Origin of the sequence: Streptomyces sp. NPDC001231 (genome assembly GCF_042896885.1) — a bacterium.
Taxonomy (GTDB): Bacteria; Actinomycetota; Actinomycetes; order Streptomycetales; family Streptomycetaceae; genus Streptomyces.
Map to the genome: position 1 here is coordinate 22,799 of NZ_JBIAXS010000026.1, position 108,670 is coordinate 131,468.

The 108,670-nt window shown below is 71.5% G+C and carries 92 protein-coding genes and 9 pseudogenes; 51 read left to right on the plus strand and 50 right to left on the minus strand.

Going from position 1 to position 108,670, the window contains the following annotated elements:
- The first annotated feature begins 600 nt into the window (after positions 1-600).
- Positions 601-1,392 carry a VOC family protein gene (locus tag ACFY3J_RS28000; protein WP_384184530.1) on the plus strand — a complete coding sequence of 264 codons (792 nt, stop codon included), beginning with the start codon at positions 601-603 and terminating at the stop codon, positions 1,390-1,392.
- A gap of 24 nt (positions 1,393-1,416) precedes the next feature.
- Here ACFY3J_RS28000 and ACFY3J_RS28005 read toward each other — a convergent pair whose 3' ends face one another.
- The gene (locus ACFY3J_RS28005) at positions 1,417-2,493 is read right to left on the minus strand and encodes a LacI family DNA-binding transcriptional regulator (RefSeq protein ID WP_388481854.1); all 1,077 of its coding nucleotides are present in this window, start codon (positions 2,491-2,493) and stop codon (positions 1,417-1,419) included.
- A gap of 120 nt (positions 2,494-2,613) precedes the next feature.
- On the minus strand, positions 2,614-3,639 hold the full coding sequence (gene ligD / locus ACFY3J_RS28010; protein WP_384184536.1) for a non-homologous end-joining DNA ligase: 1,026 nt from the start codon (positions 3,637-3,639) through the stop codon (positions 2,614-2,616).
- Between the two features lie 86 nt (positions 3,640-3,725).
- On the opposite strand from ligD, the gene ACFY3J_RS28015 reads away from it, so the two are divergent.
- Positions 3,726-4,796, plus strand: a complete 1,071-nt coding sequence (locus ACFY3J_RS28015) for an ATP-dependent DNA ligase (RefSeq protein WP_390841986.1) — start codon at positions 3,726-3,728, stop codon at positions 4,794-4,796.
- Between the two features lie 237 nt (positions 4,797-5,033).
- Here the strand turns inward: ACFY3J_RS28015 and ACFY3J_RS28020 are convergent, their stop codons facing one another.
- Positions 5,034-6,224, minus strand: coding sequence for a zinc-dependent alcohol dehydrogenase (locus tag ACFY3J_RS28020; protein ID WP_384184542.1), 1,191 nt, complete (start codon positions 6,222-6,224; stop codon positions 5,034-5,036).
- Positions 6,225-6,428: 204 nt separating this feature from the next.
- Here ACFY3J_RS28020 and ACFY3J_RS28025 point away from each other — a divergent pair, with 204 nt between their 5' ends.
- Entirely contained in the window at positions 6,429-7,433 is a 1,005-nt protein-coding gene (locus ACFY3J_RS28025; RefSeq protein WP_390841987.1) for a DUF3048 domain-containing protein, read from the plus strand.
- A gap of 30 nt (positions 7,434-7,463) precedes the next feature.
- Here ACFY3J_RS28025 and ACFY3J_RS28030 read toward each other — a convergent pair whose 3' ends face one another.
- Complete coding sequence (locus tag ACFY3J_RS28030) at positions 7,464-7,928, minus strand: MarR family winged helix-turn-helix transcriptional regulator (RefSeq protein ID WP_384184548.1); 465 nt, start codon at positions 7,926-7,928, stop codon at positions 7,464-7,466.
- A gap of 241 nt (positions 7,929-8,169) precedes the next feature.
- On the opposite strand from ACFY3J_RS28030, the gene ACFY3J_RS28035 reads away from it, so the two are divergent.
- The 7 genes from ACFY3J_RS28035 to pcaD are packed head-to-tail and all read left to right on the plus strand — an operon-like array spanning position 8,170 to position 14,650.
- A complete protein-coding gene (locus tag ACFY3J_RS28035; RefSeq protein WP_384184764.1) occupies positions 8,170-8,952 on the plus strand; it encodes a CoA transferase subunit A in 783 nt (260 codons plus the stop codon).
- Positions 8,952-9,596, plus strand: coding sequence for a CoA transferase subunit B (locus ACFY3J_RS28040; RefSeq protein WP_390841988.1), 645 nt, complete (start codon positions 8,952-8,954; stop codon positions 9,594-9,596). Before ACFY3J_RS28035 ends, ACFY3J_RS28040 begins: the two co-directional genes overlap by 1 nt.
- Positions 9,593-10,795 carry a thiolase family protein gene (locus ACFY3J_RS28045; protein WP_390841989.1) on the plus strand — a complete coding sequence of 401 codons (1,203 nt, stop codon included), beginning with the start codon at positions 9,593-9,595 and terminating at the stop codon, positions 10,793-10,795. The genes ACFY3J_RS28040 and ACFY3J_RS28045 overlap by 4 nt, the downstream gene beginning before the upstream one ends.
- Positions 10,796-10,803: 8 nt before the next feature.
- Entirely contained in the window at positions 10,804-11,577 is a 774-nt protein-coding gene (pcaH, locus tag ACFY3J_RS28050) for a protocatechuate 3,4-dioxygenase subunit beta (RefSeq protein WP_384184556.1), read from the plus strand.
- Between the two features lie 6 nt (positions 11,578-11,583).
- A complete protein-coding gene (pcaG, locus tag ACFY3J_RS28055; protein WP_384184559.1) occupies positions 11,584-12,189 on the plus strand; it encodes a protocatechuate 3,4-dioxygenase subunit alpha in 606 nt (201 codons plus the stop codon).
- Positions 12,186-13,538 carry a 3-carboxy-cis,cis-muconate cycloisomerase gene (gene pcaB, locus ACFY3J_RS28060; RefSeq protein WP_390841990.1) on the plus strand — a complete coding sequence of 451 codons (1,353 nt, stop codon included), beginning with the start codon at positions 12,186-12,188 and terminating at the stop codon, positions 13,536-13,538. The genes pcaG and pcaB overlap by 4 nt, the downstream gene beginning before the upstream one ends.
- Positions 13,535-14,650 carry a 3-oxoadipate enol-lactonase gene (pcaD, locus tag ACFY3J_RS28065; protein ID WP_390841991.1) on the plus strand — a complete coding sequence of 372 codons (1,116 nt, stop codon included), beginning with the start codon at positions 13,535-13,537 and terminating at the stop codon, positions 14,648-14,650. Before pcaB ends, pcaD begins: the two co-directional genes overlap by 4 nt.
- A 493-nt stretch (positions 14,651-15,143) precedes the next feature.
- On the opposite strand, the gene ACFY3J_RS28070 is transcribed toward pcaD, so the two are convergent.
- The gene (locus ACFY3J_RS28070) at positions 15,144-17,834 is read right to left on the minus strand and encodes an ATP-binding protein (protein WP_384184568.1); all 2,691 of its coding nucleotides are present in this window, start codon (positions 17,832-17,834) and stop codon (positions 15,144-15,146) included.
- Between the two features lie 184 nt (positions 17,835-18,018).
- On the opposite strand from ACFY3J_RS28070, the gene ACFY3J_RS28075 reads away from it, so the two are divergent.
- Positions 18,019-19,041: a DUF2510 domain-containing protein gene (locus tag ACFY3J_RS28075; protein WP_384184570.1), complete on the plus strand. Its 1,023-nt coding sequence runs from the start codon at positions 18,019-18,021 to the stop codon at positions 19,039-19,041.
- Positions 19,042-19,210: 169 nt separating this feature from the next.
- Here the strand turns inward: ACFY3J_RS28075 and ACFY3J_RS28080 are convergent, their stop codons facing one another.
- Positions 19,211-19,828, minus strand: a complete 618-nt coding sequence (locus ACFY3J_RS28080; RefSeq protein ID WP_384184573.1) for a TetR/AcrR family transcriptional regulator — start codon at positions 19,826-19,828, stop codon at positions 19,211-19,213.
- A 319-nt stretch (positions 19,829-20,147) separates the two neighbouring features.
- Here ACFY3J_RS28080 and ACFY3J_RS28085 point away from each other — a divergent pair, with 319 nt between their 5' ends.
- A complete protein-coding gene (locus ACFY3J_RS28085) occupies positions 20,148-21,128 on the plus strand; it encodes a hypothetical protein (RefSeq protein ID WP_384184576.1) in 981 nt (326 codons plus the stop codon).
- A 7-nt stretch (positions 21,129-21,135) separates the two neighbouring features.
- Here the strand turns inward: ACFY3J_RS28085 and ACFY3J_RS28090 are convergent, their stop codons facing one another.
- Positions 21,136-21,957 carry a phospholipid scramblase-related protein gene (locus ACFY3J_RS28090; RefSeq protein ID WP_384184579.1) on the minus strand — a complete coding sequence of 274 codons (822 nt, stop codon included), beginning with the start codon at positions 21,955-21,957 and terminating at the stop codon, positions 21,136-21,138.
- Positions 21,958-22,102: 145 nt separating this feature from the next.
- On the opposite strand from ACFY3J_RS28090, the gene ACFY3J_RS28095 reads away from it, so the two are divergent.
- On the plus strand, positions 22,103-23,182 hold the full coding sequence (locus ACFY3J_RS28095; RefSeq protein WP_384184582.1) for an LAETG motif-containing sortase-dependent surface protein: 1,080 nt from the start codon (positions 22,103-22,105) through the stop codon (positions 23,180-23,182).
- A gap of 107 nt (positions 23,183-23,289) precedes the next feature.
- Here the strand turns inward: ACFY3J_RS28095 and ACFY3J_RS28100 are convergent, their stop codons facing one another.
- Together ACFY3J_RS28100 and ACFY3J_RS28105 are read right to left on the minus strand one after the other, a co-directional pair.
- Entirely contained in the window at positions 23,290-24,849 is a 1,560-nt protein-coding gene (locus ACFY3J_RS28100) for an LCP family protein (RefSeq protein WP_390841992.1), read from the minus strand.
- A gap of 146 nt (positions 24,850-24,995) precedes the next feature.
- Positions 24,996-25,229, minus strand: a complete 234-nt coding sequence (locus ACFY3J_RS28105) for a hypothetical protein (RefSeq protein WP_384184587.1) — start codon at positions 25,227-25,229, stop codon at positions 24,996-24,998.
- Positions 25,230-25,377: 148 nt separating this feature from the next.
- On the opposite strand from ACFY3J_RS28105, the gene ACFY3J_RS28110 reads away from it, so the two are divergent.
- Positions 25,378-25,596, plus strand: coding sequence for a hypothetical protein (locus ACFY3J_RS28110; RefSeq protein ID WP_384184590.1), 219 nt, complete (start codon positions 25,378-25,380; stop codon positions 25,594-25,596).
- A 276-nt stretch (positions 25,597-25,872) separates the two neighbouring features.
- Positions 25,873-27,105, plus strand: a complete 1,233-nt coding sequence (ftsW, locus tag ACFY3J_RS28115) for a putative lipid II flippase FtsW (protein WP_384184593.1) — start codon at positions 25,873-25,875, stop codon at positions 27,103-27,105.
- 10 nt (positions 27,106-27,115) lie between these two features.
- Here the strand turns inward: ftsW and ACFY3J_RS28120 are convergent.
- Positions 27,116-27,349: pseudogene (locus tag ACFY3J_RS28120) on the minus strand (FtsW/RodA/SpoVE family cell cycle protein); the annotation flags it as partial.
- 236 nt (positions 27,350-27,585) lie between these two features.
- Here ACFY3J_RS28120 and ACFY3J_RS28125 point away from each other — a divergent pair.
- On the plus strand, positions 27,586-29,424 hold the full coding sequence (locus ACFY3J_RS28125; protein ID WP_390842012.1) for a phosphatidylglycerol lysyltransferase domain-containing protein: 1,839 nt from the start codon (positions 27,586-27,588) through the stop codon (positions 29,422-29,424).
- A gap of 4 nt (positions 29,425-29,428) precedes the next feature.
- Positions 29,429-29,809: an ArsR/SmtB family transcription factor gene (locus ACFY3J_RS28130; RefSeq protein WP_384184595.1), complete on the plus strand. Its 381-nt coding sequence runs from the start codon at positions 29,429-29,431 to the stop codon at positions 29,807-29,809.
- Positions 29,810-29,858: 49 nt separating this feature from the next.
- Here ACFY3J_RS28130 and ACFY3J_RS28135 read toward each other — a convergent pair whose 3' ends face one another.
- The 3 genes from ACFY3J_RS28135 to ACFY3J_RS28145 all read right to left on the minus strand — a co-directional run bounded on the left by ACFY3J_RS28135 (position 29,859) and on the right by ACFY3J_RS28145 (position 31,254).
- A complete protein-coding gene (locus ACFY3J_RS28135; protein WP_384184598.1) occupies positions 29,859-29,984 on the minus strand; it encodes a hypothetical protein in 126 nt (41 codons plus the stop codon).
- Positions 29,985-30,127: 143 nt separating this feature from the next.
- Positions 30,128-30,829 (minus strand): hypothetical protein, encoded by a 702-nt coding sequence (locus ACFY3J_RS28140; protein ID WP_384184600.1) that lies wholly within the window; start codon positions 30,827-30,829, stop codon positions 30,128-30,130.
- On the minus strand, positions 30,826-31,254 hold the full coding sequence (locus ACFY3J_RS28145; protein WP_384184603.1) for an ATP-binding protein: 429 nt from the start codon (positions 31,252-31,254) through the stop codon (positions 30,826-30,828). The genes ACFY3J_RS28140 and ACFY3J_RS28145 overlap by 4 nt, the downstream gene beginning before the upstream one ends.
- Positions 31,255-32,402: 1,148 nt before the next feature.
- Between ACFY3J_RS28145 and ACFY3J_RS28150 the strand changes: the two genes are divergently transcribed.
- From ACFY3J_RS28150 to ACFY3J_RS28165, 4 genes are all read left to right on the plus strand, one after another.
- Complete coding sequence (locus tag ACFY3J_RS28150; RefSeq protein ID WP_384184605.1) at positions 32,403-32,699, plus strand: plastocyanin/azurin family copper-binding protein; 297 nt, start codon at positions 32,403-32,405, stop codon at positions 32,697-32,699.
- Positions 32,696-33,709: a metallophosphoesterase family protein gene (locus tag ACFY3J_RS28155; RefSeq protein WP_390841993.1), complete on the plus strand. Its 1,014-nt coding sequence runs from the start codon at positions 32,696-32,698 to the stop codon at positions 33,707-33,709. Before ACFY3J_RS28150 ends, ACFY3J_RS28155 begins: the two co-directional genes overlap by 4 nt.
- Positions 33,706-34,158, plus strand: coding sequence for a hypothetical protein (locus ACFY3J_RS28160; protein ID WP_384184610.1), 453 nt, complete (start codon positions 33,706-33,708; stop codon positions 34,156-34,158). The genes ACFY3J_RS28155 and ACFY3J_RS28160 overlap by 4 nt, the downstream gene beginning before the upstream one ends.
- Positions 34,159-34,250: 92 nt before the next feature.
- On the plus strand, positions 34,251-34,553 hold the full coding sequence (locus tag ACFY3J_RS28165; protein WP_390841994.1) for a hypothetical protein: 303 nt from the start codon (positions 34,251-34,253) through the stop codon (positions 34,551-34,553).
- A 246-nt stretch (positions 34,554-34,799) separates the two neighbouring features.
- Here ACFY3J_RS28165 and ACFY3J_RS28170 read toward each other — a convergent pair whose 3' ends face one another.
- Together ACFY3J_RS28170 and ACFY3J_RS28175 are read right to left on the minus strand one after the other, a co-directional pair.
- The gene (locus ACFY3J_RS28170; RefSeq protein ID WP_390841995.1) at positions 34,800-35,534 is read right to left on the minus strand and encodes an ABC transporter permease; all 735 of its coding nucleotides are present in this window, start codon (positions 35,532-35,534) and stop codon (positions 34,800-34,802) included.
- Positions 35,535-35,536: 2 nt separating this feature from the next.
- A complete protein-coding gene (locus ACFY3J_RS28175; protein WP_384184618.1) occupies positions 35,537-36,478 on the minus strand; it encodes an ABC transporter ATP-binding protein in 942 nt (313 codons plus the stop codon).
- Between the two features lie 108 nt (positions 36,479-36,586).
- On the opposite strand from ACFY3J_RS28175, the gene ACFY3J_RS28180 reads away from it, so the two are divergent.
- Positions 36,587-37,801 carry a sensor histidine kinase gene (locus ACFY3J_RS28180; protein ID WP_390841996.1) on the plus strand — a complete coding sequence of 405 codons (1,215 nt, stop codon included), beginning with the start codon at positions 36,587-36,589 and terminating at the stop codon, positions 37,799-37,801.
- Between the two features lie 14 nt (positions 37,802-37,815).
- A complete protein-coding gene (locus ACFY3J_RS28185; RefSeq protein WP_384184624.1) occupies positions 37,816-38,478 on the plus strand; it encodes a response regulator in 663 nt (220 codons plus the stop codon).
- A gap of 85 nt (positions 38,479-38,563) precedes the next feature.
- On the opposite strand, the gene ACFY3J_RS28190 is transcribed toward ACFY3J_RS28185, so the two are convergent.
- From ACFY3J_RS28190 to ACFY3J_RS28235, 10 genes are all read right to left on the minus strand, one after another.
- Complete coding sequence (locus ACFY3J_RS28190) at positions 38,564-40,747, minus strand: discoidin domain-containing protein (RefSeq protein ID WP_384184627.1); 2,184 nt, start codon at positions 40,745-40,747, stop codon at positions 38,564-38,566.
- 69 nt (positions 40,748-40,816) lie between these two features.
- Positions 40,817-42,424: a glycoside hydrolase family 13 protein gene (locus ACFY3J_RS28195; RefSeq protein WP_390841997.1), complete on the minus strand. Its 1,608-nt coding sequence runs from the start codon at positions 42,422-42,424 to the stop codon at positions 40,817-40,819.
- Between the two features lie 30 nt (positions 42,425-42,454).
- Positions 42,455-43,330, minus strand: coding sequence for a carbohydrate ABC transporter permease (locus ACFY3J_RS28200; RefSeq protein WP_390841998.1), 876 nt, complete (start codon positions 43,328-43,330; stop codon positions 42,455-42,457).
- On the minus strand, positions 43,327-44,280 hold the full coding sequence (locus ACFY3J_RS28205; protein ID WP_390841999.1) for a carbohydrate ABC transporter permease: 954 nt from the start codon (positions 44,278-44,280) through the stop codon (positions 43,327-43,329). Before ACFY3J_RS28205 ends, ACFY3J_RS28200 begins: the two co-directional genes overlap by 4 nt.
- Before the next feature lie 5 nt (positions 44,281-44,285).
- Positions 44,286-45,638 (minus strand): ABC transporter substrate-binding protein, encoded by a 1,353-nt coding sequence (locus tag ACFY3J_RS28210; RefSeq protein WP_390842000.1) that lies wholly within the window; start codon positions 45,636-45,638, stop codon positions 44,286-44,288.
- Positions 45,639-45,757: 119 nt separating this feature from the next.
- A complete protein-coding gene (locus ACFY3J_RS28215) occupies positions 45,758-46,756 on the minus strand; it encodes a LacI family DNA-binding transcriptional regulator (RefSeq protein WP_384184641.1) in 999 nt (332 codons plus the stop codon).
- A 62-nt stretch (positions 46,757-46,818) separates the two neighbouring features.
- Positions 46,819-47,634 carry an ABC transporter permease gene (locus tag ACFY3J_RS28220; RefSeq protein ID WP_384184643.1) on the minus strand — a complete coding sequence of 272 codons (816 nt, stop codon included), beginning with the start codon at positions 47,632-47,634 and terminating at the stop codon, positions 46,819-46,821.
- A gap of 38 nt (positions 47,635-47,672) precedes the next feature.
- Positions 47,673-48,575, minus strand: coding sequence for an ABC transporter permease (locus ACFY3J_RS28225; protein ID WP_390842001.1), 903 nt, complete (start codon positions 48,573-48,575; stop codon positions 47,673-47,675).
- A gap of 3 nt (positions 48,576-48,578) precedes the next feature.
- Entirely contained in the window at positions 48,579-49,778 is a 1,200-nt protein-coding gene (locus tag ACFY3J_RS28230; RefSeq protein WP_390842002.1) for an ABC transporter substrate-binding protein, read from the minus strand.
- Positions 49,779-49,810: 32 nt separating this feature from the next.
- Complete coding sequence (locus tag ACFY3J_RS28235) at positions 49,811-50,848, minus strand: ABC transporter ATP-binding protein (protein WP_384184649.1); 1,038 nt, start codon at positions 50,846-50,848, stop codon at positions 49,811-49,813.
- A gap of 158 nt (positions 50,849-51,006) precedes the next feature.
- Between ACFY3J_RS28235 and ACFY3J_RS28240 the strand changes: the two genes are divergently transcribed.
- A complete protein-coding gene (locus ACFY3J_RS28240; protein ID WP_384184772.1) occupies positions 51,007-51,741 on the plus strand; it encodes a FadR/GntR family transcriptional regulator in 735 nt (244 codons plus the stop codon).
- A 36-nt stretch (positions 51,742-51,777) separates the two neighbouring features.
- Positions 51,778-52,560: a cache domain-containing protein gene (locus ACFY3J_RS28245; RefSeq protein ID WP_384184652.1), complete on the plus strand. Its 783-nt coding sequence runs from the start codon at positions 51,778-51,780 to the stop codon at positions 52,558-52,560.
- 1,090 nt (positions 52,561-53,650) lie between these two features.
- Here the strand turns inward: ACFY3J_RS28245 and ACFY3J_RS28250 are convergent.
- On the minus strand, positions 53,651-54,322 hold the full coding sequence (locus ACFY3J_RS28250) for a hypothetical protein (protein WP_384184654.1): 672 nt from the start codon (positions 54,320-54,322) through the stop codon (positions 53,651-53,653).
- Positions 54,323-54,548: 226 nt separating this feature from the next.
- On the opposite strand from ACFY3J_RS28250, the gene ACFY3J_RS28255 reads away from it, so the two are divergent.
- From ACFY3J_RS28255 to ACFY3J_RS28265, 3 genes and pseudogenes are all read left to right on the plus strand, one after another.
- On the plus strand, positions 54,549-55,205 hold the full coding sequence (locus ACFY3J_RS28255; RefSeq protein WP_384184657.1) for a helix-turn-helix domain-containing protein: 657 nt from the start codon (positions 54,549-54,551) through the stop codon (positions 55,203-55,205).
- Positions 55,205-55,800, plus strand: a pseudogene (locus ACFY3J_RS28260) (toxin-antitoxin system, toxin component). The gene ACFY3J_RS28255 and the pseudogene ACFY3J_RS28260 overlap by 1 nt, the downstream one beginning before the upstream one ends.
- A 191-nt stretch (positions 55,801-55,991) precedes the next feature.
- Positions 55,992-56,219 carry a hypothetical protein gene (locus ACFY3J_RS28265; protein ID WP_384184660.1) on the plus strand — a complete coding sequence of 76 codons (228 nt, stop codon included), beginning with the start codon at positions 55,992-55,994 and terminating at the stop codon, positions 56,217-56,219.
- A 4-nt stretch (positions 56,220-56,223) separates the two neighbouring features.
- Here ACFY3J_RS28265 and ACFY3J_RS28270 read toward each other — a convergent pair whose 3' ends face one another.
- Complete coding sequence (locus tag ACFY3J_RS28270; protein ID WP_384184663.1) at positions 56,224-56,904, minus strand: 4'-phosphopantetheinyl transferase; 681 nt, start codon at positions 56,902-56,904, stop codon at positions 56,224-56,226.
- Positions 56,901-57,761: a metallophosphoesterase family protein gene (locus ACFY3J_RS28275; RefSeq protein WP_384184666.1), complete on the minus strand. Its 861-nt coding sequence runs from the start codon at positions 57,759-57,761 to the stop codon at positions 56,901-56,903. Before ACFY3J_RS28275 ends, ACFY3J_RS28270 begins: the two co-directional genes overlap by 4 nt.
- Before the next feature lie 271 nt (positions 57,762-58,032).
- Between ACFY3J_RS28275 and ACFY3J_RS28280 the strand changes: the two genes are divergently transcribed.
- Together ACFY3J_RS28280 and ACFY3J_RS28285 are read left to right on the plus strand one after the other, a co-directional pair.
- On the plus strand, positions 58,033-59,124 hold the full coding sequence (locus ACFY3J_RS28280; protein ID WP_384184775.1) for an ATP-grasp domain-containing protein: 1,092 nt from the start codon (positions 58,033-58,035) through the stop codon (positions 59,122-59,124).
- A gap of 166 nt (positions 59,125-59,290) precedes the next feature.
- A pseudogene (locus tag ACFY3J_RS28285) lies at positions 59,291-60,975 on the plus strand (carbohydrate binding domain-containing protein).
- A 244-nt stretch (positions 60,976-61,219) separates the two neighbouring features.
- Here the strand turns inward: ACFY3J_RS28285 and ACFY3J_RS28290 are convergent.
- Complete coding sequence (locus ACFY3J_RS28290; RefSeq protein ID WP_384184671.1) at positions 61,220-62,557, minus strand: 6-phospho-beta-glucosidase; 1,338 nt, start codon at positions 62,555-62,557, stop codon at positions 61,220-61,222.
- A gap of 262 nt (positions 62,558-62,819) precedes the next feature.
- Here ACFY3J_RS28290 and ACFY3J_RS28295 point away from each other — a divergent pair, with 262 nt between their 5' ends.
- The 5 genes from ACFY3J_RS28295 to gnd all read left to right on the plus strand — a co-directional run bounded on the left by ACFY3J_RS28295 (position 62,820) and on the right by gnd (position 68,359).
- Positions 62,820-64,232, plus strand: a complete 1,413-nt coding sequence (locus tag ACFY3J_RS28295) for a glycoside hydrolase family 16 protein (RefSeq protein WP_384184674.1) — start codon at positions 62,820-62,822, stop codon at positions 64,230-64,232.
- 169 nt (positions 64,233-64,401) lie between these two features.
- Positions 64,402-64,566 carry a hypothetical protein gene (locus ACFY3J_RS28300; protein WP_390842003.1) on the plus strand — a complete coding sequence of 55 codons (165 nt, stop codon included), beginning with the start codon at positions 64,402-64,404 and terminating at the stop codon, positions 64,564-64,566.
- 397 nt (positions 64,567-64,963) lie between these two features.
- Positions 64,964-66,499: a glucose-6-phosphate dehydrogenase gene (gene zwf, locus ACFY3J_RS28305; protein ID WP_390842013.1), complete on the plus strand. Its 1,536-nt coding sequence runs from the start codon at positions 64,964-64,966 to the stop codon at positions 66,497-66,499.
- Positions 66,496-67,422 carry a glucose-6-phosphate dehydrogenase assembly protein OpcA gene (opcA, locus tag ACFY3J_RS28310; RefSeq protein WP_384184680.1) on the plus strand — a complete coding sequence of 309 codons (927 nt, stop codon included), beginning with the start codon at positions 66,496-66,498 and terminating at the stop codon, positions 67,420-67,422. The genes zwf and opcA overlap by 4 nt, the downstream gene beginning before the upstream one ends.
- Before the next feature lie 37 nt (positions 67,423-67,459).
- On the plus strand, positions 67,460-68,359 hold the full coding sequence (gene gnd, locus ACFY3J_RS28315; protein ID WP_390842014.1) for a phosphogluconate dehydrogenase (NAD(+)-dependent, decarboxylating): 900 nt from the start codon (positions 67,460-67,462) through the stop codon (positions 68,357-68,359).
- Between the two features lie 466 nt (positions 68,360-68,825).
- Here the strand turns inward: gnd and ACFY3J_RS28320 are convergent, their stop codons facing one another.
- Positions 68,826-69,416 (minus strand): TetR/AcrR family transcriptional regulator, encoded by a 591-nt coding sequence (locus ACFY3J_RS28320; RefSeq protein WP_384184682.1) that lies wholly within the window; start codon positions 69,414-69,416, stop codon positions 68,826-68,828.
- 111 nt (positions 69,417-69,527) lie between these two features.
- Here ACFY3J_RS28320 and ACFY3J_RS28325 point away from each other — a divergent pair, with 111 nt between their 5' ends.
- The gene (locus ACFY3J_RS28325) at positions 69,528-70,457 is read left to right on the plus strand and encodes an NAD(P)-dependent oxidoreductase (RefSeq protein WP_384184684.1); all 930 of its coding nucleotides are present in this window, start codon (positions 69,528-69,530) and stop codon (positions 70,455-70,457) included.
- Here ACFY3J_RS28325 and ACFY3J_RS28330 read toward each other — a convergent pair.
- Both ACFY3J_RS28330 and ribA read right to left on the minus strand, forming a co-directional pair.
- A complete protein-coding gene (locus tag ACFY3J_RS28330) occupies positions 70,424-70,885 on the minus strand; it encodes a PPOX class F420-dependent oxidoreductase (protein ID WP_384184687.1) in 462 nt (153 codons plus the stop codon). The two genes, ACFY3J_RS28325 and ACFY3J_RS28330, sit on opposite strands and share 34 nt — an antisense overlap.
- 191 nt (positions 70,886-71,076) lie before the next feature.
- The gene (gene ribA / locus ACFY3J_RS28335; protein WP_384184690.1) at positions 71,077-71,736 is read right to left on the minus strand and encodes a GTP cyclohydrolase II; all 660 of its coding nucleotides are present in this window, start codon (positions 71,734-71,736) and stop codon (positions 71,077-71,079) included.
- A gap of 38 nt (positions 71,737-71,774) precedes the next feature.
- Here ribA and ACFY3J_RS28340 point away from each other — a divergent pair.
- Positions 71,775-72,524: pseudogene (locus ACFY3J_RS28340) on the plus strand (creatininase family protein); the annotation flags it as partial.
- Here ACFY3J_RS28340 and ACFY3J_RS28345 read toward each other — a convergent pair.
- The 5 genes from ACFY3J_RS28345 to ACFY3J_RS28365 form a co-directional block, all read right to left on the minus strand.
- The gene (locus ACFY3J_RS28345) at positions 72,407-73,822 is read right to left on the minus strand and encodes a lysylphosphatidylglycerol synthase transmembrane domain-containing protein (RefSeq protein ID WP_384184693.1); all 1,416 of its coding nucleotides are present in this window, start codon (positions 73,820-73,822) and stop codon (positions 72,407-72,409) included. The pseudogene ACFY3J_RS28340 and the gene ACFY3J_RS28345 sit on opposite strands and share 118 nt — an antisense overlap.
- The gene (locus ACFY3J_RS28350; protein WP_384184782.1) at positions 73,819-74,787 is read right to left on the minus strand and encodes a methyltransferase domain-containing protein; all 969 of its coding nucleotides are present in this window, start codon (positions 74,785-74,787) and stop codon (positions 73,819-73,821) included. Before ACFY3J_RS28350 ends, ACFY3J_RS28345 begins: the two co-directional genes overlap by 4 nt.
- A 143-nt stretch (positions 74,788-74,930) precedes the next feature.
- A complete protein-coding gene (locus ACFY3J_RS28355; protein WP_384184696.1) occupies positions 74,931-76,115 on the minus strand; it encodes a glycosyltransferase family 4 protein in 1,185 nt (394 codons plus the stop codon).
- Complete coding sequence (locus tag ACFY3J_RS28360) at positions 76,112-76,510, minus strand: 6-pyruvoyl tetrahydropterin synthase family protein (protein WP_384184699.1); 399 nt, start codon at positions 76,508-76,510, stop codon at positions 76,112-76,114. Before ACFY3J_RS28360 ends, ACFY3J_RS28355 begins: the two co-directional genes overlap by 4 nt.
- A 152-nt stretch (positions 76,511-76,662) precedes the next feature.
- Positions 76,663-77,646, minus strand: coding sequence for a zinc-binding alcohol dehydrogenase (locus ACFY3J_RS28365; RefSeq protein ID WP_384184702.1), 984 nt, complete (start codon positions 77,644-77,646; stop codon positions 76,663-76,665).
- Positions 77,647-77,756: 110 nt separating this feature from the next.
- Between ACFY3J_RS28365 and ACFY3J_RS28370 the strand changes: the two genes are divergently transcribed.
- The 3 genes and pseudogenes from ACFY3J_RS28370 to ACFY3J_RS28380 form a co-directional block, all read left to right on the plus strand.
- The gene (locus ACFY3J_RS28370; RefSeq protein WP_390842004.1) at positions 77,757-78,584 is read left to right on the plus strand and encodes a CDP-alcohol phosphatidyltransferase family protein; all 828 of its coding nucleotides are present in this window, start codon (positions 77,757-77,759) and stop codon (positions 78,582-78,584) included.
- Between the two features lie 238 nt (positions 78,585-78,822).
- Positions 78,823-79,653, plus strand: a pseudogene (locus ACFY3J_RS28375) (serine/threonine-protein kinase); the annotation flags it as partial.
- A gap of 178 nt (positions 79,654-79,831) precedes the next feature.
- Positions 79,832-80,607 (plus strand): annotated as a pseudogene (locus ACFY3J_RS28380) (IS3 family transposase); the annotation flags it as partial.
- Positions 80,608-80,618: 11 nt separating this feature from the next.
- Here ACFY3J_RS28380 and ACFY3J_RS28385 read toward each other — a convergent pair.
- Together ACFY3J_RS28385 and ACFY3J_RS28390 are read right to left on the minus strand one after the other, a co-directional pair.
- Entirely contained in the window at positions 80,619-80,852 is a 234-nt protein-coding gene (locus ACFY3J_RS28385; protein WP_384184707.1) for a multiprotein-bridging factor 1 family protein, read from the minus strand.
- Positions 80,853-81,196: 344 nt separating this feature from the next.
- Positions 81,197-81,580 (minus strand): transposase family protein, encoded by a 384-nt coding sequence (locus tag ACFY3J_RS28390; RefSeq protein WP_384184709.1) that lies wholly within the window; start codon positions 81,578-81,580, stop codon positions 81,197-81,199.
- Positions 81,581-81,746: 166 nt separating this feature from the next.
- Between ACFY3J_RS28390 and ACFY3J_RS28395 the strand changes: the two genes are divergently transcribed.
- Positions 81,747-83,561 (plus strand): hypothetical protein, encoded by a 1,815-nt coding sequence (locus tag ACFY3J_RS28395; protein ID WP_390842005.1) that lies wholly within the window; start codon positions 81,747-81,749, stop codon positions 83,559-83,561.
- A 337-nt stretch (positions 83,562-83,898) separates the two neighbouring features.
- Here the strand turns inward: ACFY3J_RS28395 and ACFY3J_RS28400 are convergent, their stop codons facing one another.
- Complete coding sequence (locus ACFY3J_RS28400) at positions 83,899-85,131, minus strand: helix-turn-helix domain-containing protein (protein ID WP_390842006.1); 1,233 nt, start codon at positions 85,129-85,131, stop codon at positions 83,899-83,901.
- Positions 85,124-85,342, minus strand: a complete 219-nt coding sequence (locus tag ACFY3J_RS28405) for a hypothetical protein (RefSeq protein WP_384184717.1) — start codon at positions 85,340-85,342, stop codon at positions 85,124-85,126. The genes ACFY3J_RS28400 and ACFY3J_RS28405 overlap by 8 nt, the downstream gene beginning before the upstream one ends.
- Before the next feature lie 795 nt (positions 85,343-86,137).
- Between ACFY3J_RS28405 and ACFY3J_RS28410 the strand changes: the two are divergent.
- Positions 86,138-86,485, plus strand: a pseudogene (locus tag ACFY3J_RS28410) (IS110 family transposase); the annotation flags it as partial.
- Here ACFY3J_RS28410 and ACFY3J_RS28415 read toward each other — a convergent pair.
- From ACFY3J_RS28415 to ACFY3J_RS28430, 4 genes are all read right to left on the minus strand, one after another.
- On the minus strand, positions 86,428-86,655 hold the full coding sequence (locus ACFY3J_RS28415; protein ID WP_384184785.1) for a DUF397 domain-containing protein: 228 nt from the start codon (positions 86,653-86,655) through the stop codon (positions 86,428-86,430). The pseudogene ACFY3J_RS28410 and the gene ACFY3J_RS28415 sit on opposite strands and share 58 nt — an antisense overlap.
- 14 nt (positions 86,656-86,669) lie before the next feature.
- On the minus strand, positions 86,670-87,488 hold the full coding sequence (locus ACFY3J_RS28420) for a Scr1 family TA system antitoxin-like transcriptional regulator (RefSeq protein ID WP_384184719.1): 819 nt from the start codon (positions 87,486-87,488) through the stop codon (positions 86,670-86,672).
- A gap of 254 nt (positions 87,489-87,742) precedes the next feature.
- Positions 87,743-88,963, minus strand: coding sequence for a hypothetical protein (locus tag ACFY3J_RS28425; protein ID WP_390842007.1), 1,221 nt, complete (start codon positions 88,961-88,963; stop codon positions 87,743-87,745).
- Entirely contained in the window at positions 88,945-90,054 is a 1,110-nt protein-coding gene (locus ACFY3J_RS28430) for a hypothetical protein (protein ID WP_384184725.1), read from the minus strand. Before ACFY3J_RS28430 ends, ACFY3J_RS28425 begins: the two co-directional genes overlap by 19 nt.
- 253 nt (positions 90,055-90,307) lie before the next feature.
- Here ACFY3J_RS28430 and ACFY3J_RS28435 point away from each other — a divergent pair, with 253 nt between their 5' ends.
- Positions 90,308-90,925: an ATP-binding protein gene (locus ACFY3J_RS28435; RefSeq protein WP_390842008.1), complete on the plus strand. Its 618-nt coding sequence runs from the start codon at positions 90,308-90,310 to the stop codon at positions 90,923-90,925.
- 34 nt (positions 90,926-90,959) lie between these two features.
- Positions 90,960-91,497: pseudogene (locus ACFY3J_RS28440) on the plus strand (IS6 family transposase); the annotation flags it as partial.
- A gap of 91 nt (positions 91,498-91,588) precedes the next feature.
- Here ACFY3J_RS28440 and ACFY3J_RS28445 read toward each other — a convergent pair.
- Positions 91,589-91,918 carry a hypothetical protein gene (locus ACFY3J_RS28445; protein ID WP_384184731.1) on the minus strand — a complete coding sequence of 110 codons (330 nt, stop codon included), beginning with the start codon at positions 91,916-91,918 and terminating at the stop codon, positions 91,589-91,591.
- Positions 91,919-92,064: 146 nt separating this feature from the next.
- On the opposite strand from ACFY3J_RS28445, the gene ACFY3J_RS28450 reads away from it, so the two are divergent.
- The 4 genes from ACFY3J_RS28450 (at position 92,065) to ACFY3J_RS28465 (ending at position 98,254) form a co-directional block, all read left to right on the plus strand.
- Complete coding sequence (locus tag ACFY3J_RS28450) at positions 92,065-92,505, plus strand: hypothetical protein (RefSeq protein ID WP_390842009.1); 441 nt, start codon at positions 92,065-92,067, stop codon at positions 92,503-92,505.
- A 408-nt stretch (positions 92,506-92,913) separates the two neighbouring features.
- On the plus strand, positions 92,914-94,149 hold the full coding sequence (locus ACFY3J_RS28455) for an AAA family ATPase (RefSeq protein ID WP_390842010.1): 1,236 nt from the start codon (positions 92,914-92,916) through the stop codon (positions 94,147-94,149).
- Positions 94,146-94,817 carry a hypothetical protein gene (locus tag ACFY3J_RS28460; protein WP_384184740.1) on the plus strand — a complete coding sequence of 224 codons (672 nt, stop codon included), beginning with the start codon at positions 94,146-94,148 and terminating at the stop codon, positions 94,815-94,817. The genes ACFY3J_RS28455 and ACFY3J_RS28460 overlap by 4 nt, the downstream gene beginning before the upstream one ends.
- Positions 94,818-95,314: 497 nt before the next feature.
- A complete protein-coding gene (locus ACFY3J_RS28465) occupies positions 95,315-98,254 on the plus strand; it encodes a DEAD/DEAH box helicase (RefSeq protein WP_390842015.1) in 2,940 nt (979 codons plus the stop codon).
- Between the two features lie 229 nt (positions 98,255-98,483).
- Here ACFY3J_RS28465 and ACFY3J_RS28470 read toward each other — a convergent pair whose 3' ends face one another.
- Genes ACFY3J_RS28470 through ACFY3J_RS28485 form a run of 4 tightly spaced genes read right to left on the minus strand, consistent with a single transcriptional unit; the run spans position 98,484 to position 103,090 of the window.
- Positions 98,484-99,848 carry a GH1 family beta-glucosidase gene (locus ACFY3J_RS28470; protein ID WP_384184749.1) on the minus strand — a complete coding sequence of 455 codons (1,365 nt, stop codon included), beginning with the start codon at positions 99,846-99,848 and terminating at the stop codon, positions 98,484-98,486.
- A 32-nt stretch (positions 99,849-99,880) separates the two neighbouring features.
- A complete protein-coding gene (locus tag ACFY3J_RS28475) occupies positions 99,881-100,720 on the minus strand; it encodes a carbohydrate ABC transporter permease (protein WP_384184788.1) in 840 nt (279 codons plus the stop codon).
- 43 nt (positions 100,721-100,763) lie between these two features.
- Complete coding sequence (locus ACFY3J_RS28480) at positions 100,764-101,759, minus strand: carbohydrate ABC transporter permease (protein WP_384184752.1); 996 nt, start codon at positions 101,757-101,759, stop codon at positions 100,764-100,766.
- Positions 101,760-101,773: 14 nt separating this feature from the next.
- A complete protein-coding gene (locus ACFY3J_RS28485) occupies positions 101,774-103,090 on the minus strand; it encodes an ABC transporter substrate-binding protein (RefSeq protein WP_384184754.1) in 1,317 nt (438 codons plus the stop codon).
- A 994-nt stretch (positions 103,091-104,084) separates the two neighbouring features.
- On the opposite strand from ACFY3J_RS28485, the gene ctaD reads away from it, so the two are divergent.
- The 3 genes and pseudogenes from ctaD to ACFY3J_RS28500 all read left to right on the plus strand — a co-directional run.
- The gene (gene ctaD / locus ACFY3J_RS28490) at positions 104,085-105,749 is read left to right on the plus strand and encodes a cytochrome c oxidase subunit I (RefSeq protein ID WP_384184791.1); all 1,665 of its coding nucleotides are present in this window, start codon (positions 104,085-104,087) and stop codon (positions 105,747-105,749) included.
- Positions 105,750-105,752: 3 nt separating this feature from the next.
- Positions 105,753-106,313 carry a hypothetical protein gene (locus ACFY3J_RS28495; RefSeq protein ID WP_384184756.1) on the plus strand — a complete coding sequence of 187 codons (561 nt, stop codon included), beginning with the start codon at positions 105,753-105,755 and terminating at the stop codon, positions 106,311-106,313.
- 408 nt (positions 106,314-106,721) lie between these two features.
- Positions 106,722-107,921, plus strand: a pseudogene (locus ACFY3J_RS28500) (glycoside hydrolase family 10 protein); the annotation flags it as partial.
- Positions 107,922-108,670: the final 749 nt, after the last annotated feature.

Here is a 108,670-nt window from a genome sequence, read left to right on the forward strand (position 1 = left end):
GGGCCGACCACCGGGGCCAGGTGACCGCCTCGGCGGAGGGCGACCGCCGCTGCCGGGCGACCACCGCCGGCGGGTCCACCGCCGCGGCCGGGTGAACGCCACCAACGGGGCCGACCACCGCGACCAAGTGACCGCCGTCAGAGGGGCGGGCGGGTGAACGCCGCCAACGGGGCCGACCACCGGGGCCAGGTGACCGCCTCGGCGGAGGGCGACCGCCGCTGCCGGGCGACCACCGCCGGCGGGTCCACCGCCGCGGCCGGGTGAACACCGCCACCGGGCCGACCACCGCGACCAGATGACTGCCGTCAGCAGCGCGACCGCGGCAGGCGGTCGAGCATCTGGCCAGGGCGACGGCCACACGCCGGATGGACAGCCACGCCCCCCCGGGCGACCGCCGCGCTCGCGACCACCTCTGTCGACCGGGGCGAAAGCCCCGAGGGCGAGCAGCGGCCGCGCCCCAGTCCGGCCGTCGTCGCCACGCGGCCCCCGCGTCCCGGTGGTGATGGCGGCGCCGGGGGCGTCGTGTTGCGGCGGCGGTTGTCGGTGGGCGGTGACAGACTCGGCAGTGCAGACACCAGGCACCTTCGAAGGAGGGCATGGATGCTCACCACCCGTTTCGTCAACGGCGCTCCGAACTGGATCGACGTCGGCACCCCCGACATCGACGGCGCCGGCTCCTTCTACGGCGCTCTCTTCGGCTGGCGGTTCCAGTCGGCCGGGCCGCAGGCCGGTGGCTACGGCTTCTTCCAGCTCGGCGGCAGGACGGTGGCCGGCGGGATGCAGACCACGCCGGAGCAGGGGCCGCCCTCCTGGACCGTGTACTTCCAGAGCGCCGACGCGGCGGCGACCGCCAAGGCCGCCGAGGAGGCGCACGGCACCGTGCTGGTCCAGCCCATGGACGTGATGGGCGAGGGGCACATGGCGGTCCTCGCCGACAAGGCGGGCGTGCCGTTCGGCATCTGGCAGCCGGGGCAGATCAAGGGCGTGGACATGGCCGGCGAGGCGGGCTCGCTGTGCTGGGTCGAGCTGTACACGGCGGACATCGCCGCGGCGGCCGCGTTCTACAACAAGGTGCTGGGTCTGGAGACCTCCGCGGTGCCCTTCCCCGGCGGCACCTACACGTGTGTGAACCCCGCCGAGGGCGGCGAGGACGCCATGTTCGGCGGCATCGTGGCCCTCGCCGACGACCCGACCGAGGCGAAGACGGGCGCGTACTGGCTGCCGTACTTCGAGGTCCCGGACACGGACGCGACGGTGGCCAGGGCCGAGGAGCTGGGCGGCACGGTCCGGGTGCCCGCCACCGACGTGACGGGCGTCGGCCGTATCGCCCGGCTCGCCGACCCCTACGGCGCCCGCTTCGCGGTGATCAGGAGCACCCCGCCGCAGACGTGAGCCACCCCGGCGGCCCGACGGGGCTCACGCGGACGCGCGCCGTACGAGTGTCGTCGGCAGGATGACGCTGCGCGGCGCGCCGCCCACCCCGGCCTCGGCGCCCTGCCCGTCGAGGCCGCGCAGCAGCAGGCGGGCCATCAGCCGGCCCATCTCCTCGATGTCCTGACGCACGGTCGTCAGCGGCGGCTCGGTCTGCTCGGCCACGGGCAGCATGTCGTCGAAGCCGACCACGGCGACGTCGTCGGGGACCCGCAGCCCGCGCTCGCGCAGCACGCGCAGGGCACCGGAGGCGGTGAGGTCGTTCGCGGCGAACACCGCGTCCAGGTCGGGGCAGCGGTCGAGGAGTTCGCGCATGGCGCGCTCGCCGCCGGCCGGGGTGAAGTCGCTCTCCACGATCAGCCGGGGGTCGGCGTCGACCATCACGTCCCGGAATCCGTCGAGCCGGTCCACCGCCGAGGTCTGGTCGAGGGCGCCGGTGATGTGCCCGATCCTGGTCCGGCCGAGGCCGACCAGATACCGTACGGCCTCCCGCGCCCCGCCCCGGTTGTCGCTGTCGACGTAGACGACCGCGGGGTTCCCGGCCGTCCGCGCGGAGTCCGCTGCGCCGGGGCCGGTGTCGTCGCTCCAGCCCGGCCGCCCGCCGAACACGGTCGGCACCCCGGCGCGCCGGATCAGCCCCGGCAGCGGGTCGTCGAGGTGCAGCGAGAACACGAGCGCGCCGTCGACGTGACCGCCGGCGAGGTAGCGCCCGACCCTGGCGTGGTCGTCGCGCCCCTCCGTCAGCAGCAGTACGAGTTGCGAGTCGTGGGCCGTCAGCTCCTTGCTGATGCCCCGCAGTTGCAGCGCGAAGAAGGGGTCGGCGAAGACCCTGGTCTCCGGTTCGGCGACGACGACGGCGACGGCGTCGTGGCGCTTGGTCACCAGGCTGCGGGCGGCCTGGTTCGGCACGTACCCGAGTTCCTCCACGGCCCGCCGCACGCGCTCGGCCAGCGGCTCCCTCACCCCGTCGCCGCCGTTCACCACCCGGGACACGGTGGCCCGCGACACCCCCGCCCGCGCGGCCACGGCCTCCAACGTGGGACGCGACGCTGTCTCGGTCACTTCTGCGCTCCTCACCGGCGGTTTTGGATCAGGATAGCCGCGCCCCGGCCCCGCCGTGAGAGCGCTCTCGACCCGAAGCGCGCCTCCCACCAGTGGTGCTCGCGCACTCGGCCGGCGGAGTCAGCCGGCTTGCGGGCCCTCCTTCTTCGCCCGGCTCGGCTGGACGCGCTTCGGCTCGCCCGGCATCTTCGGGTACTCGGGCGGGTAGGGCAGGTCGCCGAGCCCGTGGTCGCGTTCGTCCTGGGCGGCCAGTTCCAGCAGCGCCTCCAGGGAGAAGACGTGGTCGTCCATGTCGGCGTGCACGTCGCCGACTTCGGCGAACCGGGACGGCATGGTGGCCACGTCGAAGTCCTGGGGCCGGGCGACGTCGACCTCCTCCCAGCGCAGGGGCGCCGAGACGGGCGCGTGGGGGCGGGGGCGCACGGAGTAGGCGGAGGCGATGGTGCGGTCGCGGGCCGTCTGGTTGTAGTCCAGGAAGATGCGGGCGCCGCGCTCCTCCTTCCACCACTTGATCGTCACGTGCTCGGGCATCCGGCGTTCCATCTCCCGGCCCACGGCGATCGCGGCACGCCGTACCTGGGTGAAGGTCCAGCGCGGCTGGATCGGCACGAACACGTGCAGCCCGCGGCCGCCGGAGGTCTTGGGCCAGCCGCGCAGGCCCCCGAACTCCTCCAGCACGGACCGCAGTTCGTGGGCGGCACGCACGGCGTCGGCGAAGTCGGTGCCGGGCTGCGGGTCGAGGTCGATGCGCAGTTCGTCGGGGTGGTCGACGTCGTCTCTGCGTACCGGCCAGGGGTGGAAGGTGAGCGTGCCGTACTGGGCGGCCCACACCACGGCCGCCTCCTCGGTCGGGCACATCTCGTCGGCGCTGCGACCGCTGGGGAAGGTGATGTGGGCGGTGGGAATCCACGCGGGCATGCCCTTGGGCGCCCGCTTCTGGAAGAACCACTCGCCGGTGATGCCGTCCGGGTAGCGCTCCAGGGTGGTGGGGCGGTCGCGCAGGGCGCGCAGGATGCCGGGGGCGACGGCCTGGTAGTACCGGGCGATGTCCAGCTTGGTGAACCCGCGCTCGGGAAAGAACACCTTGTCCGGGCTGGACAGCCGTACGGTCCGCCCGCCCACCTCCAGCTCCACCGCATCGCCCATGCGAGCCACGGTAGGGGCAGCGCGCTGACCTCGCACACCGGGCGAGCACGCGCGCGGGCGCGCGGAATCGAGCGCAGAATCTAGGCATGGACCTGCCGGTGATGCCCCCCGTGAAGCCGATGCTCGCCAAGTCGGTGGCGAGGATCCCGCCGGACATGCAGTACGAGGCGAAGTGGGACGGGTTCCGGGCGATCGTGTTCCGCGACGGCGCCGAGGTCGAGCTCGGCAGCCGCACGGGGAAGCCGCTGACCAGGTACTTTCCCGAGCTGGTGGAGGCGCTCAAGGAGCGGCTGCCCGCGCGGTGCGTGCTGGACGGGGAGATCGTGATCGCGCGGGGGGGCCGGCTGGACTTCGACGCGCTGACCGAGCGGATCCACCCGGCCGACTCCCGGGTGCGGATGCTGGCCGAGCGGACCCCGTCCTCCTTCGTGGCCTTCGACCTGCTCGCCCTGGACGGCGAGTCCCTGCTGGACGTGCCGCTGTCCGACCGGCGGGCGCTGCTGGTCCGGGCGCTGGCGGGGGTCACCGCTCCGGTGCACGTGGCACCCGCCACGACCGACATCGAGGTGGCCCGGCGCTGGTTCGAGCAGTACGAGGGGGCCGGCCTGGACGGTGTCGTCGCCAAGCCGCCGGGGCTGCGCTATCTCCAGGACGTGCGGGCCATGTTCAAGGTCAAGCACGAGCGCACGGCGGACGTGGTGGTCGCCGGGTACCGCCACCACAAGAGCGGCCCCGTCGTCGGCTCGCTGCTGCTCGGCCTGTACGACGACCGGGGCACCCTGCAACACGTCGGCGTGTCCGCCGCGTTCCCGATGAAGCGGCGCGCCGAGTTGATCGAGGAGCTGGAGCCGCAGCGGATGGACGACGTCGCCGGGCACCCGTGGGCGGCCTGGTCGGACGAGACGGCCCACGAGGCGGCCCGGCTGCCCGGCGCGCCCAGCCGCTGGTCGGGCAAGAAGGACCTGTCCTGGGTGCCGCTGCGGCCGGAGCGGGTGGCCGAGGTGGCCTACGACCACATGGAGAACGGGGCGCGGTTCCGGCACACGGCCCGCTTCCGCCGCTGGCGCCCGGACCGCGCGCCGGAGAGCTGCACCTACGCCCAGTTGGAGGAGCCGGTCCGCTACGACCTGGCGGAGGTCCTCGGCTCCCGCCCCTGAGCCCGCCGGCCCCGAGCCCGTGCGCGGCGCTTGCCCGTGCGCGGCGCTCCAGGCGCGGCGCTCCAGGCGCGGCGCTCCAGGCGCGGCGCTCCAGGCGCGGCGCTCCAGGCGCGGCGCTCCAGGCGCGGCGGTCCAGGCGCGGCGGTCCAGGCGCGGCGGTCCGGGCGCGGGCCGCCCGCGCTCTCGGCCGCACGACGGTCTTGACGGACTCACGGCCGCACGACGGCCTTCACGGACTCACGGCCGCATGACGACCTTGACGGCCCCTTCCTGCTTGCGCTGGAACATCTCGTACGCGTGTGGGGCGTCCGCCAGCGGCAGCCGGTGCGTGGCGAAGTCGTCGACGCCGAGCGGGTCCTCGTCCGTCAGGTAGGGCATGATCTCGTCGGTCCAGCGGCGGACGTTGGCCTGGCCCATGCGCATCTGGATCTGCTTGTCGAAGAGCGTGATCATCGGCATGGGGTCGGCCGTGCCGCCGTAGACGCCGCTCAGGGAGAGCGTGCCGCCGCGGCGCACCAGTTCGATGGCGGTGTGCAGGGCGGCGAGCCGGTCCACGCTGAAGCGTTCCGCGAGCGGCCCGCTCAGCGCGTGCGGCAGCACCGTCGCGGCCTGCTGGACGAGACGGGCGGCGGCGCTGCCGTGCGCCTCGGTGCCGACCGCGTCGATCACGGCGTCGGGCCCGCGCCCGTGTGTCTCGTCGCGGATCGCCGCGACCAGTTCCTTCTCGTGGTCGAAGCCGCGCAGGTCGTACGTCTCCACGCCCCTCCGGCGCGCCCGGACCAGCCGTTCCGGGACCAGGTCCACGCCGAACACCCGCTCGGCGCCGCGCGCCTTGGCGATCCGGCACGCCATGTCGCCGATGGGGCCGAGACCGAGCACGGCCACGCTCCCGCCGCGCGGCACGTCGGCGTAGGCGACCGCCTGCCAGGCGGTCGGCAGCACGTCCGAGAGGTAGAGGAACCGGTCGTCGGGCGGGCCCTCGGGGAGCTTGATCGGGCCGAACTGGGCCTGCGGGACGCGCAGGTACTCGGCCTGGGCGCCCGGCACGGCGCCGTACAGGCGGGTGTAGCCGAACAGGGCGGCGCCCATGCCCTCGCTGGTGACCTGGGTGGTCTCGCACTGGGTCGTCAGGCCCGCGGAGCACATGAAGCAGTGGCCGCAGGAGATCTGGAACGGTACGACCACCCGGTCGCCGGGCTTCAGGTTCGGCACCTCGGCACCGACCTCCTCCACGATGCCCATGGGCTCGTGGCCGAGAATGTCTCCCGGTGTCATGAACGGCGTGAGCACCTCGTAGAGGTGCAGATCGGAGCCGCACAGGCCGGTCGAGGTGATCCGGATGACGGCGTCCGTCGGCTCCTGGATCTTCGGGTCGGGGACCTCGTCCACCCGAACGTCGCGCTTGCCCTGCCACGTCACTGCCTTCATCGCGGCGCGCTCCCTCCGTCGTTCTGCCTCTCCTGTGCCGCGCCCGGGTACCCGGGGCCGGCCCTGCCGAACCGCCGGCCGGCTGATGGGGCCGATCGGCCCACCGGGCCCGCTCGATCAGAACCGAGCGGGTATGGCCACCGATGAGCGGATAAACACACAGTCAAAGGACAGAGACACGGAGACGGGGGCTGAACGGTGGACTTGAGACGAAGCGTGCGCGTGCGGTACGCCGCCTCGGCGGTGGCGCTGCTGGCCGCCATGGCGGCGGCCACCCCGGCGGCGGGCTGCACGGCGCGGCACGGCACCGTCGAGAACAGGCAGGACGGAAAGGGAAAGACCCCCACGCCGGTGCAGGAGCCGCCGCGGACCCCGGCACCGAGCCCGGAGCACGCGGGCCCCGTCCTCGCCGTCAAGATCGACAACGTGGGAGCGGCCCGCCCCCAGACCGGTCTGAACGCCGCCGACATCGTGTACGCGGAGCAGGTCGAGGGCGGGCTGAGCCGGCTGATGGCGGTCTACGCCACCCGGCTGCCCCCGGTCGTCGGGCCGGTGCGCAGCGCCCGCGAGTCCGACCTCGAACTGCTGCGCCAGTTCGACCGTCCCACGCTCGCCTTCTCCGGTGCCCAGAAGAAACTGCTGCCGCTGATCGACGCCGCCCCGCTGTCCGCCGGGACACTCGACAACAAGCCCGACGCGTACTTCCGGGGCACCGCCAAGCCGGCCCCGCACAACCTCTACCTGCGCCCCGACAAGCTCCTCGGCTCGGCCCCGGGAGCGGACGCGCTGACCACCGGCTTCCACTACGGCCCGGCACCGACGGGCGGCCGCGCCGAGACCTCGCGCACGGTGCGCTACCCGGCGGCCCGCTTCACCTTCACCTGGTCCGCGGGGCGGCACGGCTGGAAGGTGGCGATGGACGGCCGCCAGACCGTCACGACCGACGGGCGGCAGGTGGTGCCCACGACGGTCGTGGTGCAGCACGTGAAGGTGCGCAAGTCGGATCTGCACGACGTGCTCGGCAACTACACCCCGTACACCGAGACCGTCGGTTCGGGGAAGGCGGAGGTGTTGCGCGACGGGCGGGTGTACGACGCCACCTGGAAGCGCCCGAGCGCGGCCGGCGGCACGCGGTTCACGGCCGCCGACGGCACGGACGTGAACTTCGCCCGGGGCCAGGTCTGGGTGGTCTTCACCCCGGCCCGGTGACGTGCGTACGGTGACCGGCGGCGGACGTGATCAGGGCTGCGCGGCGAGGGTTTCCGCCGGATGGCGCAGTCCCTCGGCCGCGTCCGCGACCCGCCGGATGAGGTCGAAGAAGAGGGCCTGCTCGTCGGCGCTGAGCGGCCCCAGGAAGACCTGGTTCATCCGGGCCGTGCGCACGGTGAGCTTCCGGTGGGTGCGCTCCCCCTCCCCGGTCAGCCGCAGCAGGAAGCGGCGGCCGTCCTGCGGGTCACGCACCTTGTCGAGCAGCCCGCGACGACCGAGGCGGCTGATCACCTCGGCGATGGTGGACCGGTCGAGGCCCACCCGCTCCCCCACCGTGCGCTGGTCGAGCCCCGGCTCGGCGACGAGCACGTTCAGGACCGCGAACTGCGGCGAGGTGATCTCCTCGGAGACCATCGTGTTCCACAGCAGGTAGTGCGCCTGCTGCAACCGCCGGGCCAGATGCCCGGGGTGGGTCGAGAGGTCCACCGCGCCCATGTGCGCTCCTCGCATCGGTCCGTCGTGCCGTCCGTGGCATTTTGTAGGTGCACTGAACGATACCGCCGACGAGCCACCCGTCCACCACGGGTTCTCCGACGTCTCCACCGTCCTGCTCATCCTGGTCAGGACGGTATTGACTGTGCACGCCCCAAGTGGCAGCGTGAAGGGACCCACAAAATAGTCAGTGCCCTGACTATCTGCGGTTGCTGGATGCTCGGCAGAGATGAGGCTTGATTCGATGGACAAGGTGGTCGCCACAGCCGTGGAGGCGGTGGCCGACGTATCGGACGGCGCGTCGCTCGCGGTGGGCGGTTTCGGGCTGAGCGGTGTGCCGAACGTGCTCATCCAGGCGCTGTACGAGCGCGGGGTGGGCGGGCTGTCGGTGGTGTCGAACAACTGCGGTGCGATGGAGTCGGGCCTGGCGGTCCTGCTGGCGGCGGGACGGATCGCGCGGGTGACGGGCTCCTACATCGGTGCCAACAAGGAGTTCGCGCGGCAGTATCTGGCCGGTGAGCTGGAGGTGGAGATGATCCCGCAGGGCACGCTGGCCGAGCGGCTGCGGGCCGGCGGGGCCGGGATCCCCGCCTTCTACACCCCGGCCGGGGTCGGCACCCAGGTGGCGGAGGGGGGTCTGCCGTGGCGGTACGACGGCGAGGGCGGCGTGGCTCTGGCGTCGCCGCCGAAGGAGGTCCGCGAGTTCGACGGCACCCAGTACGTGCTGGAGCGGGGGATCCGTACCGACTTCGCGCTGGTGCGTGCGGCGAAGGGCGACCGGCACGGGAACCTGGTGTTCAACAAGTCCTCCCGGAACTTCAACCCGCTGGCCGCCATGGCGGGCAGGGTGACCGTCGCGGAGGTCGAGGAACTCGTCGAGCCGGGTGAGATCGAACCGGACGCGGTGCACCTGCCGGGCATCTTCGTCCAGCGCGTGGTGGCGCTGACCGAGGAGCAGGCGACGGACAAGAAGATCGAACAGCGCACGATTTCGGCGCCTTCGGCCCGAGGAACGGTGAGCAGCTGATGGCCTGGAGCCGTGAGGAGATGGCCGCCCGTGCCGCGCGGGAACTGCGGGACGGCCAGTACGTCAACCTGGGCATCGGTCTGCCCACGCTGATCCCGAACTACCTGCCCGACGGCGTGGAGGTGATCCTGGAGTCGGAGAACGGCATCCTGGGCACCGGCCCCTACCCCACCGAGGACCAGGTCGACCCCGACCTGATCAACGCGGGCAAGGAGACCGTCACGGTCCTGCCCGGCGCCTCCTTCTTCGACTCGGCGCTGTCGTTCTCGATGATCCGCGGCGGGCACATCGACGTCGCCGTGCTGGGCGCCATGCAGGTCTCCGCCGGCGGCGACCTGGCCAACTGGGCCATCCCGGGCAAGATGATCACCGGGATCGGCGGGGCGATGGACCTCGTCCACGGCGCCCGCACGGTCATCGTGGTGATGACCCACACCGCGAAGGACGGCTCCCCGAAGATCCTCGAACAGTGCGCGCTGCCCCTGACCGGCAAGGCGTGCGTCAACCGGATCATCACCGACCTCGCCGTCCTGGACGTCACCGACGACGGACTCCTCCTGGTCGAGACCGCCCCCGGCGTCGACGTCGACGAGGTCATCGCCCGGACCGACGCCAAGCTGACCGTCGCAAAGGACCTGCTGTGAAGACCGTCTACCTCGTCGACGCGGTACGCACCCCGATCGGCCGCTACAACGGCGCCCTGGCGAGCGTCCGCCCGGACGACCTCGCCGCCCACGCGATCCGTGAACTCATGGCTCGCACGCCCGACTTGGACCCGGTCCGGATCGACGACGTCTACTTCGGCAACGCCAACGGCGCAGGCGAGGAGAACCGCAACGTCGCCCGTATGGCCGGCCTGCTGGCCGGGCTGCCGACCTCCGTGCCCGGCGTGACCGTCAACCGGCTGTGCGCCTCCGGCCTGGAGGCGGTGATCCAGGCCGCCCGCGCCATCGCGCTGGACGACGCCTCCATCGCCGTGGCCGGCGGTGTGGAGTCCATGACCCGCGCCCCCTACGTACTGCCCAAGCCGGACCGGGCGTTCCCGGCCGGACACGCCGAGATGTACTCGACCACCCTGGGCTGGCGCATGGTCAACCCCAGGATGGAACCGCAGTGGACCGTCCCGCTCGGCGAGAGCGCGGAGCTGATCGCCGAGAAACACAAGATCAGCCGCGAGCAGCAGGACGAGTTCGCGCTCGCCTCCCACCAGAAGGCGGCCAGGGCACAGGCCGAGGGCCTGTTCGACACCGAACTGGCCCCCGTGCCGGTCCCCCGCCGCAAGGGCGACCCGGTCGTCCTCGCCGCCGACGAATCCGTACGCCCGGACACGTCCCTGGCGGCGATGGCCAAGCTCAAGCCGTCGTTCCGCACCGAGAACGGCACGGTGACCGCGGGCAACGCCTCCCCTCTGAACGACGGCGCCGCCGCCCTGCTGCTCACCGACGAAGAGGGTCTGAAGGCCACCGGCCGTGAACCCCTGGCCCGGATCTCCGCCAGCGGTGTGAGCGCCACCGACCCGCACTACTTCGGCCTAGCCCCCGTCGAGGCCGTCAACCGCGCGCTGGCCAAGGCCGGCCGGACCTTCGCCGACCTCGACACCCTCGAACTCAACGAGGCGTTCGCGGCCCAGGTCCTCGGATGCGTCGCGGAATGGCCCGAGTTCGACCCTGCCATCCTCAACCCGCAGGGCGGTGCCATCGCCCTCGGTCACCCGCTCGGCGCCTCCGGCGCCCGCCTCGCCGGCACCGTCGCCCACCAACTCGCCCGCAAGGGCGGTGGAGTCGGCGTCGCCACCCTCTGCATCGGCGTCGGCCAGGGCCTCGCCCTCGTCCTCGAACGCTAGGAAACCCCATGGCTCTCACTCAGCACGACATCGACCAGGAGATCGCGGCCGAGCACGCCGCGTACGAGAAGCGCGTCGCCGACGGCGCCCCGGTCGAGCACCATCCGCGCCGCGACTACGCGCCGTACCGCTCCTCGGTGCTGCGCCACCCCAAGCAGCCGCTGGTCGCCATCGACGCCGCCAAGGACCCGGAGCTGGTCGAGCTGTCCTCGCCCGCGTTCGGCGAACGGGACATCACCGGGATCGACAACGACCTCACCCGGCAGCACACGGGAGAGCCGATCGGCGAGCGGATCACCGTCTCCGGACGGCTGCTCGACCGCGACGGGAGGCCCGTGCGCGGCCAGCTCGTCGAGATCTGGCAGGCCAACTCCGCGGGCCGCTACGCCCACCAGCGCGAGCAGCACGACGCCCCACTGGACCCCAACTTCACCGGCGTCGGCCGCACGCTGACCGACACGGACGGCTTCTACCGGTTCACCACGATCCAGCCGGGCCCGTACCCGTGGCGCAACCACGTCAACGCCTGGCGTCCGGCGCACATCCACTTCTCGGTCTTCGGCACGGCGTTCACGCAGCGGCTCGTGACGCAGATGTACTTCCCGAACGACCCGCTGTTCCCGTACGACCCGATCCTCCAGTCCGTGACGGACGACGCGGCCCGGCAGCGGCTGGTCGCCACCTACGACCACAGCCTGTCGGTACCGGAGTTCTCGCTCGGCTACCACTGGGACATCGTGCTGGACGGCCCGCACGCCACCTGGATCGAAGAAGGACGCTGACCTGCCATGACGAAGATCGACACGAGCAGCCCCGAGAACGTGCTGCCCACTCCGTCGCACACGGTGGGCCCCTTCTACGGCTACGCGCTCCCCTTCCGCGGCGGCGAGGAGATCGCGCCCCTGGGGCACCCGGACACGGTCACCGTGCACGGATACGTGTACGACGGCGAGGGGCGGCCCCTGCCGGACGCCCTGGTGGAGGTGTGGGGGCCCGACCCGGACGGCAACCTGCCGGCCGTGGACGGCTCGATGCGGCGCGACCCGGCCTCCGGCGACCACCTCGGCCGCAACGGCGTGGAGTTCACCGGCTTCGGCCGCATCCAGACCGACGTCGACGGCCACTGGTACGCGCGGACACTGCGGCCCGGCGCGCGCGGACGGAACGCCCCCTACCTCAGCGTGTGCGTGTTCGCCCGCGGGCTGCTCGTGCACCTGTTCACCCGGATCTACCTGCCCGGTGACGAGGCCGCGCTGGCCGCCGACCCGCTGCTCGCCCAGTTGGACGAGGAGCGGCGCGGCACGCTGATCGCCACGCGGGAGGACAGTGGGGCGTACCGTTTCGACATCCGCCTTCAGGGCGAGGGCGAGACGGTCTTCCTGGAGTTCCGGTGACACCACCTGCCGCTGATCCCGCCGCCGTCGGTCCCGACGTCGGTCTGCTCGGTCCGGGCTGGGTCGGTTCCCCCGCCGCGTCCGCGACGAGCGACTCCGCCTATCTGCGGGCCCTGCTCGACGCGGAGGCGGCGCTCACCCGGGCCCAGGCCGCGCTCGGCCTCGTCCCGGGCCGGGCGGCCGAGGCGGTGACCCGGGCGGCCGATCCGGGCCGTTTCGACGTGCGCGCGCTCGCGGAGCGCGCCCGTGGCGGCGGAAACCCGGTCATCCCGCTGGTCGCCGACCTCACCGAGGCCGTGGGCGAGGAGTACGGCCCCTGCGTCCACCGGGGCGCGACCAGCCAGGACATCATGGACACGGCGACGATGCTGGTCGCCGTGCGGACCCTGGACCTGGTCCTCGCCGACCTGGCCCGCACCGAACAGGCGCTGGCCCGGACGGCCGCCGAGCACCGCGACACGGCGATGCCGGGCCGGACGCTGACCCAGCACGCCGTGCCGACCACGTTCGGCCTGAAGGCGGCCGGGTGGCGGTCGCTGGTGCTGGACGCCCGGGACCGCCTGACCCGGGTGCGGGACTCCCTGCCCGTCCAACTCGGGGGCGCGGCGGGGACCTTGGCGGCCTTCGCCGCGTACGGCGCCGAGGACCCGACCGCGCTCGTCGCCGCGTACGCCCGTGAACTGGGCCTGTGCGAGCCGTTGTTGCCCTGGCACACCCTGCGCACCCCCGTCGCCGACCTCGCGGGATGCCTCGCCTTCACCGCCGGGGCGCTGGGCAAGATCGCCGTGGACGTGCTGGGCCTGACCCGCACGGAGACCGCCGAACTCGCCGAGGGCAGCGGCGGCGGTTCCTCCGCCATGCCGCACAAGGCGAACCCCGTACGTTCCACGCTGATCGCGGCCGCCGCCCGGCGTGCGCCGCAACTCGCGGCCACCCTCTACGGGTCGATGGCGGCGCAGGACGAACGGCCGCCCGGCGCCTGGCACGCCGAGTGGGAGCCGCTGCGGGAGCTGCTGCGGCTCGTCGGCGGCGCGGCCCGCGACGCCGTGGAGCTGACCGAGGGGCTGCGGGTGGACGCGGACGCGATGCGCGCCCATCTCGGGCTGACCCACGGGCTGATCGTCTCCGAGCGGCTGTCGGCCGAGCTGGCCCCGCTGCTCGGCCGTGGCCGGGCGAAGGAGCTGCTCACCGAACTCGCCCCGCGCACCTACACCGAGAACCGCAGCCTCGGGCAACTCCTTTTGGAACAGCTCGAGTTGAAGGGCGTGGATCTGGGCGAGCTCACCGACCCGGCCCGTTACACCGGCTCCGCCGGAGCCCTCACCGACCGTGCCCTGGAGCGACGTTGACCCTGCACCACCTTCTCGAAGGCCCCGCCTCCGCTCCCCCGCTGCTGCTCGGGCCGTCCCTCGGCACGTCGTACGCGCTGTGGGACAAGGTCGCGCCCGAGCTGGCGATCTCCCACCGGGTGGTCCGCTGGGACCTGCCCGGGCACGGGGGTTCGCCGGCCGGGCTGATCGGGCCCGGCGCCACCGTCGGCGACCTCGCCGGCCTGGTGCTGGCGCTCGCCGACTCGCTCGGCATCGAACGGTTCGCGTACGCCGGGGTGTCGCTGGGCGGTGCGGTGGGTCTGCACCTCGCCGTCCACCACCCCGAACGTGTCGACTCGCTCGCCGTGCTCTGCTCGTCGGCCCACTTCAACGGCGCCAAGGCGTGGCAGGAGCGGGCCGAGCGGGTCCGGCGGGACGGGCTGGGCTGGCTGGCCGAGAGCGCCGACGCCCGGTGGTTCGCCGGTGACTTCACCGTGCCGGAACTGGTCCGGGACCACCGGGAGGCCGACCCGGAGGCGTACGCCGCCTGCTGCGACGCGCTGGCCGCCTTCGATCTGACCGACCTGCTGCCTCGGATCGGCGCGCGCACGCTGCTCGTCGCGGGCCGCGAGGACCCGGCCACCCCGCCCGCGCATCTGCGGCAGATCGCCGACGCGGTGCCCGGCTCGGCGCTGGTGGAGATCCCCGGCGCCTCGCACCTGGCGCCCGCGCAGTGCCCCGAGGCGGTCCTGGCGGCGCTGCGCACCCACCTCGACGGTGCTCCCCGACGGGGCATGGAGGTGCGCCGCGAGGTGCTCGGCGACGCGCACGTCGACCGTGCGCAGGCCCGGCAGACCCCGTTCACGGCCCGCTTCCAGGACTTCATCTCCCGCTACGCCTGGGGCGAGATCTGGACCGACCCGACGCTGAGCCGCCGCGAGCGCAGCCTGATCACCCTGACGGCGCTGATCGCACACGGCCACTACGACGAACTGGCCATGCACGTACGGGCGGCCCGCCGCAACGGGCTCACCCCCGAGGAGATCGGCGCGGCACTGCTCCAGAGCGCCGTGTACTGCGGGGTCCCGGCGGCGAACTCGGCGTTCGCGGTGGCCCAGCGGGTGCTGGCGGAGGAATCCGAAGAGGGGTGAAGAGGGGTGACGGGGAGTGACCCGGCGGGCCGCGGCACCGTCGGCGGCCCGCACCGCCGGCCGCCGACGCCAGGGCTGTGACCGGAAAGGCTCACCGGCTCGCGACGCCCGGCACGGCTCCCCCAAACTCTTCGAGCAGGGGGGACCCCCAGCCGCGTTGTCGCATCACCCGAGTACATCCAGTACGCGGGCAATGCACCGCCCTGCGACGCTCCCCCACTGCCTGAACGGCGTGGGAGGTGCCCTCAGCACCGGACGCCGCGAGCTTCCCGGCAAACCCTTCCGGTCGCAGCACCGGCGCGGACGCCGACGGCAGCGGGCGGGCTCCCGGGCGCCGGCTCCCCTGGGTGAGCCGGCGCCCGTCCGGCGGATCGAGTCGCGGGACGGCGACAGTCGCCGTCGGCCCAAGTGCGCGGGGTCCGGTGCGTGCGTCCGCAGGACGCGGACGGGCGTACCGGACCCCGCGCACGCCGCATGGTTCTCCGGACGGGCACTACAACGGGTCCTGGCCCGGTCCGTGTTCCGACTCCAGCAGTCGCGCCGCCTGTTCCGCCAGGCCGTCCGCGCCGCACGAGCGCGCCAGTGCCAGGCCCCGGCCCAGCTCGGCGGCCGAGCGCGAGACGATGCCGAACTCGACGCGGGCGACGGCGTGTTCGTACTGGCAGGGGGAGGCCTCCAGGCAGGTGACGGCCTGGGCGGCCAGCCGGACGGCGCGCTGGCCGGTCTCCAGGGCCGCGGCGCAGCGCAGAGCCTCTCCTATGGCGGTGTCGGTGCCGAACCGCTCGGCCTGGCGGCGGAGGTCGGCGACGAGCCGGCCGGCCCGCTCGGGGTCCTCGGCGGCGAGCGCTCGGGCCAGGTCGGCCGCCCAGGGCACCGTCACCGGGTTCTGGTGGCCGCGGGCGGCCGCCGCCTTCTCGGCCGCCTCCAGTTCGTTGACGGCGTCCTCGGTGCGGCCGAGGGCCAGCAGCAGCCGGCCGCGCACGCTGTGCGGATCGGGCAGCACGATGGTGGACGGGTAGGGCGGGGCGAAGGCGTGCTGCTCGGCGACCTCCCAGGCCCGCTCGACATGGCCGCGGGCGAGCAGGGTGTCGACGAGGTTGCAGGTCGCGGTCCAGTACAGGGGCAGTCCGCGGCCGATCCGCTCGGCCAGGCGCAGCGACGCTCGCAAAGCCTCCTCCGCCTCCCGCAGCCGGCCTCGCCTGCGGTGCCCGAGGCCGACGTAGGCGTGGGCGAGGGCGAGGTGGCCGCCGCTCCAGCCGGCGGTCTCGTAGGCACGCAGGGCCTCGGTGTAGAGGGTCTCGGCCCGGTCGAGGCGGTCGCAGTAGGCGTAGGCGCTGGCGAGCATCAGCAGCAGTTCGATGCCCCACTCGGTGTCGGTCCAGCCGAGTCCGGGGGCGAGGCGGCCGTCGACGAGGGCCCGGTCGCACATCTCGACGACCTCCTCGGCGCTCTCGCCGCGGGTCATGGCGTCGAAGCCGCGCAGGATCAGCAGGGCGCGCTCGGAGTTGTCGCGTCCGGTGCAGCCGGCGGCGAGTCCGGCGAGCCGCTCGGAGCGGTCCGGGGAGCTGGTACCGCCGGTGTACAGGCCCTCCCACATGTACTGGACGGCCTGCAACCGCATGCGGGTGGGTCCCGGTTCGTGGCGGGCGGCCTCCGCCTCGACCGTGCGGACGGCCTCTTCCAGCTGGTCGTTGTGGAGCAGGGCCTGGGACAGCCGCCACACGGCGTCCACGCGGGTGGCGCCGTCGAGGCCGGGCAGGGCGAGCGCCCGCTGGAGGTGCTCGATGGTGGTGGCGGGCGCGGTCAGCAGCGTGGCGCAGCCCAGCTCGTAGAGCACGCGCGCGTGCGTTCCGGGCGTCGGCGGCTCCAGCAGGGCCCGCTCCAGGCAGTGGCGGGCCGCGTCGGACGCGCCGACGGCGAGGTGTTCGCGGGCCGCCTCGCGGAGCTGCTCGACGAGTTCCTGGTCGTCGTCCGGGTGGACCTCGAGCAGGTGCCGGGAGGCCGCGGCGGCGCCGAACCCGGAGTCTGCGACCACCTGGGCGGCGATGCCGTGCATGGCGGTGCGCAGGGCGTCCGGGATGGAGTTGTAGACCGCGGTGGCGATCAGCGGGTGCACGAACTCCAGGTCCCCGCCGCCGCTCCGGGTGCTCGCCGGGTCGGGCTCGGTGAGGATGCGGGCCCGGCGCAGCAGTTCGGCGCAGCGCTCGGCGTCGTCGCGGTTCATGGTGGCCAGCCGGGCGACGAGCTCCACGGAGATGCCGGTGCCCAGGACGGCGGCGGCCCAGGCGAACCGGGTGGCGTCGATGCCGAGTTCCTCCAGGCGGGCGACGAGGCCGCCGCCGCGGGCCGAGCGGTTCAGGGGGCGCAGTTCGGCGGCCTGGGCCTCGACCGGTTCGAGTTCGCTGTCGCGCACCTTGGCGAGCAGTTCGACGGTCTCGTACGGGTTGCCGCCGGTGACGGCCCAGACCTCGCGGCAGAACGGGGCGTCGGCGTGCGGGCCGAGGGTGGTGCGGGTGAGTCCGGCGGTCGCCTCGGGGGTCAGGGCGCTCAGGGTGTGCACACCCGCGGCGGCGACGGCCGCGTCCAGGCACCGGGCGCCCTCGCCGCCGAACCCGCCGGGCCGGCGGGTCACCACGAGCAGTACGGGCAGGTCCTCCAGGCGCTCGGCGAACGCGGCGAGCCAGCGCAGCGTCTCCACGTCGGCCCAGTGGGCGTCATCGATCAGCAGCACCAGCGGCCACTCGCGTTCGGCCAGCCGGCGCACGGCGGCGACCAGTCCGTCGCACACACCCTGCGGGTCGGCCTGCCCGTCCCGGGGTTCCGCGATGCCGAGGGCGGGGCCGGCGATGTGGTACCAGTCGCCGAGGTATTCGCGGGTCTCCTCGGGCATCAGCGACAGGAGCGCGGGCTGGAGCAGCTGCCGCACCACGTTGAAGGGGACGGAGCGCAGGGTCTCCCCGCCGCGCGCCGACCACACCGCGCAGCCGCGTTCCCCGGCGATACGGCGGGTCTCGGTCAGCAGGGCGGTCTTGCCGAGACCGGCCTTCCCCTCCAGGACCAGCAGCCCTCCCGAGGACGCGCGGTCGGCGCACAGGACGTCGATCGCGCGTACGACGGCGGTGAGTTCCTCGTCACGCTCCCACAGCGAGCCCGAGGCGGCCGTGCCCGGCCGTACCTCCGTCATCCCGCTACCTCCCCAAGTCGCCCGACGGCATACGGACTTCGAGCGTAGCCCCCGAGCGGCCGATGCGGCGGCCCGTCCCGTCACCTGTTGCCCCGACGGGTGACCTGGGGTAATGAGGGCTGCGCCGGGAGCGGGACCGGGGTCCTCTCATCGGGCTTTCACCGACGCCTCATACGGTAGGCACATGACGCAGGTGACTCCTCCCGGGTGGTACCCCGACCCCGGGCAGACAAGTGACGGCCCCGCCACCGAGCGCTGGTGGGACGGCAGGGCATGGACGGACCGGACCCGTCCCGTCGGATCGGCCGCCGTATGGGGTCCCCCGGCGCAGCAGGCGGCCCCCGGGCCGTACCCGGCCCATCAGGGGTATCCGGGATACCCGGGCTATCCGGCGCACCCCGGATACCCGGGCCGGCCGCCCGCCCCCGCGCGCCGCGGCCTGCGTATCGGCATCGCCGTCGCGGTGGCGGCCGCGGTGCTGGCGAGCATCGGGGTCGGCGTGTACGCGCTGGCCAACGACGTCGGCGGCAAGGACGGCCGTGCCGGGTCCCGGCAGGGGCAGGACGACCGGGGCGGCACCGGCGAGGAACGCGGCCCCTTCGGCGGCCCGGGCGGGGGCTCGGGCGACTCCGGCGGGCCAGGCGGGTCCGACGGCGGGCCGTCCGAGGCTCCGAAGATCAGGAGCGGCTCGGTGACCGACGCGGTCAGCGGCATCAGCCTGCCCGTGCCCGACGGCTGGTACGGCCAAGAGTTGGGGGTGGGCGCCCAGGTCACGTCGAACGACTCCTACAAGTGCCCCGGCGACACCTCCAAGAACTGCACCAAGGGCGGCGCCTACTCGGCACCCGCGCTCGCGCTGGGCGTCCGCGGTAGCACGGCCGAGCAGGTCGCCAAGGCCGACATAGCGGCGAACGCCGAGGACTCCTACGGAGGCGAGGCCTACGGCGGCATCACCTCCCACCAGGTGCTGGCCTCCAAGGCGGTGACCGTGGCCGGGCAGAAGGGCTACCTGGTCCGCTGGAAGGCCGTCACCAGCAAGGGCGCCGACGGGTACGTGGAGTCGCTGGCCTTCCCCTCGCCCAACGACTCCCGGCAGCTCGTCGTCGTCCGCTTCGGTCTCGACGTCGGGGAGCCGCAGTCCGTGATCGACGACATCACCCGGGGCATCGAGGCCTCCTCGGGCGGCGGCAACGGCCAGAGCGTCTGAGCCGGCGCCTGGGCCGGCGTCCGAGTCGTACCCGGACCCGAAGCGGCCGGGCGGGGCACCTCTCCGCTCCAGAGGTACCCCGCCCGGCCGGGGGGTGCGCGCCGCCCCCGTCCCCACGGTGCGGCGCGGACAGGTCACCGCCCGGTCATCCCGGGGACGGTGGCCTGGGTCATGAACCGAGGCCCAGTGCCGGCAGCACCGCGGCCTCCAGGAACCGGACCACGTAGTCCGGGTCGGCGTACTCCCCCTCCAGCACGGGCCGGATGCGCAGGACGCCGAACAGCTGCGCGGGCACGAACTCCAGTGCCGGATTGTCCGCGCGGACCTCGCCGCGCTCCACCCCGCGCCGCAGGATCTCCCGCAGCGCGGCGATCTCCGGCTCGACCAGCGTCTCGCGCAGCGCCCGCTTCAGCTCGGGGTCCAGCGTGATCGCGTGCCCGAGCGCCTGGAGGAGGCGGGTGTCCCGGCCCGACCACTCGCCCGTGGCCAGCGCGACCCGCCGCAGGTCCTCGACGAGCGAGCCGGTGTCGATGCCGGCGAAGCGGCAGCGGCCGCTGGAGCGCAGGGCGGCGGCCACGAACTGCGGCTTGGTCCGCCACTGCCGGTAGAGCGTGGACTTGCTGCACCGGGTGCTGGCGGCGACTCCCTCCATGGTGACGGCGTCGTAGCCGTGCTCGCGGATCTGTTCGAGCACGGCGTCGAAGAACTCCTGCTCACGCTCCGGCGTGAGCTTGGAGCGGCGTGGGACGACGACCGTCTCCGGCTCGTCCGCGGCCTGCGATGTCATCGCTGCGCTCCTCACTCGTGTCCCGGGAGTTCGGGCCCGGACTCCGGCCCGCTCTCCAGTGTGGCGAAGGTCCATCGATACGACAGTGTACCGGTACGCATGCGTATCGGTACACTGTCGTATCGGTACGCCATCGTGTCGATGTGCCGTACATCGACACGGGTGCGGACAGCACCACCCCACGCACCACCATGACGAGAGGGCCTGGCATGACATCCCGAAGCGGGGCCGCCGAAACGGAGCCCGACGGACCGGCGCGGCGCCCGCTCACCCACGGGTCCCGGCCGGCCGAGGGGAACGCCCCGGCGGGGGCGGGCCGGTGAACGCCGCCCTGACGGCCGTCGTCCTGTCGCTGTTCTCGGCCGTCGCCTACGCGACCGCCGCGGTCGCCCAGGAACGGCTCGCCGCGCGCACCCGCGAAACGGGTGTGCGCGGACTGCTCCGCGCCGGCACCTGGTGGTGGGCCGTCGCGCTGAACGGATCGGCGGCCCTGCTGCACGTGGCGGCCCTGAAGTACGGTCCGCTCACCGTGGTCCAGCCGCTCGGCGCGCTCACCCTGGTGGCCGCCGTGCCGCTGGGCGCGCGGATGGCCGGGCGACGGGTCGCGGCGGCCGAGTGGCGGGGCACCGCGTGCACGCTGCTCGGACTGGCCGCCCTGCTCCTCGCGGCCTCCGGGCCGGCCCCGGTACGCGTACTGAGCCCCCTCGAGGCACTGTCGGTGGCGGGTGCCACGGCCGTTCTGATCGGCGCGCTGTCACGGCCCGGCGCGCGGCCGGGCCTGCGGCACGCGACCGCGTCGGGGGTCGCCTCGGGCGTGGCCTCGGCGCTCACCCAGACGGTGACGGTGGCCGCCACGGACCACTCCGGCCCCCTGCTCAGCGCCCACATCATCATGGTGGCGCTGCTCGTCGCGGCCTTCGCGACCGGTGGCCTGCTGCTGTCGCAGACCGCCTACCGGGACGGCCTCGGCGCCCCGCTCGCGGTGCTGACACTGACCAACCCGGCGGCGGCCGCGCTGATCGGGCTCACCCTGCTGGGCCAGGGGATGAGGGGCGGCGCGACGGGCGTGCTGCTGGCGTCGGCGGGCGCGGCCCTCGCCTCCTGGGGGGTCGTGGTGCTCTCTCGGGCGACCCCGCGACCCACGGACGCCATCCCCGCACCCGGCCCGGAGCACATCGCACCGGGCGGCGACCCGGACCATCCCGTGGCCGCCGTGCTCGCCCTGGGGACGGAACCGCCCGCCCAGGAACCGGCGCTGCCGTCCCGGTCGTTGGGACCGGGACACCTCACGCCGCTGTGACCGGCGGTCAGTTCCAGCCGCGCGAGTCCTGCTTGAGTGCCGTGTCGACGGTCAGCGCCGTGGCGACCACCAGACTCAGCAGCGGCTCGGGCAGCTGGTAGTGGATCTGCAGGACGTAGTTGTCGGCGGTCGTGAACATCGTCTTGGCCAGGCCCTCCCAGGTCTTGGTGATCCGGGCGACCTCGTTGTCGGCGTGGTCGACGATGGCGAAGTTCCAGGCGCGCCAGTTCTCCGCCTTGATCGCGCCGACCTGCTGCCCGTTCGCGTTCATCGCGAAGTTGATCTTGCCGAAGACGTTCTGCTGGACGATCTCGCCGATCTCCGAGCCGTCCGGACGGGACACCACCACCCGCGACTTGAAGACCTTCGCCGGCCGGGTGAGCACCAACTGGGGTGTGCCGTATGCGTCGCGGATCTCGAGCCTGTGCGTCATGAACTGGTCGAGGCTGGAGACGAACCGCATCGCCTTCTTCAGCGCGCTCTGCCCGACCTCGGTGACCGTGCCGATCCGGTTGCCGTGCTGGTCGAATACCTCGTACTCGTTGGTCAGCTCGATCAGTTTGGCCTTCTGGTTCACCACGAGCACCGGCTCGCTGAACAGCGAGCCGCCGCCCTGGGCGCCCGGAGCGACCCCGGCCTGGTGCTGGACCTGCCGCTGCACGCGGGGGTCGTGGGCGGCCGGCTGCGGCGGCACCTGCGACGCGATCTGGGCCTGCTGGTCGGCGTGCGTGTGCTCCGTCCACTGGGAACCGTCCCAGTAACGCAGCGTCTGGGCCGCTCCGTGCGGATCCGGGTACCAACCTGCCGGTGTGTTCGAATACGTACTCACCGGCGCACAGTACCGCCGGACAGGCGGAACCCATGCGCGCGGGTGACGCACGCCACACATTGACCTGCGGTTTTCTGGGCAACCCTTTGCGGCCCTCGGCGATCTCCTTTGCGAATACATTGGCCACTTGATTTTCGAGGATCGCATGAAGATTCGCCGCTCCCTGGCGCTCGCAGCAGCCACGGCAGCCATCACACCCGCTGTGCTTCTTGCGGCCCCCGCCGCCTTCGCCACGGACTCTCCGACCCCGACGGTCACCGAGACGACCGGTACCGAGGGCGACTCCACCGGCACCAGCGAGGAGCCCGGCGCCACCGACAGCCAGACCACCGGGACCGAGGGCCAGCCCGAGGGCACCGACGGCCAGGCCACTGACGACAACAAGAAGTCGGACGACACGGACGGGAAGTCCGTCACCACCGAGGGCAAGTCCGACTCGAAGGACGAGGGCACCACCCCCACCGACGACAAGGCGACCACCCCCAGCCCCAGCGCCTCGCCCTCCGAGAAGCCGGGCCCGCAGGTGTGCAACGAGACCGACGACCTGAAGCAGGACAAGAACCTGCGCACCAGCCTGACCGGCCTGCCCTCGAAGGTCGTCGCGGGCAGCGGGTTCCACAACTTCAAGCTGAACGTCACGAACTCCGGCAACAACTCGTACAAGCGCGTCGACATGGGTGTGTTCGCGGCCCTGGTCGACGGGAAGAAGTTCACCGACGAGACGCGCTACCTCACCCTGCAGTTCCAGGACCCGGTCACCGGCGCCTGGGAGACCATCTCCATGAACGAGAACGACGAGGCGGCCGGCTACGTCGGTTACACCGACGTCAAGGCCAAGGAGTCCTTCTCCATCGACCTGCGGCTGAGCGTGGACAAGAAGGCCCCGGCCGGCATGGGCGTCGCCATCTCCATCGGCATGTACGCCGACGACAAGGGCAACTGCGTCTTCGCCACCGACGACGACTTCTACCTGTTCGACGTCCTCGCGGCCGGCACCAACGCGGGCAAGCCGGGCGACGCCAAGCCGCAGGGCGGCCGGAAGCCGCTGCCGGCCAAGCCCGCCGGCGACAAGCAGATCGTCCCGCAGGGCCACCTCGCCGAGACCGGCTCCAACTCGGCGCTGCCGATGATCGCGCTCGCGGGCGGTGCCGCGGTCGCCGTCGGCGCGGGCGCCGTGTTCGTCGTGCGTCGCCGCAAGGCCGGCAGCGGCGCTGCCACGGCCTGATTCGCGTCCCTGACGCGCTGAATCACGAGGGCCGCACCCGCGAGAGCGGGTGCGGCCCTTCGCTGTCGGTTGCCGGGCGGACCGCGCGCCGCGCCGGCGCGCCCGCCCTACCCGTAGGACAGGTTGGAGCACAGGTCGTCGTCGGCCGAGCGGGCGTCCGCCGCCACCGACGTGGGCACGGAGGTCGGCTCGGCCGAGGCGCCGTCCGCGGCGGCCGTGAAGTCCTCGCCCAGGACCACGTTGATGCCCGGGCCGGTCAGGGCCTGGAGTTCGGCTCCGGGGAAGAGCTTGGTGACCGTCTCGGCCTCGGCCTGCCGGCCGGGACCGTACTGGATGAGGGTGGTGGCGTGGTTCTGGCTGCCCGCGTTCCCGGTGCCGGTGACGGTGAAGCCGCGTCCGGTGAGGACGGAGGCGCCGCGGGTGGCGAGGCCGGGGGTGGTGGTGCCGTTGTAGACACCCACGTCGATGCCCTTCCCCAGGTCCTTCTGACCGGCTTCCGGGGATTCGGAGGCGCCCGGCTGGCCCTCCTTGCTCTTCTTGCTCTTCTTGCCGCCGGCGTCCTTGCCGTCGATGGTGCGGTCGGCCCTGAGCGCCGCCCACAGTTCGGAGGCGTCCGGCTCCACGATGGCGACCCGCGCACCCTCATAGCGCCACGGGATGGTGACGAACTTGGTGTTGTGCAGGTCGACGTCCTTCAGCGACATCGTGAACGACAGCAGTTTGTCGGCCGAGCCCAGACCGGGGTCCACGGTGAGCGACTTGGTGGCGGCATCGGCGAGGGGGAACAGCTTGGTCGGGGTGAACCCGTCGGCCTTGACCTTCTTGATGAGGCCGGCGACGAACGCCTGCTGGCGCTTGATCCGGCCTATGTCGGAACCGTCGCCGATGCCGTGCCGGATGCGGACCCAGTCCAGCGCCTGCTGTCCGGCGACGGTCTGCTCGCCCTTGGCGAACAGCAGTGAGCCGCGGGAGGCCCGGTTGGGGTTGAGGTCCTTCTGGTACACGTCCTGCGGCACGCACACCGGCACCCCGCCCACCACGTCGGTGAGCGCGGCGAATCCCTTGAAGTCGACGACGACGGTGTGGTCCACGCGCAGCCCGGTGAGGTGCTCGACCGTGTTCTGGCTGCAGGCGGGGTTGCCCTCGGCGGTGTTGCCCACGGAGTACGCGGCGTTGAACATCGTGTTCGGCTGCGGCTCGGTCCAGCCGCCGTCGGGGAGCTTGCAGGGCGGGATGGTGACCAGGGTGTCCCGGGGGATGGACACGGCGAGGGCGTGCCGGTGGTCGGCGTAGACGTGCAGCAGGAACGCGGTGTCGGAGCGGCCGATGTCGTCCTTGCTGCCGCCGCCGAGCGCGTCGTTGCCGCCCACACGCGCGTCGGAGCCGATGACCAGGACGTTCTCACCCTTGGACGAGCCGGCCTCGGGCCGGTCGCTGGACAGGCCGTCGGCGCCGAAGGTGTTGATGTTGCCGTTGAGCTTCAGATAGAGCCAACCCAGACCCGCCGTGCCGAGCACCACCAGGGACAACGCCATGACAAGGGTCGTCCGCGCGCGCGTACGTCCGCCGCGGCCGCCGGAGGCGCGGCGTCGGGAACCGCCCCGGCGCTGGGGCGGGACGCCCCTGCTCCGGCGGCGCGAAGGAGCGGTCTTGTGGCTGGTCGTCATGCGCGCACCCTCATCCGTCGTACTCGTACGGAGGGGACGCCTGGCCCCACCCAATGGTTGTACGTTTGCGCAATGTAGCAATAGTTGGCGAGAGAACTCCGCGACGGGGTGCGCGACCGGCCCGCACCCCGATCCGATGGGACCGGTCAGGGACTGGCCACGTCGAAGCCGTACCGCAGGGGCTCGCCCTTCACGCGCGGGTCGCGGCGGTACACGTACACCCCCTCCACGCGCATGCCGCCCCGCGGCGCCTCCGCCTGACAGGGAAACGACACCTGAAGCACCCACGGCCGCCCGGCGACCTTGACCCGCGTCCCGTCCGCCGGCCCGCCCACGAGCACCGCGGCCTCCCACCCCATCACGCCACCACCAGATTCCATGGAGGACAGTTTACGGGTTGCGCAATCGTTGACCCGAGGAGATTTCCCGCCCACCGGGGATTCGGGGTGGGGAGCCGTCGGACTCATGATCCGCCATCCCCCTTGCCCCGCTGGCGAATTGGGGACCTGACCGGGGAAGATGGGCGGCGTGAGCCATCCTGCCGACATCGTCATGGTTACCGAGGAGGACGGCCGGGAGGATCTGGAACGCCACCTGGCCCGCTTCCGGGCCCGCCGCCCCGGCCGCGCCCCCCTGGGCCCCGAGGACACCGCCCGCCTCCTGCTGGAGGGTGGGCCACGGACCACGGGCCGCGGACCACGCCGGCTCTGGAACCCGTTCCGGCGCGGTCGCGCGCCGCACTCCTGACGGGACGGCGGGACGACCACGATGACAGCACGTTCCCCGCGGCCGGGGCCGCGGGCCCACTCACGCGTGCCGCGAAACGACGATTCGCCACCGGCACCGGAGCGCCGCGCCCCGGTGGACCGTTCCCGCGGCTCTACGGTTGCGCATGTGCGCAATTCACAGAGTGTCCGCGCGGAGAAACGCGTGCCGGGCGCCCCGTCGGCACGTGGACGCCGGCAGGCCCCGCCGCGGGCCCCGGAACCGGCGGGCCGGCCGCGCGGCGGGCGTGCGAGACGGGTGCCCGGCCGCACCGCGCTCCCACGCCGCGCCCACGCGCGGCTGCGGCGGGCCTGGGACCGGCCGCTCACCGGCTACTACCTGGTGGCGGGCAGTGCCGCGCTGATCGCCGGCCTGGGGCTGGTGATGGTGTTCTCCTCCTCGCAGATCCAGGCGCTGCGCTCCGGCCTGCCGCCGACCTACTATCTGCGTCGGCAGATCGTGGCCGCGGTGATCGGCGCGGCGCTGGCGGTGCCGGCCGCCCGCATGCCGGTGAAGGCGCACCGGCGGCTGGCCCATCCGCTGCTGGCCGGGTCCGTGCTGCTGCTGGCGCTGGTGCAGGTGCCGGCGCTGGGGCGGACCGTCAACGGCAACACCAACTGGCTGGACCTGGGCGGGCCGTTCGTGCTCCAGCCCAGCGAGTTCGCCAAGGCCGCGTTCATCGTGTGGGGCGCGGACCTGCTGGCCCGCAAGCAGCGGCACAAGCTGCTGGACCAGTGGAAGCACCTGCTCGTGCCGCTGGTGCCCGGTGCCCTGCTGCTGCTGGGACTGATGATGCTCGGCGGGGACATGGGGACCGCGGTCATCCTGTGCGCCGTGCTGTTCGGTCTGCTGTGGCTGGCCGGTGCGCCGCTGCGGCTCTTCGGGGCCGCCCTGACGGGCACGGCGCTCCTGGCCACCGTACTGATCGTGACCGCCCCGCACCGGGTGTCGCGGTTCGCCTGCCTCGGCGCGAGCGACCCGGGCCCGAACGACCAGTGCTGGCAGGTGGTGCACGGCCTGTACGCGCTGTCGACGGGCGGCCTGTTCGGCAACGGAATCGGCGCGAGCGTGGAGAAGTGGGGCCAACTGCCCGAGCCGCACACCGACTTCATCTTCGCCGTCACCGGGGAGGAACTGGGTCTGTTCGGCACCCTGTCCGTACTGACCCTGTTCGCCGCGCTGTTCGCGGGCGGCCTGCGCATCGCCACCCGCCGCAACGACCCCTTCGTCCGCCTGGCGACCGGTGGCATCGTCACCTGGCTCGCGGCGCAGACCTTCATCAACCTCGGCGGCGTCCTGGGGCTGGTGCCCGTCGCGGGCGTGCCCCTGCCCCTGTTCTCCTACGGCGGCAGCTCGCTGATCGCCACCCTGTACGCGGTGGGGCTCCTGCTCGCCGCCGCCCGCAGCGAACCCGCTGTGCGTACGGCGCTGGAGGGTCGCCGGCGCCGGGTTCGCCCGACCCTGCCGCGCCTCCCGTGGCGCCGCCGCTGAGGCTCTGCGGTCAGGCGGACAGCGGGCGTTGCAGACGGATGCCCTGGAGGATGCCCACGGCGATCCAGCCGGCGAACATCGACGAGCCGCCGTAGCTGACGAACGGAAGCGGCAGTCCGGTGACCGGCATGATGCCGAGGTTCATGCCGATGTTCTCGAACGCCTGGAAGGCCAGCCAGGCCGCGATCCCGGTCGCGGCCACCGTTCCGTACAGGTCGGGGCAGGCGCGGGCGATGCGCAGGGCGTGCTCTCCTTCGTTCTGGTTCGCTCTGGTTCGATTCGGCGCACTCCGGCGCACTCCGGTTCGCCCCGGCCGCGCCCCGGCCGTCTGTCCCGGGTCCCGCACGGCACGGAACGCCATCATCGCCCAGTTGCGCAATTCGTTGAGTGAAGCACGCCGAAGGGTTGCGTGTTCACCGGCCGCCGCCCGTGGTCACACCTGCTCAGCAGGCTCTACGCTGGCCCCTCGTGAAGGACTCCGTGACCACCGACGAAGGCTCCTCGCGGAACCGTCTTCGCGCCGTCTCGTACCGACGAGTGCCCGCCGTGGCCGGCTACCTGTGCCTGCTCGTGGGCGTGCTCGACGTCGCGGGGGCGATCTTCCCGCGTATGCGGCACGGGCGGGTGCACACCCTGGCCGTGGCCCTGCCCGGGGCCGTGTCCACCCTGGCCACCGCCGCCTCGCTGATCGTGGGCGTGCTGATGGTGATGCTGGCGCACGCCCTGCGGCGCCGGAAGCGGCGGGCCTGGCGGGCGGTGATGATCCTGCTGCCCACGGGCGCGGCACTGCAACTGCTGCGCTGGCACCAGCATGTGCCCGGCGTCGTCACGGTGCTGCTGTTCGTGCTGCTGCTCGTCGCCCGCCGGGAGTTCTACGCGCTGTCCGACCCGCGCACCCGGTGGCGGGCGGTGTGGAACTTCCTCCTGCTGAGCGCCTTCAGCTTCGGCGCCGGACTGCTGATCGTCGGCGCGCACCCCAGGAAGGTCGTCGCGGCCTCGCTGTCCGACCGGATCCAGCACGTCGCCTACGGCCTGATCGGCATCGAGGGACCGGTGCACTACTCCAGCGAGCGCACCAGCGACCTCGTGTACTTCTCGCTCGCCGGGCTCGGCCTGCTCACCGCGGCCACCACCCTCTACCTCGCGCTGCGCCCCTCCACACCCGTACCCGTGCTCGGCGACGACGAGGAGCGGCGGCTGCGCGCCCTGCTGGAGCGCCACGGTGAGCGGGACTCGCTGGGCTACTTCGCGCTGCGCCGCGACAAGAACGTGCTCTTCTCCCCCACCGGAAAGGCGGCGATCGCCTACCGGGTGGTGTCCGGCGTGATGCTCGCGGGCGGCGACCCGATCGGCGACGTGGAGGCCTGGCCGGGCGCCATCAAGGAGTTCATGGACACCGCCGCCCGGCACGCCTGGGTCCCCGCGGTGATGGGGTGCAGCGAGACCGGCGGCGAGGTGTGGACCCGCGAAGCGGGCCTGAACGCCCTGGAGATCGGCGACGAGGCCGTCGTCGACACCGGCGCCTTCACCCTGTCCGGGCGGCCGATGCGCAATGTCCGGCAGATGGTCAACCGCATCGAACGGGGCGGCTACAGCTGCCGCATCCGCCGCGTGCGCGACCTGTCCGAGCGGGAGACCGAGCAGATCCGCGCGGCGGCGGCCGCCTGGCGCGGCACCGAGGTGGAACGCGGCTTCTCCATGGCCCTCGGCCGCTTCGGCGAGGTCGGCGACGGTGACTGCGTGGTCGTCACCGCCCACAAGGAACCGGACGCCGGCGCCCCCGCGCCCGGCGGGGACATCCGCGCGGTCCTGCACTTCGTGCCCTGGGGCCGGGACGGGATCTCCCTGGAGCTGATGCGCCGCGACCGCACCGCCGACCCCGGTCTGAACGAACTCCTCATCGTCAAGGCCCTCCAGCAGGCCCCCGACCTCGGTGTCGGCCGGGTCTCGCTGAACTTCGCGATGTTCCGCGCCGCCCTCGCCCGCGGTGAACGCCTGGGCGCCGGACCGGCCCTGCGCGCCTGGCGCGGCCTGCTGCTGTTCCTCTCCCGCTGGTTCCAGATCGAATCGCTGTACAAGTTCAACGCCAAGTTCCAGCCCCGGTGGGAGCCGAGGTTCCTGGTCTATCCCACGGCCCGGGACCTGCTCCGCATCAGCCTGGCCGCGCTCCAGGCCGAGGCGTTCCTCAATCTGTCCTGGCCCGCCCCGTGGCGGCGGAAGCCCCGGCGGCCGGAGCCCGCGCCCATGCTCGCGGAGGCGACGCCCGCCGAGGCGGAGCCCGCCACGTTCGAACCGCCCGGAGGACCGCCGGTACCCTAGTTGCATGGATGCGCAAGGAAAGGTGTGGGACGCCCAGGCGGCGGACCGGACGATGACGGTGCTCAAGGCGGTGGCGGACCCCTCCCGCTACCGGCTCCTGTGGGCGCTCAGCCACGGTGAACAGCCGGTGAGCGAGCTGGCCCGGATGCTGGGCGCCCACGTGGCCGCGACGTCCCAGCACCTGGCCAGACTCCGGGCGGCCGGTCTGGTGACCACACGCCGCGAGGGCACGCGCATCTTCTACCGGGCCGCGGGAGTGCGCCCCCTGCTGGAGGCCGCGCACCTCGCGGGCACCGAGGGCGACGGCCCGGGAACCGGCGACCCCGGCGGCGAGGAGAGCGCGCTCTCACCCTGGCGGGCGGCCGCCGCCAACCCGGTGCTCTGACGCCGCCCGGCCCTGGGCGGCACCCCGTGAGGCGGCCGCCCCGCGGTGCTCAGGCGGTCGCCAGCAGCGGTTCGCCGTCGGCCGGGCGGATGTTCTCGGTGGCCGGAAGGGTGTTGATCGCCATGGCAGGTCCAAGCTGTGGGGTGCGGAGTACGGGTGGGGCGGGGTGCGGCATGGGCGCACTGCGCGACTGTCGCCTGGTCGCCGGGATCCTGATCGTCCACAGGATCGTCGAGGGGGCGCTCGGCCGGTGACCCCGCCAACGGTCTTCACACGGCGGCGACTTCGCGGCGCCTCTTCCTGTCGAATCGGGACGGTTCAGGCGCCGGGCCGCCCCGCGGATGCCCAGGCGGCGTACTCCTGGCGGACGTAGCGGCGGCGGCTGGGGCCGAGCGTGATGGCGTCGGGTTGATACGGCCCGGCCACCAGGTCGGGTCGGCGGCGGTCGTACCGCAGGAGTTGTTCGGCGGTTTGCGTGGCGGCGCCGACCGGACCAGGGTCGGGGCTCTCCAGGGCCATACGGTCCATGAGGGCTGCCCGGCGCAGCAGCCGGACGCGTTCGGCGACCGCGGCGTCGACCGGCGGGCCGGTGACGGTCCTGGCCTGGCGGCCGTCGCGCTCGGCCCCGAGGGCAAGCACCTGGTGCATTTCGCGACGCAGGTCGGGCGCGTTCGCGTACGCCTCGTGCGGGGGCGGGGCCTCGATGTCCTCGCCGGTGTTCGGGGCGACGTCCTCCCCCGATACGCCACGGCGGGCGCCACAGCGTGTACACGGCACCGTGTCGTGGCCCAGGCCACCGCGGTCGAGGGCCGGCGGGTTCACCAGGGGCCGCACGGGCCCCCGGGCCGGGGCTGGACAGCCGTCGACGGGGCACGGCCTGTGGGTCGCGAAGGCCCGCTCGCGGGGGTCGTCGGGTGATCCTGCGCCGCGGCGGCCCCCGGTGACCGGCGGCCGGCGCATCGCCGCGGTGCGGGGCCCGGCGAAGGGCGGCGGCTCGCACGGGAATTCGGGGGCGGTCATGCCGAGCACCTCAGGCAGGCGCGGACTTCGCGGCCGCCGCGCGTCTGGTGGACCTCGGTCGACTGTGCGAGGTACTGGACGATGCCGGTGCCGCGGCCGTGCTCGTCCGGGGCGATGTCGGGGCGACGGCGCTCCACGGCCGTTCCGGAGTCACTGACCACGATGTGCAGGGTGCCGTGGTCGAGGACGAGCCGCAGCGTCATGCGCTCGCGGCCGTACTGGGCGGCGTTGGCCGCGAGTTCGTCGACGATGAGAACGGCGGAGTCCCGCTGGCTCTCGGGGACACACCAGGTCTCCAGCAGATCGGCCGCGAAGTGACGAGCGGCGGAGACGTGCGCCTCCTGCGCGGGCAGGGCGAGCAGCGCCTCGTGGTGGCAACGCCGGGAGATCGGTGGGCTCGGGCGGGGGGAATCGGTTACGAACATGGTCTTCTGACTCTTCTGTGCATGTGCGGAGACCGGAACGTGGAGACCGTCGACGCATTCGAAGGGCGGTCGGTAAGCCGGATCCTGCATCGGAGCGTTCATTTCGTTCCACGGCCGGCACCTGCCGGACGGTTCGAGCGATTCACTCCTTTTGCTCCACTTCTTGCTGGTCAGGTCAAGACCGGCGGAGGACTGAGCTCGTTCACCTTGGCCAGGAAAGCCGAGGCCACCGGTCGTTGGGCGACCGGCCCTACTCCTGCGGCCCGCAGGAGAGAAGCGGGCCGGAGTCCCGTGAACGACGGTGGTCCGGTGCGCCAGGAGTCCGCCCGACTCAGGGCCGAGCGGACCCCCGGCGATCTCACACCCGGACCGTGACCAGCCGGCCGGAGGGCATCTTGCTCCGCACTCACGGTCGCCGCCTCCTGCCTGGCATGGTCATGGTTCGACACCCCGTCCCCGCAGCGACAGCGCCCGGAGGGCGACACGGTCCGCGGAGCGATCCGGATCGGCTCTTGGGTCACGTTTTCGGGAGCTCCAGGGCATAAAACGATCACGCCCATATGCGCCGCTTTACCTTGTGACGCACCGCACAGGATGGCGACCCTCCGTGAGCGCCACCAGGGCCACGTATGCCGGAACGCCGGAGGGACGGCCGATCTGCGGCGACCCAAAGAAAGTGCCGCGAAAAGTGCGCATCGACCGAACCGCACGCCCCCCGCCGTCCGTGGAGTCAGACAAAGGCCGACATACGCGGCATCCGTCTCCCGCACTCGAAGCCGCTCTCGGCCCGCGGTCGGGGAACTGCCGTTTACCGCCTGCGACTTCGCTTCGCTTGCGCGCACTCGGCAGGCGCAGTCCCCATCTCAACCTGATCGTGAGGAACGAACAGCATGTACCCGCACCTTCGTACACCAGGCCGGCGATCACGCGCTGCGGCTGGGCTTGCCGTCGCCACCGTCGCCACCGTCGGCGCGCTGGGACTCCTGAGCGCATGCGGCCAGTCGTCGCACTCCTCGTCCACCCATGCCGGTGCCATCACCCCGGGACAGGGTCAGCACCAGACGGCCGGCATGCCCGGTGCCTCCGGACCGGGAAACGCGGCGGGCTCCGCTCCCGGTGCCTCACCCATGCCCAGCACGAGCATGCCCATGAGCCCTCCGAGCACCAGTACGCCGGCCACGCCGGTGGCCGGGAGCGCCGTGGCGATCAAGAACTTCGCGTTCTCCCCGGCCACGCTGAAGGTCAAAGCGGGCACGACGGTGACCTGGACCAACCAGGACACCGACGCCCACACCGTCACCAGCGGCGGATCGGGCGGCCCGCTGCATTCGCCTGCCCTGGCCACTCACGCCACGTACAGCCACCGGTTCACACAGCCCGGCACTTACCACTACCTCTGCACCATCCATCCGTTCATGACCGCCACCGTGGAGGTGACCCGATGACCGAGTACCACGCCCCTCACCAAGGATCACCGCTCGGTGGCAACGAACCGCCCGCAGCCGAACACGGCATGTCCCGGCGCCAACTCCTGCGGCACGCGGGGTGGTTCGGCGGGGCCGTGGTGCTGACCGTGGCCAGTGGAGAAGTGATCAGCCACATCGCCGACACCCGCGGCACCGCCGGGACCACCGCCGGAACCGCCGCCGCGGGAGCCGGCACGACGGCGAGCGGCGCCCTGCGGTTCGTGCAGGTCTCCGACAGCCACATCGGCTTCCAGGGTCCGGCGAACATGGACGTGGCCGGCTCCTTCTCGGAGGCGATCCACCAGGTCAACTCACTCGGTTTCCGGCCCGACTTCGTCATGCACAGCGGCGATCTGACCCACCTGTCCACGTCCTCGCAGTTCGACCAGGTCAGGCAGATGATGACGAGGATGCGGACCGACCGCGTCTTCACCGTGCCCGGCGAGCACGACTCCATAGGCGACGCGGGACGCGCCTACCGGCAGACCTTCGGCAAGGGCACGCTCGGCGACGGCTGGTACAGCTTCGACACCCACGGCGTGCACTTCATCGCCCTGGTCAACACCCTGAGCCTGGAGAAGCTCGGTCATCTCGGCAACGAGCAGATCGAGTTCGTCCGCAGGGACCTCGCGGGGCTGCCGCCGGACACGCCCATCGTGGTCTTCAGCCACATCCCCCTGTTCGCCATGTACCCGCAGTGGGGCTGGAGCACGGACGACGCCTTGCGCGTCATCGCGCTCCTGCGCCGCTTCTCCTCCGTGACCTGCCTCAACGGGCATGTCCACCAGCTGTTCACCAAGACGGAGGGCAACATCACCTTCCACTCCGCCACCACCACGGCCTACCCGCTGCCCAAGCCCGGCCGGGCCCCCGCCCCGACTCCGCAGGTCGTACCCGCCCGGCAGCTCAAGGACGCACTCGGCATCCGCACCGTGGGCTACCGGCAGGGCGACCGGAACCTGGCGATCAAGGACGAGAGGCTGACATGACCCTCGGAAGGCTCCTCGCCCCTGCCCTGCGTGTCGCGATCGCCGCCACGCTCGCCGGGAGCGGATACATCCACGCCCGCCTCTACATCGACGAGTACCGCTTCATCCACGTCGTGGGCCCCCTGTTCCTGCTCCAGGCGAGCGTCTCCTTCGCGGTCGCCGCGCTGCTGCTGATCGGGATGCCACCGCTGCTGAAGCTCGCCGCCGCGGGTGTGGCGCTGGGCGCCCTCGGCGGCTTCGCCGCCTCCCGCACCGTGGGCGTCTTCGGATTCACCGAACACGGCCTGCAGCCCGCTCCACAGGCCCTGCTCAGCATCCTGGCCGAAACCGCCACGCTGCTGCTCCTCGCCATCTGGCAGGCAGTCGTGACCAGGCAACACCGCGCTGCCCGGCCTCCCCTCAGGGCACCCGTCTGGGACTGGGGCACTGCCCGCACACCGCCCAAGTGAACCACCACGAAGCCGCCCGGAATGCCGAACCCCTGGGCGTCCCCGGAACCAAGAACCCCTGGGCGTTCCCGGAACCAAGGAGTATCCACCCCATGCCACCGCAACCGCGCCCCGCAACCGCCGGGCCGAGTCCGCGTCTGCGCGAACTGAGGGACATCGTGCGCGCCGTGCTCGGCCTGGACGACGACACCGCCGTCATCATCCGCCAATTCACGTACACCGAACCCGGCCACCCACCACTGGAAACCGTCGTCACCGTGCTGCCCATGGACGGCGACGCCCGCCGCTGGACACTCCACCGCCCCACTGACCGCATCACCGAGCACGACCTACGGGCCGCCCTGCTCCACCACCGGCCGAACCGACCGGAACCGTGCTGCCGCCCCGCGGTGTGAGGTCGGGCGGTGTCACGGCGGGCAAGAAGGCGGTCGCGGCGAAGTGGCAGCGCTGGAAATCCCAGCGCTGCCCGGCCCCAACGCCGTGCCCGACTTCGCGAACCCCGGGCAGATGGCGGCTCCTCCGCAAGCTCGGGTGCTCCACCACCCGCATCACGAGCCTCGGTCCGAGCCGCCCTCTGCCTGCGTCCGGCCGGCTCGGACCGAGGTCGGAAAAGGCTCCGGTCGGGGCCCCGGGCCCGGGCGTCACGCGTCGCGCCGGCGTACCGCCCACCAGCCGGCCAGCAGCGCGGCCGCCGCCCACAGCGCCGTCACCGCGAGCCCCGTCCAGGGGCCGAGGCCGCCCGCCGCCTCTTCGTGCAGGACCTGTTGTCCGGCCCGGTCCGGCAGATAGCGGGAGGCGCCCTCGGCGATGTCCCCGATCACGAAGGACACGATCAGGATGAACGGGATGAGCAGGCTGAGCACCGCGACGGCGCTGCGCAGGAGCAAGGTGAGTCCCGCGGCGAACAGGGCCATCAGGGCGAGGTAGATCCCGGCGCCGACGCAGGCCCGCAGCGCACCCGGTGTGCCGAGGCCGATGGCGTACTCCCCCAGGAACGCCTGGCCCACGAAGAAGGTGGTGAATCCGGTCGCGAGCCCCACGGCGAGGGCGGCGGAACCCACGACCGCCGTCTTGGCCGCGCAGAACAGGCCCCGGCGCGGCACGGCCGACAGGGAGATCCGCAGGGCGCCGCCCGCGTACTCGGACGAGACGGCGGTGGCCCCGAAGGAGATGGCGGCGATCTGCGCGAAGTTGATCGCGTAGAAGGCTCCGAAGAGAAGGTCCTCGCCGCCGTCCGCCTCCGCCCGGCCGACGGTGGAGTAGACGAGCAGGGTGATGGCCAGGGTGGCGGCGAAGACCGCGATGAGCGAGCCGAAGCTCGCCCGGACCGACCTGATCTTGATCCACTCGGAGTGGAGAACGGCGGTGACGGACATGGTCACACCTCCTGCGGTGCGGTCGGGGACGCGGTGGCCGCGGCGGCGAACTCGGCCTCGCCGGTCGTGAGGGCGAGATAGGCCTGCTCCAGGGAGGCCCGTTCGTCGGTGAGTTCGAGAACCGGGATGCCTTCGCGGGCGGCGACGGCTCCGACCTGCTCGGCTCTGGCGCCGTCGACCACCAGCGGGCCGCCGTCGCCGTCCGCCACCGTGTATCCCTCGGCCAGCAGCACGGCCCGCAGCCGGGCGGGGGCGCCGGCGCGCACCCGGACGCGCGGGTGGCTGTGCTGTTCGATGAAGTCCTCCATGGAGGTGTCGGCGAGGAGCCGGCCCCGGCCGAGCACGACGAGGTGGTCGGCGAAGGCCGCGGTCTCGTTCATCAGATGGCTGGAGACCAGGACCGTGCGGCCCTCCCGGGCCAGCCGGCGCAGCAACTCGCGGATCCAGACGATCCCTTCCGGGTCGAGGCCGTTGGCGGGTTCGTCCAGCATGAGGACGGGCGGGTCCCCGAGGAGCGCGGCGGCGACGCCGAGGCGCTGGCGCATGCCGAGCGAGAAGGTGCGGATGCGGCGACGTGCCACCGTGGCGAGACCGGTTTCCTCGAGCACCTCGTCCACGCGGCGGGCCGGGATGCGGTTGCTGACGGCGAGGAAGCGCAGCTGGTCGCGGGCGGTACGGGAACCGTGGGCCGCCTGCGCGTCCAGCAGCGCGCCGACGGTGCGCAGAGGTTCATGCAGGGCCGTGTAGGGGCGGCCGCCCACGGTGGCGGAGCCGGCGGTGGGGCGGTCGAGGCCGAGGACGAGCCGCATGGTCGTGGACTTGCCGGCGCCGTTGGGGCCGAGGAACCCGGTGACTCGGCCCGGTTCGATGGTGCACGTCAGACGGTCGACGGCCCGGGTGCCGCCGTACTCCTTGGTGAGGCCCTGCACTTGGATGCTGGTCATGGCTTCAGCCTGGCCGGACGAGCGGGGGCCGGGCCTCCCCCGCCGGAGTAGACCGCCTCCCCCGTGCGGGGGAGCCGGCGGTCCCGCCCGCTCTGCCAGGATGGCGGCATGCCAGGCCTGCTGTCGCCGCTGACGCGTGCGGTCACCTACACCCGTTGGCTCCACCTGCTGGTAGGGGCGATCGTGCCGTTCGTCTGCGCCATGGTCTACCCGGGCCTGGTCCGCCCGACGCCCGGCGACTGGGCGCTGATCGCGGTCCTTCCCGTCCCGCTGGTCCTGGCCGCGGCCATGGTGCCCTCGATGCGCCGTGCGGAGGGTCTCCAGGCGCGGCTGATGCTGTTCCCCGGACCGCACGCGCGGGTGCGGAGCGACGAGGATCCGGAGGTTTCCGCAGCGCCGTCCACCTCGTGGACCGACCGGGTCAGAACGGGTGCCTGGATGGTGCTGCGCATGGAGGCGGGGCTCGCGGTCGCGCTGGTGTCGGGCCAGTTGATGACGCTCTCGCTGTCGCTCGTCGGGGGGGCCGTCGGGGATCCCAGCGTCGCCGACCCGCTCCTTCAGGTTCCCGGGCGCGGGTGGTGGTGCGCCCTCCTCGTACCGGTGCCCGTGCTGGTGCTGCTCGCGGTGGTCGCCGGAGCGGGTGCTCTCATGGCCCAGGTCGCCCGCCGCCTGCTCGGGCCGTCGGTCAGGGAGCGTCTGTCGGAGCTGGAGGAGCGCACCGAGCGGCTGCTGGAACGCAACCGGATCGCTCAGGAGTTGCACGACTCCCTCGGCCACGCGCTGACGCTGGCCGTGGTCCAGGCGGGTGCCGCACGGGCGGCCGCCGACCCGGAGTTCACCGACCGGGCGCTGGAGGCCATCGAGGAGACCGGCCGGGCCGCGCTGGAGGACCTGGAACAGGTTCTGCTCATGCTGCGAGACACGGGACGGCCGGCCGGCCCCCGCCCCGCCCTCGGGGAGGCGGACCGGTTGCTGGAATCCGCGCGGTCCTCGGGCGCGCGGGTCGACGCCGAGGTGACCGGGCCGTTGGAGGACGTGCCCGGACCGATCTCCCGCGAGGGCTACCGGATGCTCCAGGAGGCGCTCACCAACGTGCTCCGGCACGCGGGGCCCGTCCACGTCCGCGTACGCATCGCCGTGGAACAGGCACGGCTGCGGCTGGAGGTGCGCAATCCGCTGACCGGGGCGACCTCGGCGGCCGGCGCGGGTGGCGGCCGCGGGCTGCGCGGGATCCGTGAGCGGGCGGCGCTGCTCGGCGGCGAGGCCAAGGCGGGGCAGGACGACGGCTGGTGGCTGGTGCGCGTCGATCTGCCGCTGAGGTGATCTACGCTGGCCGGATGCCGATCACCGTTCTCCTCGTCGACGACGAACCGCTGGTACGGGCGGGCCTGCGCGCCGTGCTGGAGGCGCAGCCGGACATCGAGGTGGTGGGCGAGGCGGCCGACGGGGCCGCCGTGATCCCCCTGGTGCGGCGACTGCGCCCCGACGTCGTGGCCATGGACGTACGGATGCCGCTGATGGACGGCATCGAGGCCACCCGGGCCGTGCTGCGCACCGTGCCCGACCCCCCGAAGATCGTGGTGGTGACGACCTTCGAGAACGACGAGTACGTGTACGGGGCGCTGCGCGCGGGCGCCGACGGCTTCCTGCTCAAGCGGGCGCGGCCGGCGGAGATCGTGCACGCGGTACGGCTGGTGGCCGCGGGCGACTCGCTGCTGTTCCCGGCGGCGCTGCGGGAGTTGGCCTCGCGGTACGGCGAGGACCACGGCAACGCGGCGGCCCGGACGGCCATGGAGCGCGCCGCGCTGACCGAGCGGGAGGGGCAGGTGCTGCGCCTCATGGCGCGCGGCCTGTCGAACGCGGAGATCGCCGCCCGCCTCGTCGTGGGGACCGAGACCGTCAAGTCCCACGTGAGTTCCCTGCTGGCCAAACTCGGCGCCCGCGACCGCACCCAGGCGGTCATCGCGGCGTACGAGTCGGGGTTCGTCGCGCCGGGCTGAGGCCGGGGCGGGCGGGTGGTCCCGCGCTTCGGCGCGTGGCGGAGCCCGGTCCTGCTCCGGGCGGCGAAGCGCGGGACACCTGCGGTCACGGGGTCAGGTAGGCCTCCACTTCGCTGAACTGGCCTGCCGGCCAGCCGGTGTTGGCGCTGACGGTCAGGCGGAGCCAGCGGAGGTTGGTGTTGCTCGGCAGGGACACGGTGGCCGTGTTGCCGGTGGCCGGGTCGAAGCGGTAGCCCTGGGAGCCGACGACGGTGGAGTAGGACGAGCCGTCGGTGCTGCCCTGCACGGTGATCGTCTGGGTGCGGGCGCCCCAGGCCGACGACGGCGGCAGCTTCAGCACCAGTCGGCGTACGGGCTGGCTGGAGCCCAGGTCGACCGTCAAGGACTGCGGGAAGGCGTTGTTGGTGGACTCCCAGTAGGTGTTGGCGTTCCCGTCCACCGCGTTGCCCGGGGTGTAGACGTCCTGGGAGCCGGTGGCGGTGGCCGGGCGGCCCTTGGCGAGGTTGCGGCCCGGGTCGGGGTCGGGGTTGCCCTGGCCGGGCTGCGGCCACGTCGAGCAGTCCGACCAGGTGGAGGTCCAGCCGGAGTTGCCGCCGCCGTCGGTCAGCGCGAAGCTGCCCGAGTTGGCCGGGTAGGGGCAGTTGTAGATGCCCGCCGCGCCCACGCCGGTGGCGGTGACGCCCCGGAAGGACGCCGCGCCCTGTGCCTCGGCCTGGACGACGACCGTGCCGGTGTTCTTCACGGTCGCGCCGTCGACGGTGACGCCCTTGACCGGGTACCCGTAACCTCCGCCCGACACGAACTCGAAGGCGCTGTAGGGGCTGTCGGTGATCGTGGTGTTGGTGATGCGCACGGTGGCGTTGATGGCGCTGTCGTAGGAGTCGACGCGCAGCGCGCCCATCGGGTGGTTCCAGTTGGGGTTCATCGCGCCGGCGCGCACCAGGGTGTTGCCGTCGACGGTGATGGTGCCGGCCAGCGGCGAGAAGGGGTCGAGGAACTTCTGGTTGGAGATCGCGATGCCGCTGCCGAGGGCGTTGGTGTCGGAGATCAGGTTGTCCTTCACCGTGATGTCCGTGCCGCCGTAGATCGCGATGCCGTTGGCGAGGTTCGGCTGCGAGATGGTGTTGTTCTCGAAGCTGCTGTTGGTGTCCGGCCCGTACAGCGACCACATGGCGAGGGAGTCGTCGCCCTGGTTGCGCAGGAAGTTGTTGCGGACCTTCACGCCCTTGGCGGTGCCGTTGAGGTTGAGGCCGTCGGCGGTGGTGTCGAGGATGCGGCTGTTCTCGACGACGAGGTTGTCGTTGTTGCCGGTCAGCCACAGGCCGACCTTCAGGTGCTGGAGCCACATGCCGGAGACGGAGGAGTTCGGTCCGAGCGAGCCGTTGACGAAGTTGTCGGGGCTGGAGTCGACGCGCTCGGTGACCTCGCCGATGACCGCGAAGTCCTTGATGCGCACGTTGCCCGAGGAGCTGGACTGGTCGATGAAGCGGGAGGTGTGCACGACCGAGTACCAGCTGCCCGCGCCCTGGAGGGTGACGTTCTGGACGCCGCCGAGGGAGGAGGTGAGCCGGTAGTCGCCCGGCGGGATCCACACCACGCCGCCCTGCGCTGCGGAGATGGCGTCCCGGAAGGCCTGGGTGGAGTCGCCCTGGCCGCTGGGGTCGGCGCCCTTGGAGGTGACGGAGACCGATCCGGCGGGCTGGGAGGCGGCCGCGGCCACCTGCTCGAAGTCGGCGACGTCCACGGTGACCTGCACGTTCGCGGCCTCCACGGCGACCTTGTCGCCGGGCTGGACGTTCTGCCCCAGCAGCAACCGGGCGTTGTCGTAGAAGTGGTGCGTCCTGGCGCCGGCGATCCAGCCGGTGTCGACGTAGGAGTACTTCGAGGTGACCGCGAGCGTCTTGCTCAGCTTCGTGCCGTTGACGTACACGTTGAGCGTGCCGGACTGGCCGTCGGGGACGCTGTAGGAGACGTTCACGGCGTTGGCGGCGCGCGGCACGGTGAACTCCACGCGCTGCCCGGTGGCCAGCCGGACGGCCTGGCGTCCGGAGGCCTCGGAGGCGAGGGTGCCCTGGGTGTAGTCGGGCCCGATCTTGGTCCCGCTCGTGGTCGCGGACTCGGCCTCGACCGAGGTGAAGGGGAGGGTGGCGCCCGCCGCGGCGTGGGCGGCGGGTGCGCCGAGGGTGACGAGCATGCCGGCGGCGAGGGCGACGCTCGCCCCGATGGCCGGCAGGCGCCGGGCTGATCTGGCCCTGCTGTTCGCGTGCATGTGCTGATCCCTTCGTGGTGGGGGGTACGGGGATAGCGCGGTGCGTCGCGGCGGACGGGCTGCGCGGACTCAGGCGCGCAGCCAGACCGCCGTGTCCTGCGGGAGACGGCCGGTCTCGTCCAACGGGCCGCTGCTCAGCAGGAGTTCTGTGTGCCCGGGGAGTTCGGCGGGGGTCGCGGCGAGGTTGACGACAGAGGTCGTGCCGTCGGCGCGGGTGAAGGCGAGGACGCCGTCGGGGGCGGGCAGCCAGGTCAGGGGGGCGTCGCCGAAGGCCGGGCGGAGGCGGATCGCCTCGCGGTAGAGGGTGAGCATGGAGGAGGGGTCGCTCTGCTGCCGGTCGACGGCGTACGCGGGCCAGTCGGCGGGCTGCGGCAGCCACGGTTCCTCGTGGGAGCCGAAGCCGGCGTGGGGCGCGTCGGCCACCCACGGCAGCGGGACCCGGCAGCCGTCGCGGCCGGGGTCGGTGCCGCCGGAGCGGAAGTGCATCGGGTCCTCGACGCGGTCGAGGGGGATGTCGGCCTCGGGCAGGCCGAGTTCCTCGCCCTGGTACACGTAGACCGCGCCGGGCAGGGCGAGGGACAGCAGCGCGGCCGCGCGGGCCCGCCGGGTGCCGAGGGACAGGTCGGTGGGGGTGCCGAAGGCCTTGGCGGCGAAGTCGAAGCCGGTGTCGGCGCGGCCGTAGCGGGTGACCGTGCGGGTGACGTCGTGGTTGCACAGCACCCAGGTGGCGGGTGCCCCCACGGGGGCGTGCTCGGCGAGGGTCGTGTCGATCGAGTCCCGCAGCCGTCCGGCGTCCCAGGGACAGGACAGGAAGGAGAAGTTGAAGGCGGTGTGGAGTTCGTCGGGGCGCAGGTAGCGGGCGAAACGCTCCGGGTCGGGCAGCCACACCTCGCCGACGAAGACGCCCTCGTAGGCGTCGGCCACGGCCCGCCAGGAGCGGTAGACGTCGTGGAGTTCGTCGCGGTCGACGAACGGGTGGGGATCGCGGCCCTCGACGAAGTCCGGCAGCGCGGGGTCCTTGGCGAGCAGGGCGGCCGAGTCGATGCGGACGCCCGCGACGCCCCGCTCGAACCAGAAGCGCAGGATGTCCTCGTGCTCCTGGCGGACCGCCGGGTGGGCCCAGTTGAGGTCGGGCTGCTCGGGCGTGAACAGGTGCAGGTACCAGTCGCCGTCGGGCAGCCGGGTCCACACCGGTTCGGTGGAGCCGACGAACTGGGACGGCCAGTCGTTGGGCGGCAGTTCACCGTGCCGGCCGCGTCCGGGGCGGAAGTGGAAAAGCTCGCGTTCCGGGCTGCCCGGCGGCGCGGCGAGCGCGGCGTGGAACCACGGGTGCTGGTCGGAGACGTGGTTCGGTACGACGTCGACGATGGTGCGGATGCCCAGCTCCCGGGCCTCCGAGATCAGCTTCTCCGCCTCGGCGAGGGTTCCGAAGGCCGGGTCGATGGCCCGGTAGTCGGCGACGTCGTAGCCGCCGTCCTTCATCGGCGACAGGTACCACGGGTTGAACCACAGGGCGTCGACGCCGAGTTCGGCGAGGTACGGGAGCTTCGCGCGGACACCGGCGAGGTCACCGGTGCCGTCCCCGTCGCCGTCCGCGAAACTGCGCACGTAGATCTGGTAGATGACGGCGGAGCGCCACCAGTCGGTCTGCTTCCGGGCATGGGTGGGCTGTCCCACAGTGCGTGCCTTTCTGTCGAGGGGGCCGTGTCAGCCCTTGGTGCTGCCGGCGCTGATCCCGGCGATGATGTGCCGCTGGAAGACGAGGAACAGGGCGACCATCGGAATGCTGGCGATCACCATCGCGGCGACCAGCACGGTCAGTTGGATGTTCTGCGACAGCTGGACGAGGGCCACGCTGATCGGCTGCTTGCCGGTGTCGGAGAAGACCATCAGCGGCCACAGGAAGTCCTGCCACACGGCGACCAGGGCGAAGATCGAGACCACGCCGAGGACCGGCCGGGACATGGGCAGCACCACCGACCACAGGATGCGCAGCCGTCCGGCGCCGTCGATCTCGGCGGCCTCCAGCACGTCCCGCGGGAGCTGGTCGAAGAACCGTTTGAGGAGGTAGAGGTTGAAGGCGTTGGCGACGGCGGGCAGCCAGATCGCGAGAGGGTCGTTGAGCAGGCTCGTGTGGATCAGCGGCAGATCGGCGACCGTCAGGTACTTCGGTACGACCAGGGCCTGGGCCGGGACCATGAGGGTGGCCAGGATGCCGCCGAGGACCACCTTGCCGAAGGCGGGTCTCAGCTTGGACAGGGCGTAGGCGGCGGCGGTGCAGAACACCAGCTGGAACGCCCAGGCGCCGGCGGCCTGCACCACCGTGTTCCACAGGTGCTGCGGGAGCTGCATCAGGTCCCAGGCGTCGGTGAAGCCGTCGAGGTGCCAGCGCTTCGGCAGCAGGGTGGGCGGGGTCTGCGCGACCTCGTCCGGCGACTTCATCGCGCCGGTCGCCATCCAGTACACCGGGAAGAGGAAGGCCAGCGCGAAGAGCACGACGACACCGGTGAACACGGTCCAGTAGACGGCCTTGCCACGCGGGCGGGCCAGGACGGCCGGGGAGATCAGGGTCCGGGTGCTCATGCGTCCCCCTCGGAGCGGGTGAGCCGCAGATAGACGGCGGAGAACGCGCCGAGCAGGACCAGGAGCATCACGCTGAGCGCGCAGGCCCCGCCGAAGTCGTTGTAGAGGAAGGCGTACTTGTAGATGAGGTAGAGGACGGTGACCGTGGCGTTCTCCGGGCCGCCGCCCGTGATGACGAACGGCTCCGTGAACACCTGCATGGTGGAGATGATCTGAAGGAGCATCAGCATCAGGATGACGAACCTGGTCTGCGGGATCGTCACGTGCCGGACGCGCTGGAGGAGGTTCGCGCCGTCGAGTTCGGCGGCCTCGTACAGCTCGCCGGGGATGGACTGGAGCGCGGCCAGGTAGATCAGGACGGCGCCGCCCATGTTGGCCCAGGTCGCCACGATCACCAGGGAGACCAGGGCGGTGTCGGCGCCGTTGGTCCAGTTCGAGGTGGGCAGGTGCAGGAAGCGCAGCGCCTCGTTGGCGAGGCCGGCGCCGGGGTCGTAGAACCACTTCCACAGCAGGGCGCTCACCACCGGCGGGATCATCACCGGCAGATAGACCACGACCCGGAAGAAGGCCTTGGCATGGCGGAGTTCGTTGAGGACCAGGGCGAGGACGAACGGGACGGCGAAGCCGATGAGCAGGGCCAGCAGCGTGAAGGTGAGCGTGTTGCGCCAGGCCGCCGCGAACTCCGGGTCGTGCAGGACACGGGTGAAGTTCGCGGTGCCGACCCACTCGGGCTCGGAGCCCGGCGTGTACTTCTGGAAGGCGATCACGACCGCGCGGATCGCCGGGTACCAGGAGAACAGGGCGAAGCAGACGAGGCCGCCGAGGAGGAATCCGTAGGCGTGGAGCTGGTCGCGCAGTCGCCGCCGCCTCCGGTCCCCTGCCGGGGGCGGCGCCGGGAGGGGGCGTACGGCGACCGCCGGGGCGGATCGCCGCGCTGCCGTCTTCGTCATCGCCGTCAGCTCCGGGCCAGGATGTTGTCGATCTTGCCGGAGGCGTCCTTGAGGAGCTGGTCGATGTTGGCGTCCTTCTTGGTGAGGACGGCGGAGACGACGCCGTCGAGGACGGAGTAGATCTGCTGGGCGTTCGGCGGCTCGATCTTCAGCTGGAGGTTCTTGTTGCCGTCGAGGAAGGCCTGGTAGTTCTCCACCGGGACGTTCGCGTTGGCCTTCTTGACCTCCTGGTCCTTGGCGTCGGCGGCGCCGGTGAACAGGCGCGGTTCGGGCAGACCGACCGGGCCGTCGTTCTGCTTGGCGCGGGCGTAGTCACCGAGGAAGCCGGCGCCCGGGGTGAGGAACATGTGGTCGAGCCACTTGAGGCCGGCGCGGATCTGCTCGGGCGTCGCCTTCTTGTTGAACATGTAGCCGTCGCCGCCGATGAGCGTGCCCTTGCCGCCGGGCATCGGGGCGAGGGCCAGGTCCTTGTAGTTGCCGCCCTTCTCCTTGACCAGGATCGGGATGTTGTCGGGGGCGGAGAGGTACATGCCGAGCTTGCCCGAACCCATCATCTGCTGCACGTCGTTGATGATGAGGAGCTGCTTGCTGCCCATCGAGTCGTCGGTCCAGCGCATGTCGTGCAGGTTCTGGAGCACGGCGTGGCCCTCGGGGGTGTCGACGGTGGCCTTCTTGCCGTCGGCGTCGACGACGTCGCCGCCCTGCGAGTACAGCTCGGCGGTGAAGTGCCAGCCGCCCTGGTTCTGGGCGCTGTAGTCGGCGTAGCCGACGGTGCCGCCGCCGAGCGCGGCGATCTTCTTGGCGGCGGCGCGGACCTCCTCCCACGTGGCCGGCGGCTTGTCGGGGTCGAGTCCCGCCTTCTCGAAGAGCTTGCGGTTGTAGATCAGGCCCATCGAGTAGCCGGTGCGCGGGATGCCGTAGATCTTCCCGTCGACGGTGTAGATGTCGCGCAGCTGCTGCTGGATGGTGTCGTAGCTCTTCAACTCCTTGACGTACGGGGTGAGGTCGGCGGCCTGGTTGATGTCCACGACGTGCTTGGCGTCGGTGAAGTAGGTGTAGAAGACGTCCTCCATCTGGCCGCCGGCCAGCTTGGCGTCGAACGTCTTCGGGTCCTGGCAGGGGAAGGCGTCGTGCGCGACGACGTCGATGTCCGGGTTCCGCTTCTCGAAGGAGGCGATGTCCTCCTCGAAGAACTTCCGGTCGACCTTGGCGCTCTTGGGCGGCTCGCAGTTGACGGTGATGCGGGTCTTGCCGCCGGACGACTCGTCGTCCGACGACCCGCAGGCCGTGGCGACGAGGGCAAGGGAGGAACAGACGCCGATCGCCACGAAGGTGCGGCGGAAGCCGGTGCTTGACATCGGTGGACCCCTCTGGACAGGAGCTGTGGGCGCCGCACACTCAAGCACCGGCGACACCGCTTCGCAAGATGTCGCGCGGAATCTGTAATTATTCGACAGTGGAGAGGATCTATTGGATCTCAGGCACGCGGTGCTTGCGCGGTGGAGCCGCGGACCACCAGTTCCGGCTCGAACAGCAGCTCGTCGGCCGGTACGGAGGTGCCGCCGATCTGCGCGTTGAGCAGCTCGACCGCCGCCTTGCCCATCGACTCGATGGGCTGGCGCACGGTGGTGAGCGGCGGTTCCGTGCAGTTCATCAGCGCGGAGTCGTCGTAGCCCACGACGGAGATCTGGGCGGGCACGTCGAGTCCTTTGCGCCGGGCGGCCCTTACGACGCCCAGTGCGAGCGGGTCGCTGGCGCAGATGATGCCGGTGACCCCGCGGTCGATCAGCTTGGCCCCGGCCGCGTGGCCGCCCTCGATGGAGAAGATCGCCCGGGCCACGTACTCCTCGGGCAGCTCGCCCGCGAGAGCGCGGGCCGCCGCCAGCTTCCGCGCCGACGGCATATGGTCGCCCGGCCCGAGCACCAGGCCGATCCGCTCGTGCCCGAGGGAGGCGAGATGGCGCCAGGCCTGCTCCACGGCGACCGCGTCGTCGCAGGACACCGCGGGGAACCCGAGGTCCTCGATGGCCGCGTTGACCAGCACCACGGGGATGTTGCGGTCCGCGAGCCGCCGGTAGTGGTCGTGCGGCGCGTCCGCCTGGGCGTACAGCCCGCCGGCGAACACGACGCCGGAGACCTGCTGTTGCAGCAGCAGTTCCACGTAGTCCGCCTCGGAGACCCCGCCCTTGGTCTGGGTGCACAGCACCGGGGTGAGCCCGAGCTGCGCCAGCGCGCCGCCGATGGCCTCGGCGAAGGCCGGGAAGATCGGGTTCTGCAGCTCGGGCAGGACCAGGCCCACCAGCCGGGCCCGCTCGCCGCGCAACTGCGTGGGCCGCTCGTACCCGAGCACGTCCAGCGCGGAGAGCACCGCCTGCCGGGTGGCGTCGGACACTCCGGGCTTCCCGTTGAGCACCCGGCTGACCGTGGCCTCACTGACCCCGACCTTCTTCGCCACTTCCGCAAGTCGTCGCGTCATGTGCGCAAGCCTAGCGCAAGAAACGCAAACTGCTTGCGTAAAGGAACGCCGGCGCTGCCCTGCTAGATCCTGCTCTCCGTGGCCGTGTCCGACGACAGGCGCTGGGCTATGTAGATCGGGACGACGGAGAGGAGGACCAGTACGGCCGCCACGACGTTCACCACGGGGGCCTGTTGGGGTCTGGTCATGTTGTTGAAGATCCAGATGGGCAGGGTCTCGACGCCGGGTCCGGCGGTGAAGGTGGTGACCACGACCTCGTCGAAGGACAGGGCGAAGGCGAGCAGGCCCCCGGCGAACAGGGCCGAGCGGACCAGAGGGAAGGTGACGTCGGCGAAGGCGCGGAAGGTGTTCGCACCGAGGTCCATCGCCGCCTCCTCGTAGGAGCCGGAGGTGCGGCGCAGGCGGGCCACGACGTTGTTGAAGACGACGACGATGCAGAAGGTGGCGTGTCCGACGACCACAGTGAACAGGCCCAGGCCGACGCCGAGCGGCCGGAGCACCGTGGAGAAGGCGGAGTTCAGGGCGATGCCGGTGACGATGCCGGGCAGCGCGATCGGCAGGACGACCACGAAGGAGAGGGTGTCGCGGCCGAAGAAGCGGTGCCGGGCCACCGCGAAGGCGATGAGCGTGCCGAGGACCAGGGCGATCGCGGTCGCGCCCAGACCCGCCTTCACCGAGACCCAGACGGCGTCCCGCGCCCCCGAGTTGCCCCAGGCCACCGACCACCAGTGCAGCGTCAGGCCGGGCGGCGGCCAGCTGGCGCTGCGGTCCGGGTTGAGGGAGTTGACGAGGACCAGCAGAAGCGGGACGTAGATCACCGCGAAGCCGAAGGCTGCGGCGGCGCGCAGCGCGATGCGCGCGCCACGGGAGAGCTGCATGACGTGGTACACCCCCCTGGGAAGGCTGCCGAGGACGGTCAGAGGCTGCTGAGGGCGCCGGTGCGCCGCATCGCCAGCAGATAGAGCACGATGACGACGACGGGGACCGTGCCGAGCGCGGCGGCCATGGGCAGGTTGAGTTCGATGTTGGAGTAGACGAGGTTGCCGATCAGCTGGGACTTGCCGCCGACGATCTGCACGGTGATGTAGTCGCCGAGGCTGAGCGAGAAGGTGAAGACCGACCCGGCGGCGATCGCTGGCAGCACCATCGGCAGCACCACCGACCGGAAGGTGCGCCAGGGGCGCGCCCCGAGGTCGGCGGAGGCGTCGAGCAGATTGGCCGGCAACTGCTCCAGCGCGGTGTGGATCGGCAGGATCATGTACGGCAGCCAGAGGTAGGTCAGGGTGAGGAGGGCGGCCGGCAGGCCGAAACCCGGGCCGCTCAGCCCGAACGGCTTCAGCATCCAGTCCGCGAGCCCGCCCTGGGACAGGATCAGCCGCCAGGCGTACACCTTGACCAGGTAACTCGCCCACAGCGGCGTGAGGATGGCGACCACCAGCAGGGGGCGCCACCGGGGCCGGGCGACGCGCGCGGTAAAGAAGGCGAGCGGGAAGGCGATCACCGCGCACAGGGCGGTGACCGCCAGGGCCACGCCGACGCTGCGCAGAATCACCTGGTGGAAGACGGAAGTCGTCAGCAGGGTGCGGAAGTTGTCCACCGACCAGACCTTGACGACCTCGGAGGTGAAGGAGTTCGTCGTCCAGAAGGCGGAGAGGAAGAGCACGGTCAGCGAGCCGAGGTACAGCACGGCCAGCCACAGCAGCGGGGCGGTCAGCAGCAGGGAGAGGCGCAGCCGGGGGCGGCGGTGCAGCATCCCGGCCAGCCGCCGGACGGTGGCCCTGGAGCCTTGTCGTCCGGCGGCCTGGGCGGTGACGGTCATGGTTCAGCCCTTGATCTCGGTCCAGGCCTGCACCCACTTGGCGTACGGCACGCAGGTGACGTCCGTACGGCCGTCCAGGCACTGCGGGATCGGCGTGTTCCAGAAGGCGACCCGCTTCCAGTAGGCGGTGTCGGCCGCGTGGTAGGTGGCGCAGAAGCCCTTGTCGCTGGTCTGCTCGCAGGCCTTGGCGTTGGCGGGGGCCTCGCCGAAGTACTCGGCCACCTGGGCGTTGGCCTTCGGGGAGACGATCCAGTCCAGCCACTTGTAGGCGCAGTTGGGGTGCTTGGCCTTGGCGGAGATCATCCAGGTGTCGGACCAGCCGGTCGCGCCCTCCTTCGGCACGAACGCCTTCACCTTGGCGCCCTCGGAGGCGGCGAGGTTCACGATGACCTGCCAGGTGGTGCCGACCAGGGAGTCCCCGCTCTTGAAGGCGGAGACCTCCTTGAGGTAGTCGCCCCAGTACTCGCCGACGTCGGCGTTCTGCTTCTTCAGCAGGGCGACGGCGGCGTCGAACTGCTTCTGGTCGAGTGCGTACGGGTCCTTGATCTTCAACTCGGGCCTGGTGGCCTTGAGGTACAAGGCGGCGTCGGCGATGTAGATGGGCGAGTCGTAGGCCGTGACGTGGCCCTTGTACTTCGCCGCGTCGTCGAAGACGGCCGACCAGGAGGTGGGCGCGGGCCGCACCTTCTCGGTGTTGTACATCAGCAGGTTGGCGCCCCGGCCGTGCGGGATGCCGTAGGCCCTGCCCTTGACGGAGTTCCAGGCCTGCATCTTCAGGTCGCCGAAGACGTCCTTGTAGTTGGGTACGAGGGCGGTGTTGACCGGGGCGGCGTCGCCGGAGGCGATCAGGCGCAGGGAGGCGTCGCCGGAGGCGGACACGGTGTCGTACTCCCCCGTCTTCATCAGCTTGACCATCTCGTCGGAGCTGGCCGCGACCTTGGAGTGGACCTGGCAGCCGGTCCGCTTCTCGAAGTCGCTGACCCAGTCGACCTTGGGGTCGTTGGAGCCGTCCTCGACGTAGCCGGCCCAGGCGATCACGTTGACCCGGCCCTCGGTCTTCCCGAGTTCGGACTGCGCCTTGAGGTCGGGAGGGTTGAGGCCGGCCGCGGAGGTGCCGCTCCCCGAGTCGGAGGAGCCGCATGCGGTGGCCGCGAGCAGCAGCGTGAGGGCGGCGGCCGTCTGGAGGGTTCGGGTCAGGCGCACGACGTACTCCATGGGTGAGAGGGGTGCTGTGCTCAGCGGGCGTCGGGGACCTGGACGGCGTGGCGGCGGTGCCATGCCAGCCGTACGCGGGTGCCGCGGTAGGCGGCGACGTCCTCGGCGGAGGTCTCCAGGTTCTGCTGGAGTGCGGTGAGACGGCCGCCGGTGTCGAGGTCGACCAGGAAGCGGGTGGAGTCGCCCAGGTAGACGACCTCGGCGACGGTGCCGGTGGCGGTCGCCTGCTCGGGTTCGTCGGCGACGGCGGACTCCTTCAGGACGCGGATCTTCTCCGGCCGGACGCTGTGCGTTCCGGGGATGCCGAGGATCCGCCGGGCCGACTCGCCCTCGAGGAGGTTGGAGGTGCCGACGAAGGACGCGACGAACGGGGTCGCCGGGCGTTCGTAGATCTCGGCGGGGGTGCCGACCTGTTCGACTCGGCCCTGGTGGAAGACGGCGATGCGGTCGCTCATCGTCAGGGCCTCCTCCTGGTCGTGGGTGACGAACACGAAGGTGATGCCGACCTCCCGCTGGAGCGCCTTGAGTTCGACCTGCATCTGCTCGCGCAGTTTGAGGTCGAGGGCGCCGAGCGGTTCGTCGAGCAGCAGGACGCGGGGACGGCCGACCAGGGCGCGGGCGAGGGCGACGCGCTGGCGCTGGCCGCCGGAGAGTTCGGCCGGGCGCCGTCCGCCGTAGCCGTCGAGGCGCACCTCGGCGAGGGCCTTGCGGGCGCGGACGAGCCGTTCGGCCTTCGGCACCTTGCGGATCTTCAGGGCGTAGCCGACGTTCTGCTCGACGGTCATGTGCGGGAAGAGGGCGTAGTCCTGGAAGACGGTGTGGACGTCCCGTTCGAAGGGGGCGAGGCCGGTGACCTCCTGCCCGGCGAGTTCCACGCGGCCCGCGTCCGGGGCCTCGAAGCCGGCGATCAGACGCAGGACCGTGGTCTTGCCCGAGCCGGAGGGGCCGAGCATCGAGAAGAACTCCCCGTCCCGGATCTCCAGGTCGACCCCGGCCACGGCGGCCGTCTCCCCGAACGTCCTGCGCAGGCCCTGCAGCCGGACGGCAACTCCCTTCATGCGGAACCTTTCTGACGCTCGCCTACGTTGAGCGGAAACCTATGAAGTCATAGTTCAAAGCTCAAGACCGCCTCTGGGTAAAACTTGGGTCAACTGGCAAGGTGGTGGCCGTGAAGCAGCGACACGTCGAGAACGGGGCCGGGAGCCCGCGCGGGACGGTGGACGCGGGCGAAGCCGGCACCCGCAGAGTCGTCTTCGCGCCGGTGGACAGCCGGGCGCGGGTGGACACGGTGGTGCGCAGGATCGGCGACGCCATCGAACTCGGTCTGCTCGCCGAGGGGGAGCAGCTGCCCGGCGAGAGCGAACTGGCCGGGCAGCTCGGCGTGTCCACGGTGACCCTGCGGGAGGCGCTGATGGCGCTGCGGCAGCAGGGTCTGGTCACCACCCGGCGGGGGCGCGGCGGCGGCAGCTTCGTCTCCCTGCCCGAACTTCCGGGCGAGGAACGGCTGAAGACCCGCCTGCGCGGCTGGAGCACGGAGGAGCTGCGCGACCTCAGCGACCACTGGGCCGCCCTGTCGGGCGCGGCGGCCGGACTGGCGGCCGAGCGCACCGAGTCCGGCGATCTGGGCCCGCTTCTGCGTACCGTCGAGGAGTTGGCGGCTGCCGAGGACGCGGCGGCCCGCAGCCGGGTCTACGGCCGGTTCCATGTGGAACTGGCGGCGGCCGCGCAGTCCGCGCGGCTCACCCGCGAGCAGATCGCGCTCCAGACGGAGGTCGGCGCGCTGCTGTGCCTGGTGCTCGGCGACGACGAATATCGTGAAGAAGTCGCAGATCGTCATCGCGCCGTCGTCTCCGCCGTGCAGGATGGGGCCCGTGATCCGGCCCGTACGCTGGCGGAGCGGTGCGTCCAGGAGTCGGCGGCGCGACTCATCGCCGTGCGGCTGGGCCTCTGACGACGCGGCGTCCGGCCCTGCCCCCTGGAGGACGCCATGAGCACGAGCCGCGTACGTGCCGGGGCGGCGACCGCGACCCGCGAGGCGTGCGCGGGGGAATGTGTCGCCGCGCGGGTGGGCCGCACGCTGGAGGCGGTCTTCGGCGCGGTCGCCGAGATCCGCGCCGAGACGGCGGATCTGCTGGCGCGGGTGGTCGCCGAGGGCCGCGCGCCGGTGAGCGCCGACCTCGCCGCGCTGCGGCCGGGGCTGCATCTGCGGCTGGGCCGCGAGGAGCTCGTGTCGGGGACCGGTTTCGTCGCCGCGCCGGGGCTGCTGGCCGACGTGCCGGCCTGGCTGGAGTGGTGGCAGTGCACCGCGCGGGGGGACGTACGGCCGCTGCTGCTCGACCTCGATCCGCGGCAGTCGGCGTACTCGGACTACACCCACTGGGACTGGTTCGTCCTGCCCCGTGACACCGGACGGCGGGCCGTGGCAGGGCCCTACGTCGACTACTTGTGCTCCGACGAGTACAGCCTGACCCTGTCCGCGCCGGTCCAGGTGGCGGGCCGGTTCGCGGGCGTGGCCGCGGCGGATGTGTATCTACGGCACTTCGAGGCGGCCGTACTGCCCCTGCTGCGCGAACTACCCGGACCCGCCCACCTGGTGAACGCCCGCGGCCGCGTGGCAGCCTCCGCCGACCCGGCCCACCTGGCCGGCTCCCTGACCAGGGGCCCGGACTTCTCGGCGGTTCTGGAACGGGGCCGCCCCAGAACCCATGACGGAAACCACCTGGTGCCGTGCCGGGGCGTGCCCCTCATCCTGGTGATCAGGACCCCGTGACCGGGCCGGGTCCACGGCGTCGGGGACGGGCTTCACGGCGGCCGGAGCGGGATCCGCGGCGGCCGGAACGGGATCCAGGCGACCGGCGACCGGGTTCCCGCGCCCGGCGATCGCGGCAGCCGTGACCGGGAGCCGCCAGACCCCGGTGCCGCCACACGGCACCGCTGGAACGGGGTGCGCCGCACGCCCCCGGTGGACCGACCGAAGCCTGCCCGGACCCGCCACGGCCACCGGCGGCCGCCGCACGGCTCCCGCCGGGACAGGGCGCGGCGCACCACCACGCCAACCCGACCCACGGGCCCCGGCCGCCACGCCGCCATCGACGGATCCCGGACAGGAGTCCACCCCCGTGGGCGGCCGAATCCGCCGGGACCACGGAAGGACCCGGCAGGCGCAGCACGGCTCCACCGGGACAAGACCCGCGATCGTCGGACACCCCCTCGGTGACGGGGGCCCGACGCGACGCCGTAGGTGCCGGGTCAGCCCTCCGAGGCCGAAACCACACCCAGCCGGCCGACCTGGCGACGGACCGGCCCCGTCCTGCGCCGCACGGGCACGGGACAGCAGGCCTCCCGAAGCAAGTCCAACCCGCGGAAGGCCGGAGCACCGCCCGAGGTCACCACCGGATCCAGAGGTCGCCGCACGCCCCCGGGGCAGGAGGCCGGTCGCCCCCCCAAGAGCCGGGACGGCCCCGCACCGTCGGCGACCTGAACGCCGACGGTGCCGGGTCAGCCCTCCGGGGCCGAGACCAACCTTCCGCCGCCGGCTGGACTTTGCGGCGGTGGCCCCGTCGTTCGGCGCAGGCCGGGGCGGTCCTGTCGTCCGGCCGGTCACCTGAGCATCCGGGCCGCCGCCGAACCCGACGCTCGCGGCACGGGGCTCGCGGTCCGGGCCGCCGCCGAACCCGACGCTCGCGGCACGGGGCTCGCGGTCCGGGCCGCCGCCGAACCCGGCGCTCGCGGCACGGGGCTCGCGGTCCGGGCCGCCACCGGAGCCGGCAGTGACCGGACAGGGCTCACAGTCGCCGGTCGCCCCCGTACAGCCGGGACGGCCCGGCGCCGTCGGCGACCTGAACGCCGACGGTGCCGGGTCAGCCCTCCGGGGCCGAGACCACGCTCAGGTGGCCGGCCGGACGGCGGCCCCGACCCGTCCTGCGCCGCACGGGCGCGGGACGGCGGGCCTCGCGAAGGACCAGGGTGAGGCGGGTGTAGCCGAGGTCCTGGAGGGTCGCCGGGGTCTCCTCGATGATGCGGCACTCGGTGGCGCCCCAGCGCGGGTCGGGGTGCAGCAGGGGACGTACCGAGCCGTCGGACACGACCGCGGTCTCGCCGACCGCGCGGAGCCAGTGCGGCAGCCCCTGCCGGTAGGCGGCCTCCATGATGGGATCCTCGGCGATGTCCTGGAGGATGGCCTGAAGTCCGTGGTCGTGGCCACTGCGCTCCACCGTGGCGGCGAAGTGCGCCAGCATCGGCAGGCACCAGCGGGACTCGAGCTCGCCGAGGACCGTGCCCGCGTCCGGGTGGAACAGGACGAACCGGAGGAAGTTGTCGCCCGGCATGGCCGTCGGATGCGGGCCGACACCACGGAAGAGTGACGTGAAAGCGCTGTTGGTCAGGACCACGTCCCAGGCGTGGTCGACGACGAGTGACGGGAAGGGGACGGCCTCCAGGAACGTGGTGTAGTCCCGGAGGTAGGCCTGCGCCTCGGAACGAACGGGGACGGACCGCGGCGCCGGCCGCTGCCCTCCTGCCTGATGTGCCATCGGGAGGTCACCCCTCTTGCCTCTGCGGCCTTCACGCGGCGCCTTGATCCTGCTTCCCCTCCATGAGGCGTGTCAACTATCGTGGCATTCCATGCCGATTGACGGCTGAAATTGGCCACAGTTGTGGCGAGACCTGGATGCGAGTTCGAACGACCGGTTACTCTCCGGGAAGTTCACGGCACCCCGCCTTTGTGAGAAGCCTGTGAGAGACGTAGGAGATCTGTCGGTGACGGATGGCATCGAGGATCCGGGCGCCACGGCCTCGGCCGTGCTGCCGGCCGTCGTCGCACGCGTCACCGCGCTGGCCGACCGGCTCGGCGTACCCCAGGCGGAGGTCTTCGACGTCGGCCGCCTGTCCGCGGCCAGCGGCGTGCCGGAGCCCGTGGTCAGAACCCTGGTGAGCGGCCGGTCCGCGGGCGAGCCGGACGTGCAGGCCCGCTTCCTGCAACGGCTCGACCTGCTGCGCCGCACCCGGCTCAAGCCCAACGGACGCCGCTACACCCAGCAGGAGATCGCCGACGGGGCGGGCATGTCGCGGCAGCAGGCGGGTGCCCTCATCAACGGCGACCGGCGCCCCACCATGGAGCACTGCGACGCCATCCAGCGCTTCTTCCGGGTGCACGCCGGATTCCTCACCGCCGAGGATCCCGAGGCGCTCGCGGGGGCCCTCCAGCGCACCGAGCAGGAACTCCTCCAGCGGCTCGCCGCCCCTGAGCGGGAGGCGGACACGGCCGCCGACGACCCGTTGGAGCGGCTGCTCCAGGACCACGGCGTGCGCGGGATCGCCTGGCGGGCCGCGCAGCTGCCCACCGACCAGCACCGCGACAAGGTCGCCGAGTGGCTGGACATGCTTCTGGAGAGTGTCAAGCGGCCCGAGGCCTGATGCCGGGGAGAGGCGTGCGCACCGGCAGGGGCACGCGCCGGCTGTGCGCCGAACTGGCCGGCGGGCGGCCCCCGGCCCGGCCCGCCGATCCGTACGCCGCGCTGTGCGAGACGACGAGCCGGCGCCGCGGGCGGCCCGTCCGCTTCCGTACGGCCGCCTTCCCTCCCGGCACCGCCGGCGGGCTGTGGCTCGACATGACCGACCAGGACCTGGTTCTCGTCGGGGAACGCACCTCCCCCGACGACCAGTTGGCGATCCTCGGCCACGAGCCGTGGCACATGCGGGCCGGGCACCGCGGCCATCACGTGGACGGCACCGGGGACGCCACGCGCCTGCTCGACGACGGCGCCGATCTGCGAGCGGCCGTACGCCATGCCGCCGCGCGCAGCCGGTTCGACCTCACCGAGGAGGAGGACAAGGAGGCGGCGGCGGAGAGCGTCGGGCTGCCGCCGGCCGGCAAGTGCCGTACATGGCTCGCGGGTTCGTCCCTGCGCGGGCCGGCGCAGCGCGACATCCGGCCGGGCGGATCGAGGCGTCCCTCAGTTACCTGGGGCGGCGGGTGGAGGGGGACGCCTCGGGCAGGAACCGGCCGTAGGCCGCAAGGCGTCCGGGACGCCGGGGGTTTGATTCGCCTGAGCTGAGTGGGCGAACCGGCGCGGAGCGCGAGGGCATTGTCAGTGGTGGGCGGCAAGCTGGAGGCCGCGCCACCGCCGTGCGGAGGCGCCGTGCGCCGTCCGGGCGACCGGGCGCGCGACCGTGTGACGCCGAAACCGGGGAGAGCGATCGATGCCCACCGCCGTACTGACCGACCACGAACGCATCGCCGTCCAGGCCTATCTCAGGCTCCTGCACACGGTACGCGCCGCCTTCGACGGCCCTCCGGGCGGCGCTCGCCCACCGGTGGTCCCGCCCTCCGTGCTCGCCGAGGCGGAACAGGCGCTGGCCCGAGCGGGCCTGACGGGCAACGAGGAAGCGTTCTTCCGGCTTCTGCACAGCTGGTGCCCGAGGCCGTGACCCCTCAGGCGCGCGGGACCGTCACCGCGGTGACCACCAGGCCCTGGGCCACGGTCCAGCGTCCCTCGAACTGACCGAGGCGCCGTCCGTCGACCAGGGGGCCCGGCACGAGGAGCCGGGCGCGGAAGCCGCCCTGCGGCGCCGGGCCCGCGGCGGTGCTCACCTCGACGTCCGCCTCCTCGAAGTCCAGCCACTTGCCGGTGAGCGGGAACCAGGCCTTGTAGACGGACTCCTTCGCGCTGAACAGCAGCCGGTCCCAGTGCACGCCGGGGTGCAGCGCGGCCAACCGCGCCAGGCGCCGCTCCTCGGCGGGCAGGGCGATGGTGGACAGCACGCCGTCGGGGAGCGGGGCGTGCGGTTCGGCGTCGATGCCGAGGGAGGCCAGGTCGGTGGCGCGGACCAGGGCGGCGGCGCGGTAGCCCTCGCAGTGGGTCATGCTGCCCGCCAGCCCCTCCGGCCAGCTCGGGGCGCCCCGCTCACCGGGCAGCACGGGCCGCGGCGGCACGCCGAGCTTCTCCATGGCCACGCGGGCGCAGGCGCGCACGCCGGCGAACTCTCGCCGGCGCTTGCCGACCGCCCGCGCCACCACCGCCTGCTCCTCGGGGTGCAGCGGGGCCAGGTCGGTCTCGTCGTCGCCGTACGCCTCCACGGCCACCACCGAGTCCGGAAGCAACTCCTCGATCACCGGGTTCCGACCTCCAGGGGAAGAATGGGGCGCAGCCTGCCCGGAGGCTCCTTGCGCTTGCGCCACTCTCGGGGGTACCCGACCGACACCTCCTCGAAGCGGACGCCCTCGTGGTGGGTGGTCCGCGGGATGTGGAGGTGGCCGTAGACCACGGCGGCCGCGCGGAATCTGCGGTGCCAGTCGGCCGTGCGCCGGGTGCCGCACCACATGGCGAACTCCGGGTACCACAGGACGTCCGTCGGGTGCCGGTGGAGCGGGTAGTGGTTGACGAGCACGGTCGGCAGGTCGCCGGGGAGTGCGGCGAGCCTGCGTTCGGTCTCGGCGACCCGGGCCGCGCACCAGGCCTCGCGGCTCGGATACGGGTCCGGGTGCAGCAGGAACTCGTCCGAGCAGACCACACCGGTGCCGTGCGCGTAGGCCAGTCCCTCGTCCTTGGTCGCGCAGCCGGCCGGCAGGAAGGAGTAGTCGTAGAGCAGGAACAGCGGTGCCACGGCCACCGGGCCGCCCGGCCCGTCCCAGACCGGGTAGGGGTCCTCGGGCGTCGTCACGCCCAGTTCGCGGCACAGCTCGACCAGGTGCTCGTAGCGGGCGACGCCACGCAGGGTGACGGTGTCGCGCGGATGGGTCCACAGCTCGTGGTTGCCGGGGACCCAGACCACCTTGCGGAACCGGCCCGCCAGTGTCTTCAGTGCCCAGCGGATGTCGGCGACGGTCTCCGCGACGTCGCCGGCCACGAGCAGCCAGTCGTCGTCCCGTTCCGGGGCCAACCGCTCGACCAGGGCGCGGTTCTCGCTGTAGCCGATGTGCAGGTCGCTGATGGCGAGCAGCCGCCCGGCCCCACCGGCCTTTCCCGTCACCTCTCGCCCCCTGTCGTCCACATGATGGGCACCACAAGAGCACATCCGGCGGCACGGAGACAAGCGCGGCCCGCGCAGGTCGCGGAGGCGGAACCGCGGCGGGCCGGGCCGTGCCTCCGGGTGGCACGACCCGGTCTGCGGAAGTCGTATGATCACCCCAACACCGCCGCCTCAACGCCCTTTCTCGCAGGGCGGCTTGGTGTCCCTCCTTCCCCTCTGGCCGGGCTCGGCCCGCTTCGCCCTGCCCGCGACCCCCCGAAAGGCGGCCCGCATGGTCTCCCGCGTACGCGTCTGGCTCAACCGCACGTACGCGGAGAACGTCTTCTTCATGGATCAGCTGCGGAGAAATCCCGGCGACCGGACCGTCGAGATCCATGCCACGCACGGCGACGCCGACTCGCCCGTACTGGCCGCCGCCGACACCGCCGAACTCGAACCGGAGGGCCTGTCCCCCGCCGCCTACGTCGAATACGCGCTGGACCAGTGCGCGCGGCGCGGCATCGACGTGTTCGTGCCGCGGCTGAACCAGGCCGCGATCGTGGCGCACCGCGCCGACTTCGCGGCCGCGGGCACCGCGCTGCTCGCGCCGACCCCGGAGGCGGTGGCCGTCTTCGCGGACAAGGCGACGGCGTACGAGGCGGCCCGGTCGATCGGCGTACCGGTGCCGCCGTGGTGGCGGGTCCGCACGGCCTGCGAACTCGTGGCCGCTGTAACGGAACTGGAGGAGTCCGGGCATCTGGCGTGCTTCAAGCCCGCGGCCGGTGCGGGCGGCGTCGGCTTCCGCGTCATCACACGCGCGCCCTTCTCGCTGAGGCAGCTGAGCGGCTTCCCCGGCCCGCACGTCCCGCTGGACCTGGTCCTGCGGGCCCTGGAGCAGGCGGACGGTCCGGTGGACTGGCTGGTGATGCCCCGGCTGGAGCAGCCGGAGGTGTCGGTCGACTGCCTGACCGGGCCGGACAACCGGATCCGGCTGGCCCTGGGGCGCACCAAGAACGGCCGCCGCCGCGGCTTCACGCTGCACGAGCAGTGGCTGGAGCCCGCCCGGCGGATCGCGGAGGGCTTCGGGCTGCACTATCTGTCCAACATCCAGTTCCGGATGTACGGCGACCGCCCGGTACTGCTGGACGTGAACCCGCGTCCGGCGGGCGGACTGCACCAGCTCGCGCAGTGCGGGGTCAACGCCCCGTGGGCCGCCGTGCAGTTGGCGCTGGGCGAGGATCCGGGGGTGGTGGCGCCGCCGTTCCTCGGACAGGACTACACCGTGGTGTCGGGGCCGCGTCCGCTGCGGCCGGAGGCGATGGTCCGGCCACGGAGCGAGATGCCCGCACAGGCGACAGCGGCCCGCACCGGGGCCCCGGCGTAGCGGCCCGTCGGGATCGGTATGGACCAATCACGGCGTCATGTCTTGACACTCGGATTGGTCCATACCAACTTGGTTGCGCACCTCCTGCACGGCCCGCCCTGCACCTCTCTGCACTTCTGTGCACCTCTGTGCCTCCCGAACACCCCCATATCTTCAGGGAGATAGCGTGCGCGACACACTGAGACGTCCCGGACGTCGGCTCCTCGCCCTGCTCGGCTCCGCGGCCCTGGCGCTCGCCGGAGCCATCGCCCTGCCGGGCACGGCACACGCCGCCAACATCCTGAACAACCCCGGCTTCGAGTCGGGCGGCCTCTCCCCTGGACCTGCACCGGCAACCTCGGTTCGGTGGTCTCCTCCCCCGTGCACGGCGGCTCCAAGGCCCTCGCCGGCGCGGTGACGTCGAGCGACAACGCCCAGTGCAGACAGTCCGTCCCGGTCCAGCCGAACACGACGTACAAGCTGAGCGGCTGGGTACGCGGCTCCTACGTCTACCTCGGCGTCGACGGCGGCCCCTCGACCTGGACGTCGTCCCCGTCGGCGTACGGCCAGCTGGCGGTCTCCTTCACCACCGGCGCCACTCAGACCAGCGCGACCGTCTACGTCCACGGCTGGTACGCGCAGGGCACCTACTACGCCGACGACATCAGCCTGGACGGCCCCGGCGGCGGTGGTGGCGGTGACACCCAGGCTCCGACCGCGCCGACGAGCCTGACCTCCACCGGCAAGACGTCCTCCAGCGTGTCGCTGAAGTGGAACGCCGCCACGGACAACGTGGGCGTCACGGCGTACGACGTCTACCGCGGCTCCAGCCAGGTGCTGAGCGTCTCCGGGACGTCCGCCACGGTGAGCGGCCTGTCGCCGAGCACCTCCTACACCTTCACGGTCAAGGCGCGCGACGCCGCCGGGAACGTCTCCGGCGCCTCCAACTCCGTCACGGTCACGACCGACGCGGGCAGCGGCGGCGGTGGCGGCTTCAAGCAGGCGGCTCCCTACCTGTACGAGGGCTGGGGCAGCCCGCCGAGCCCGACCTCGGTGATGAGCGCGACCGGCATCAAGTGGTTCACGATGGCGTTCGTGCTCGACTCGGGCGGCTGCACCCCGTCCTGGGACGGCCAGCGGCCGCTGACCGGCGGCGTCGACCAGACCGCCATCAACCAGATCCGCTCGGCGGGCGGTGACGTCGTCCCCTCGTTCGGCGGCTGGAGCGGCAGCAAGCTCGGCGCCAACTGCTCCTCCGCGAGCGCGCTCGCCGGGGCGATCCAGAAGGTGATCGACGCCTACGGCCTGAAGGCGGTCGACATGGACGTCGAGAACTCGGACGAGTTCGAGAACGAGGCCGTGCAGGCGAAGATCCTCACCGCGCTGAAGACCGTCAAGGCCAACAACCCCGGTCTGAAGACGATCGTGACCTTCGGCACCTCGACGACCGGCCCGACCTACTACGGCAACCGGCTCATCGAGCAGGCCAAGGCGCTGAACGCGGACATCGACGTCTTCACCATCATGCCGTTCGACTTCGGCGGCGGCGCGGACATGTACGGCAACACCGTGAACGCGGCCGAGGGCCTGAAGGCCAAGCTGAAGTCGACCTTCGGCTGGGACGACGCCACCGCCTACTCCCACATCGGCATCTCCGGCATGAACGGACTGTCCGACCAGCAGGAGAACACGACCCCGGCGATCTGGACCCAGGTACGAGACTGGGCCAACGGCCACCACATCGCCCGGCTCGCCTTCTGGTCGGTCAACCGCGACCGGCCGTGCCCGGGCGGCGGCGTGGCGGAGAACTGCTCCGGCATCAGCCAGAACAACTGGCAGTTCACCTCGATCACGGCGGGCTTCACCGGCTGAGCCCGCAACCCGCCGCACACCGCACGCCGTTGGCGTCCCCCCGGGTCCCCGGACCTGAAGGGACGCCCTCCCCGGACTTCTTCCGGGGCCGCTTCCGGGACTTCGTCCGCAACTTCTTCCGGATTTTTTCCGCCGGGGGTGTATCAGGACCCGGACCAGCGACTCTCAAGGGTGGGGGAACGGGGAAGACGGGGGACGGGGCGGTCGGTCGCCGTACGGGGGAGCGACCGACCGGCCCGGCGGACTACCTGAGATACGCCAGACCGGGATGGACGGCGAGGTAGCCGTCGACGAGCCGGCGGGCGACGTTCACGGAGTCGACCAGCGGGTGCAACGCGAAGGCCTTCACGGCCGTCGCACGGGAGCCCGACCCCGCCGCGGCGAGCACCTCGCGCTCGACCGCCTTCACCGCGCAGACCAGCCCGGTCGCGTGCCCGGGCAGCGGATCGACCGAGACCGGGTGGGCGCCGTTCGCGTCGACCAGGCAGGGCACCTCGACCACGGCCTCGTCGTCCAGCACCGGAAGGGTGCCCCGGTTGCGGACGTTGAGGATCAGCGTGGTGCGCTCGTCGCGGGCGATGGCCCGCATCAGGGCGAGGGCGACCTTCTCGTAACCGCCGGAGAGGTCGTCGTCCTCCCGCTCCCCCGCCCCCGCCGCCTCGCGGTTCTCCGCCATGTAGGTGGCCTCGCGCTCGGCGCGGGTGCGGTTCCAGGCCGGGAGGGCGGCGGCCTGCGGATCCCGCAACTCCTCGTAGAACCGGGCCTGCTGGTCGCGCAGGAAGGCGCCGCGGGTCTTCCCGGATCCCTGGTGGGCCTGTACGGCCTCCCGGTGGAAGTAGTAGTAGTGCAGGTACTCGTTGGGGATCGCGCCCAGCGACCGGAGCCATTCGGCGCCGAAGAGCCTGCCCTCCTCGAAGGAGCCGAGCAGTTCGGGGTCGGCGAGCAGGCGCGGGAGTTCGTCGCGGCCGGCCACGCGCAGTCCGCGCACCCAGCCGAGGTGGTTGAGGCCGGCGTAGTCGATCCACGCCCGCCCCGGGTCCGCGCCCAGCACACGGGCGATGCGCCGGCCGAGGCCGACCGGCGAGTCGCAGATGCCGATCACCCGGTCGCCGAGGTGGCGGGACATGGCCTCGGTGACCAGTCCGGCCGGATTGGTGAAGTTGATGACCCAGGCGTCGGGTGCCAGCCGGGCCACCCGCCGGGCGATCCCCACGGCGACGGGTACCGTGCGCAGTCCGTAGGCGATGCCGCCCGCACCCACCGTCTCCTGGCCGAGCACGCCCTCGGCGAGCGCCACCCGCTCGTCCTCCGCGCGCCCCTCCAGGCCGCCGACGCGGATGGCGGAGAACACGAAGTCGGCCCCGCGCAGGGCCTCGTCCAGATCGGTGGTGGCCCGCACCAGCGGTGCGTCCTGCGCCCCGGCGGCCTGTTCGGTCAGCACCCTGGTGACCGCGGACAGCCGTCCGCCGTCCAGGTCGTGCAGGACGACCTCGGTGACCCGGCCCTCGGCACGGTCGGCGAGCAGTGCCCCGTACACCAGCGGCACGCGGAATCCGCCGCCGCCCAGAATCGTCAGCCTCACGCCTGCACCCTACGTCCACGTCCGCCCCCGCGCCGGGGGCCGGTGACGCGGGACAGGGACACGTCGGACGTCCCTTCTGTTGCGGTGAAGCCTTGAACTCCCGTTCCGTGCAAGGACTTTCTTCGTTTTAACTCTTGACGGTGGCGGAGCCCGGGGGCACATTGGCCGCGCAAACACGATTGAGAGCGCTCTCAAGACCTCCCCGTACGTGTTCGAGCAAGGCATCCCAGCACCCCCACTCCGTACCCGAGAGGCACCCCCCATGAGTGAACCCCCCGTCGCACCCGCCGTTACGCGTCGCAGACGTTCCCTGCGGCGCGCGCTCGTCGCCGTCCTCGGCACGCTCGGCCTGGCGGCGGCCGCCGCCACCGCCGGGAGCCTGCCCGCGAACGCCTCCGCCCCCACACCCCCGTCGGGCTGGACACAGGTCTTCCTCGACGAATTCGACGGCCCGGCCGGTACCGGCGTCAACACTTCCAACTGGCAGTACGACACCGGCACTTCCTACCCCGGCGGCGCCGCCAACTGGGGTACCGGCGAGGTCGAGACGATGACCTCCAGCACCAGCAACGTCTCCCTGGACGGCAGCGGCAACCTGCTCATCACCCCGCGCCGGGACGCCTCCGGCAACTGGACCTCGGGCCGTATCGAGACCAAGCGCACCGACTTCCAGCCCCCGTCCGGCGGCAAGCTGCGCGTACAGGCCCGGGTCCAGATGCCCAACGTCACCGGCGCCGCGGCCAAGGGGTACTGGCCCGCCTTCTGGATGCTGGGCGCGCCCTTCCGCGGCAACTACTGGAACTGGCCCGGGGTCGGCGAACTGGACATCATGGAGAACGTCCAGGGCCTCAACACCAACTGGGCGACCATGCACTGCGGCACCAACCCGGACGGGCCGTGCAAGGAGACGACGGGCATCGGCGGCTCGACGTCGTGCAGGGGCGCCACCTGCCAGGCCGGCTTCCACACCTACGCGATGGAGTGGGACAGGTCGACCAGCCCCGAGGAGATCCGCTTCTACCTCGACGACGTCAACTTCCACACCGTGCGGGCCAACCAGGTGGACGCGACGACCTGGGCCAACGCCACCAACCACGGTTACTTCGTCATCCTGAACGTGGCGATGGGCGGCGGCTTCCCCGGCGCGTTCGGCGGCGGCCCGGACGGCGGCACCGAGCCCGGCCACCCCATGACGGTGGACTACGTCCAGGTGCTCCAGTCCTCCGGCGGTGGGAGCGGTACCACACCTCCCCCGTCCGGCAACCGGGACGCCTACAGCCCCATCCAGGCCGAGTCCTACGACAGCCAGAGCGGCGTCGTCACCGAGTCGACCACCGACACCGGCGGCGGCCAGAACATCGGCTCCGTCGCGAACGGCGACTGGGCCCTCTACAAGGGCGTGAACTTCGGCTCCACCCCGGCCGGGCAGTTCTACGCGCGGGTCGCCAGCGGCGCCGCGAGCGGGGTCAGCGGACTGGTCGAGGTACGCCTGGACAGCCGCGGCAACGCCCCCATCGGCAGCTTCGCGCTGGCCAACACGGGAGGCTGGCAGTCCTGGAGGACGGTCCCGGCGAACATCAGCCCGGTGACCGGCACCCACGACGTGTACCTCACCTTCAGCAGCGGCCAGCCGGCGGACTTCGTGAACGTCAACTGGTTCGACTTCGGTCACTGACCGGCACGCGCCTCCCCCGGGCACCGGGGCTCCACGCACGCGCGTGGGGCCCCGGTGCCGTGTCGTGATCCGTGTCGTGGCCGCTGCCGTGTCGTGGCCGCCGCCGTGTCGGCGGCGTCGCCCGTCGCCCGTCGCCCGTCGCCCGTCGCGTGCATGACCCGAACGCGGCATGGAAGGCGCTCACTGTGACCGAAGCAGCCATGATCGCGGCAGCCGTGACCGCGGCAACCCCGGGGACCTGCCCGGCGCGGGCGCCTGCACCCTGGCGGTTCCGCCGATCGAGGTGAAGGATCCGCCGTACGAGGACACCCTGTATTACGAGGACACCCTGTAGACGGACGAGCCGGTCGCGCCCGGCACGGTGATCACCACACCGGAGGCCACACCGCGAGGCGGCCTGCCGGATGCGGTGGCCAGGTCCCTCGACAGCAAGGGAGTTGACGCGGAATGAGCAAGAAGCCCACCGAGGCGGCGCAGGCCTCCCCGGCGGCCGATACCGGACCACCGGCCGCAGCGGCCGGGCGCCGACCGCGGCCACGAAGCCCACGGCCCAGAACCCCGTTCCCGGCCCCGGCCCCGGCCCGACGGACGGCCAGGCCCCGGCGACCACCCACGCCCAGGCTCCGGAGGCACGGTCCGCACCGCCCGACCGCAAGGCCCCCACCGGGACCACAGCCTCCCGCACCGAGGAAGAACAGGCACCGGCGGCGGGTGCCGAGGTCCGGGTGCCGATGGCGGCGGCCGCCGATTGGGTGAACCCGCTGCGTGATCCCCGGGACCGGCGGCTGCCGCGCATCGCGGGGCCGTCCGGACTCGTGATCTTCGGCGTCACCGGAGACCTGTCCCGCAAGAAGCTGATGCCCGCCGTGTACGACCTGGCCAACCGCGGCCTGCTGCCCCCGGGCTTCTCCCTGGTCGGCTTCGCCCGGCGCGACTGGGAGGACCAGGACTTCGCGCAGGTGGTGCACGACGCGGTGCGGGAACACGCGCGTACGCCGTTCCGCGAGGAGGTCTGGCAGCAGCTCTCCGAGGGCATGCGGTTCGTCCCCGGCGCCTTCGACGACGACACGGCGTTCAAGCACCTGCGGGCGGCGGTGGAGGACCTGGACTCCTCGCGCGGCACGGGCGGCAACTTCGCCTTCTACCTCTCCGTACCGCCGAAGTTCTTCCCCAAGGTCGTGCAGCAGCTGAAGAAGCACGGCCTGGCGGAGGGCCCTCCGGGCTCCTGGCGGCGAGCGGTCATCGAGAAGCCGTTCGGTCACGACCTGGCCAGCGCCCGGGAGCTGAACCGGATCGTGCACGAGGTGTTCGACCCGGAGCAGGTCTTCCGCATCGACCACTACCTGGGCAAGGAGACCGTCCAGAACATCCTGGCGCTGCGTTTCGCCAACCAGATGTACGAGCCGGTCTGGAACCGCCACTACGTCGATCATGTGCAGATCACCATGGCCGAGGACATCGGCATCGGCGGCCGGGCCGGCTACTACGACGGCATCGGCGCCGCCCGCGACGTACTCCAGAACCACCTGCTGCAACTGATGGCGCTCACCGCGATGGAGGAACCCATCGCCTTCGACGCCGAGGCGCTGCTCACGGAGAAGCTGAAGGTGCTGAAGTCGGTGCGGCTGCCCGAGGACCTGGGCACCCACACCGTGCGCGCCCAGTACGCGACGGGCTGGCAGGGCGGCAGGCAGGTCGTCGGCTACCTCCAGGAGGAGGGCATCAACGCGCGGTCGAAGACCGACACCTACGCGGCGCTGCGCCTGAAGATCGACAACCGGCGCTGGGCCGGTGTCCCGTTCTACCTGCGCACCGGCAAGCGCCTGGGCCGCCGGGTCACCGAGATCGCGGTGGTCTTCCAGCGGGCCCCGCACTCCCCCTTCGACTCCACCGCCACCGAGGAGCTGGGCGAGAACGCGATCGTGATCCGCGTCCAGCCGGACGAGGGCATGACGGTCCGGTTCGGCTCGAAGGTGCCGGGCACCTCCATGGAGATCCGGGACGTGACGATGGACTTCGCCTACGGCGAGTCCTTCACGGAGTCCAGCCCGGAGGCGTACGAACGCCTCATCCTGGACGTACTGCTCGGCGACGCGAACCTGTTCCCCCGCCACCAGGAAGTGGAAGAGTCCTGGAAGATCCTCGACCCGGTGGAGGCGTACTGGAACGACCACGGCAGGCCGGCGCAGTACCCGGCGGGCACGTGGGGTCCGCCGGAAGCCGACGAGATGCTCGCACGAGACGGACGGAGCTGGCGCAGGCCATGAAGATCGACCTGACCGACACCACCGCGGGAGACATCAACAAAGCGCTGGTGCGGGGCCGCCGCGCCATCGGCACACCCGCCGTGGGCATGGTCCTGACGATGGTCATCGTCACGGACGAGGAGAACGCCTACGACTCGCTGAAGGCCGCCGAGGAGGCCTCGCGCGAGCATCCCTCGCGCACCCTGCTCGTCATCAAGCGGCACGCCCGCACACTGCGGGACCGCACGCACTCCCGGCTGGACGCGGAGGTGCGGGTCGGCTCCGAGGCCGGCACGGGCGAGACGGTCGTGCTGCGCACCTACGGCGAGGTGTCCGACCACGCCGACTCGGTGGTGCTGCCGCTGCTGCTGCCGGACGCGCCGGTCGTCGTCTGGTGGCCGGTGGACGCGCCCGAGAACCCCTCGAAGGATCCGCTGGGCAGGCTGGCACAGCGCAGGATCACCGACTTGTACGCCTTCGAGCGCCCGCTGGAGATCCTGCAGACCCGCGCGCGCAACTACGCCCCCGGCGACACCGACCTCGCCTGGACCCGGCTCACGCTCTGGCGCTCGATGCTGGCCGCGGCCCTGGACCAGGCCCGGATGCGGGTGACCTCGGCGGCCGTGGAGGCCGAGGCGGACAACCCGAGCGCGGAGCTGCTGGCCCGCTGGCTGGAGGCGCGGCTGGACGTGCGCACGGACCGCGTGGTCTCCGGCGGCCCGGTGGTCACGGCCGTACGGCTGGGCACCGACAACGGCGAAGTCGTCATCGACCGGCCCGAGGGCCCGCTGGCCACGCTCACCCTGCCGGGCCAGCCGCCGCGCACCCTCGCACTGAAGGTCCGCCCCCTCTCCGAACTCATCGCCGAGGAGCTGCGCCGCCTCGACGCCGACGAGATGTACGCCGTCGCCCTGCGCGGCGAGAGCGCCAGGGAGACCGTCTGAATGTCCGACATCCAGGAAGTGAGCTGACATGGCATCGATGCAGTTGGGTCTCGTCGGCCTCGGCAAGATGGGCGGCAACATGCGGGAACGCCTCCGCAACGCCGGCCTCACCGTGGTGGGCTACGACCGCGATCCGGACCTCTCCGACGTGGACAACCTGGTCGATCTCGTGGACCGGCTCGAGGCACCGCGCACGGTCTGGGTGATGGTGCCCGCCGGTGCCGCCACCCAGGGTGTCATCGACCAGCTGGCGACCCTGCTCAAACCCGGCGACATCGTCGTCGACGGCGGCAACTCCCGGTGGACGGACGACGAGAAGCACGCCAAACAGCTGCACGCGCGGGACATCGGCTTCGTCGACGCGGGCGTCTCCGGGGGCGTGTGGGGCCTGAAGAACGGCTACGCGCTGATGGTCGGCGGCGACGAGGAGCACGTCCGGCGGCTGGAGCCGATCTTCGACGCGCTCAAGCCACAGGGCCCGTACGGCTTCGTCCACGCGGGCAAGGTGGGCGCGGGCCACTTCGCGAAGATGGTCCACAACGGCATCGAGTACGCGATGATGCAGGCCTACGCCGAGGGCTGGGAGCTGCTGGAGAAGGTCGACTCGGTCACCGACGTGCGCGAGGTGTTCCGCTCCTGGACACAGGGCACCGTCATCCGCTCCTGGCTGCTGGACCTCGCCGTCGACGCCCTGGACGACGACGAGCACCTGGAGAAGCTGCGCGGCTACGCGGAGGACTCCGGCGAGGGCCGCTGGACGGTGGAGGCCGCCATCGACAACGCCGTGCCGATGCCGGCCATCACCTCCGCCCTGTTCGCGCGGTTCACCTCCCGGCAGGAGGACTCCCCGCAGATGAAGATGGTCGCGGCGCTGCGCAACCAGTTCGGGGGCCACGCGGTGGAGACGGCGCCGGAGGAGCGGACGAAGAAGGACTGACGCTCCTCGGGCCGCCGGGCGTACTCCGCCCCGGCCGCACGAGTCGGCACGCGGAGCACCGGGCGCCCTGCGCCGCGGAACGCATCCCCCCGCTCGGGTCCCTGCACGGCCAGGCACACGGACGCATTCGGGGCACCGCGCCGCCGGGCGCAGGGGTGTGGTGGGGGTACCCGCGCCGCCGGGCGCACGAGCACGTCCGAGGCGCCCACCCAACGGGCACGCGCGCACGTCCAAGGTGCCCGCCCAACACACCGGCGCGCTCGGGGGACCATGCCGCTGGGCGCACGAGCACGTCCAAGGCCCGCCCGACGGGCGTACGGGCACGCTCGGAGGACGCGCCGGCAGAGGCACGGGCAAGCACGGCGCCGATGGGCGGTGCCTCGCGTCGGCAGGCCGCATGAGTGGGATCGGGGGTGCTGTGTCGGCGTGTGTGCGGGCCGGGTCGCGGCGGGCCGCCGGGAGGTGGTCAGTGGGGTGCGGCCGCGTCCAGGAGGGGGCCCAGTTCGCGGGCCACGGTTTCCAGGGGCCGTACGCCTCCTTCGGCGCGGGCCATGATGATCGCCCCTTCCAGGGAGCTGATCATCAGCGTGGCCAGCGGCTCGGCGCGCTCGGCCGGTACTCCCATGTCCGTCAGGGCCTCCGCGACCGGCGCCCGCCAGGTCGTGAACGCGGCGGCGGCCGCTTCCCTGGTGGACGCGCGGGCCGAGGCGCAGTCCACGGTCGCCGCGGCGACCGGGCAGCCCGAGAGGGATCCCGCCGTCTCGTACTCGTCGGTCCACTGCCGGACCATCGCGGCGAACAGCCCGCCCGGCGTCGGCTCGGCCAGGCCCGCCATGAAGCGGGCGACGCGTCGGCCCGCGTACCGGCCGGCCCATGCCACCGCCTCGTTGACCAGCTGTTCCTTGCCGCCTGGGAAGTAGTGCTGGAGGGATCCGCGGGGCGCGTCCGCGTGGGCGGCCACCTCCCGCATCCCGGTCGCGCCCACGCCGTCACGCCGGATGAGCTGGGCCGCGCTGAAGACCATCCGCTCGCGCGGTCCCCGCTCGGTACCCGTCATCGTCGGCCTCCCGGCTCCGTACGCATCTCGCGCCCCACCCTATGACCGCCGTCATGAGCGCCGCTACTATGACCGCTGTCATAGCACGGTCTCGACCTCAGGGCGGTCCTCGTGAACGTCGGCTTCATCGGTCTCGGAGTCATGGGGCAGCCCATGGCCCTCCGGCTGGCCCGCTCCGGCACACCCCTCACCGTGTGGAACCGGACGACCTCTCGTACCGCTCCCCTGCGCGCGGCCGGCGCCCAGGTGGCGGCGGACCCCGGAGGGGTGTTCGCCAGGTCGGACGTGGTGCTCCTGATGCTGGCGGACGACGCCGCCACCGACGCGGCCCTCGGCCGGGGCGGGCCGGACTTCGCCGCGCGTGTCGCGGGGCGGGTGGTCGTCCACATGGGCACCACCTCGCCCGCCTGCTCGCGCGCCCTGGAGGCCGACGTACGGGCTGCGGGCGGGAGCTATGTCGAGGCGCCCGTCTCCGGCTCCCGCGTCCCGGCGGAGAACGGCCACCTGGTGGCGATGCTGGCCGGTGAGGAGCGAGCGGTGCGGACCGTCCGGCCGCTGCTCGCCCCCCTGTGCCGGGAGACGTTCGTGTGCGGCCCCGCGCCGGGCGCGCTGCTGACGAAACTGTCGGTGAACCTCTTCCTGATCACGCTGGTGACCGGGCTCACCGAGGCGTTCCACTTCGCCGAGCGGCAGGGGCTCGACCCGCGGCTGTTCCTCGACGTCCTGGACGCGGGCCCGATGGCCAGCCCGGTCTCCCGGACGAAGGCACCCAAGCTGCTGTCCGGGGACTTCGACGTCCAGGCGGCCGTCCTCGACGTGCTGAAGAACAACCGGCTGATCGCCGAGGCGGCACGCGCGTCCGGCACCGCCTCCCCGCTGCTCGACGTGTGCCACGCCCTGTTCGAGGAGACGGTGTCGCTCGGCCACGGCGGACAGGACATGGTGGCGGTCCTGCGGGCGATCGAGAGCCGCACCCGCACCGGCGCCGCCCCTGAACAGGTCGCGCCTCACCCGCCGGCGGCGCCCTGGGGAATGCCGTAGGCCCGTTCCACCCGCAGGCGCAGCACCAGGCGGCGCTCGCGGACCATGGCGGCGCGGTAGTCGTCCCAGTCGGGGTGCTCGCCGAGGACGTCCCGGTAGAGGCGGACCAGTTCCTCTACGGTCTCGTCGTACGGGTCCGCGGCGACCGGCGACAGGTCCGCGGTGCCCTCGGCGACCGTGTAGGCCCACCGGTCCGGGCTGGTGACGTGGTAGGAGGCCCGCGGGTCCCGGCGCAGATTGCGCGTCTTGGCGCGGTCGTCGGTGATCGAGACGCGGATGACCCGCTCGTCCGGGTCGTAGGCGTGGGCGACGTTCGACAGCTGGGGCCGGCCGTCCCGCTTGAGGGTGACCAGCACCCCACCGCGGCCTTCGGAGAGCAGCGCCAGCAGGGCGTCCTGCACGGCGTCGTACGGCGTGTCCTGAGTCATATCCCGGTCAACCAGTGGGGCCGAGCCGCGCATTCCCCAGTGGTCGCTCTCCCGCGCGTGGGCCACTGGCGAGGGCGCGGGGCGGGGGATCCCGGCGGTCGCCCGCCGGGTTTCCCGCTTCCTCGCCGACTGCCCGGCCGGGAGCGGTCCGGCCCGGGTCCGGCCGCCTGTGCGGCCCTGGTCCGCCCGGCTCAGGACAGGTGCGCCACCGCGTCCAGGTGCGGCAGGTGGTGGTCGAGCCGCTCCCGCTTGGTGCGCAGGTAGGTGATGTTGCTCTCGCACGGCGGGATCAGCAGCGGTACCTGCTCGGCGACTTGGATGCCGTGCCGCACCAACGCATCCCGCTTGCGAGGGTTGTTGGACATCAGACGCACCGAGCGCACGCCCAGGTCGTGCAGCATCCCGGCGGCGACGCCGTAATCGCGGGCGTCGACCGGCAGGCCGAGCGCCAGGTTGGCCTCGACCGTGTCCAGGCCCTCCGCCTGAAGGGCCATCGCCCGCAGCTTGGCGAGCAGCCCGATGCCCCGGCCCTCGTGCCCGCGCAAGTAGACGACGATGCCGCTGCCTTCGGCGACGACGGCGCGCAGCGCGGCGGCGAGCTGGTCGCCGCACTCGCAGTGCTGGGAGCCGAAGGCGTCCCCGGTCAGGCACTCCGAGTGCAGCCGGACCAGGACCCGGTCGGTGCCGATGTCGCCGTGCACCAAGGCGACTTGTTCGTCGCCGCGATCGTGGTCCAGGTAGCCGACCGCCTGGAATTTCCCGTACACGGTGGGCAGCGGGGCATTCACGACGCGCTCCACGCCCGTGCGCCGGGCCGACTTCTTGCCGAGTACGCCGAGGTCTTCTGTCATGATCTGATTCCTAAGCAGAGACGAAAGGCCGGAAAACAATGAGTGGTTCGGGAACGCGGCCGACGGCACATGGTCTGTTGCCGGCGGACACCACGCAAGACGTACGGACGCGGGGGGCGGACCTCTCACGGCAGGTGGCGGTCCTGCCGGTGGGCAGTTTCGAACAGCACGGCCCGTTCCTCCCGTTGGCGACCGACACGCTGGTCGCCTGTGCCATCGCCCGCCGGATCGCCGACGCGTACCCGGTGCAGCTCCTTCCACCGGTGACGATCTCCTGCTCGCACGAGCACGCCGCCTGGCCGGGAACCGTCAGCATCTCTTCCGTGACCCTTCATGCGGTGTTGCGGGACATCGCGGACTCGCTGCGCCGCTCCGGCGTCGAGGCCCTGGTGGTCGTCAACGGTCACGGCGGCAACTACGTGCTGGGCAACGTCGTTCAGGAGGCCTCCGCGCGCGGTGAGCGCCTCGCGCTGTTCCCCGCCGCGGAGGACTGGCAGACGGCCCTCGAGGTGGCCGGGGTGCGCACCTCGCCGCTCACCGACATGCACGCGGGGGAAATCGAGACCTCCATTCTTCTGCACGCTCATCCTGAAATGGTCCGGGCCGGTTACGAGTCCGCCGATTTCGTCGCGGACGACCGGCGGCATCTGCTCACCGCCGGAATGTCCGCCTATACCGAATCGGGCGTCATCGGCCGTCCTTCCCTGGGTTCCGCGGAAAAGGGCGAGGGACTGCTGAACAGCCTGGCGGATTCCTTCGGCCCGTATTTCTCGCTGCTCACGTCCGAGGGGTTGGAGTTGCCGGGGAGCGGGCGCGGATAGTCCCCGTCGAAGGCGCGGCCGGGTTCCGGGGCCGGTTCGGCGGGGCGGGACCCGGCGCGCATCGCGGTGTACCAGCGGGCGACGAGGACGAGGGCGCCCGGCAGGCCGGCCACGAAGCTCAGCACCCCGTACACCACGGCCACGGCCACTCCGGTGCTCGCGCCGAGTCCGGCGGCGCCGAACGCCCAGGCGGCGACGCCCTCGCGGGGCCCGAACCCGCCCACGTTCAGGGGCAGTCCCATGGCGACCAGCGCGAGGACGGCCAGGGGCAGCAGGACGAGCACCGGGGCGGCGAGGCCGGCGACGCGCGCGGCGACCACGAACATCCCGATGTGCCCGGCCAGGACGACGGCCGAGGACAGCGCGACGCCGGGCCCGTTGCGGCGGGACAGCAGCCCCTCGCGGGCCTCGGCGAGGGTGCGGCGCAGGGCGCGCCCCCGTCGCGAGGGCGCGCGGTTCATGCGCAGGGCGAGGACGATGGCGAACGCGCCGGCGGCGGCGAAGGCGAGCAGGGCCGCGAGGTGCCGCGTCTGGTCGCGCACGGGGGACGGCAGGGTGAACAGGACCGCCGCGCCGGTGACGGCGAGCGCGATCTGCCCGGCGACCCGTTCGAGGACCACGGCCCGCACGCCGCGCCCCAGATCGCCGGCGCTCTGCCCGTGCCGCACCGCCCGGTGCACGTCGCCCAGGACGCCGCCGGGCAGCGCCGCGTTCAGGAACAGCGCACGGTAGTAGTCGGCCACCGCCGGGCCGAGCGGCAGCCGGATGCGCAGGCCGCGGGCCACCAACTGCCAACGCCAGGCGCTGAACACGGTGGTGACCAGCCCGATGCCCAGCGCCACGAGGAGGGTCGGAGTGTCGATCCGCCGCAGCCCGTCCAGGAAGACGCCGGTGCCAAGCCGCCACAACAGCACGGCGAGGATGGCGACTCCGGCGACGGTACCGAAGTGGGTCCGCACGGCACGGGTGTTGAGGCGGGAGAGCGCAGCCGCGAGCGTGGTACGGCCGCGGAGGGCGCCGCCTGATGTGCCGCGGGCACGGGGAGCGCTGGGCGCGTTGGACGCGCTGGGTGCGTCGGTCCCGTCAGGTGCGCCGGCACCGCCAGATGCGCCGGCACCGCCAGGCACGCCGGCACCGCCAGGCACGCCGGCACCGCCAGGTAGGCCGAACGCGTCGGGGGCGGACGCGTCAGGTGCGCCGGGCGCGTCGCACTCCCCCGCCTCCAGGTCGCGCACGAGAGGTGCGTCCACCGTCTGCGCGCTCATGCGGAACGATCCGTCGGCCGGGACAGCGCCAGCAGGTCGTTGTGGTGCACGACGACCCGCAACTCCCCCGCCGCGCAGGCCTCCAGGCGGTCGGCGAGGTAACGGTCCGCGCGCGGCTTCAGCTCGGGACGCTGTTCGACGGCGGCGCCGACCCAGCCGCGCAACCACTGGGCGGTCAGTTCGCGCTGATCGGGGCCGAGCCGCCAGGGACTCGGGTGCAGCCGTACGGTGGCGCCGTGCGCGGCGAAGGCCTCGCAGGCCGCGTCGACCGCGTCGGGACCGAGCAGTCCGGTGCGCCGCTGATGGGCGTTGAACGCCTCGGTGATCTCGGCGTCCAGCGGATCGGCCGGGGTCAGTTCGACCCGGCCGGCCACCGAGAGGGTCAGCAGCGCCGGGCAGCCCGCCCCGGCGCAGGCCGCGGCGAGGGTGTCGATCTCCTCGCGGGTCAGGACGTCCAGCAGCGCGGAGGCCGTGACCAGGGACGCGCCGGACAGGGCGTCCGGGGTGAGCCGGGCCACGTCGCCGCGCCGCGTCTCCACGGTGACCCGGCTGCCGTCGGCGGCTGCGCGCGGGGAGGCCACGGCCGCGAAGTGCAGCAGGTAGGGGTCACGGTCGTGCAGGACCCAGTGCTGGGCGCCGTCCAGCCGGGAGGCGAGCCAGCGGCCCATCGAACCGGTACCGCACCCCAGGTCGTGCACGACGAGCCCACCGTGCCGGCTCGGCAGGTTGACCAGCCGGATCCGCAGCGGATCGAGCAGCTCCGTCGCCCGCGCCGCGGCGTCCGCCGTCTCCCGGAGCTGCAACCACTCGGGCGCGTACCGAGGCGGCTCCTCCTGCGCCGCGCCCTCCCGGAGCCTCACGGTGGCACGCTCCCCGGGCCGCTGCGCGGGCCCGGCCCCCGGAATCACCGCCGGGGGCTCGGAGCACTGAGCCGCCTGTGGGGAGAAAGCGCCGGTATCCGCCATCGCCGAGGGGTCCTTTCCTGCGAGCCGCGCCGTCTCGGGGGCCGACCGCCCCGCCGCGCCCGCGGCGGGCCGCTCCCGCGGGCCCGGTCGGGACGGGATGGCGCCGGTGGGCCGGGCGGCCTCCGTGGACGTATCCGGCGTGGTCATGCCGCCCTCCTGGGTTCCTTCGGCAGCCCGCCGAGCACGCCGGCCAGGCTGCGGGCGGTGTTGGCCCAGCCGTCGAGGGCGGCGCGCCGGCCGCGGGCGGCGGACTTCAGCCGGCGCCGGACGTCGGCCTCGCCGAACCAGCCGCGCAGCTCGGCGGCGAGGGCCGCGGGGTCCTCCGGTGGTACGAGGATGCCGGGCACCCCGCCGTCGGGGGCGCGGCCGACTGCCTCGCCCACCCCGCCGACATCGGTCGCGAGCACCGGGATGCCCCGGGCGAGGGCCTCGGTGACCGCCATGCCGTACGTCTCCGCGTAGGAGGCGAGCACCATCAGGTCGGCGGCGGCGTAGCTGGCGTCGAGCTCGGCTCCGGCCCGCGGTCCGACCAGGTGGAACCGGTCCTGCAGGCCGTACTCCGCGATCAGGCCGCGCAACCGGTCGACATAGGCGGGGTCCTGGGTGAGCGCTCCGACGCAGGTGCAGCTCCACGGCAGGTCGGTGACCGCGGCCAGCGCCTCCACCAGCCGGTGCTGCCCCTTGCGCGGGGTGACCGAGGCGACGCACAGCAGCCGGGAGACCCCGTCGGTGCCGGGGGCGAGGGGGGCGATGTCGGCGCCGGGGGTGGCGGCGTGGACCCGGTCGGGGGCGAGGCCGTGGTGGGAGACGAGGCGGCGCACCGCCCAGTCGCTGGTGGCGACGACGGCGGACACCGCGCGCAGCACCTGGCGTTCCCTGGCGTCCAGTTCCGCGGCCACGGCCGGGTCCAGTCCCGTCTCGTCGCCGAGCGGCAGGTGGACGAGGACGGCCAGACGCAGCCGCTCGGCCTCGGGCACGACGGTCTCGGGCACCCCGCAGGCGACCAGCCCGTCGAGGAGGACGACCGCGCCGTCCGGCAACTCCCGCAGGACGCGGCCGAGTTCGTCACGGGCCCGGGCGTCGGGGCGGGGCCAGGCGCCGTCCACGGGATGCGCCCTGACCTGCCAGCCGAAGCCGGGCAGGTCCAGGCTCACCCGGCGGTCGTAGGCGTTGCCGCCGCTCGGGGTGGCCGGGTCGTCGACGCCGCCCGGCAGGACGAAGTGCACGGTGCGCAGGGACATGGGGATGATCCCGACGTTGTCCGAGCCGGCGCGCTGCGCGGGCAGGTAGGCCAGGGGCGAGGGGCGGTGGACAGTCGTGTCGGTCACAGCGCACGCTCGTAACTCGCCCAGGCGACGTGCGACTCGTGGAGTGTGACGGTGAGGCCGGCCAGGCCCTTGGCGCCCTCGCCCAGGGCGCCCTTGTGGATCCGTTCGGCGAGCCGGTCGGCGATGACCTTGGCCAGGAACTCCGTGGAGGTGTTGATGCCGGCGAAGTCGGGCTCGTGGTCGAGGTTGCGGTAGTTCAGCTCGCCCACCACGGCGCCCAGTTCCTGCGTGGCCAGTCCGATGTCGACGACGATGTTGTCGTCGTCCAGCTGCTCGCGCCGGAAGGTGGCGTCCACGAGGAACGTGGCGCCGTGCAGACGCTGCGCGGGTCCGAAGACCTCGCCGTGGAAGCTGTGGGCGATCATGATGTGATCGCGGACGGTGATGCTGAACAACGGACGACCCTCCAGGTGCGGCGCGTCTGGTCCCCCGGCCGGTGACTGCCGGGGGATGCCGTGTAGTACGGCTCCTCGCTTCCCGTTGTTCAGTGCCCTCTCACTCTTTTCTCAAGGTCAGGCGCTCTTGTCGTCCCGGATCGGACGATCCGTCATGATCGGTCGTCGTACCTGACCCGGTGGCACAGCGCCGGAATCTCCCCGGAGGCGAGCCTCGGCATCACCTCCGGCAGTTCCTCGAACGCGCTCTCCCCGGTGACGAGGGCGTCCAGGGCCGGGTCGGCGAGCAGGTCGAGCGCGAGGGCCAGCCGGTCGGCGTACGTGCGGCTGGAGCGGCGGGCCGGGGAGACGGTGCCGACCTGGCTGCCGCGGATGACCAGCCGGCGGGAGTGGAAGGCCTCGCCGAGCGGGAGGGCGACGCGCCGGTCGCCGTACCAGCTCAGTTCGAGGACGGTGCCCTCGGGGGTGAGCAGTTCCAGCGCGCGGGCGAGGCCCTGCTCGGTGGCGCTGGCGTGCACGACGAGGTCGCACTCGCCGAGCGCGTCCCCGGGCAGCGCGAAGCCCACGCCGAGCGCCTCGGCGACCTCGGCGCGGGCCGGGTCCGCGTCCACCAGTTGGACGCGCACGCCGGGGAACCGGGCAAGGAGGGCGGCCACCGAGCAGCCGACCATGCCGCCGCCGACGACGGCGATACGGTCGCCGACCAGGGGCGCGGCGTCCCACAGCGCGTTCACGGCGGTCTCGACGGTGCCCGCGAGCACCGCCCGCCCGGCCGGCACGTTCTCCGGCACGCAGGTCACCGCGCTCGCCGGGACGACGTAGCGGCTCTGGTGCGGATGGAGGCAGAAGACCGTACGCCCGGTCAGCTCCCGCGGGCCCTCCTCCACCACCCCCACACTGAGGTAGCCGTACTTCACCGGGCCAGGGAAGTCCCCCTCCTGGAACGGCGCCCGCATGACCTCGTACTGGCTCTCGGGCACCTGGCCGCGGAACACGAGCGTCTCCGTCCCGCGGCTGACCCCGGAGTACAGCGCGCGGACGACCACCTCGCCCGGCCCGGGTTCCGGAAGGTCCGTCCGGCGTATCTCGCCATGGCCCGGCGAGGTCAGCCAGAAGGCGCGGGCGGAGCGGTTCATCGAGAATCCTCCTGAACGATCGCGAAGTTGTTCACGTACCGAGAAGTGCACAGGCCGCGCACAACGTACGCGGCGTTGATCGACTCTGTCACTCGGCCGGAGGATGTTCGGTGGCCCTGAACAACACGTACGACGCACGGCTGGTCCAGCAGGAGACCGCGGTGGGAGCGGGCGCGCAGATCCTGTTGCTGGCCCTGCTCGGCCCGGCGATCGGCATGGGTCCCGCGGGCTGGGTGACCGGTCTGGTCTTCGCGGTCGCCACCTGGGCGGTGCTCTCCCGGGCGCTGCACCGGTCGCGGCTCCGTTCCTTCGGCCCGGCCAACCGGGTGACCCTGGGCCGGGCCGTTCTCGTCGGTGGGGTGACGGCGCTGGTGGCGGACTCCTTCGAGAGCGCGCCGCCGGTGTCGCTGCTGGTCGCGCTGACGGCGGTGGCCCTGATCCTGGACGGCGTCGACGGCAAAGTGGCCCGCCGTACGGGCACCTCCACGGCGCTCGGCGCCCGCTTCGACATGGAGGTGGACGCGTTCCTGATCCTGGTGCTCAGCGTGTACGTCTCGACGATGCTCGGCCCGTGGGTGCTGCTGATCGGCGGTATGCGGTACGTCTTCGTCGCCGCCGCCCGCGTACTGCCCTGGCTGAACGCGCCCCTGCCGCCGAGCACCGCCCGCAAGACGGTCGCCGCGCTCCAGGGCGTCTGCCTGCTGCTCGCCGGCGCGGACCTGCTGCCCCTGCCGGCCACCGCCGGTGTGGTGCTGCTGGCACTCGGACTGCTGGTGTGGTCGTTCGGCCGGGACGTGCTGTGGCTGTGGCGGACGTCGCGGGAGCGGTCGGCTGCCGCCGAGGCCGGCGTCATAGAGGAGGCCCGCCTCAAGGAGTCCGTCGCGTCCCCCGTCACGGAACAGGTCGAGGCGATGCTGGAGGCCGCGCGGGCAGCGTGACGTTCCGCGACGCTGGAGGGCCGGGCCCGGATCACGGGGATGTGATCCGGGCCGTTCCCGTGTCCACCCGGTGACGAAAACACCGAGCAACCCGGCGCCGCCGGCCCACAGCGCCTCCCCTCATGTGTGCCCCGCGTCGCACACGAGACGCGGCGCACGCTGACACCCGGCGGCAGGCCATCCGCCCATTCGTGACCTCACTGCCACCTGCATCCATTACGGTGACGACTGGCACACAATGCCGCTGATCAGCCGACCCGCCAGATGGAACCCGAGGAAGCACGTGCCGACCACTCCGCTGAGTCCCGAGGACCCCGTTGCGTTGGGCGACTTCGAACTCCTGGGCCGGATCGGCCAGGGAGGCATGGGTCAGGTCTTCCTCGGGGAGTCACTGGGCGGCGAGCCGGCCGCAGTGAAGGTCATCAAGCCCTCGGTAGTGGACTCGCAGTCCCGGCAGCGGTTCGCGCAGGAGATCGAGGTACTCAAGACCATCCGGGGTCCGCGCATCGCGGCCTTCCTGGGGGCCGACCCGGAAGCGGAGCAGCCGTGGCTGGCCACCGAGTACGTCGACGGACCGGACCTGGCCCGGCACGTGAAGGACCACGGACCCCTCCCGGCGGTGCTCACCGCCGCGCTCGGTGCGATCCTCGCCGAGGCCCTGTCGGCCGTGCACACGCAGGGCCTGCTGCACCGCGACCTCAAACCGGCGAACATCCTCCTCGGCCCCAACGGCCCGAAGATCATCGACTTCGGCCTGGCCGCCTTCACCGAGTCGCACGTGTCCCTCACCGCCCCCAACCAGGTGGTCGGCACTCCGGTCTGCATGGCCCCGGAGCAGGCGGCCGGTGAGAAGCCGCTGACACCCGCCGTGGACGTCTACGCGCTCGGGACGGTGCTGCTGTTCGCCGCGACCGGCCACTATCCGCACCAGGCGGCGACGCCCTACATGGTCTTCCACCTGGTCACCGACCCCGATTCGGCCCCGGACCTTTCCGACGCCCCCGCCGACCTGGTGCCGCTGCTGACGGACATGCTCGCCCACCGCGCCCAGGACCGTCCGCCGCTGGTCGAGGTGGTGCAACGGTGCCGTTCGGCCGTCGAGGCCCACGGCCTGAAGATCGCCCAGGCGCGCCACCGGCTCACCGCCCACACCGCGCGGCAGCACAACCCGGCCGCGCTGTCGCCCGCACCCGCGCCACCGGCCACGCCGCCACCCACCGTGCCCTTCACGGCCCCGGCCACAGCGGGGCATCGGTACGACCGAGACGCTGCGGAAGTGGGTGCGGCAGGACCAGGTCGACGCTGGCGTGCGGCCCGGCGTGACCACCGAGGAGTCGGCCGAGCTGAAGCGGTTGAAGAAGGAGAACGCAGAGCTCAAGCGGGCCAACGAGATCCTGAAGGCTGCGGCGAGTTTCTTCGCGGCCGAGCTCGACCGGCCACACACGCGCTCGTAGCGTTCATCGACGAGCACCGGGGCCGCTTCGGCGGTGTCGAGCCGATCTGCCGCGTGCTGACCGAGCACGACTGCAAGATCGCCCCCTCCACCTACTATGCCCACCACAAACGCCGGGCCACGCCGTCCGCCAGGACCGTGCGGGACGCTGCACTGAAGGAGCGGATCAGCAAGGTCTTCGAGGCCAACTACCGTGTCTACGGGGCGAGGAAGGTCTGGCGTGAGCTGAACCGGCAGGGCCACCATGTGGCCCGCTGCACCGTCGAACGCCTGATGCGTGAGCTCGGCATCGCCGGAGCGGTCCGTGGCAAACGCGTGATCACCACGCTGCCCGGCGGGCAGGTCGAGCGAGCCCCGGACCTACTGGACCGCGACTTCGTCGCCGGCGCCCCGAACCGCTGCTGGGTCGCGGACTTCACCCACGTGAAAACCTGGGCCGGTGTCGTTTACGTCGCCTTCGTCGTGGACACTTTCTCCCGCCGGATCGTCGGCTGGTCCGCGGCCACCGTGAAGGAAACGGTCTTCGTGCTGGACGCCGTGGAGATGGCGCTGTGGCAGCGCGACCGCGACCAACACCCGGTTCAGCCATCCGGTCTCGGGATGCGCCGCCCCAGCTCCACCGACGCGACCATGTCCTCGCCGTAACCGAGTTGCGCACCCAACTCCGCCCGCGTCAGCCCCCGGTTCGTCCTCAGCAACCGCAACTGCTGCCCGAAGCACCGCAGGATGCCCGTCTCGCTCTCACCGTGAGCCGTAGTCACCGGTGACCTCACCTCACCCACCCGCACAGTGGCGCGCGCCCGCGTCGCAGGCACCGCACTCGACCGTCACTCACGGCTCACTGTAAAGACACGCACCGTTCCCGTCGCGGCACTTGACCCCACTTCCCCCGTACCGGGTGCGAGCGCCGCCCTCCCCCGCACAGCATCCGCCTGTACACGGCCTCATGCCAGGACTCGCCCCCGCCCACCTGCTCACGAGAACGTCGCACCGGTTCCCGCAGGAAGTGTCACGAAGTAGCGTTCGACCTGGCGGGCCGGCCTGCCTCCGACCGAGTGCGCGTCGGTCCGCATCGCGAACTCGGGGCCGACGTGACGTTGGTGATGCCGAGTTCCTCGCGGAGTCCCCTTATGCTCGCGAGGCAGTTGGTATGAACGGTTCATTCAGGTGGGCGCAAGGTGCGCCAGTGTTGATGGAGTTCGACGGCGACGTGTTCACCGAGTGCACGGATGCTTCTGATCAGGCCGTTTGTGATTCGTGCGTCCATGTGCGGGGCCTGCTCGGACTGACTTTTGACGCGCCGCCCTGCGACGTGGACCTCGATCCCGGCACCGGCATAACCCTTGCCCGCGAGGGTGGGCAGACCGTTGGCGGCGGCCTTGTGCAGCGCGGGGAGAGTGTGGATACGGGCAGCGGTGACGTCGGGGACACTGCCAGGTTCGGCGTCGGAGACCCACAACGGGGTACCGCCGGGGGCGCACAGGAATTGCACGTCTTCAGGCGCCGATTCGCCCTCGCCTTCGCCGCCTGCCCATCGAGGCATGCGATCCCCGCCATGGCTCCTCACCCTTGCCGGACACGGCTCATGGCACCCTGCCGTTGCACGCAGCGCCCGCGTCCGCATGTACGGGCCCCTGACGAATTCACTACCACACCCGATGACTACACTCCGATTACCAAATTTTCACATACGGAGGGGCGTTGTGGTCATGTTCCACCAGGCCGGCACCATGGCAGAAGAAGAGGCATCGGACAGCGGAATGCGTCCCGGCGCGCCTCCGGCCCCCCGCCCGGTGCCCGACTGGCAGGCCGCGGAACACAATGCGCTCGCGTGGGCCAGGTGGCTCGGCTTTCCGCAGGCGGAACCGACCCGCGATGGCTCCGACGGGGGATTGGACATATCTGGCCCGGGAATATACGGCCAGGTGAAGTTCCATGGGAAGGCCATTCCGCCCAACCTGATACAGCAACTTTTCGGGGCGCGCGGCTTGAACGATGGCGAGATGCTCTTCTTCACCAATTCCGGGTACACCGCTGCCGCGCTCGTTGCCGCGGACCGGCTGAATGTCGGCTGCTTCACATACTCTCCCGCAGACGGGATGATCACCCCCGCCAATCGCCACGCGGCTGAACTGCTGGAACGCGCAAAGTCCCCGGAAGCCGAGAATGAGCGCGAGGCGCAGGCCGAGGAGGAGAGGCGGAAGAAGGAGAAGAAGAAGCAAAAGAAGCTGGCAAAGAAGCGGAAGAAGATCCAGCGGAGTATCGAAGCCGGCGAAGCGGTGATGAGTGAGGTGGCGGTCAAGGTCGCCACCATCGCAGCGGTCGTCGACCCCGAGTTGTCGAGCGACGAGCGGCGCAAGCTCCTGGCAGACCTGGACAGGGAACAGCTGGACCTACTGGTGGCCTGCCTGCTGATCCGTGACGGATTCACCCCCTCGCGCTCCCGAACGATGATGGCCGATGGCTTCCAGGGTGTGACCGCCTATTGGGCGGAGCACCCTGATATCGAACTCCTCGAATCGAAGAGCGGTAAGGAATTCGAGCCACTCTCGGTGACATGCTTGAGCGCTTCCATCGGACAGGAGGGGGCCTTGCGAGAGCTCACCGAACTCTTCGACGAAGACCTGTGGAGGAAGCTTCACACTCATAACGATGTGGTCATTGCCATGGCCGGGGGGTGGCTCGCTCCCGGGGCACCCATGCCCCGCTTCAAGATCGAAGTCGATTCAACCCGCCTCCGTTTCACTGGGGAGACGGACTACACGACGGTAGACCTTTCCGTGTATACGAACCGGCTCATGGTCACCACCCTCCCGCTCGATAGCACAATTCGTGCCCAAATCGCCCTGCAGAAGCACGTGTTCCTCGTAGATCTGGACGTGCTCGACCGGTGGTGCCGCGAAGGGCTGTCGCTGATCACCGAGTACAAGTCGGTACCGTCGCCCGGGACGAAGGCCATCGGTCGCATCACCGGATTCGGGTTCAAGACCCTGCCGGACGACTCGCCGTGGCACCTTGCACTGGGGGCGCGGCAGGTTGTCGCGGCGGAACTGGACGAGGGCTTGTTCGGCCAGTACCTGTGTGCCCTGCTGGTCCGGGACGGGTTCACGGTGATGTCGCACCGATCGGATGGCTCGCGTGGGGTTTTCATGGTGCAGCTACCGGAGTCCGCGTCTGCCGGAGAGCTTTTCGGCGTGGTCAGCTACAGCAAGTCCTATGACATGGGGCGCTCCGGCATGGCGGACCCGGAGCGTGTCGACAGGGCTGCGCGCGATCACATCGCGGAGATGCCAGATCTGTCAGACACTCTGTCCGGGGCGGGTGGAGTCCTCAGCCTGTGGATGCATGTGACCGACAGCGCGATTCCCTCGCACGTGCGTGATGAGGTGGAAATGCCGGAGGGTGTCATGCTGCTGGAAGCGGGAGGACTTGCCGCGTGGGGCGAGATGCGTCTGCAGGTGACCGTCGATGTCGTAGGTGACGGCAAGGGGAGAATCGACCTGCAATTGGTGCCGGTGAAGTGACCGCCTCTGGGTGGGTCGCACCATAGGGGCCGCTGTTGTCGCCGCCGGTGCGGGCATCGGAAGTGCAACCTGGACGGTGCTCAGGTGACCTCGTCCGGTGGGATCCGACTGACGTGTCAGATGGCCGGCGACGGACGATTGCGCTGGCTCGCCTGACACCGCCCGGATCTACGGCTCACGAGGCCGGCGCGTCTTCGACGTGACTTCACCTCCCCCACCCGCACTGTGGTGCGCGCCGCCTCCCCCGTACAGCCCCCGCCTGTACACCCGCACCCGCGCGTTTCATCGCCGCTCCAGGGACCCCGTGCCGTTGGTCAGGGGTAGCGGATTCGGGGGGTCAGACGATCGACTTGACCGTCGTGTCCGCGTACCGCAGCGTCTCGTCGATGGCCTTGCCCATGTCGCGCAGCGCCTCGGGCTCTGCCGTGAGGAGAACCGGGACGTTGATGATGTTCACGGCGAGGAAGCACCCGGCCACGGTGAGGAACTCCTGATACCGCTGCCGGGCCTCGTGACCGAGGGTTGCCCAGTCCCGGGGCTCCGGGGGCAGGTTTGCCCTCCACTTCTCCAGGGCGTGGGTGCCGTGGACTTCGACGTACTCCATCGTGGCCGTGGAGCGCTCCAGTACGTCGACCATGATGTCGAAGCCCTGCTGTGACTGATTCAGAGCCGCCTCCGCGGCCTGGACCTCGGTTCGCAGACGTTCCTCCTCCTTTTTGGTCCGGCGCTGCTTCACGACGTAGAAGCCGGCGGCCCCCAGCGCTGCGGCCGGGGCGGCAACCATGCCCGTGAGCAGGAGAACTCCTCCCGCCATGCCCGCACCTCCCGCAGCCAGCGTGCCTCCTCCCAGGAGGGCCAGCGTCGCGTTGGTCGCGGCGACCCCGGACAACGCGGAGATCGCCGTTCCGGTGGACGCGGTGCCGAACAACGCGGCGGCGGTGAAGGCACCGTAGGCCGCGGCGCCGCCGGCTGCCGCCCCCACCAGGCTTCCAGCGGCGCCACCGGCGGTGCCGTGGATCGCGTTGGCGATCCCGGCGGACATGGCCTCGACACGGATCGCCGTAGGCATGTCGCCCGTACCCTCGATCTCCTCCTCACTGGGTTGTTCCGGCCTGGGAGCTCCGCCGATGCTCTCGGCCAGTTCCACGAACCTCAGGAAGAACTTGTCGCGCACGGCGTCGTGCACACGGTTGAAGGTTTCCCCGTGTTCCTGGGCGATCTTCGACCGCTGGGCCACCTTCTCGGTGAGCTCGGCGTGACGTCTCTTCGTCTCCGCGACCTGGTCACGGAACTTCACCGGCCGCCGGTCCCGTTGACGAGCGAGCACCCTGGTCCGGTCCTCCGCCTCGTCCTTGAGTTGCTCGGGTGTCAGTTGGAGCGCGAGCGCGATGGCGGCCAGACGGTGCTCCCCCGGGCTGACAAGTCCGCGCTCGATCCGGGAGATCGAGACCGCGCCGCCCTTCCCGTACTCGGCCCGCTCGGCCAACTCCTCCTGGGTCATCGGGGGGTTCTGAGCCTGGCGATGCTCACGGACCACGAGACCCATCGCCTCGGCGCTGAAGTCACTCACCGGTTCCGGCCTCCTTGACCGACAGGCTGTGGCGACGCCAGGAGGCTCTGGCCTCACTGATCAGCACACCACCGGAGCGCAATGCCTGGGCACCGTCCTCCGCGAACTGCTTGGCCGCCTTGACGACGGCCGGGTCACGACGGACCGCGTCGGCCGTGACGATGTTCTGGGATGCGGCGAGGGCCAAATGGGCAAGGTCGATTCGAGCCATGGCAGTAGTCCTTTCGTCGTCGCCGATGTCTACGCATGGGCAACTTAGCGTCACATAGTGCGCAGTGTGCACACTATGAGGAAATCAGGACGTCCCATCAGCTCCGATCAAGGCCGGGGCGCTCCCGTCGGGTAGGGCAGGACGCCGAGAAGTGGGCCCGCACCGTACGGTCGGCGGACCGGTAGCCGACGGTGACGCCGTCGTGCGTCACCCCGCACCACCGATCCGCCGGCTGCCCCCGGCGTGCGTCACACCGGCAGCGCGTGCAACTTCTCGCCGTGCAGCGCGAAGACACGCTTGCCGTCGGTGGCCACCCACCAGCCAGGCGTGGAAGTCGCCGGTTCCGTCGTTGAACGTCCAGCGCACGTCACCGGTCTTCGCGTCCAGCGCGAGCCCACCGCCCGCCAGCCGCAGCACTCGCCGACGCGAAGGCGACCCGGGCCTCCTGGACGTTCCGTCGTTCGCCATGCTGTCTCGCGTGGCCATTTCGCCGTACCCCCGTGTTGTGCAGGATTGGGGCTCGGTGCAGGAGCCCCGTTATCTTCTTCGCGGTCCTGCAAGAGGGCCGCTGGCCTCCGGGCCTGGCATGACTGTTGCCCCCTGTCGATGGGATGACCTGGGGGGTGGTGTCACCGGGCCCGAGGGGTGCCGTCGGAGACTCTGATCAGAGGTCCGACCACCGCCCGGCCGGGCGCAATGCCCGGCCGTAAGCGGGCGGCAGGTCTGCATAACGTGGATGCGCGCGAACGGCCCCGACCGCGAGGCCGGCACGGCATCGACGCATGTGGGGGCACGGTGATCGACATCGACGGGGTGGGCGTCTTCCTCGGTCTGGACGTCGGCAAGAGCACGCACCACGGCCACGGCCTCACCCCGGCCGGGAAGAAGGTCTTCGACAAGCCGCTGCCGAACGGTGAGCCCCAGCTGAGAGCCGTCTTCGACAAGCTCCGCGCCAAGCTCGGCACCGTCCTGGTGGTCCTGGACCAACCCGCTTCCATCGGCGCCCTCCCACTGACCGTCGCCCGTGACACGGGCTGCCAGGTCGCCTACCTGCCCGGCCTGGCCATGCGGCGGATCGCCGACCTCTACCCCGGCGAGGCCAAGACTGACGCCCGCGATGCGGCGGTGATTGTCCCAAGCAGCGCCGACCACGCCGCCGGACCGACCCTCAGCACAGGCCCACCTTCCATCGCCTGCTTCAAGTCCCGCACATACACGGCGGCGGCATCGACGGCAACTTCGACGCACTCTCCGCCTTCCTCACTGCTGTAGCTGCTCTTGAACCAGCGCAGGGGGGCAACCGCTCCCGGCATTGCCTTGTCAGTGCTCACAGTTCTCCCAACAACTTCTCGACGTACGCGAGTGAGTCGCGAGGCGTCAGCGCCTGTGCCCGCAGCGTCCCGTACTTGGCCTCCAAGGCCCGTACCGGCTCGCGATCGCTGTGCACCCGGCTGACGTTCTGCACCTCCACGTACGCGATCCTGCGCTCTTCCCTCGTCTCGATCAAGGTGAACGGACCGGCCATCCCAGCGTTCTCCTCACGGTCCAGCGGCATGACCTGTACTTCGACGTGCCTCATGTGGCCAACGAGCGCGATCTGCTCCAACTGTCCACGCAGCACGTCACGTCCGCCAAGGGGGCGGCGCAACACAGACTCATCGATGACGAAGCTCATCAATGGCGATGGCTTGCGGTGAAAGATCTCCTGCCGTGCCAGCCTCGCGGCGACCCGCTCGTCGACAACCACGTCATCCAGCGGCGGCCGCAGGACCCCGAACACCGCCCGCGCATACCGCTCCGTCTGCAACAGCCCCGGCACCGCCTGGTTGGCGTACACATGCAGCTCAACCGCCTCCGCCTCCAACTTGGCCGCATCCCGGAAGAACGCCGGATACCGAGCCCTCGCCACCTCCTCCTTCATCACCACCAGCAACCCGCCGGCCTCCAGCACCGTGTCCGCCCGCTCGATGAACTCCGGTCTGGGGATGCGCCGCCCCAGCTCCACCGACGCGACCATGTCCTCGCCGTACCCGAGCCTCGCGCCCAACTCCGCCCGCGTCAGCCCCCGGCTCATCCTCAGCAACCGCACCTGCTGCCCGAAACACCGCAGGATGTCCGTCTCGCTCCCACCACCGTGAGCAGTCACCGGTGACTCTCACCTCACCCCGTACAGAGGCGCCCGCACCGCGTCCCGCCGCAGGCACCACACCCACCGTCACGTGCGGCTCACTGTATGGACGCGCCACGTGTCTGTCCCTCCACTCGCGGCCAAGTCCCCCGTACCGCGTACAACCGACTCGGCTCCGCCGTACAGCACCCGTCCATACTCACGGACTCACCGGACCTGAAGCGCCCGCCACCAGCACGACCACCGCAACGGCGCCGAAGCCGCATCCGCCCCTACGTCCATCTCAGGAACACCGTGTGCGTGTCAAGGAGGTTGCTGACGATGCCGGTGGTCGCTCCTCCCGGTGTGGTCGGCACGACCCTGAAGTCGGGGTCGTGGTACTCGTAGTCGTAATCGCTCTGCCGGGAATTGGGCGGATGGACGGAGACGATGAACCTCTTCCCGTCCGCCGACACCAGCATCCCCTCCGCGACCATCCCCTCCTGCGGCCCGACCGCGCTGATCGGCGCGCCGACGGCGCGGCCGGTGCGGGCGTCCATGGTCCGGAACACGCCGGAGGAGCTGCGGCACAGCACCCGGCCATCACCGATCCAGCCGACGACGCCGACGCATCCGCTGAGCAGCGTGGCGCCGTGCGCGGACGTCCTGGTGAGGGGCCCCGAGGAGTTCCAGGTGTCGAAGACGGTTCCGAAGACCTTGGGTGCGGTCGCCGTGAGCCGGCGGCCGTCCGGCGCCAGGTGCACCATGTTCGCCTGGACGGCGCGCGCCGGCTTGCCCATGACGGTCAGGGGCAGGCCGTGTCCGGCGGCCGGGCCCTCGTCCACCAGGTGGTGGTCGCCGTCGGCGGACCGGGAACCGATCCTCTGCTTGCCGTCGGCGGCCGTGTACGTGAACCACACGCTGCGCCCGTCCGGCGACATCACCGCGTTCCGCTCGTCGTCACCTGCCGCACCTCCCAGGCGCACGACCTCCTCCAGGTCGGAGCCGTTCACCACGTAACCGACGTGAGAGGCCTTCTTGTTCTGCGGATCGCGGAGGACCACCGCCATGCGCGTGAACGCCAGGTCGAAGAGGGCGCGGATCCGGGGCGCCATGTACTCCAAAGTGGCCACGCCATACGGGGACGGGTTATCCGGGTTCACTCCGCAGAGATCCACGAGAGGGCTGCTGACCGCCTTCACGTCCGGATAGTTGGAGAAGGCGGCGTCGCTCGGAATGGGGAACTCCCGCTCCGCGCGCTGCTGCCACGTCTCGGGATCCCAGGCCCGGACCGAGACACTGGCCCAGCGTGAGCCGATGCTGCATGCGGCGGTGACGATCGTGTCCTTGCGGGTGAACGGACTGTCCGGAAGGTCGTACCCGCGGTTGCCCAGGTAGGGCGCCGAGGGCCCGGGGTTCTGCTTCTCCTTGCCTGGTTGTGTGCTGCAGGCCTGGACGCACAGGAAGGCCAGGACGAGGGCCACGGCCTTGCCAGCTAGAGCATTTCTTCGCACATCGGATCCTTGGACTTCTGGGGGCACAGCGTCCAGGGGATGGAGCCGAAGAACCACTTCTGCCGCGGGTTCACGGGGACGGACTCCGTGCGGATGCGCAGCGGCGTCCCCTTCCCGTCCTTCAGCTGGACCCACTGCCCCTTCTGGTAGGCGTCGACGTAGTGGACCCTGATCCCCCACACGCACGACTGTCCCCGCGGCGCGATCGCCTCCACCCTTAGGCCGCCGGAGGGCTGGCCGCCTCCGACCTCGATGTAGTGGGTGTCGAAGTAGGGCTGGCCCTGTCCCTCGGTGTCGTCGGTCAGCACCGGCTCGTCGGCCCGGGGCGGAACGTGGAGCTGGATTCCCTGGTATACGGCTCCACCCTGCGGTGGATAGGCAACGACCGTCTTCGCGGTGCTCTGCCGGCATGTGACGTCGGTGACCTTCCAGTCGTCGATGACCACGGCGGAGGTCCGGGTGCTGAGCACGCTCATCTTGAACGTGTCGGAGAGTTCCGCGTGGCCGGTCGACGTCTGCTGCGAGTCCTTCGGGGCGTGTTCCAGCACGGACGGGTACCAGAGCGGATGCCCGCCCAGTGCCTTCAGGTACGAGAAAGCGGCGGAACTGTCATTGCTGGACGTCAGTTTCCGCGTCTCGGCGGCGGTCAGTTCCCGGTCGAGAACCATGACCCATTCTTGACGGGGGTCACCCTTCTCGGGCTGCACGGACACCGTGAACGGGATCTTGGAAGCGTCGATACTCGTGTTGACGTCGTTCTCTCTGGTCACGTTCGGCTTGATCATGAGGTATTGCCACAGCGTCGCGCCCAACGCGCCCAGGAGAGTGATCACCGCCGTCACCAGCAACCACACCGCCTTTTTGCGCCGGGAGGCTCCGGGATCCACGCCGAGCGCCTCGGAGGCGATCGCTTCAAAGCTGTCATGGGCCCCGCTCCCCGTGCCGGCGGAGCCCTGCTGCGGCAACTGCGCGGGAGGATGCGGTGGGCTGCCGCCCGAGTCCCCGCTCTGCCCGGTCGGCCCAGGAGAGGTGCCGCCGTCACCGCTCGGCTGCGGCTCCGGTGTTCCGTTGGATGACGCGGTCGTCGTCATACCTGTCCCCCCGCAACGTGATGCGGTCCGTCTCCGCTCGACACCCGGTCACAGAGCGCACGTACAGAATCCGGTCGTACAGGGCCCCGATCGTCTCTTCCACCCCACAATAGGGACACCGGCCGTGTCTGTCCCGCCACTTGAAGTCGACCTCCCCCCGTGCCGTGTACCGGCACTTCCCGTCACGTACAGCAGCACCCCGTACAGGCGTCACTCCTGGTGACACACCGGTCACAGTCGCGACGCTGACGACATGCACACCTTCTCCTCCCAGCACTACCCACCCTCCGAGTCCACGGCAACGACCGAATTCGCCATGTCCTTCACCTCCACCCCCCGAGGCGCCCGCCTGGCCCGGCTCTTCGTCTCGCACTGCCTGGACTCCTGGGGCCACCCCTACGACAGCCACGTCAACGAGACGCTGGCCCTCATCACCGCCGAGCTGTGCGCCAACGCCGTACGCCACGGCCGCGTCCCCGGCCGGGACTTCCACATCCGCCTGACCTCCGAGGCGGACGGCGGGCGGCTGCGCGTTGAGGTCTCCGACACCCGCGCGGAACGCCGACCCGTCGTCACCGCCCCCACGGACCCCGACGCCGAGTCCGGCCGCGGCCTCCTCCTCGTCACCGCCCTGGCCGACGACTGGGGCGTCACCGACCGCCGCCCCGGCCCCGGCAAGACCGTGTGGGCCGTGGTGGGCACCGCGTCCGCGCAGGCGGCAGGCAGAGTCGGCAACAGTGTGCAGGGCGTCGGCGGTCACGATCCTGCCGATGATGTCGGCGATCAGTTCCAGGGCGGGGACGAAGTGCAGGGTCCCGTGGGGCTTGTGCCGCCTCTCGCGCTGGGCGAGGCATCACGCCCGGGTCGGTGAGGTGGACAGCCAGCAGGTGCGGGTGGTGGCCGTCGGCGTCGCGGGCGCCGCGCAGTTGCGTCGCCGGCAGCCTCGTCCCGGCGACAAATGGCATCTGGATGAGGTGTTCATCAAGGTCGACGGGAAGACGCGGTACCTGTGGCGCGCGGTCGACCAGGACGGCAACGTCCTCGACATCCTCGTCCAGGACCGCCGCGATACGGCCGCAGCCAGGCGCTTCTTCCGCAAGCTTCTCAAGGACCTCGAGTACGTAGCCCGCGTGATCGTCACGGACGAGCTCCGCAGCTACTTGTCACTCACCGCGAGGTCATGCCGTCGGTCGAGCACCGCAGTTCGAAGTACTTGAACAACAGGGCCGAGAACAGTCAATCAGCCCATGAGGCAGCGCGAGCGCGCTATGAAGGGCTTCCGCTCCAGCGGAGCGGCCCAGAGGTTCCTTGCCGCCTTCAGCCGGATCTCCAGCCACTTCCGGCCCCGACGCCATCTGATTCACATCGAGTGACTACCGCACCGGGATGACCGAACGGTTCCGCATCTGGAAGACCGTCACCGGAGCCCTCACGACCGCCTGACCAAGATGCCCCCGGCCCGGCCGGACGCACCTCCAACACACCTCAACTAACCTGCCGCAACAGCAACTCGACAACACCCCGCAGACCGTTCTCAGGTCCTCTTCTTCATCGCTTCGATCTCTTCGAGAGTGGTCACCCGCGCCTGGCGCCGGGCGCTCGGCTTCCTGGCCGGTTTCTCGGACACCGACGGGAAGGCAGGCAGCGTCACGGCCCCTGCCTGTTCAGCGCCGGTCTTGACGCCCGCGCTTGCTGCGCTCGCCGCGTTCCGCCCATTCGTAGCGATCGCGATGAGTTCTTCGAGGGGCCCGGCATGTGCTCGGCAGAGGTCCAGCGTGACCGTTCTCCCGCCGTCCACCGTGATCTCGTACGACTTCGCCGGAGTCCGGCGGTCGATGTCGCAGGCGGTGATCTCGATCTTCATCCCACTCCCATTTGATCCCGAGGCACCTTCGCGCTGTCGCTGTGCAAGGTTGACAGCACACGAACCGGCGCGTGCAAGTACATCCCATAAGATCATGCGCACAAGAAGCGGAATTCGAGGGGGCACGCGTGGGAAAGCGCAAGATCGTGGACGAGGGCGAGGTCATCAGGTGGTTCGAGGAGGGCTGGACCTACAAGGAGATGATCGATGAGTACAAGCGGAAGTACAACATCGAAACTGTGTCATCGATGTGGGGCAACTTCCGCCGACGCAGGGGGCTCGACCGTCGCATCGCGCGGGACGACGATCTCATTCCCTGGGCCGTGAATCCCGAGCACCGTCAGCGGTATCAGGTCTCCATGCTCCGGGCCGAGGCACGGCACCGGGCCGGCATGTCTCTCGACGAGGGCCGGTCCAAACGGCTTTACGCCTGGCGCCTGATGCTCGAGGAGGAGAATGCCGTTGTGCACTACGACCCGGACACGGACGACGGCTTCTTCTACGTGCCTCGGGAGCCGAGCGACGACGACATCATCCGCCGGCCGGCCCGGAAGTCCACCCTGCGGAGGAACGGCGACAGGCGGTGACCCTGCCCGATCTTGTGGTTACTGACCTCCGGCTCGTCAGGGTGACGCTGGATCATCGACGGTCAGGGCCGGTGCGCGCTATGCGAAGGTCGTCGCTCCGACTGCGGCCATCCCGTCGATCACGTGAACCGGCAGAACCTCACCGGTGTCCTGGGCTCACCAATCGGTACTGAGGCCCGTGAGGTGAGCACAGAGAGAGCACCTCAAGGATCCGTGAACCGGCGCCCGGGAGGCGATGTCAGTGGCCAGGCCTAGCCTGCTGCGCAGGTCGGCTCGCCCTCGCACCGGAACGTGCTCTCTCCCGCCGTCCCGGGCCGCGTTCGAACAGGACGGAGAACACGACGGCGCGGGCGGCGCATCCGGTCCACTCCCCCGCGCCCCGATCACCGACCCGATAGGTTTCGTCCCATGCCTGGCCGTCTGCTCGAACTGCACGTCGAGAACTTCCGCAGTCTGCGTGACGTGACCGTACCGCTCGGTCCACTCACCGTGTTAGTGGGCCCGAACGGAGCGGGCAAGTCCAACGTGCTGAAGGTGTTCGACTTCCTCGCCGACATCATCCGCACCGACCTCCAGCCGGCGCTCGATTCGCGCGGTGGGTTCGACGAGGTGGCCTTCTGGGGCGGGAACAAACCGCCGACCTCCATGCGCATCCAACTCAAGGCCACCTGGACCAGCAACTCGACCCTCAACGCTCCCGACGAGTACAACCTCACCATCCGTCGCCGCTCCCTGCCAGCGAACCGGGACGGCAAGCGGCTGACGTACGCCCTCTCCCGTGAGGAGAGCTTCGCGTTCAAGCGCAGGCAAGGACGCGGCCGGCGCATCACCATCTCGGGTGAGGAAGCGCGCGTGGTCGACGAGCGCGCCGGGCAGACCAAGGACAGCGGCAGCTTCGGCATCAGGAGGCTGAGCAGCGGACTGTCCACGCTCCCCCGGCTAGGTCCCGCCGACGGCGGTGACGAGGTGACGCGGGTTGCCGACCGGCTGTCGTCGTTCCGGGTGTTCGACGTCGACGTGGCGGCGGCCCGGCAGCCCACACGCCTGCGCGGTGCGGACTTCGCCACCCTCTCGCCCCACGCCGAGAACCTGGCCGGATTCCTGATCCACCTCAGTGGTCGCGAGGAGACCTGGAACGACCTGGTCGCCGACGCCCGTACGGTCCTGCCGCAGTTGGAGAACATCGAGTTCGAGGAGGTCGGCGGGGCGACCGACCAGCTGACCGTCGTGCTGCGCGAGCGCGGCCTGCGCCGCCTGACCCCTCTCGCCGACGCCTCGTACGGGACGATCCGGCTGCTCGGACTGCTGGCCCTGCTGTACGACCCCAACCCGCCGGCGTTCACCTGCATCGAGGAGATCGACCATGGGCTGCATCCGCAGGCCCTGGAACTCGTCGTGCAGCGGCTGCGCGAAGCCGCCGAGCGGACGCAGTTCATCGTCGCCACCCACTCGCCCGCCCTCGTGAACCGGCTGTATCCGGAGGAGTTCGTCGTGTGCGACCGCGACGAGAACGGCGCGTCGATCATCCCGGCTCTCACGGTCGACGAGGTGAAGGACATCGTCGAGGAGTCCGGTGAACAGCCACTCGGGGAGCTGTGGTTCTCCGGCGTGCTGGGCGGCGACCTCACCGGGGGTGAGCTGTGACCCCGAAGGGGCCGCAGGGCGGCGGGCGTACGTCCCGGGCGCAGGAACGGGGCGTCATCGTGCTGGCCGGTGAGGACCGGAACGACTGCGAGATCATGGCCGCGCTCATACGTGCCCACCGACCGAACCTCTGCGCGGCCGCCAAGCTGGTCCGTATCAACGACCCGGTGCGGCTGCGCCGGAAGTCCGGCCCGAAGCTCGCCGCTGCCGTGGAGGCCCTGGTCGGTAAAGCGCGGGCCAAAGCCCGCCTGGAGCAGGCCGAGTTGCTCGGGTTCGTCGTCCACGAGGACCTGGACGGCTACACCGACGCCCAGTACGACCGGATCCGCAAGACGCTGGCCGACGAGTTCACACGCCAGTGCCAGGAGTTCCGGACAGCAATCGCGCTCGCCGCCTGGGAGACCGAGGGCTGGCTGTTGCTCTTTCCGGAAGCCTTCCCTTACGTCCGTCCGCGCTGGAAGGTCCCTGACCGTCTGCTCGACAAGGACACCGGCCGCGTCAAGGACGCCAAGGAGGAGCTCAAGCGAGGGCTCGGCCAGCCGGTCTTCCGGGAGAGCGACGGACCCGCGGTCGCCCGCGAGGCGCTGAAGCACCAGCTGATCCTTTCTCCGCGCGGCACCAACCGCTCGTACGTGGACTTCGTCGGGGATCTGTCGGGCTGGACCTGACCCCGTGATACGCGCGCTGGAGAGGGCCTGGTCGATCCCTGTCCGCTGGTTTGCGGCCATCACCGGTGACTTTTTGGCGCTTTGGCACGATTGGCCCCCTTCTCGTGGTCCGGAATTTGGCCTCGTGGGTGCCGTTGTCCGAGGTGGAGGCTGTTTTTGACACTGATCGTCACGGTGTCGTCGCCGGGCTGCCACGGCGATGCGTACCGGCGGTCCCGGTAATCGACTTGCCCGAAAGGTCCTCGTGAAGCCCACCCTGGCCGCCGCGCAGCTCCGCGGCAGTCTGCCGCAGTACCTCACGACGACGTACGCGCTGGCCGACGAGGACACGCGGCTCGCGCTGGAGCGGTTCCTCGGGGATCCGGAGACGGGGATCTTCCGGGGGCCGTATCTGCGGATCAGGACGCCGTTCCACCCCGCCGACGACGGGTGGCGGTCTGGTCGAGTGGCAGCCGTCGTTCACTCCGTGGCGGCACCAGGCGAAGGCGTGGGAGCGGCTGAGCACGTACAAGGGCGCGGCCGAGCCGACGCTCGTGACGACCGGCACCGGGTCCGGCAAGACCGAGTCGTTCCTGATCCCCGTCCTCGACCACTGCCGGCGGCAGAAGGCGCTGGGCAGCCGTGGGGTGAAGGCGGTGCTGCTGTACCCGATGAACGCCCTCGCCACCGACCAGGCCGGCCGTATCGGCGACTACTTGACGCAGCCCGAACTGGCGCAGGTGACGGCTGGTCTCTACATCGGCGACAAGCCGGACACGGACTTCCGGCGGGTGATGACGCGGCGCGAGGAGATGCGCCAGTCGCCCCCGGACGTGCTGATCACCAACTACAAGATGCTGGACCTGCTGCTGCAGCGGGCCGAGGACCGTCCGCTGTGGGAGGGTGCCGAACCGGCGTACGTGGTGCTGGACGAGTTCCACACCTACGACGGCGCGCAGGGCACGGACGTGGCGATGCTGCTGCGGCGGCTGGCCGCGGCCGTGGGCGCCTCGAAGCCGGAGCGGCCGCTCGGTTCGATCTGCCCGGTGGCGACCTCGGCGACCCTCGGTGAGGGCGGGGGCGACACCGGCGGCATCCTCACGGTCGCCGAGCAGGTGTTCGGCGTGCCGTTCGGTCCCGACGCGGTGATCGGTGAGGAGCGGCTCAGCGCGGACGACTTCGTCGGCGACATCGACTACGAGCTGCCCGAGCCTCCCGGTCCCAAGGATGTCATCGACGTCTCGGGCGGGCCGGGCGTGGAGTCCGACCCTGACCGGCTCGACCTGGACGGGCTCGCCGAGCGGCTGCTGGGGCGGCGCGGCCTGGACGCTTTCCAGATCGGGCGGCTGCTGAAGAAGCACGACTTCACCCACGGCGTGCTCGCGCTGCTGAACGGCGAGCCGCTCGACGAGTGGGGGCTGCGGGACCGCATGGCCCGCTTCGGGTACGCGTGGGCGCGCACCGCGCGGGAGAACCCGCGGCTCGCGCTGGAGGCGCTGTCGCGGTTCGTGGCGCTGCTGTCGTCCGCGCGCGACCCGGAGTCCGACGAGCGTCGGCCGCGCCCGCTGCTCCACATCGAGGCGCACCTGTGGGTGCGGCCGGTGGGGCGGGTGCTGAGCGGGGTGGGCGCCCGGCCGGAGTTCCGCTGGTACGAGGACGAGCGGGCCGTCGCGCGGCGCTCCGCGCTCACCGCGGCGTCCGCCTCCGAGGACCCGTCCGACAACGACGAATGGCCGACGGCGGACTCCCGGCGACCCCAGGCGCTGCCCGGTTCGGACACCGTGCAGCGGCCGGCCCAGGCCCATCTGCCCGCGATCTACTGCCGCGTCTGCGGCCGTTCGGGCTGGGCTGCCCTGTCCCCGGAGGCCGATCCGCAGAAGCTGGAGACCAGCCCGCTGCGGATCTGGCAGGCCGCCGTCGGACGTGACAAGCGGCGGCTGCGGTACTTCGTCTCGGCGACCCCGGCCGAGGCGCGGGACGCTCTCGCGGCGCTCACCGGCACCGCGCCGAAGCAGGCCGGTGGCGTCGATCCGCAGTCCGTCGTGGTGCTGGACGGCGCGCAGAGCACCTACCGCGTGCCCGTCGCCGAGGACGGGGAGGGGCTGCAGGACGCCTGGTTCGCGCGGGCCGCCCTGGACAAGAAGACCGCCGACCAGGCCGCCAAGGACGACACCTGCCCGGCGTGCAACACCGACAACGGCATCAGGTTCCTCGGCACCGCGCTCGCCGCGCTGGCCTCCGCCACGGTCACCCAGCTGTTCACCGGCGGCCAGGAGATCGCGCTGGCGCCGGAGGAGCGCAAGACGCTGCTGTTCAACGACTCCACGCAGGACGCGGCGCACCGCGCCGGGTACGTCGCCAACGCCTCGTACAAGTTCTCACTGCGCTCGCTCCTGGCTCACCAGCTGGACGACTCCGGTGCGCCGCTCCCGCTCAACGACCTCATCGGCAACGTCCTGGACTCCGTGGACGACCCGCAGACACTCGCCGCGGTCGTCCCGCCGGACCTGCACGACGAACCGGGCGTGGACCGGCTCCTGTCGGGGCGCGGCACCGGGGACGCGCGGACCTGGAAGCTCATCGGGGAACGGCTCGCGTTCGCGACCGTCATGGAGTTCGGGCTGCGCTCGCGGCTCGGGCGCACCCTGGAGCTGACCCGGACCACGGCCGCGGAGGTCGTGGTCGCCGAACCGGACCGGATCGTCGCGCTCGCCCGCGACCTGCACCTCACACTGCCGGGACAGCTGGGTCTGGAAGGCGGACTGCCCACGCCCGAGCGGTACATGGCGTACGTGCGGGGACTGCTGGAGCGGCTGCGGCTGCGCGGCGGCGTGCGGCACCGGTGGCTGGACACCTGGATCAAGGAAGCGGGCGTCAACCAGTACCTCATCTCCGGGCAGCGGCCGGAGGGCATGCCGGCCGACGACCTCGACGGCAGCAGCGAGAACCTGGCCGGGTACCGCTCCGTACTCAGCGGCGCCGTTCCGGATCTGCACCGGTCGCGGGACTGGGAGGAGGAGCGAAAGGCGATCGCCGGACTGATCGAGTCGTGGGGCGACTTGCCGCACGAGCAGGTCGCCATCGCCGTCCCGACCAACCAGATGGCGCAGGAGGCCGCGTACACGCTGGCCCAGCACGGCATCCGGGCGATGGAGATCGGTCCGGACGGGCCGCGCGGTGACGGCGGCGTGCACATCGGCACCATGTTCCGGTTCAAGGGGCTGGAGTACCAGCGCATGATCATCGCGGGGGCGAGCGACGGGCTGGTTCCCCGTGCGGAGATCCAGCGCCTTCGCACCACCGATCCGGGGCGTTTCCGCCGCGAGATGCAGCGAGCCCGCTCCCTGCTGTTCGTGGCCACCACACGCGCCCGGGACAGCCTGGACATCTTCTGGCATGGAGAGGCGAGCCCGTTTCTCACCGACCTGATCAGGGCTCGGCAGTCTGCCACGCCATGACCGCTGCCGACCGGGCGCATCAGAGAACCTCGATGCGCCCGGATCGGAACGGATGCACATGTCACGGAGCAGCTGCACGCCTGTGGGACCGTCCGCTCACCGGTCGGGGCGCGGAGTGGGTCGTCGGCCGGTTCCGGACGGGCCGCGCACCTCCTGAAGGAGCGCCCTCTCCCGATCCGGAGAAGGCCACTGCCTCCTAAGGGGCCGCGTTCCGCCGCCCGGGCCGGGCTCAGGCGGTCCCGCGCCCCAGCTCCCCGTGCGCGCGCACGATGTCCGCGTACCGGTGGCCGCTGCCCTTGATGGTGCGGGCCTGGGTGGCGTAATCGACGTGGACGAGGCCGAAGCGCTTGGCGTAGCCGTACGCCCACTCGAAGTTGTCCAGCAGCGACCAGGCGAAGTAGCCGGCCAGCGGGGCACCCTTGCGGGCGGCGGAGGCGCAGGCGGCCAGGTGTCCCACCAGATAGTCCTGGCGCTCGGGGTCGTCGACCGTGCCGTCGGGGCCCACGGTGTCGGGGAAGGCGGAACCGTTCTCGGTGACGTAGAGCTTCCGGGCGCCGTACTCGTGGGTGAGGCGCAGCAGCAGCGTCTCGATGCCGGACGCGTCGATCTCCCAGTCCATGCCGGTGCGGGGCACGTCCGGGCGGCGCACGGAGCGGGCGTGGGGCACCGGCCCGTCGGGGTCGTCGGCCACCGTCGCCGGGAAGTAGTAGTTGAGGCCGAGCCAGTCCAGCGGGGCGGCGATGATGTCGAGGTCGCCCGGGCGCTCGGGGAGGTCGACGCCGTAGACCTCGCGCATGTCGGCGGGGAAGCCGCGGCCGTGGACGGGGTCCAGCCACCAGCGGTTGACGTGGCCGTCGTGGCGGCGGGCGGCGGCCTCGTCCTCGGGACGGTCGGTGGCGGGGAAGACGGTGGAGAGGTTGTTGACGATGCCGACCTCGGCGCCGGAGGTCGCGGCGCGGATCGCCTGGGCGGCCAGGCCGTGGCCGAGCAGCAGGTGGTAGGAGGCGCGGACCGCGGCGGTCAGATCGGTCAGGCCGGGGGCCATCTTGCCCTCGAGGTGGCCGATCCACGCGGAGCAGGAGGGTTCGTTGAGGGTGGTCCAGTGGGACACCCGGTCGCCGAGACGTTCGGCGACGACCGAGGCGTAGGCGGCGAAGTGCTCGGCGGTCTCGCGCTCGGGCCAGCCGCCGCGGTCCTGGAGGGCCTGCGGCAGGTCCCAGTGGTAGAGGGTGACGGAGGGGGTGATGCCCGCCTGAAGCAGTCCGTCGATCAACTCGTCGTAGAAGTCGAGGCCCTTGGGGTTCACGAGGCCGTCGCCGTCCGGCATCACGCGCGGCCAGGCGATCGACAACCGGTAGGCGTTCAGGCCCAGTCGGCTCATCAGCCCGACGTCCTCGCGCCAGCGGTGGTAGTGGTCGCAGGCGATGTCGCCGTGGTCGTCGTTGTCGATCTTGCCGGGGGTGTGGGAGAAGGTGTCCCAGATGGACGGCGAGCGGCCGTCCTCGGCGACGGCTCCCTCGATCTGGTACGCCGATGTGGCCGTGCCCCACCGGAAGTCGTGCGGGAGTGCGGCGAGGTCGATGGCGTCGGACACGGAAGTCCTTTCGAGACTGGGGATGTTGGCGGTCACTTCACCGCTCCCGCGGTGAGCCCCGCGACGAGATAGCGCTGGAGCAGCAGGAAGCCGGCGACCACGGGCACGCTGACGACGAGCGAGGCGGCCATGATCTGGTTCCAGTAGACGTCGTTGAGCGTGGAGTAGCCCTGGAGCCCCACGGCGAGGGTGCGGGTGGTGTCGTTGGTCATCACGGACGCGAAGAGCACCTCGCCCCAGGCGGTCATGAAGGCGTAGACGGCGACCGCGACGATGCCGGGGATCGCGGCCGGCACGACGACCCGGAACAGCGCGCCGAGCGGGCCGCAGCCGTCCACCAGCGCCGCCTCGTCCAGGTCGCGCGGCACCGAGTCGAAGTACCCGATCAGCATCCAGATCGAGAACGGCAGGGAGAAGGTGAGGTACGTCAGGATGAGGCCCCCGCGCGAGCCGAACAGGGCGATGCCGGTGGCGTTGCCGATGTTGACGTAGAGCAGGAACAGCGGGAGGAGGAAGAGGATGCCCGGGAACATCTGCGTCGACAGGACGGTGACCGTGAAGACGCGCTTGCCGCGGAAGCCGTAGCGGCTGACGGCGTACGCCGAGAACACCGCGATCACCACCGAGCAGACCGTCGCCGCGCCCGCCACGATCAGCGAGTTCACGAAGTACCTGGCGAGCGGGACCGTCGACCAGATGTCGATGTAGGGGCGGAAGGTCAGACCGCTCGGCAGCCAGCGGAACTTGCCCGTGACGTCCGCGAGCGGCTTCAGCGAGCTGGAGACCATCACGTAGACGGGCAGCAGGACGAAGCCGGTCAGCAGGGTGAGGAAGATCCGCCGCGTCCACAGGAAGGAGCGCGGCGGCGCCATCGGAGACCGGTGGGTAGCGGCCGTCGCGGCCTCGAGGGTGGTGTCAGACATCGGCGGACCTCCGTCCGCGTGAGGTGAGCGCGAGATAGACGCCGGTGACGAGCAGCAGGAAGAGCAGCAGCAGGACGGACATGGCGGAGCCGGTGCCGAAGTTCCAGGTGACGAAGGAGGCTTGGTAGATGTGGACCGAGATGAGGTCCGCGGCCTCGGGGGCGGCCTTGCCGAACAGCACGTACGGCGTGTTGAAGTCGTTGAACGTCCACAGGAACAGCACCAGGACCAGCACCTGGTTGACGGGCCGCAGGGACGGCAGGGTGATGCGGCGGATCTGCTGCCACATGCCGGCGCCGTCCAGCGCGGCGGCCTCGTACAGCTCGCGCGGGATGTTCTGGAGTCCCGCCATGACGATGAGGAAGGCGAACGGCCAGCCCTTCCACACCGACACCGTCAGCAGCGCGACGAAGCTGTTGTCGCCGATGAGCCAGAACGAGGGCTTGTCGGTGAGGTGCAGCTGGTCGTGCAGGACGTGGTTCACCAGGCCGTTGTCGTGCTGGAACATGAACACCCAGGTGATGACGGCCGCGTAGACCGGCAGCGCGTACGGCACCAGGAACAGGGCGCGCAGCAGGCCGCGTCCGCGGAAGGTGTCCTGCATGCAGACCGCGGCCACGGTGCCGATGAGCCAGCACAGGCCGACCGACAGCAGGGTGAAGGCGACGGTGACGAGGAAGGAGTGCAGCAGCGCCTCGCCGACGGGGGCGTTGAAGTCCACCGACATGCGGTAGTTGTCGAGGCCGGACCAGGGGGCCGTGCCCCAGTCGCGGATGTAGAACTGGGTGAGCTCCTTGAAGCTCATCACGACGCCGATCACCATCGGCACCAGGTGGACCAGGAGTTCGAGCACCAGGGCGGGCAGGAGCAGCAGGTACGGCAGCGACACGCGTCCGAGCCACCCGGGGCGGCGCGGTCCGCGCGCCGCCCCGGGTGACTTCACGGGTGCCGTCGTCCCGCCGGTGTCCGCGGGAGCGGTGGTCGTCATGTGGGTGTCCGCGCTCACTTCGTCGGCATCTGCTGCTGGGCCTTGAGCAGCTTGGCCTTCACCGAGGCCGTGGTGACCGCGCGTCCGGCGGCGGCGTCGGCGAACAGCTCCTTGACGGCCGTGCCGACGGCCGTCTCGAACTGGGACTCGTCGGCGACCTGCGGCAGCGCTGCGGCGCTCGTGGCGAGGGTGTCCTTCAGGACGGCGTTGGCCGGGGAGTTGAAGGCGGCGTCCGACTGGGCGGCCTTGACCGGCGGGATGGAGCTGTAGGCCGTGTTGAGGATCTTCTGCTCCTCGTCACTGGTCATGAACTTCACGAAGTCCGTGGCGCCGTCGAGGTTGTGGCTGTTCTTGAAGACGGCGATGTTGATGCCGGCCACCATCGAGTTCACCTGCGTGCCGGTGCCGGGGGTGCCGGACTGCACCGGGACCGGGGCGATGCCGTAGGCGTCCTCGCTCATGCCCTGGGACTTGAGGTTGGCGGAGGCGGACTGCCACAGCAGCATCGCCGTCCGGCCCTTGGCGAAGTCGCTGACCGACTGGTTCTGCGCGTACTCGGCGTTGCCCTGCGGGATGACCTTGTCCTTGGCCATCAGGTCGACGTACTGCTTGATCGCCGCGACCGCGCCGTCGCTCGTGAAGTCGGGCTTGCCGTCCGCGGTGAAGAAGTCGGCGCCGTGCTGCTTGGCGAAGACGAAGACGTGGTGGATGTTCTCCGAGACGTTGGCGCCCTCGGCGCCGATGACCTGCTTGCCCTTGGCCTGGATCTTCTTGCCGTCGGCGACGAGTTCTTCCCAGGTGGCCGGCGGCTTGGCGATGCCCGCGTCGGCGAAGATCTGCTTGTTGTAGTAGAGCGCGTACGCCATCGAGTACAGCGGTACGGCGGCCGGGTCCTGGCCCTGGGCACCGGTCGAGCCGAGCGCGGAGTCGACGAAGCGGTCCTTGCCTCCGATCTTGTCGAAGTTCTTGGCGTCCCAGGGCAGCAGCCCCCCGGTGGCCTGGAGGGAGGCGCTCCAGGTGTTGCCGATGTTGAGGACGTCGGGGCCCTGGCCGGAGGTGGTCGCGGTGAGGATCCGGTTCAGCAGGTCCGACCAGGGCACGACCTCCAGCTTCACCTTGATGCCCGTCTGCTTCTCGAACTTGTCGAGTTCGGGCTGGAGGACCTTCTTGTCGATCTCGATGCTGGCCCCCTGGTTGGAGGCCCAGTACGTGAGTGTCTTCGGCGAGTCGTTGGACCCGCCGCCCGTCGACGAACCGCCTCCGCAGGCCGAGACGGCAAGGGCGAGAGACATGGTGACGGCGCCTACGGCCGCGGCTCGGATGCTGCGCATGGCTCCTGGTGTCCCTTTCCGGGAGTCGAGAACCGCGAGGAGTCCTCCGGACGCCGACACCGCTCTCGTTCCGTGTCCCGTGCTCGTTCTCGTGCGATCGGGTCCGGTTCGCTCGGTTCGACTTCCGAAGGCGCCTCATGGCTTAATTTAGGACGTGAGTTAAACCTCCGGGAGAGGACTCGTCAAGGGATCCGGCAAGGGTGAATCGGCGGGCGGAGGAGGCGAAGGCGGCGCCGCCGACCCGATGCGGCCGGCCCGCGCCGCCTGACCTGCGGCAGGAGGGCCGGCAAGACGCAGTACAACGGTTGGGTCTCGGCGCCCGGCGCGGACGCGCTCGGCGCGGAGTACACATCTCCATTGGTGACAGCGGGATTTGACGTAATGTCACTTCCTGCCTGGCCGAACTCCGTCGCACCTCTTGACGCTTCTTTCACTCGCATGAAGCATTCACCGTCGAGAGAGCGCTCTCGAACCCCCCGCCGTTCATTTCCTGAACAGGCGAGCGGCCCGTGCCTCCTGTTCCCCGGCACTCCCATGGCCTGGCGGTGCGGTGACGGGCCAGCCCCTTCCCGGTGTGCGGGGAGTGTGCGGGGACGGGCCGGCGTTGGGGTTTTGTCGCAGCGCCCGCCACGACCAAACAGGGCTTTTGGGCCCTACCCGCGGGCCCGTGCAGGGACTGTTCGGCCCTATCGGCACCCCGTACCCCTCCGGCGATCATGAGGCGGCGGCCGGGAGGGTCGGGTCCGTTCCTCAACCGGAGCACCTCCGGGCTCGTCGTTGTGTCGATGAACCAAGCAGATGCGGAGGGCACCGTCCGGTGGACGAGGTGCGCATACAACAGGCGGCGGCAGCGCGGCCGGAAGCCCCGGAAGACGGGGACGAGGCCACGCCGGCTCCCGGTACCGCGGTGGCGGACAAGGACGCGGCCCGTGGCCCAGTGACAGGAGGGCAGGCGGCCCGGGGCGCAGGACACGGCGCCGTGCGGCCCTCGTGGGTGGAGTGGCTGACCACCACCGACCACAAGAAGATCGGGACGCTGTATCTCGTCACCGCCTTCGCGTTCTTCGTCCTCGGTGGCGTGATGGCGCTGGCGATGCGGGCAGAACTCGCCCGGCCCGGACTGCAGATCATGTCGAACGAGCAGTTCAACCAGGCGTTCACGATGCATGGCTCGATCATGCTGCTGATGTTCGCGATGCCGCTGTTCACCGGCTTCGCGAACTGGATCATGCCGCTGCAGATCGGGGCGCCCGACGTCGCCTTCCCGCGGCTGAACATGCTCGCCTTCTGGCTGTTCCTGTTCGGCTCCCTCATCGCCGCCGGCGGTTTCCTCACCCCGCAGGGCGCGGCCGACTTCGGCTGGTTCCTGTACGCGCCACTGTCGGACGCGGTCCACTCTCCGGGCATCGGTTCCGACATGTGGATCATGGGTGTGGCGCTGTCCGGCTTCGGCAGCATCCTCGGCTCGGTCAACTTCATCACCACGATCATCTGCATGCGTGCGCCCGGCATGACCATGTTCCGCATGCCGATCTTCACCTGGAACGTGCTGCTGACCGCGCTCCTCGTGCTGCTCGTCTTCCCCGTGCTCGCGGCGGCGCTGTTCGCCCTGGAGATGGACCGCAAGTTCGGCAGCCACATCTTCGACTCGGCCAACGGCGGGGCACTGCTGTGGCAGCACCTGTTCTGGTTCTTCGGCCATCCCGAGGTGTACATCCTGGCGTTGCCGTTCTTCGGCATCGTGAGTGAGGTCATCCCGGTCTTCGCCCGCAAGCCGATGTTCGGCTACATGGGCCTGATCGGCGCCACCATCTCCATCGCGGGCCTGTCGCTGACCGTGTGGGCGCACCACATGTACGTCACCGGTGGCGTGCTGCTGCCGTTCTTCTCCTTCATGACGTTCCTGATCGCGGTCCCGACCGGGGTGAAGTTCTTCAACTGGCTCGGCACCATGTGGAAGGGGTCCCTGAGCTTCGAGACGCCGATGCTGTGGACGGTGGGCTTCCTGATCACGTTCCTCTTCGGCGGTCTGACCGGAGTGATCCTGGCCTCCCCGCCGCTGGACTTCCATCTGTCCGACTCGTACTTCGTGGTGGCGCACTTCCACTACACGATCTTCGGCACGGTGGTGTACGCGATGTTTGCCGGATTCCACTTCTGGTGGCCGAAGTTCACGGGCAAGATGCTCGACGAACGGCTCGGCAAGATCACGTTCTGGACGCTCACGGTGGGCTTCCACCTCACGTTCCTGGTCCAGCACTGGCTGGGCGTGGAGGGCATGCCGCGCCGGTACGCCGACTACCTCGCGGCCGACGGCTTCACCATGCTCAACACCCTGTCCTCGATCGGGTCGTTCGTGCTCGGCCTGTCGCTGCTGCCGTTCTTCTACAACGTCTGGAAGACCGCCAAGTACGGCAAGCCGGTCGGCGTCGACGACCCGTGGGGCTACGGCCGCTCCCTGGAGTGGGCGACCTCGTGCCCGCCGCCACGGCACAACTTCACCTCGCTGCCCCGTATTCGGACCGAGTCCCCGGCGTTCGACCTGCACCACCCGGAGATCTCCGGGGTCACGGGTGTCACCGGGGTCGGCGGGGCCGCCGTTGTCGCCGGGGCTGCCGGGGCCGCAGGGCGGGCCGAGGTGGAAGAGGCGGCGAGGTAGGCCGTGCCACACGCCGTCGCCGCCCTGGGAGCCGCGGCGCTCACCACCGCGGGCTCCGTCTGGTACGTTCCGGCCCTCGCCGACCTGCGGGCCGGCGCGGACCGGCCCGAGTCCCGGCGCATCGCCGCCGCGGCCTGCGTGACCGGCTGGGCCGGCACGGGCGCCCTCGCCGTGCTGCTGCTCGTCGCCGAGGCATGGTCGACGCCGGTCGCCGCGGCCGTCGCCGGCGCCACCGTCGCCGCCGCCCTGCGCCTGCACGCCGCCGCCCGGCGCAGACGCGAGGCCCGCGAGATGGCCCACCACTGGGCACACCTGGGCCACGTCCCACCCCCGCCCGGCCCGTCCCGCTCCCGCAACGTCGTCGCCACCGTCCTCGCCTGCGGCCTGGCCGCGGCGGTGGCCGTGGCGGCCCTGCACGCCCTCTCCGGCCCGGCCGACGACCCCCGTTGGCTGACGGCCGCGGCACCCGCCGCCGTCATGGGCGTGTTCCTCACCGCGGCGGCCGGGTACGCCCACGCGACGCGCCCCGTCACGGCCGGCGTGCGGGAACGGCGACGGCGCTAGCGAGGCGGACGGGCCTTGGTCAGAGCCCGTCAGGTCGGTTCGTTATGAAGGCCCGTGTACGGAGGGAGGCACCTGGGCGCTGCACCGCACCTGTTCGCGGTGCAGCGGTTCGCCCAGCCGGGGAGGGACCGGCTGCCCGGCAGCCGAGCAGGCGCCCGACGGCGGAACCGGGCAGCAGGACAGGACGCTGAACCCAACTCCGCGTCGATGGAAGTTTCTTACATCGAACGCTAGCGATTTGGTAACTATTTTCACCCCGCTCGTTGACCAGGCACGGCGCGCTGGGAACGGTGATCCGATCAAGCCGCTCCCGTCTCTCTTCAAGGAGTCCGCGTGACCGACACCGCGAACCACGGCTCGGCCGCACGTCGCCCCACGCGCCGCGTGCTGCTGCGGGCCGCAGGACTGATGGCCGGCCTGGCCGCCACGGGGTCGTCCATCCCCGCTGCGGCGGCGGCCGCCGCCGACGGCACCCCGACCGCGTACCGCGACCGCGAGCTGCGTGGCGAGTGGATCGCCACCGTCGCCAACATCGACTGGCCCTCGCGGACCGGACTGAGCCCCGCCGCACAGCAGGCGGAGTTCATCACGCTGCTCGACCACGCCGGATCGATCGGGCTCAACGCGATATTCGCGCAGGTCCGCCCGGCGGCCGACGCCTTCTGGCCGTCACGCTACGAGCCGTGGTCGCAGTACCTGACCGGCACTCAGGGCCAGGATCCCGGCTACGACCCGCTGGGCTTCATGGTCGAGGCCGCGCACGACCGCGGGCTGGCCCTGCACGCGTGGTTCAATCCGTACCGCGTCTCGCTGCAGTCCGACGTCACCAAGCTCGTGCCCGGCCACCCGGCGCGGCTGCACCCGGAATGGGTCGTCTCCTACGGCGGCCAGCTGTACTACAACCCCGGCATCCCGGCCGCCCGCGCCTTCGTCGAGAACGCCATCATGGACGCGGTGAAGCGCTACGAGATCGACGGCGTCCACTTCGACGACTACTTCTACCCCTATCCGGTGGGCGGCCAGGACTTCCCCGACGACGACGCCTTCGCCGCGTACGGCGCGGGCTTCACCGACCGGGCCGCCTGGCGTCGGCACAACGTGGACCTGCTGGTGCGGGAGGTGCGCGACCGGGTGCGCGAGGTCCGGCCCGAGGCGGCGTTCGGCATCAGCCCCTTCGGCATCTGGCGCAACGCGTCGAGCGACCCGCGGGGCTCGGCCACCAACGGCACCCAGTCCTACGACGCGCTCAACGCCGACAGCCTGGGCTGGGTGCGCAACGGCTGGGTGGACTACATCGCCCCGCAGCTGTACTGGAACATCGGCCTGGCGGTGGCCGACTACGCCGTCCTCGCCCCGTGGTGGGCGCAGGCGGTCCGCGGCACCGACGTGCAACTGTGGATCGGTGAGGCGGTGTACAAGGTCGGCGACCCCGCCCAGCCGGCCGCCTGGCAGGATCCGGCCGAGCTCTCCCGGCACCTGACCATGGACAGGGGGCTGCCGGAGATCAGCGGCGAGATCCTGTTCAGCGCCACGGACGTGACCGCCGACCCGATCGGCGCGATCACCCGGCTGACCGCCGACCACTGGCAGCGACCCGCGCTGCCACCGGTCCTGCCGAGACTCGCCCGCGGGCCCGCGCCACTGTCCCCGCTCGCGTCCGCGGCCCGGACGGCCGACGGCGGGATCCGGATCGAGGTGCGCTCCCGCGGCAACCACGTCCCCGCGCTGTACGCCCTGCGGCAGCACACCGCCGACGACGACGGCCTCGTGGCGGTACTCCCGGGCGCCCGCCACACCCAGTGGACCGTTCCGGCGGCCCCGGACGGCGCGACGTACACGGTCACGTCGGTGGACCGCGCGAACCGGGAGAGCTCGCCGATCACCGTTCGGGTGGGTCGCCGCTGACACGGCATCACCTCCCGCAGCCCGGACCCGGCCGCTCAGGGCCGGGTCCGGGCTGCGTTCGATCCACTCGGCGCCGATCACGTGCGGCCGCTTCCGCCGGTCCGAACGCTGCCTGCTCTTCGTCACCTACACAAGTGCACGTGACAGCCTGTATGTCTCCTGGTCGAGCGAGCCCAGTCCGTTCCTGGTGGAGGCCGGGGTGTGGTCGGTCGGACCCCAGGTCTGATTACCGCTCGACCAAGCCCGGACGCCGTTCAATTCGCCGCCAGGCTCGGACAACCCCTGATCCCGTCGCCTGGTTCGGCAGGCCAGGCTGCGGGCACCGGCTTCTCGTCCCCTCTCCGCCCCTGCTTTAAGCTTGAATTTAAAGGTTCCCCCTCGGCCTTCAAGGTCGGGGGGTGTCTTGTTTGTGGGGGTGTTTGCCGACGGGGTGGCGGGGTGCGGGGCTGGTG

Excerpts from the sequence above, each read along its gene's own strand:
- ACFY3J_RS28150 (WP_384184605.1), top strand. The coding sequence starts at position 32,403 with ATGAGCCCTCCGAGCACCAGTACGCCGGCCACGCCGGTGGCCGGGAGC.
- ACFY3J_RS28140 (WP_384184600.1), bottom strand. The coding sequence starts at position 30,829 with ATGACCGCCCCCGAATTCCCGTGCGAGCCGCCGCCCTTCGCCGGGCCC.
- ACFY3J_RS28210 (WP_390842000.1), bottom strand. The coding sequence starts at position 45,638 with ATGTCAAGCACCGGCTTCCGCCGCACCTTCGTGGCGATCGGCGTCTGT.
- ACFY3J_RS28185 (WP_384184624.1), top strand. The coding sequence starts at position 37,816 with ATGCCGATCACCGTTCTCCTCGTCGACGACGAACCGCTGGTACGGGCG.
- ACFY3J_RS28200 (WP_390841998.1), bottom strand. The coding sequence starts at position 43,330 with ATGAGCACCCGGACCCTGATCTCCCCGGCCGTCCTGGCCCGCCCGCGT.
- ACFY3J_RS28070 (WP_384184568.1), bottom strand. The coding sequence starts at position 17,834 with ATGACGGAGGTACGGCCGGGCACGGCCGCCTCGGGCTCGCTGTGGGAG.
- ACFY3J_RS28265 (WP_384184660.1), top strand. The coding sequence starts at position 55,992 with ATGCCCACCGCCGTACTGACCGACCACGAACGCATCGCCGTCCAGGCC.
- ACFY3J_RS28300 (WP_390842003.1), top strand. The coding sequence starts at position 64,402 with ATGGAAGGCGCTCACTGTGACCGAAGCAGCCATGATCGCGGCAGCCGT.
- ACFY3J_RS28235 (WP_384184649.1), bottom strand. The coding sequence starts at position 50,848 with ATGAAGGGAGTTGCCGTCCGGCTGCAGGGCCTGCGCAGGACGTTCGGG.
- ACFY3J_RS28130 (WP_384184595.1), top strand. The coding sequence starts at position 29,429 with ATGGATGCGCAAGGAAAGGTGTGGGACGCCCAGGCGGCGGACCGGACG.
- ACFY3J_RS28480 (WP_384184752.1), bottom strand. The coding sequence starts at position 101,759 with ATGACGACCACCGCTCCCGCGGACACCGGCGGGACGACGGCACCCGTG.
- pcaG (WP_384184559.1), top strand. The coding sequence starts at position 11,584 with ATGACGAAGATCGACACGAGCAGCCCCGAGAACGTGCTGCCCACTCCG.
- ACFY3J_RS28280 (WP_384184775.1), top strand. The coding sequence starts at position 58,033 with ATGGTCTCCCGCGTACGCGTCTGGCTCAACCGCACGTACGCGGAGAAC.
- ACFY3J_RS28205 (WP_390841999.1), bottom strand. The coding sequence starts at position 44,280 with ATGACGAAGACGGCAGCGCGGCGATCCGCCCCGGCGGTCGCCGTACGC.
- ACFY3J_RS28225 (WP_390842001.1), bottom strand. The coding sequence starts at position 48,575 with ATGACCGTCACCGCCCAGGCCGCCGGACGACAAGGCTCCAGGGCCACC.
- ACFY3J_RS28215 (WP_384184641.1), bottom strand. The coding sequence starts at position 46,756 with ATGACGCGACGACTTGCGGAAGTGGCGAAGAAGGTCGGGGTCAGTGAG.
- ACFY3J_RS28155 (WP_390841993.1), top strand. The coding sequence starts at position 32,696 with ATGACCGAGTACCACGCCCCTCACCAAGGATCACCGCTCGGTGGCAAC.
- ACFY3J_RS28365 (WP_384184702.1), bottom strand. The coding sequence starts at position 77,646 with ATGAACCGCTCCGCCCGCGCCTTCTGGCTGACCTCGCCGGGCCATGGC.
- ACFY3J_RS28245 (WP_384184652.1), top strand. The coding sequence starts at position 51,778 with ATGAGCACGAGCCGCGTACGTGCCGGGGCGGCGACCGCGACCCGCGAG.
- opcA (WP_384184680.1), top strand. The coding sequence starts at position 66,496 with ATGAAGATCGACCTGACCGACACCACCGCGGGAGACATCAACAAAGCG.
- ACFY3J_RS28145 (WP_384184603.1), bottom strand. The coding sequence starts at position 31,254 with ATGTTCGTAACCGATTCCCCCCGCCCGAGCCCACCGATCTCCCGGCGT.
- ACFY3J_RS28100 (WP_390841992.1), bottom strand. The coding sequence starts at position 24,849 with ATGACGACCAGCCACAAGACCGCTCCTTCGCGCCGCCGGAGCAGGGGC.
- ribA (WP_384184690.1), bottom strand. The coding sequence starts at position 71,736 with ATGACAGAAGACCTCGGCGTACTCGGCAAGAAGTCGGCCCGGCGCACG.
- ACFY3J_RS28190 (WP_384184627.1), bottom strand. The coding sequence starts at position 40,747 with ATGCACGCGAACAGCAGGGCCAGATCAGCCCGGCGCCTGCCGGCCATC.
- ACFY3J_RS28160 (WP_384184610.1), top strand. The coding sequence starts at position 33,706 with ATGACCCTCGGAAGGCTCCTCGCCCCTGCCCTGCGTGTCGCGATCGCC.
- ACFY3J_RS28390 (WP_384184709.1), bottom strand. The coding sequence starts at position 81,580 with ATGCCTCGATGGGCAGGCGGCGAAGGCGAGGGCGAATCGGCGCCTGAA.
- ACFY3J_RS28000 (WP_384184530.1), top strand. The coding sequence starts at position 601 with ATGCTCACCACCCGTTTCGTCAACGGCGCTCCGAACTGGATCGACGTC.
- ACFY3J_RS28135 (WP_384184598.1), bottom strand. The coding sequence starts at position 29,984 with ATGCCGCACCCCGCCCCACCCGTACTCCGCACCCCACAGCTTGGACCT.
- ACFY3J_RS28080 (WP_384184573.1), bottom strand. The coding sequence starts at position 19,828 with ATGACATCGCAGGCCGCGGACGAGCCGGAGACGGTCGTCGTCCCACGC.
- ACFY3J_RS28170 (WP_390841995.1), bottom strand. The coding sequence starts at position 35,534 with ATGTCCGTCACCGCCGTTCTCCACTCCGAGTGGATCAAGATCAGGTCG.
- ligD (WP_384184536.1), bottom strand. The coding sequence starts at position 3,639 with ATGGGCGATGCGGTGGAGCTGGAGGTGGGCGGGCGGACCGTACGGCTG.
- ACFY3J_RS28075 (WP_384184570.1), top strand. The coding sequence starts at position 18,019 with ATGACGCAGGTGACTCCTCCCGGGTGGTACCCCGACCCCGGGCAGACA.
- ACFY3J_RS28415 (WP_384184785.1), bottom strand. The coding sequence starts at position 86,655 with ATGCCGGGAGCGGTTGCCCCCCTGCGCTGGTTCAAGAGCAGCTACAGC.
- ACFY3J_RS28105 (WP_384184587.1), bottom strand. The coding sequence starts at position 25,229 with ATGGAATCTGGTGGTGGCGTGATGGGGTGGGAGGCCGCGGTGCTCGTG.
- ACFY3J_RS28485 (WP_384184754.1), bottom strand. The coding sequence starts at position 103,090 with ATGCGCAGCATCCGAGCCGCGGCCGTAGGCGCCGTCACCATGTCTCTC.
- ACFY3J_RS28475 (WP_384184788.1), bottom strand. The coding sequence starts at position 100,720 with ATGGCGCCGCCGCGCTCCTTCCTGTGGACGCGGCGGATCTTCCTCACC.
- ACFY3J_RS28455 (WP_390842010.1), top strand. The coding sequence starts at position 92,914 with ATGCCTGGCCGTCTGCTCGAACTGCACGTCGAGAACTTCCGCAGTCTG.
- ACFY3J_RS28330 (WP_384184687.1), bottom strand. The coding sequence starts at position 70,885 with ATGACTCAGGACACGCCGTACGACGCCGTGCAGGACGCCCTGCTGGCG.
- ACFY3J_RS28035 (WP_384184764.1), top strand. The coding sequence starts at position 8,170 with ATGGACAAGGTGGTCGCCACAGCCGTGGAGGCGGTGGCCGACGTATCG.
- ACFY3J_RS28040 (WP_390841988.1), top strand. The coding sequence starts at position 8,952 with ATGGCCTGGAGCCGTGAGGAGATGGCCGCCCGTGCCGCGCGGGAACTG.
- ACFY3J_RS28220 (WP_384184643.1), bottom strand. The coding sequence starts at position 47,634 with ATGCAGCTCTCCCGTGGCGCGCGCATCGCGCTGCGCGCCGCCGCAGCC.
- ACFY3J_RS28015 (WP_390841986.1), top strand. The coding sequence starts at position 3,726 with ATGGACCTGCCGGTGATGCCCCCCGTGAAGCCGATGCTCGCCAAGTCG.
- ACFY3J_RS28250 (WP_384184654.1), bottom strand. The coding sequence starts at position 54,322 with ATGGCACATCAGGCAGGAGGGCAGCGGCCGGCGCCGCGGTCCGTCCCC.
- gnd (WP_390842014.1), top strand. The coding sequence starts at position 67,460 with ATGCAGTTGGGTCTCGTCGGCCTCGGCAAGATGGGCGGCAACATGCGG.
- ACFY3J_RS28445 (WP_384184731.1), bottom strand. The coding sequence starts at position 91,918 with ATGAAGATCGAGATCACCGCCTGCGACATCGACCGCCGGACTCCGGCG.
- pcaH (WP_384184556.1), top strand. The coding sequence starts at position 10,804 with ATGGCTCTCACTCAGCACGACATCGACCAGGAGATCGCGGCCGAGCAC.
- ACFY3J_RS28295 (WP_384184674.1), top strand. The coding sequence starts at position 62,820 with ATGAGTGAACCCCCCGTCGCACCCGCCGTTACGCGTCGCAGACGTTCC.
- ACFY3J_RS28180 (WP_390841996.1), top strand. The coding sequence starts at position 36,587 with ATGCCAGGCCTGCTGTCGCCGCTGACGCGTGCGGTCACCTACACCCGT.
- zwf (WP_390842013.1), top strand. The coding sequence starts at position 64,964 with ATGGCGGCGGCCGCCGATTGGGTGAACCCGCTGCGTGATCCCCGGGAC.
- ACFY3J_RS28395 (WP_390842005.1), top strand. The coding sequence starts at position 81,747 with ATGTTCCACCAGGCCGGCACCATGGCAGAAGAAGAGGCATCGGACAGC.
- ACFY3J_RS28405 (WP_384184717.1), bottom strand. The coding sequence starts at position 85,342 with ATGGCTCGAATCGACCTTGCCCATTTGGCCCTCGCCGCATCCCAGAAC.
- ACFY3J_RS28345 (WP_384184693.1), bottom strand. The coding sequence starts at position 73,822 with ATGAGCGCGCAGACGGTGGACGCACCTCTCGTGCGCGACCTGGAGGCG.
- ACFY3J_RS28320 (WP_384184682.1), bottom strand. The coding sequence starts at position 69,416 with ATGACGGGTACCGAGCGGGGACCGCGCGAGCGGATGGTCTTCAGCGCG.
- ACFY3J_RS28020 (WP_384184542.1), bottom strand. The coding sequence starts at position 6,224 with ATGAAGGCAGTGACGTGGCAGGGCAAGCGCGACGTTCGGGTGGACGAG.
- ACFY3J_RS28435 (WP_390842008.1), top strand. The coding sequence starts at position 90,308 with ATGCACACCTTCTCCTCCCAGCACTACCCACCCTCCGAGTCCACGGCA.
- ACFY3J_RS28350 (WP_384184782.1), bottom strand. The coding sequence starts at position 74,787 with ATGGCGGATACCGGCGCTTTCTCCCCACAGGCGGCTCAGTGCTCCGAG.
- ACFY3J_RS28430 (WP_384184725.1), bottom strand. The coding sequence starts at position 90,054 with ATGACGACGACCGCGTCATCCAACGGAACACCGGAGCCGCAGCCGAGC.
- ACFY3J_RS28175 (WP_384184618.1), bottom strand. The coding sequence starts at position 36,478 with ATGACCAGCATCCAAGTGCAGGGCCTCACCAAGGAGTACGGCGGCACC.
- ACFY3J_RS28165 (WP_390841994.1), top strand. The coding sequence starts at position 34,251 with ATGCCACCGCAACCGCGCCCCGCAACCGCCGGGCCGAGTCCGCGTCTG.
- ACFY3J_RS28030 (WP_384184548.1), bottom strand. The coding sequence starts at position 7,928 with ATGGGCGCGGTGGACCTCTCGACCCACCCCGGGCATCTGGCCCGGCGG.
- ACFY3J_RS28095 (WP_384184582.1), top strand. The coding sequence starts at position 22,103 with ATGAAGATTCGCCGCTCCCTGGCGCTCGCAGCAGCCACGGCAGCCATC.